109 protein-coding genes, 1 tRNA gene and 1 pseudogene (2 of these 111 only partly in view) are annotated in these 114746 nt (G+C 51.7%); 57 read left to right on the forward strand and 54 right to left on the reverse strand.

What is annotated here, in order from left to right; translation table 11 throughout:
- Positions 1–437: the 5' portion of a protein bax gene (locus tag OGV71_RS06390; protein WP_003024247.1), read on the reverse strand. The gene continues 388 nt to the left of window position 1, outside the view; 437 of the gene's 825 nt are visible here — the first part of the coding sequence; the start codon lies at positions 435–437; its stop codon lies beyond the left edge, outside the window.
- A 316-nt stretch (positions 438–753) separates the two neighbouring features.
- Here OGV71_RS06390 and malS point away from each other — a divergent pair, with 316 nt between their 5' ends.
- Entirely contained in the window at positions 754–2784 is a 2031-nt protein-coding gene (malS, locus tag OGV71_RS06395; protein ID WP_204583186.1) for an alpha-amylase, read from the forward strand.
- A 176-nt stretch (positions 2785–2960) separates the two neighbouring features.
- Positions 2961–4211, forward strand: coding sequence for a valine--pyruvate transaminase (avtA, locus tag OGV71_RS06400; protein WP_003844572.1), 1251 nt, complete (start codon positions 2961–2963; stop codon positions 4209–4211).
- A 34-nt stretch (positions 4212–4245) separates the two neighbouring features.
- Here the strand turns inward: avtA and OGV71_RS06405 are convergent.
- Both OGV71_RS06405 and yiaJ read right to left on the reverse strand, forming a co-directional pair.
- Positions 4246–4720: pseudogene (locus OGV71_RS06405) on the reverse strand (4Fe-4S dicluster domain-containing protein).
- A gap of 117 nt (positions 4721–4837) precedes the next feature.
- Positions 4838–5653, reverse strand: coding sequence for an IclR family transcriptional regulator YiaJ (yiaJ, locus tag OGV71_RS06410; RefSeq protein WP_003024237.1), 816 nt, complete (start codon positions 5651–5653; stop codon positions 4838–4840).
- A 217-nt stretch (positions 5654–5870) separates the two neighbouring features.
- Between yiaJ and yiaK the strand changes: the two genes are divergently transcribed.
- The 8 genes from yiaK (at position 5871) to araD (ending at position 13446) form a co-directional block, all read left to right on the forward strand.
- Positions 5871–6869: a 3-dehydro-L-gulonate 2-dehydrogenase gene (gene yiaK, locus OGV71_RS06415; RefSeq protein WP_204583185.1), complete on the forward strand. Its 999-nt coding sequence runs from the start codon at positions 5871–5873 to the stop codon at positions 6867–6869.
- Between the two features lie 11 nt (positions 6870–6880).
- Positions 6881–7345: a YhcH/YjgK/YiaL family protein gene (locus tag OGV71_RS06420; RefSeq protein ID WP_174501165.1), complete on the forward strand. Its 465-nt coding sequence runs from the start codon at positions 6881–6883 to the stop codon at positions 7343–7345.
- A 13-nt stretch (positions 7346–7358) separates the two neighbouring features.
- Positions 7359–8291 carry a DUF4862 family protein gene (locus OGV71_RS06425; RefSeq protein WP_204583184.1) on the forward strand — a complete coding sequence of 311 codons (933 nt, stop codon included), beginning with the start codon at positions 7359–7361 and terminating at the stop codon, positions 8289–8291.
- A 31-nt stretch (positions 8292–8322) separates the two neighbouring features.
- Positions 8323–9642: an MFS transporter gene (locus OGV71_RS06430; RefSeq protein WP_204583183.1), complete on the forward strand. Its 1320-nt coding sequence runs from the start codon at positions 8323–8325 to the stop codon at positions 9640–9642.
- Positions 9643–9739: 97 nt separating this feature from the next.
- Complete coding sequence (locus OGV71_RS06435; RefSeq protein ID WP_204583182.1) at positions 9740–11242, forward strand: FGGY-family carbohydrate kinase; 1503 nt, start codon at positions 9740–9742, stop codon at positions 11240–11242.
- A complete protein-coding gene (ulaD, locus tag OGV71_RS06440) occupies positions 11242–11904 on the forward strand; it encodes a 3-keto-L-gulonate-6-phosphate decarboxylase UlaD (protein ID WP_136397268.1) in 663 nt (220 codons plus the stop codon). Before OGV71_RS06435 ends, ulaD begins: the two co-directional genes overlap by 1 nt.
- Positions 11897–12757, forward strand: a complete 861-nt coding sequence (locus OGV71_RS06445; RefSeq protein ID WP_003024218.1) for an L-ribulose-5-phosphate 3-epimerase — start codon at positions 11897–11899, stop codon at positions 12755–12757. The genes ulaD and OGV71_RS06445 overlap by 8 nt, the downstream gene beginning before the upstream one ends.
- On the forward strand, positions 12751–13446 hold the full coding sequence (araD, locus tag OGV71_RS06450) for an L-ribulose-5-phosphate 4-epimerase (RefSeq protein WP_003024215.1): 696 nt from the start codon (positions 12751–12753) through the stop codon (positions 13444–13446). The genes OGV71_RS06445 and araD overlap by 7 nt, the downstream gene beginning before the upstream one ends.
- A gap of 4 nt (positions 13447–13450) precedes the next feature.
- On the opposite strand, the gene OGV71_RS06455 is transcribed toward araD, so the two are convergent.
- A complete protein-coding gene (locus tag OGV71_RS06455; RefSeq protein ID WP_086550587.1) occupies positions 13451–14266 on the reverse strand; it encodes a helix-turn-helix domain-containing protein in 816 nt (271 codons plus the stop codon).
- 252 nt (positions 14267–14518) lie between these two features.
- Between OGV71_RS06455 and OGV71_RS06460 the strand changes: the two genes are divergently transcribed.
- Positions 14519–15919 carry an MFS transporter gene (locus OGV71_RS06460; protein ID WP_204583181.1) on the forward strand — a complete coding sequence of 467 codons (1401 nt, stop codon included), beginning with the start codon at positions 14519–14521 and terminating at the stop codon, positions 15917–15919.
- Positions 15920–15929: 10 nt separating this feature from the next.
- Positions 15930–17885 (forward strand): glycoside hydrolase family 127 protein, encoded by a 1956-nt coding sequence (locus tag OGV71_RS06465; RefSeq protein ID WP_204583180.1) that lies wholly within the window; start codon positions 15930–15932, stop codon positions 17883–17885.
- Positions 17886–17972: 87 nt separating this feature from the next.
- On the opposite strand, the gene OGV71_RS06470 is transcribed toward OGV71_RS06465, so the two are convergent.
- Positions 17973–18713: a MipA/OmpV family protein gene (locus OGV71_RS06470; protein ID WP_003024206.1), complete on the reverse strand. Its 741-nt coding sequence runs from the start codon at positions 18711–18713 to the stop codon at positions 17973–17975.
- Positions 18714–18834: 121 nt separating this feature from the next.
- Between OGV71_RS06470 and OGV71_RS06475 the strand changes: the two genes are divergently transcribed.
- Positions 18835–19797: a LysR family transcriptional regulator gene (locus OGV71_RS06475; protein WP_003844559.1), complete on the forward strand. Its 963-nt coding sequence runs from the start codon at positions 18835–18837 to the stop codon at positions 19795–19797.
- Between the two features lie 7 nt (positions 19798–19804).
- On the opposite strand, the gene OGV71_RS06480 is transcribed toward OGV71_RS06475, so the two are convergent.
- The 9 genes from OGV71_RS06480 to OGV71_RS06520 all read right to left on the reverse strand — a co-directional run bounded on the left by OGV71_RS06480 (position 19805) and on the right by OGV71_RS06520 (position 29965).
- Positions 19805–20941 (reverse strand): HlyD family secretion protein, encoded by a 1137-nt coding sequence (locus tag OGV71_RS06480; protein WP_003024202.1) that lies wholly within the window; start codon positions 20939–20941, stop codon positions 19805–19807.
- Between the two features lie 5 nt (positions 20942–20946).
- The gene (locus OGV71_RS06485; protein ID WP_003024200.1) at positions 20947–21270 is read right to left on the reverse strand and encodes a DUF3302 domain-containing protein; all 324 of its coding nucleotides are present in this window, start codon (positions 21268–21270) and stop codon (positions 20947–20949) included.
- Positions 21271–21481: 211 nt separating this feature from the next.
- Positions 21482–23020, reverse strand: coding sequence for an aldehyde dehydrogenase AldB (gene aldB / locus OGV71_RS06490; protein ID WP_003837670.1), 1539 nt, complete (start codon positions 23018–23020; stop codon positions 21482–21484).
- Between the two features lie 92 nt (positions 23021–23112).
- Positions 23113–24264 (reverse strand): L-threonine dehydrogenase, encoded by a 1152-nt coding sequence (yiaY, locus tag OGV71_RS06495; protein WP_204583179.1) that lies wholly within the window; start codon positions 24262–24264, stop codon positions 23113–23115.
- 189 nt (positions 24265–24453) lie between these two features.
- Positions 24454–26298, reverse strand: a complete 1845-nt coding sequence (gene selB, locus OGV71_RS06500) for a selenocysteine-specific translation elongation factor (RefSeq protein WP_071667603.1) — start codon at positions 26296–26298, stop codon at positions 24454–24456.
- Positions 26295–27686, reverse strand: a complete 1392-nt coding sequence (gene selA / locus OGV71_RS06505; RefSeq protein ID WP_182316833.1) for an L-seryl-tRNA(Sec) selenium transferase — start codon at positions 27684–27686, stop codon at positions 26295–26297. The genes selB and selA overlap by 4 nt, the downstream gene beginning before the upstream one ends.
- Before the next feature lie 98 nt (positions 27687–27784).
- A complete protein-coding gene (locus tag OGV71_RS06510; RefSeq protein WP_003024191.1) occupies positions 27785–28393 on the reverse strand; it encodes a glutathione S-transferase in 609 nt (202 codons plus the stop codon).
- A 70-nt stretch (positions 28394–28463) separates the two neighbouring features.
- A complete protein-coding gene (locus tag OGV71_RS06515) occupies positions 28464–29600 on the reverse strand; it encodes an HlyD family secretion protein (protein WP_003024188.1) in 1137 nt (378 codons plus the stop codon).
- A 2-nt stretch (positions 29601–29602) separates the two neighbouring features.
- Positions 29603–29965 (reverse strand): DUF3302 domain-containing protein, encoded by a 363-nt coding sequence (locus OGV71_RS06520; RefSeq protein ID WP_003024186.1) that lies wholly within the window; start codon positions 29963–29965, stop codon positions 29603–29605.
- A 531-nt stretch (positions 29966–30496) separates the two neighbouring features.
- Here OGV71_RS06520 and mtlA point away from each other — a divergent pair.
- The 3 genes from mtlA (at position 30497) to mtlR (ending at position 34369) form a co-directional block, all read left to right on the forward strand.
- The gene (gene mtlA, locus OGV71_RS06525; protein ID WP_003024181.1) at positions 30497–32413 is read left to right on the forward strand and encodes a PTS mannitol transporter subunit IICBA; all 1917 of its coding nucleotides are present in this window, start codon (positions 30497–30499) and stop codon (positions 32411–32413) included.
- Between the two features lie 220 nt (positions 32414–32633).
- Positions 32634–33782, forward strand: a complete 1149-nt coding sequence (gene mtlD, locus OGV71_RS06530; protein WP_086504675.1) for a mannitol-1-phosphate 5-dehydrogenase — start codon at positions 32634–32636, stop codon at positions 33780–33782.
- Entirely contained in the window at positions 33782–34369 is a 588-nt protein-coding gene (mtlR, locus tag OGV71_RS06535; protein ID WP_003024179.1) for a mannitol operon repressor MtlR, read from the forward strand. The genes mtlD and mtlR overlap by 1 nt, the downstream gene beginning before the upstream one ends.
- Positions 34370–34381: 12 nt before the next feature.
- Here the strand turns inward: mtlR and OGV71_RS06540 are convergent, their stop codons facing one another.
- Entirely contained in the window at positions 34382–34588 is a 207-nt protein-coding gene (locus OGV71_RS06540; protein ID WP_003024176.1) for a hypothetical protein, read from the reverse strand.
- A gap of 292 nt (positions 34589–34880) precedes the next feature.
- On the opposite strand from OGV71_RS06540, the gene OGV71_RS06545 reads away from it, so the two are divergent.
- The 6 genes from OGV71_RS06545 (at position 34881) to trmL (ending at position 41177) form a co-directional block, all read left to right on the forward strand.
- On the forward strand, positions 34881–35243 hold the full coding sequence (locus tag OGV71_RS06545; protein ID WP_003024174.1) for a YibL family ribosome-associated protein: 363 nt from the start codon (positions 34881–34883) through the stop codon (positions 35241–35243).
- Between the two features lie 262 nt (positions 35244–35505).
- On the forward strand, positions 35506–37161 hold the full coding sequence (gene lldP, locus OGV71_RS06550; RefSeq protein ID WP_003837651.1) for an L-lactate permease: 1656 nt from the start codon (positions 35506–35508) through the stop codon (positions 37159–37161).
- On the forward strand, positions 37158–37934 hold the full coding sequence (gene lldR, locus OGV71_RS06555) for a transcriptional regulator LldR (protein WP_003837649.1): 777 nt from the start codon (positions 37158–37160) through the stop codon (positions 37932–37934). Before lldP ends, lldR begins: the two co-directional genes overlap by 4 nt.
- Entirely contained in the window at positions 37931–39121 is a 1191-nt protein-coding gene (lldD, locus tag OGV71_RS06560; protein ID WP_057064456.1) for an FMN-dependent L-lactate dehydrogenase LldD, read from the forward strand. Before lldR ends, lldD begins: the two co-directional genes overlap by 4 nt.
- Before the next feature lie 195 nt (positions 39122–39316).
- Positions 39317–40657, forward strand: coding sequence for an MFS transporter (locus OGV71_RS06565; protein ID WP_003024165.1), 1341 nt, complete (start codon positions 39317–39319; stop codon positions 40655–40657).
- A 46-nt stretch (positions 40658–40703) separates the two neighbouring features.
- Complete coding sequence (gene trmL / locus OGV71_RS06570) at positions 40704–41177, forward strand: tRNA (uridine(34)/cytosine(34)/5-carboxymethylaminomethyluridine(34)-2'-O)-methyltransferase TrmL (RefSeq protein WP_003024163.1); 474 nt, start codon at positions 40704–40706, stop codon at positions 41175–41177.
- 86 nt (positions 41178–41263) lie between these two features.
- Here the strand turns inward: trmL and cysE are convergent, their stop codons facing one another.
- From cysE to OGV71_RS06595, 5 genes are all read right to left on the reverse strand, one after another.
- A complete protein-coding gene (gene cysE, locus OGV71_RS06575) occupies positions 41264–42085 on the reverse strand; it encodes a serine O-acetyltransferase (RefSeq protein ID WP_003024160.1) in 822 nt (273 codons plus the stop codon).
- A 78-nt stretch (positions 42086–42163) separates the two neighbouring features.
- Complete coding sequence (gene gpsA, locus OGV71_RS06580; RefSeq protein WP_032950514.1) at positions 42164–43183, reverse strand: NAD(P)H-dependent glycerol-3-phosphate dehydrogenase; 1020 nt, start codon at positions 43181–43183, stop codon at positions 42164–42166.
- The gene (gene secB, locus OGV71_RS06585; RefSeq protein WP_003024155.1) at positions 43183–43650 is read right to left on the reverse strand and encodes a protein-export chaperone SecB; all 468 of its coding nucleotides are present in this window, start codon (positions 43648–43650) and stop codon (positions 43183–43185) included. The genes gpsA and secB overlap by 1 nt, the downstream gene beginning before the upstream one ends.
- A 46-nt stretch (positions 43651–43696) precedes the next feature.
- Positions 43697–43948, reverse strand: coding sequence for a glutaredoxin 3 (gene grxC, locus OGV71_RS06590; protein ID WP_003024152.1), 252 nt, complete (start codon positions 43946–43948; stop codon positions 43697–43699).
- Positions 43949–44000: 52 nt separating this feature from the next.
- On the reverse strand, positions 44001–44432 hold the full coding sequence (locus OGV71_RS06595) for a rhodanese-like domain-containing protein (protein ID WP_003024148.1): 432 nt from the start codon (positions 44430–44432) through the stop codon (positions 44001–44003).
- Positions 44433–44680: 248 nt separating this feature from the next.
- Here OGV71_RS06595 and gpmM point away from each other — a divergent pair, with 248 nt between their 5' ends.
- From gpmM to OGV71_RS06610, 3 genes are read left to right on the forward strand one after another with little or no spacing between them, the layout of a single operon-like run.
- Positions 44681–46225: a 2,3-bisphosphoglycerate-independent phosphoglycerate mutase gene (gene gpmM, locus OGV71_RS06600; protein WP_032950516.1), complete on the forward strand. Its 1545-nt coding sequence runs from the start codon at positions 44681–44683 to the stop codon at positions 46223–46225.
- A gap of 33 nt (positions 46226–46258) precedes the next feature.
- Positions 46259–47518, forward strand: a complete 1260-nt coding sequence (gene envC, locus OGV71_RS06605) for a murein hydrolase activator EnvC (RefSeq protein ID WP_229235822.1) — start codon at positions 46259–46261, stop codon at positions 47516–47518.
- Positions 47519–47521: 3 nt separating this feature from the next.
- The gene (locus OGV71_RS06610) at positions 47522–48457 is read left to right on the forward strand and encodes a divergent polysaccharide deacetylase family protein (RefSeq protein ID WP_003024138.1); all 936 of its coding nucleotides are present in this window, start codon (positions 47522–47524) and stop codon (positions 48455–48457) included.
- On the opposite strand, the gene OGV71_RS06615 is transcribed toward OGV71_RS06610, so the two are convergent.
- The 3 genes from OGV71_RS06615 to kbl form a co-directional block, all read right to left on the reverse strand.
- Complete coding sequence (locus tag OGV71_RS06615; RefSeq protein WP_204583178.1) at positions 48458–49495, reverse strand: glycosyltransferase; 1038 nt, start codon at positions 49493–49495, stop codon at positions 48458–48460. It lies immediately after the preceding gene.
- Positions 49496–49687: 192 nt separating this feature from the next.
- Complete coding sequence (gene tdh / locus OGV71_RS06620; RefSeq protein ID WP_003024132.1) at positions 49688–50713, reverse strand: L-threonine 3-dehydrogenase; 1026 nt, start codon at positions 50711–50713, stop codon at positions 49688–49690.
- 9 nt (positions 50714–50722) lie between these two features.
- Positions 50723–51919, reverse strand: a complete 1197-nt coding sequence (gene kbl, locus OGV71_RS06625; protein WP_003837635.1) for a glycine C-acetyltransferase — start codon at positions 51917–51919, stop codon at positions 50723–50725.
- 215 nt (positions 51920–52134) lie between these two features.
- Between kbl and rfaD the strand changes: the two genes are divergently transcribed.
- The 7 genes from rfaD to OGV71_RS06660 are packed head-to-tail and all read left to right on the forward strand — an operon-like array spanning position 52135 to position 59403.
- Positions 52135–53067 carry an ADP-glyceromanno-heptose 6-epimerase gene (gene rfaD, locus OGV71_RS06630; protein WP_003827312.1) on the forward strand — a complete coding sequence of 311 codons (933 nt, stop codon included), beginning with the start codon at positions 52135–52137 and terminating at the stop codon, positions 53065–53067.
- A 9-nt stretch (positions 53068–53076) separates the two neighbouring features.
- Positions 53077–54123 (forward strand): ADP-heptose--LPS heptosyltransferase RfaF, encoded by a 1047-nt coding sequence (gene rfaF, locus OGV71_RS06635; RefSeq protein ID WP_071685699.1) that lies wholly within the window; start codon positions 53077–53079, stop codon positions 54121–54123.
- A gap of 3 nt (positions 54124–54126) precedes the next feature.
- Positions 54127–55095, forward strand: a complete 969-nt coding sequence (gene rfaC, locus OGV71_RS06640) for a lipopolysaccharide heptosyltransferase RfaC (RefSeq protein ID WP_204583177.1) — start codon at positions 54127–54129, stop codon at positions 55093–55095.
- A 16-nt stretch (positions 55096–55111) separates the two neighbouring features.
- The gene (locus OGV71_RS06645) at positions 55112–56395 is read left to right on the forward strand and encodes an O-antigen ligase family protein (RefSeq protein ID WP_268045665.1); all 1284 of its coding nucleotides are present in this window, start codon (positions 55112–55114) and stop codon (positions 56393–56395) included.
- Complete coding sequence (locus tag OGV71_RS06650; RefSeq protein WP_257651350.1) at positions 56388–57401, forward strand: glycosyltransferase family 2 protein; 1014 nt, start codon at positions 56388–56390, stop codon at positions 57399–57401. The genes OGV71_RS06645 and OGV71_RS06650 overlap by 8 nt, the downstream gene beginning before the upstream one ends.
- A gap of 1 nt (position 57402) precedes the next feature.
- Positions 57403–58458, forward strand: a complete 1056-nt coding sequence (gene rfaQ, locus OGV71_RS06655; RefSeq protein WP_286532900.1) for a lipopolysaccharide core heptosyltransferase RfaQ — start codon at positions 57403–57405, stop codon at positions 58456–58458.
- Positions 58459–59403, forward strand: coding sequence for a glycosyltransferase family 8 protein (locus OGV71_RS06660; RefSeq protein ID WP_204583176.1), 945 nt, complete (start codon positions 58459–58461; stop codon positions 59401–59403).
- Between the two features lie 30 nt (positions 59404–59433).
- On the opposite strand, the gene OGV71_RS06665 is transcribed toward OGV71_RS06660, so the two are convergent.
- The 4 genes from OGV71_RS06665 to OGV71_RS06680 are packed head-to-tail and all read right to left on the reverse strand — an operon-like array spanning position 59434 to position 63435.
- Positions 59434–60423: a glycosyltransferase family 8 protein gene (locus OGV71_RS06665; RefSeq protein WP_086504679.1), complete on the reverse strand. Its 990-nt coding sequence runs from the start codon at positions 60421–60423 to the stop codon at positions 59434–59436.
- 47 nt (positions 60424–60470) lie between these two features.
- Positions 60471–61490 carry a glycosyltransferase family 8 protein gene (locus OGV71_RS06670; RefSeq protein ID WP_071696648.1) on the reverse strand — a complete coding sequence of 340 codons (1020 nt, stop codon included), beginning with the start codon at positions 61488–61490 and terminating at the stop codon, positions 60471–60473.
- 30 nt (positions 61491–61520) lie between these two features.
- Positions 61521–62318, reverse strand: coding sequence for a lipopolysaccharide core heptose(I) kinase RfaP (rfaP, locus tag OGV71_RS06675; RefSeq protein WP_086529750.1), 798 nt, complete (start codon positions 62316–62318; stop codon positions 61521–61523).
- Complete coding sequence (locus OGV71_RS06680) at positions 62311–63435, reverse strand: glycosyltransferase family 4 protein (RefSeq protein WP_204583173.1); 1125 nt, start codon at positions 63433–63435, stop codon at positions 62311–62313. Before OGV71_RS06680 ends, rfaP begins: the two co-directional genes overlap by 8 nt.
- 425 nt (positions 63436–63860) lie before the next feature.
- Between OGV71_RS06680 and waaA the strand changes: the two genes are divergently transcribed.
- A complete protein-coding gene (waaA, locus tag OGV71_RS06685; protein WP_003837609.1) occupies positions 63861–65138 on the forward strand; it encodes a lipid IV(A) 3-deoxy-D-manno-octulosonic acid transferase in 1278 nt (425 codons plus the stop codon).
- Positions 65139–65146: 8 nt separating this feature from the next.
- On the forward strand, positions 65147–65626 hold the full coding sequence (coaD, locus tag OGV71_RS06690; protein ID WP_003024099.1) for a pantetheine-phosphate adenylyltransferase: 480 nt from the start codon (positions 65147–65149) through the stop codon (positions 65624–65626).
- Positions 65627–65664: 38 nt separating this feature from the next.
- Here coaD and mutM read toward each other — a convergent pair whose 3' ends face one another.
- The 4 genes from mutM to radC form a co-directional block, all read right to left on the reverse strand.
- On the reverse strand, positions 65665–66474 hold the full coding sequence (gene mutM / locus OGV71_RS06695; protein ID WP_003024097.1) for a bifunctional DNA-formamidopyrimidine glycosylase/DNA-(apurinic or apyrimidinic site) lyase: 810 nt from the start codon (positions 66472–66474) through the stop codon (positions 65665–65667).
- A 98-nt stretch (positions 66475–66572) separates the two neighbouring features.
- The gene (gene rpmG / locus OGV71_RS06700; protein WP_003024094.1) at positions 66573–66740 is read right to left on the reverse strand and encodes a 50S ribosomal protein L33; all 168 of its coding nucleotides are present in this window, start codon (positions 66738–66740) and stop codon (positions 66573–66575) included.
- 20 nt (positions 66741–66760) lie between these two features.
- The gene (gene rpmB, locus OGV71_RS06705; protein ID WP_003024071.1) at positions 66761–66997 is read right to left on the reverse strand and encodes a 50S ribosomal protein L28; all 237 of its coding nucleotides are present in this window, start codon (positions 66995–66997) and stop codon (positions 66761–66763) included.
- Positions 66998–67215: 218 nt separating this feature from the next.
- Positions 67216–67881, reverse strand: a complete 666-nt coding sequence (gene radC / locus OGV71_RS06710; RefSeq protein ID WP_086504682.1) for a RadC family protein — start codon at positions 67879–67881, stop codon at positions 67216–67218.
- 171 nt (positions 67882–68052) lie between these two features.
- Between radC and coaBC the strand changes: the two genes are divergently transcribed.
- From coaBC to slmA, 3 genes are all read left to right on the forward strand, one after another.
- Positions 68053–69273: a bifunctional phosphopantothenoylcysteine decarboxylase/phosphopantothenate--cysteine ligase CoaBC gene (gene coaBC, locus OGV71_RS06715; RefSeq protein ID WP_113772692.1), complete on the forward strand. Its 1221-nt coding sequence runs from the start codon at positions 68053–68055 to the stop codon at positions 69271–69273.
- A complete protein-coding gene (dut, locus tag OGV71_RS06720) occupies positions 69251–69709 on the forward strand; it encodes a dUTP diphosphatase (RefSeq protein WP_006687626.1) in 459 nt (152 codons plus the stop codon). The genes coaBC and dut overlap by 23 nt, the downstream gene beginning before the upstream one ends.
- Before the next feature lie 116 nt (positions 69710–69825).
- A complete protein-coding gene (gene slmA / locus OGV71_RS06725; protein WP_003024060.1) occupies positions 69826–70422 on the forward strand; it encodes a nucleoid occlusion factor SlmA in 597 nt (198 codons plus the stop codon).
- Positions 70423–70504: 82 nt separating this feature from the next.
- Here slmA and pyrE read toward each other — a convergent pair whose 3' ends face one another.
- A complete protein-coding gene (pyrE, locus tag OGV71_RS06730) occupies positions 70505–71146 on the reverse strand; it encodes an orotate phosphoribosyltransferase (protein WP_204583172.1) in 642 nt (213 codons plus the stop codon).
- A 65-nt stretch (positions 71147–71211) separates the two neighbouring features.
- Entirely contained in the window at positions 71212–71928 is a 717-nt protein-coding gene (rph, locus tag OGV71_RS06735; RefSeq protein WP_003024054.1) for a ribonuclease PH, read from the reverse strand.
- A 125-nt stretch (positions 71929–72053) separates the two neighbouring features.
- On the opposite strand from rph, the gene OGV71_RS06740 reads away from it, so the two are divergent.
- Positions 72054–72917 (forward strand): YicC/YloC family endoribonuclease, encoded by an 864-nt coding sequence (locus tag OGV71_RS06740; RefSeq protein WP_003024052.1) that lies wholly within the window; start codon positions 72054–72056, stop codon positions 72915–72917.
- 259 nt (positions 72918–73176) lie between these two features.
- Positions 73177–73794: a trimeric intracellular cation channel family protein gene (locus OGV71_RS06745; RefSeq protein WP_003024049.1), complete on the forward strand. Its 618-nt coding sequence runs from the start codon at positions 73177–73179 to the stop codon at positions 73792–73794.
- Here OGV71_RS06745 and ligB read toward each other — a convergent pair.
- Positions 73791–75470: an NAD-dependent DNA ligase LigB gene (ligB, locus tag OGV71_RS06750; protein ID WP_204583171.1), complete on the reverse strand. Its 1680-nt coding sequence runs from the start codon at positions 75468–75470 to the stop codon at positions 73791–73793. The genes OGV71_RS06745 and ligB overlap by 4 nt on opposite strands.
- Positions 75471–75731: 261 nt before the next feature.
- On the opposite strand from ligB, the gene gmk reads away from it, so the two are divergent.
- Genes gmk through recG form a run of 5 tightly spaced genes read left to right on the forward strand, consistent with a single transcriptional unit; the run spans position 75732 to position 81599 of the window.
- A complete protein-coding gene (gmk, locus tag OGV71_RS06755; protein ID WP_003024042.1) occupies positions 75732–76355 on the forward strand; it encodes a guanylate kinase in 624 nt (207 codons plus the stop codon).
- A 54-nt stretch (positions 76356–76409) separates the two neighbouring features.
- On the forward strand, positions 76410–76685 hold the full coding sequence (rpoZ, locus tag OGV71_RS06760) for a DNA-directed RNA polymerase subunit omega (RefSeq protein WP_000135058.1): 276 nt from the start codon (positions 76410–76412) through the stop codon (positions 76683–76685).
- An 18-nt stretch (positions 76686–76703) separates the two neighbouring features.
- A complete protein-coding gene (spoT, locus tag OGV71_RS06765; protein WP_003024038.1) occupies positions 76704–78818 on the forward strand; it encodes a bifunctional GTP diphosphokinase/guanosine-3',5'-bis pyrophosphate 3'-pyrophosphohydrolase in 2115 nt (704 codons plus the stop codon).
- A 4-nt stretch (positions 78819–78822) separates the two neighbouring features.
- A complete protein-coding gene (gene trmH, locus OGV71_RS06770) occupies positions 78823–79512 on the forward strand; it encodes a tRNA (guanosine(18)-2'-O)-methyltransferase TrmH (RefSeq protein WP_106672572.1) in 690 nt (229 codons plus the stop codon).
- A gap of 5 nt (positions 79513–79517) precedes the next feature.
- On the forward strand, positions 79518–81599 hold the full coding sequence (gene recG / locus OGV71_RS06775) for an ATP-dependent DNA helicase RecG (RefSeq protein WP_003837591.1): 2082 nt from the start codon (positions 79518–79520) through the stop codon (positions 81597–81599).
- 42 nt (positions 81600–81641) lie between these two features.
- Here the strand turns inward: recG and gltS are convergent, their stop codons facing one another.
- Positions 81642–82847 carry a sodium/glutamate symporter gene (gene gltS, locus OGV71_RS06780; RefSeq protein ID WP_003024029.1) on the reverse strand — a complete coding sequence of 402 codons (1206 nt, stop codon included), beginning with the start codon at positions 82845–82847 and terminating at the stop codon, positions 81642–81644.
- Positions 82848–83072: 225 nt separating this feature from the next.
- Between gltS and xanP the strand changes: the two genes are divergently transcribed.
- Together xanP and OGV71_RS06790 are read left to right on the forward strand one after the other, a co-directional pair.
- Positions 83073–84464, forward strand: a complete 1392-nt coding sequence (xanP, locus tag OGV71_RS06785) for a xanthine/proton symporter XanP (protein ID WP_003024026.1) — start codon at positions 83073–83075, stop codon at positions 84462–84464.
- A gap of 121 nt (positions 84465–84585) precedes the next feature.
- Positions 84586–86295: an AsmA family protein gene (locus OGV71_RS06790; RefSeq protein ID WP_003844524.1), complete on the forward strand. Its 1710-nt coding sequence runs from the start codon at positions 84586–84588 to the stop codon at positions 86293–86295.
- 42 nt (positions 86296–86337) lie between these two features.
- On the opposite strand, the gene OGV71_RS06795 is transcribed toward OGV71_RS06790, so the two are convergent.
- The 9 genes from OGV71_RS06795 to OGV71_RS06835 form a co-directional block, all read right to left on the reverse strand.
- A complete protein-coding gene (locus OGV71_RS06795) occupies positions 86338–87015 on the reverse strand; it encodes a D-lyxose/D-mannose family sugar isomerase (RefSeq protein WP_003844523.1) in 678 nt (225 codons plus the stop codon).
- Between the two features lie 49 nt (positions 87016–87064).
- Positions 87065–87925, reverse strand: coding sequence for a ketose-bisphosphate aldolase (locus OGV71_RS06800; RefSeq protein ID WP_003827236.1), 861 nt, complete (start codon positions 87923–87925; stop codon positions 87065–87067).
- An 80-nt stretch (positions 87926–88005) separates the two neighbouring features.
- Positions 88006–88857, reverse strand: coding sequence for a class II fructose-bisphosphate aldolase (locus OGV71_RS06805; protein WP_003024015.1), 852 nt, complete (start codon positions 88855–88857; stop codon positions 88006–88008).
- An 11-nt stretch (positions 88858–88868) separates the two neighbouring features.
- On the reverse strand, positions 88869–89960 hold the full coding sequence (locus OGV71_RS06810; RefSeq protein WP_204583170.1) for a PTS fructose transporter subunit IIC: 1092 nt from the start codon (positions 89958–89960) through the stop codon (positions 88869–88871).
- 26 nt (positions 89961–89986) lie between these two features.
- A complete protein-coding gene (locus OGV71_RS06815; RefSeq protein WP_003844521.1) occupies positions 89987–90307 on the reverse strand; it encodes a PTS fructose transporter subunit IIB in 321 nt (106 codons plus the stop codon).
- Positions 90308–90326: 19 nt separating this feature from the next.
- Positions 90327–90797: a PTS sugar transporter subunit IIA gene (locus OGV71_RS06820; protein WP_003024008.1), complete on the reverse strand. Its 471-nt coding sequence runs from the start codon at positions 90795–90797 to the stop codon at positions 90327–90329.
- 26 nt (positions 90798–90823) lie between these two features.
- Positions 90824–92377, reverse strand: a complete 1554-nt coding sequence (locus OGV71_RS06825) for a BglG family transcription antiterminator (RefSeq protein WP_003024005.1) — start codon at positions 92375–92377, stop codon at positions 90824–90826.
- Positions 92378–92699: 322 nt separating this feature from the next.
- On the reverse strand, positions 92700–95018 hold the full coding sequence (gene yicI / locus OGV71_RS06830; protein ID WP_204583169.1) for an alpha-xylosidase: 2319 nt from the start codon (positions 95016–95018) through the stop codon (positions 92700–92702).
- 10 nt (positions 95019–95028) lie between these two features.
- The gene (locus tag OGV71_RS06835) at positions 95029–96411 is read right to left on the reverse strand and encodes a glycoside-pentoside-hexuronide family transporter (RefSeq protein ID WP_071698839.1); all 1383 of its coding nucleotides are present in this window, start codon (positions 96409–96411) and stop codon (positions 95029–95031) included.
- Between the two features lie 290 nt (positions 96412–96701).
- Between OGV71_RS06835 and OGV71_RS06840 the strand changes: the two genes are divergently transcribed.
- Both OGV71_RS06840 and OGV71_RS06845 read left to right on the forward strand, forming a co-directional pair.
- Positions 96702–96796, forward strand: a tRNA-Sec gene (locus tag OGV71_RS06840).
- 119 nt (positions 96797–96915) lie between these two features.
- On the forward strand, positions 96916–97953 hold the full coding sequence (locus OGV71_RS06845; RefSeq protein ID WP_286532920.1) for a virulence RhuM family protein: 1038 nt from the start codon (positions 96916–96918) through the stop codon (positions 97951–97953).
- 408 nt (positions 97954–98361) lie between these two features.
- On the opposite strand, the gene OGV71_RS06850 is transcribed toward OGV71_RS06845, so the two are convergent.
- Genes OGV71_RS06850 through OGV71_RS06855 form a run of 3 tightly spaced genes read right to left on the reverse strand, consistent with a single transcriptional unit; the run spans position 98362 to position 99187 of the window.
- On the reverse strand, positions 98362–98874 hold the full coding sequence (locus OGV71_RS06850; protein ID WP_286532922.1) for a hypothetical protein: 513 nt from the start codon (positions 98872–98874) through the stop codon (positions 98362–98364).
- A 10-nt stretch (positions 98875–98884) separates the two neighbouring features.
- A complete protein-coding gene (locus tag OGV71_RS25470; protein ID WP_353622291.1) occupies positions 98885–98983 on the reverse strand; it encodes a YqaE/Pmp3 family membrane protein in 99 nt (32 codons plus the stop codon).
- Positions 98984–99019: 36 nt separating this feature from the next.
- The gene (locus OGV71_RS06855) at positions 99020–99187 is read right to left on the reverse strand and encodes a YlcI/YnfO family protein (RefSeq protein WP_286532925.1); all 168 of its coding nucleotides are present in this window, start codon (positions 99185–99187) and stop codon (positions 99020–99022) included.
- Between the two features lie 128 nt (positions 99188–99315).
- Between OGV71_RS06855 and OGV71_RS06860 the strand changes: the two genes are divergently transcribed.
- The 3 genes from OGV71_RS06860 to OGV71_RS06870 all read left to right on the forward strand — a co-directional run bounded on the left by OGV71_RS06860 (position 99316) and on the right by OGV71_RS06870 (position 100680).
- Positions 99316–99606 carry a SymE family type I addiction module toxin gene (locus OGV71_RS06860; protein WP_286532928.1) on the forward strand — a complete coding sequence of 97 codons (291 nt, stop codon included), beginning with the start codon at positions 99316–99318 and terminating at the stop codon, positions 99604–99606.
- A gap of 117 nt (positions 99607–99723) precedes the next feature.
- Positions 99724–99900 (forward strand): prevent-host-death protein, encoded by a 177-nt coding sequence (locus tag OGV71_RS06865; RefSeq protein WP_087879397.1) that lies wholly within the window; start codon positions 99724–99726, stop codon positions 99898–99900.
- A 363-nt stretch (positions 99901–100263) separates the two neighbouring features.
- The gene (locus OGV71_RS06870; protein WP_243428790.1) at positions 100264–100680 is read left to right on the forward strand and encodes a Rap1a/Tai family immunity protein; all 417 of its coding nucleotides are present in this window, start codon (positions 100264–100266) and stop codon (positions 100678–100680) included.
- 115 nt (positions 100681–100795) lie between these two features.
- Here the strand turns inward: OGV71_RS06870 and misL are convergent, their stop codons facing one another.
- Together misL and OGV71_RS06880 are read right to left on the reverse strand one after the other, a co-directional pair.
- Positions 100796–103585, reverse strand: coding sequence for an intestinal colonization autotransporter adhesin MisL (misL, locus tag OGV71_RS06875; protein ID WP_286532935.1), 2790 nt, complete (start codon positions 103583–103585; stop codon positions 100796–100798).
- Between the two features lie 74 nt (positions 103586–103659).
- On the reverse strand, positions 103660–104277 hold the full coding sequence (locus OGV71_RS06880) for a helix-turn-helix transcriptional regulator (protein WP_003023988.1): 618 nt from the start codon (positions 104275–104277) through the stop codon (positions 103660–103662).
- A 576-nt stretch (positions 104278–104853) separates the two neighbouring features.
- On the opposite strand from OGV71_RS06880, the gene OGV71_RS06885 reads away from it, so the two are divergent.
- The 3 genes from OGV71_RS06885 (at position 104854) to OGV71_RS06895 (ending at position 107927) form a co-directional block, all read left to right on the forward strand.
- Positions 104854–105624, forward strand: coding sequence for a winged helix-turn-helix domain-containing protein (locus OGV71_RS06885; RefSeq protein WP_164880749.1), 771 nt, complete (start codon positions 104854–104856; stop codon positions 105622–105624).
- The gene (locus OGV71_RS06890) at positions 105624–106088 is read left to right on the forward strand and encodes a hypothetical protein (protein ID WP_032950552.1); all 465 of its coding nucleotides are present in this window, start codon (positions 105624–105626) and stop codon (positions 106086–106088) included. Before OGV71_RS06885 ends, OGV71_RS06890 begins: the two co-directional genes overlap by 1 nt.
- Positions 106089–106430: 342 nt before the next feature.
- Positions 106431–107927 (forward strand): C69 family dipeptidase, encoded by a 1497-nt coding sequence (locus tag OGV71_RS06895; protein WP_204583167.1) that lies wholly within the window; start codon positions 106431–106433, stop codon positions 107925–107927.
- A 36-nt stretch (positions 107928–107963) separates the two neighbouring features.
- Here OGV71_RS06895 and OGV71_RS06900 read toward each other — a convergent pair whose 3' ends face one another.
- Positions 107964–108866 (reverse strand): LysR family transcriptional regulator, encoded by a 903-nt coding sequence (locus OGV71_RS06900; protein ID WP_048218852.1) that lies wholly within the window; start codon positions 108864–108866, stop codon positions 107964–107966.
- A 104-nt stretch (positions 108867–108970) separates the two neighbouring features.
- Here OGV71_RS06900 and OGV71_RS06905 point away from each other — a divergent pair, with 104 nt between their 5' ends.
- The 3 genes from OGV71_RS06905 to OGV71_RS06915 all read left to right on the forward strand — a co-directional run bounded on the left by OGV71_RS06905 (position 108971) and on the right by OGV71_RS06915 (position 111306).
- Positions 108971–109978 (forward strand): zinc-binding alcohol dehydrogenase family protein, encoded by a 1008-nt coding sequence (locus OGV71_RS06905; protein ID WP_204583166.1) that lies wholly within the window; start codon positions 108971–108973, stop codon positions 109976–109978.
- A gap of 1 nt (position 109979) precedes the next feature.
- Positions 109980–110285 carry a putative quinol monooxygenase gene (locus OGV71_RS06910; RefSeq protein ID WP_060855169.1) on the forward strand — a complete coding sequence of 102 codons (306 nt, stop codon included), beginning with the start codon at positions 109980–109982 and terminating at the stop codon, positions 110283–110285.
- Positions 110286–110403: 118 nt separating this feature from the next.
- Entirely contained in the window at positions 110404–111306 is a 903-nt protein-coding gene (locus OGV71_RS06915) for a carboxylate/amino acid/amine transporter (protein ID WP_003023973.1), read from the forward strand.
- 28 nt (positions 111307–111334) lie between these two features.
- Here OGV71_RS06915 and nlpA read toward each other — a convergent pair whose 3' ends face one another.
- The 4 genes from nlpA to OGV71_RS06935 all read right to left on the reverse strand — a co-directional run.
- Positions 111335–112153: a lipoprotein NlpA gene (gene nlpA / locus OGV71_RS06920; protein ID WP_044714225.1), complete on the reverse strand. Its 819-nt coding sequence runs from the start codon at positions 112151–112153 to the stop codon at positions 111335–111337.
- A 188-nt stretch (positions 112154–112341) separates the two neighbouring features.
- Positions 112342–113085, reverse strand: a complete 744-nt coding sequence (gene dagF, locus OGV71_RS06925; RefSeq protein WP_071696257.1) for a 2-dehydro-3-deoxy-phosphogluconate aldolase — start codon at positions 113083–113085, stop codon at positions 112342–112344.
- Positions 113072–114181, reverse strand: a complete 1110-nt coding sequence (dgaE, locus tag OGV71_RS06930) for a D-glucosaminate-6-phosphate ammonia lyase (RefSeq protein ID WP_204583165.1) — start codon at positions 114179–114181, stop codon at positions 113072–113074. Before dgaE ends, dagF begins: the two co-directional genes overlap by 14 nt.
- 3 nt (positions 114182–114184) lie before the next feature.
- Positions 114185–114746: the 3' portion of a PTS system mannose/fructose/sorbose family transporter subunit IID gene (locus tag OGV71_RS06935; RefSeq protein WP_005121522.1), read on the reverse strand. The gene runs 299 nt beyond the window's last position; 562 of the gene's 861 nt are visible here — the last part of the coding sequence; its start codon lies off the right edge, out of view — the gene reads right to left on this strand; it ends in the stop codon at positions 114185–114187.

Genomic DNA, 114746 nt, shown 5'->3' on the forward strand with positions numbered 1-114746 from the left:
ACGCGCTCAAGCAGCGTATTCCACGGAATTTTACGCGTGTTGCCAGACCAGCTCACCTTGTAGCGCTTCGCGATGTCTTTCATACGCGTACGCTCAGTCGGTGACCAGCGGTTCTGGTACTGTTTTGAAATCAGCCAGTTACGGTCCGCAGTAATGGCAGCATTTTGACTGGTAATATAAGGCATAACCGTCCGGAGAAACGCTTTTTTCCTTGGTGTTCCGGAAGGGTATTTTCGCAAATCAGGAAGTGAACTACTCTTTGCACTATTGCGAGAATACTCTTGTTTACTGCTAACCTGTTTATTACTTGCCTTGGTTATCTGAGGCTTGTGACTCGTTGTCGCCGTGTGTGTCTTTGCCAGCACCTCACCCGAAAATGCAACGGTGAGTAACATAAGAATCATTGCCCCATATCGTCGAATGGGAGTCAATATCATTAGGTCTCCTGGTCGGATTTATACATTCCAACACCTTATATTTTTCACAAAAATGAGAGATGAATCTCAAATCATATCAAAAATAGCCGTCAAGAGCACCCAAAGGAATAGTCCAATTCTGAAACTATGTCACGCATTAACGGTTCAGGGTGCCATTAATTCGAAGAAAATGTGGAGGTTATCGCAAAATAAGTTCATTTTTTGAACGCGATCGCTCACCCTCACTTCTCCTCCTGGCGGAATCGACTCAAAGGATGAGTTTCCAGCCTGATTTCACTGGCAAACTGGCGAAAACAGCAGCACCAAGGACAGCATTATGAAACTTGCCGCCGTTGCGCTGGCGCTCATGCCCGGCATTGCCATCGCCTCATCATGGACTTCTCAGGGATTCCCCAACTTCGAAGCGGAAGGTACGGGTAAATTCGTCAGCCATGCAGCGTTGACGAAGGGTACTCGTCCTTTAATCCTAAATTTTGACCAACAGTGCTGGCAGCCTGCTGATGTGATAAAACTCAACCAGATGCTATCGCTAAAACCGTGTGAAGGCGCGCCGCCGCAGTGGCGTTTATTCAAAGACGGCGATTACACGCTGGAAGTCGATACCCGCTCCGGAACGCCAACGTTGATGCTCTCGGTAAAAAGCGCCGCAGACCCTGTCACGACCCAGATTCGCCAGTGCCCGAAATGGGATGGTTCGCCGTTAACACTGGATGTGAGCCAGACCTTTCCGGAAGGTGCCGTGGTGCGCGATTACTACAGCAAACAAACGGCAACGGTAAAGAATGGGTCGATTACCCTACAACCTGCCGCAGCCAGTAACGGGCTGTTGCTGCTGGAGCGGGCAGAAACCGATGCCCCGGCTGCTTTCGACTGGCATAACGCTACGGTGTATTTCGTTCTGACGGATCGCTTTGTAAATGGTGACCCAGGCAACGACCACAGCTACGGACGTCGCAACGACGGCATGCAGGAAATTGGCACTTTCCACGGTGGCGATTTGCGCGGACTCACCAGTAAACTCGACTACCTGCAACAGTTGGGCGTCAACGCCTTGTGGATCAGCGCACCGTTTGAGCAAATTCACGGTTGGGTCGGCGGTGGCACCAAAGGCGATTTCCCCCACTACGCTTATCACGGCTATTACACTCAGGACTGGACCACGCTCGATGCGAATATGGGTAATGAAGCTGACCTGCGTGCCCTGGTTGAGGGTGCGCACCAGCGCGGCATTCGTATCCTGTTCGATGTCGTCATGAATCATACCGGCTACGCCACGCTGGCGGATATGCAGGAGTATCAGTTTGGAGCGCTGTACTTGTCGGGCGATGAACTGAAAAACACGCTCGGTGAACGCTGGACGGACTGGAAGCCAGCCGCCGGGCAAAACTGGCACAGCTTTAATGATTACATCAACTTCAGCGATAAAACAGGTTGGGAAAAATGGTGGGGGAAAAACTGGATCCGTACCGATATTGGCGATTACGACAATCCTGGCTTTGACGACCTGACCATGTCACTGGCCTTCCTGCCCGATCTGAAAACCGAATCCACCACACCTTCCGGGCTGCCAAACTTTTATCAGCACAAACCAGATACGCACGCTAAAGCTATTGCCGGTTACACGCCCCGCGATTATCTGACGCACTGGCTCAGCCAGTGGGTGCGTGATTACGGGATTGACGGCTTTCGGGTTGATACCGCCAAACACGTCGAGCTTCCCGCCTGGCAGCAATTAAAAACACAGGCCAGCGCAGCGCTGGCTGAGTGGAAGAAAGCCAACCCGGATAAAGCGCTGGATGATAAATCTTTCTGGATGACCGGCGAGGCCTGGGGTCACGGCGTGATGCAAAGCGACTATTACCGTCACGGCTTTGATGCGATGATCAATTTCGACTATCAGGAGCAGGCGGCAAAGGCCGTCGATTGTCTGGCAAATATGGATGTCACCTGGCAACAAATGGCTGAAAAATTGCAGGATTTCAACGTCCTGAGCTATCTCTCCTCGCACGATACGCGTCTGTTTCGCGAAGGTGGAGACAAAGCCGCCGAGCTATTGTTGCTGGCGCCTGGCGCGGTACAACTCTTTTACGGCGACGAGTCGGCCCGACCCTTTGGACCAACAGGCTCAGACCCATTGCAGGGCACGCGCTCAGAAATGAACTGGCAGGATGTGAGCGGGAAATCTGCCGCCAGCGTCGCACACTGGCAGCGCATCAGTCAGTTCCGAGCCAGACATCCCGCCATCGGCACCGGTAAACAGACTACGCTTACCCTGAAGCAGGGATACGGATTTATCCGCGAGCATGACGACGATAAGGTGATGGTGGTGTGGGCCGGCCAGCCCTGATCCCAACAGGCTTCCCGCTGTGCATACGGCGGGAATCCCAACACAAAATAAAAAACCAGCCAGGCAAACATCTGCAGCACAAAACATCAATCCGGTCCGCTTCCCCTGATTTGCACCCTGCCATGGGTAGCGCTATGGTTAGCCACTTTACTACTCAGTTCGACAGACCCCCTGCTATGACATTCTCACTTTTTGGCGACAAATTTACCCGCCATTCAGGCATCACCCGCCTGATGGAGGACCTCAACGACGGTTTACGCACCCCAGGTGCCATCATGCTCGGCGGTGGTAATCCGGCGCAAATTCCAGAGATGCAAAATTACTTCCAGTCTCTGCTGACAGATATGCTGGCAAACGGCAAAGCCACTGATGCGCTTTGCAATTATGACGGTCCGCAAGGGAAAACCGAGCTCCTGTCTGAGTTGGCGAAACTGCTACGTGAGAAGCAGGGTTGGGATATCGAGCCACAAAATATTGCACTGACAAATGGCAGTCAGAGCGCGTTTTTCTACTTATTCAATCTGTTCGCCGGACGCCGCGCTGACGGAACAACGCAAAAAGTGTTATTCCCATTAGCCCCGGAATACATTGGCTATGCCGATTCCGGGCTAGAAGAAGATCTTTTCGTCTCCGCGCGTCCGAACATCGAACTGTTACCGGAAGGCCAGTTTAAGTATCACGTTGATTTTGAACACCTGCACATCGGTGAAGAGACGGGGATGATCTGCGTGTCACGCCCGACTAACCCGACAGGCAACGTGATCACAGACGACGAGCTGATGAAGCTGGACCGGCTGGCCAACCTGCATGGGATCCCGCTGGTGATTGATAACGCCTATGGCGTACCATTCCCTGGCATCATCTTTAGCGAAGCGCGTCCGCTGTGGAACCCCAACATTGTGCTGTGCATGAGCCTTTCCAAGCTGGGCCTGCCAGGTTCCCGCTGCGGCATCATTATCGCCAATGAAAAAATCATCACTGCGATTACCAATATGAACGGCATCATCAGCCTTGCTCCTGGCGGGATGGGACCGGCGATGATGTGCGAGATGATTAAACGTAACGATCTACTGCGCCTGTCCGAAACGGTAATTAAACCGTTTTACTATCAGCGCGTTCAGGAGACGATTGCGATTATTCGCCGCTACTTATCAGAAGATCGCTGCCTTATCCATAAACCAGAGGGCGCGATTTTTCTTTGGCTGTGGTTCAAAGATTTGCCCATTACTACTGAACTGCTGTATCAGCGCCTGAAAGCGCGCGGCGTACTGATGGTTCCCGGTGACTACTTCTTCCCGGGGCTGGATAAACCCTGGCCACATACCCATCAGTGCATGCGGATGAACTACGTGCCAGAACCAGAGAAAATCGAAGCTGGTGTGAAGATTCTGGCTGAAGAGATCGAACGCGCCTGGCTGGAAGGCTAACGCAAACCCGACCCAAGTGCGGGTCGGGCTCACTTCACAGCGGTTGTGAACGCAGACGCTGTCGCTGAATACTGACGGCATCAATACACTGCAACGCGCTGGTCGGGCAGGCTTCTACACACGCTGGCCCCGTCTCACGATGCCAGCACAAATCGCATTTTATCGCCTGCACCCGCGACGAACGGGCAACGACATTCATTGCCCCCAAACGGGCAGGCCAGCACACAGCTTTTACAACCAATACAACGTGTCTGTTCAACGAAGATATGCCCATGTTCACGACGAATGGCGTGCGTTGGGCAAACATTCGCACAGGGAGCGTCTTCGCATTGATGGCAGGCGACCGCCGTTGTAAAGGTGTCATCTTTGATTACCCGAATCCGCGGTATAAACGCAGAAGAAGAGACCGACGCACAGTCCTGGTTTTGCTGGTGCGCGACGACGCAGGCAACTTCGCAGGTACGACACCCAATACATTTTGCCGCATCCGCCATAATAAACGCGTTCATTGTCCCCTCCCTCTGCGTGAAAACCACAGAGTGCCAGAGAGGTCGCCCTTGTCGCTTTGATCGGACAGGGGAAACGGTTAAATATTGTCAGGTGCCTGAATAACTATGGATCTCTGCCTAATCGCGAACGGTAAAACCCAGCTCATTTGAAATCGCCTGCGCGGTTTCCCGTAGTGGCTTGAGTAGATTTTTTTCCCCTATCTGCTTAAGTCGCGAGGTAGAGAGTGAAATTGACACCGCGTACGGCACCCGACCATGAATATCAAACACCGGCACGGCAATACAGGAAACGCCCAGTTCGTTCTCTTCCCGATCCATCGCCATACTGCTTTCGCGGATCTGCGCCAATTCGTCGTACATCGCCGGTAAACCGGTAATGGTATTGCGGGTCAGGGGCTGAATAAGATCCTGATGGCTCTCCCAGTAGGCTTCCACATAATCCGCATGCCCAAACGCCATGTAAATTTTACCCATCGCCGAGCAATACAGCGGCATATGTTGGCCGATATAAGCGCGGGTACGCAGCATGCCCGTCGTCGGTTCCAGCTTATAAATCAGAATCGCGTGGTCATCTTCACGGCTTGAGAAGTTGATGGTTTCACCGGTGGCGATATTCAGCGCTTCGAGGTGCGGCGCAGCAACATGGATGATGTTCAGTGACGACAACGCCTTCTGACCCACGGCAATAAATTTGGTGGTCAGGCGATAACTCCCTGCCGCTGGCGCGGGGGTGACATACCCACAGGATTGCAGCCCTTGCAGGAGTCGATGCACAGTACTTTTGTTCAGCCCTGCCAGTTCAGACAAATGCGCCAACGGGCACCCATTCGGATAGTTACTCAGAATCTCAATCAACATCAAACCACGGAACAGGCTCTGACTTCCGGCTGGCCTCTCTTTGTCTTGCGTCATTTCACTCTCTTTTGTGCCCATCGCTTCCGCTCCCCTTTTCGTCGCGCTCTGATGGTAGCGCAAAGTGTGTTTCAGTTCACGATCTGAACCGAAAAAACACAACTATTTGATTTTGATGATTTTAAAAAATAGACCACCCCGTTGATCTGTCAAAATTTGATCGCTATATTTGAAATCAGATTTCGCATAGTGAAATTTAGAGATAAAAAAGCGATCAAATTTAAACAAGGAAACAGGAATGAAAGTCACTTTTGAGCAGTTGAAAGATGCGTTCAATCGGGTACTGCTGGCACGCGGTATCGCCGTTGAAACCGCCGATGCCTGTGCCGAAATGTTTGCGCGCACCACCGAGTCCGGCGTGTATTCACACGGCGTGAATCGTTTTCCTCGTTTTATTCAGCAATTAGATAACGGCGACATCATTCCTGAGGCCAAACCGCAACGCATTACTAGCCTGGGAGCGATTGAACAATGGGATGCCCGGCGTTCGATCGGAAATCTGACGGCGAAAAAGATGATGGACAGAGCCATTGAGCTGGCCTCCGATCACGGTATTGGCCTGGTCGCACTGCGTAACGCCAACCACTGGATGCGCGGCGGCAGCTATGGCTGGCAGGCGGCGGAGAAAGGTTACATCGGTATCTGCTGGACTAACTCGATTGCCGTCATGCCGCCGTGGGGTTCGAAAGAGTGCCGCATTGGTACTAACCCGTTGATCGTCGCGATCCCCTCATCGCCAATCACCATGGTTGATATGTCGATGTCGATGTTCTCCTACGGCATGCTGGAAGTGAATCGCCTGGCCGGTAGCGAACTGCCGGTAGATGGTGGCTTTGATGATGAAGGCAATCTCACTAAAGAGCCGGGCGTTATCGAAAAAAACCGCCGCATTTTACCAATGGGTTACTGGAAAGGTTCAGGTCTGTCGATTGTGCTGGATATGATCGCCACCCTGCTTTCAGACGGTTCTTCCGTGGCCGAGGTCACCCAGGACAACAGCGATGAATATGGCGTTTCACAGATTTTTATCGCCATTGAAGTGGATAAGCTTATCGACGGCGCCACCCGCGACGCCAAACTGCAGCGCATTATGGATTTCATCACCTCCGCCGAACGCGCCGATGAAAACACACCTGTCCGCCTGCCGGGCCACGAGTTTACAAAGCTGCTGGAAGAAAACCGCCGCAACGGTATCACCGTTGATGACAGCGTCTGGGCCAAAATTCAGACCCTGTAAGGAGCAACACCATGATCTTCGGACATATTGCTCAGCCTAACCCATGTCGTTTACCCGCGGCGATTGAAAGGGCACTCGACTTTCTGCGCAGCACAGATTTCCACAATCTGGAACCGGGCGTGGTAGAAATCGACGGTAAAAATATCTTCGCGCAGGTTATCGATTTAACCACGCGTGACGTTGCCGAAAATCGCCCGGAGGTGCATCGCCGCTACCTGGATATTCAATTTCTGGCCTGGGGCGAAGAGAAAATCGGGATCGCGATTGATACCGGGAATAACCAAATCAGCGAATCGTTATTAGAACAGCGCGATATTATTTTTTATCACGCCAGCGAACATGAATCTTTCATTGAAATGATTCCGGGAAGTTATGCCATATTTTTCCCGCAGGATGTTCATCGCCCTGCATGTCATAAAACTGTCGCCACGCCGATCCGCAAAATAGTCGTGAAGGTTGCTATTTCAGTTTTATAAAAAGGAGCACAACATGAGCGTTAATAATGCCGGTTATATTATCGGTGCGTACCCCTGTGCACCCTCATTTCACCACAAGAGTGAAGAGGAAGAGAAGGAATTCTGGCGACAGCTCGCCGATACTCCGGATATTCGTGGTCTGGAGCAGCCCTGCCTTGAACATCTTCACCCGTTAGGCGACGAATGGTTATTACGTCATACGCCGGGCGACTGGCAAATCGTGGTCACCGCCATTATGGAAACCATGCGCCGTCGCGGCGCAAACAGCGCTTTTGGGCTGGCCTCCAGCGACGAAGAACAGCGTAAAGCCTGCGTGGCGTATTACCGTCATCTACAGCAGAAAATCAACCATATCAATACGGCACACGCCGGAAAAGTGATTGCGTTGGAACTGCATGCCGCCCCCAATGCCAGCAACCCAAATGTTGCACAGGCCACCGACGCGTTTGCCCGTTCGCTGAAAGAAATTACCTCCTGGGACTGGTCCTGCGATCTGGTGCTGGAACATTGCGACGCCATGACCGGCATTGCGCCGCGCAAAGGCTTTCTGCCGTTAGACAATGTGCTGGAGGTCATTGCCGGGTATGACATCAGCGTGTGCATTAACTGGGCGCGATCGACCATTGAAGGGCAGAATCCCGCCCTGGCGCTGGACCACACGCAGCAGGCCAAACGGGCTGGAAAACTGGGCGCGCTGATGTTCTCCGGTACCACGCTTGCGGGGGAATACGGTGAGTGGCAGGACTTACACGCGCCGTTTGCCCCATTCTGCCCACAAAGCCTGATGACCACCGACCATGCCCGCGAATTATTCGCCTGTGCAGAAGCCGAACCACTGCAATTTGCCGGTATTAAATTGCTGGAAATAAACGCCAATGCAGATGTGAACCATCGCGTAGCAATATTGCGCGACGGTATCGCCGCATTAAATAAAGCAAAACTATAAAAATAAAATACTACTCTACGAGAATATTAATATGAACATGACCTCTCGCCCTACACTCAAAGATATACCCCGTCAGCGCTGGCTGCGGATTATTCCACCTATTCTCATCGCCTGTATTATTTCTTATATGGACCGCGTCAATATCGCTTTCGCGATGCCGGGCGGAATGGATGAGGAATTAGGTATTTCCGCCACCATGGCAGGACTGGCTGGCGGTATTTTCTTTATCGGTTATCTGTTTTTACAGGTTCCCGGCGGAAAAATTGCCGTTCACGGTAGCGGCAAGAAATTTATCGGCTGGTCGCTGGTTGCCTGGGCGGTTATTTCCGTCCTCACGGGGTTAATCACTAATCAGTACCAACTGCTGGTTCTGCGCTTTTTACTCGGCGTTGCCGAAGGCGGCATGCTGCCGGTGGTGCTGACGATGATCAGTAACTGGTTCCCCGACGCCGAGCGTGGTCGCGCCAATGCGATTGTGATTATGTTTGTGCCGATTGCCGGGATCATTACCGCTCCGCTCTCGGGCTGGATTATCACCGTTCTCGACTGGCGCTGGCTGTTCATCATTGAAGGTTTGCTTTCCGTCGTTGTACTGGTGTTGTGGGCCTATACCGTTTACGACCGTCCACAGGAGGCGCGCTGGATCTCTGAGGCCGAGAAAAATTACCTGGTCGAAACGCTGGCCGCCGAGCAAAGAGCCATTGCCGGAACGGAAGTCAAAAATGCCTCTCTGGGCGCGGTGCTTTCCGATAAAACCATGTGGCAGCTCATCGCGCTGAACTTCTTCTATCAGACCGGGATTTACGGTTACACCCTGTGGCTGCCGACCATCCTCAAAGAGTTGACGCACAGCAGCATGGGACAGGTCGGTATGCTCGCCATTCTGCCGTACGTCGGGGCCATTGCCGGGATGTTCCTGTTCTCTTCTCTCTCTGACCGCACCGGTAAACGCAAGCTGTTCGTCTGCCTGCCGTTGATTGGCTTTGCCCTGTGCATGTTCCTTTCCGTGGCGCTGAAAAATAACGTCTGGCTGGCTTATGCCGCGCTGGTCGGCTGCGGCTTCTTCCTGCAATCGGCAGCGGGCGTGTTCTGGACCATTCCGGCGCGTTTGTTCAGTGCGGAAATGGCCGGTGGCGCGCGTGGAGTCATCAACGCGCTGGGCAACCTCGGCGGCTTCTGCGGTCCTTATGCGGTCGGCGTACTCATCACCCTGTATAGCAAAGATGCGGGGGTTTACTGCCTGGCTATCTCACTGGCTCTGGCCGCGCTGATGGCGCTGCTGCTGCCAGCCAAATGCGACGCCGGTGCCGCTCCGCTAAAGACACTGAATCCACATAAACGTACAGCGTAAAACAATGCCCGGTGGCGCTGCGCTTACCGGGCCTACAGGTAGCAACCGTCCCAGGCCGGATAAGCGCAGCGCCATCCGGCAAAAATGAGATAACAAGATGAGTGAGAAAGAGACCTTCTGGCTGGGTATTGATTGTGGCGGTACGTATCTGAAAGCCGGGTTGTATGACGCCAAAGGTCATGAACATGGCATTAACCGGCAATCGTTGCAGACCGCATCGCTATTGCCCGGTTACGCCGAACGCGATATGCACCAGTTGTGGCAACAGTGTGTAGCCACGATCGCCGGGCTGTTAGCGCGCACCGGCGTCTGCGGCGATCAAATCAAAGGCGTCGGTATTTCCGCTCAGGGCAAAGGCCTGTTCCTTCTCGATAAGCAGGATAAACCGCTGGGCAATGCCATCCTCTCTTCCGACCGCCGGGCGATGGACATCGTTCAGCGCTGGCAGCAGGATGGGATCCCTGAGCAGCTCTACCCGGTCACCCGCCAGACATTGTGGACCGGGCATCCGGCATCATTGCTGCGCTGGGTGAAAGAGAATCAACCTCACCGTTACGCGCAAATTGGCTGCGTCATGATGGGCCATGACTATCTGCGCTGGTGCTTAACCGGCGTCAAAGGCTGTGAAGAGAGCAATATTTCCGAGTCGAACCTCTACAACATGACTTCGGGTCAGTACGACTCGCGCCTGACCCAGTGGCTGGGCATCAGTGAGATCGACAATGCGCTACCGCCGATTGTCGGCTCAGCAGAAATATGCGGGGAAATCACCGCTCAGACAGCCGCCATAACCGGTCTGGCGGCGGGCACGCCCGTCGTCGGCGGACTGTTTGATGTGGTTTCCACCGCACTCTGCGCCGGTATCGAAGATGAATACACCCTCAACGCGGTGATGGGTACCTGGGCCGTCACCAGCGGGATCGCTCACGGTCTGCGCGACCACGAGGCCCATCCCTATGTTTATGGGCGCTATGTCAACGACGGGCAGTACATCGTTCACGAAGCTAGCCCGACCTCTTCCGGCAATCTGGAATGGTTTACCGCCCAGTGGGGCGAACTCTCTTTTGCTGAGATCAATCAGGCCGTCGCCAGCTTACCGAAAGCCGGTAGCGAGCTTTTCTTCCTGCCCTTTTTGTACGGCAGCAACGCCGGGCTGGAGATGACCAGCGGCTTTTATGGCATGCAGGCAATACACACTCGCGCCCACTTATTACAGGCCATCTACGAAGGCGTGGTTTTTAGCCACATGACCCACCTCAACCGCATGCGCGAACGTTTTACGAAGGCGCATACCCTGCGCGTCACTGGCGGTCCGGCGCACTCCGACATCTGGATGCAAATGCTGGCAGACGTCAGCGGTTTACGTATCGAATTGCCGCAGATTGAAGAGACCGGTTGCTTTGGCGCTGCGCTCGCCGCCCGCGTCGGCACCGGCGTTTATTCCAACTTCAGCGACGCCCAGCGCAGCCTACAGCACCCGGTGCGCACGCTATTGCCGGACGCCGCCGCGCAGTCGAGCTACCAGCGTAAATACCGCCAATACCTGGATTTAATTACCGCACTACAGGGCTACCACGCCCGCATTAAGGAGCACGAATGATGAGTCGACCATTACTGCAACTGGCGCTCGACCACACCAGCCTTGAAGCCGCACAACGCGACGTCGCGCTGCTACAAGAGAACGTCGATATCGTTGAAGCGGGGACGATTCTCTGCTTAACCGAAGGGCTGAGCGCCGTGAAAGCACTGCGTGCCCAGTGCCCGAATAAAATCATCGTCGCCGACTGGAAAGTGGCCGATGCGGGCGAAACCCTCGCGCAGCAAGCCTTTGGAGCAGGTGCAAACTGGATGACCATTATCTGTGCTGCGCCGCTGGCGACGGTAGAGAAAGGTCATGGCATCGCGCAGTCCTGCGGCGGCGAAATTCAGATGGAGCTGTTCGGCAACTGGACGCTGGATGATGCCCGCGACTGGTATCGCGTTGGCGTTCGCCAGGCGATTTACCATCGTGGCCGCGATGCTCAGGCCAGCGGACAACAGTGGGGAGAAGCAGACCTGGCGCGTATGAAGGCGCTTTCTGATATTGGTCTGGAACTGTCGATTACCGGTGGGATCACGCCCGCCGATCTGTCGTTGTTTCGCGATATTAACGTCAAAGCTTTTATTGCCGGGCGCGCGCTGGCGGGAGCGCAAAACCCAGCGCAGGTTGCTGGCGAATTCCATGCGCAAATCGACGCCATCTGGGGAACACTGCATGCGTAATCATCCATTAGGTATCTATGAAAAAGCGCTGGCGAAAGACCTCTCCTGGCCGGAACGGCTGGTGCTGGCAAAAAGCTGCGGTTTTGATTTCGTCGAGATGTCGGTGGATGAAACCGATGAACGTCTGTCGCGTCTCGACTGGAGTCCGGCTCAGCGCGCATCGCTGGTGAGCGCGATGCTGGAAACCGGCGTAGCGATCCCGTCAATGTGCTTGTCCGCCCACCGTCGTTTTCCCTTTGGCAGCCGCGATGAAGCCGTGCGTGAGCGGGCGCGAGAAATAATGAGCAAAGCCATTCGTCTGGCGCGCGACCTGGGTATTCGCACCATTCAGTTAGCCGGTTACGACGTCTATTACGAAGAACATGACGCAGGAACGCAGCAGCGCTTTGCCGAAGGACTGGCATGGGCAGTCGAGCAAGCCGCCGCCGCGCAGGTGATGCTGGCGGTAGAAATCATGGATACCGCGTTTATGAACTCGATCAGCAAGTGGAAAAAGTGGGATGAAATGCTGTCATCGCCGTGGTTCACCGTTTATCCGGACGTGGGCAACCTCAGCGCCTGGGGGAATGACGTCACTGCCGAATTGACGCTGGGCATTGACCGCATCGCTGCTATCCATCTGAAAGACACGCTGCCGGTAACCGAAACTCATCCGGGCCAGTTTCGCGATGTGCCGTTTGGCGAAGGGTGCGTGGACTTTGTTGGCATCTTCAAAACGCTGCATCAGCTGAACTATCGCGGGTCGTTTCTGATTGAAATGTGGACTGAAAAAGCGAAAGAGCCGGTACTGGAAATTATCCAGGCACGGCGCTGGATAGAAGCACGCATGCAGGAAGGAGGATTTCCATGTTAGAACAACTGAAAGCCGAGGTGCTGGCGGCAAACCTGGCGCTCCCGGCTCATGGCTTAGTCACCTTTACCTGGGGCAACGTCAGCGCAGTGGATGAAACACGTAAACTGATGGTGATTAAGCCATCCGGCGTGGAATATGAGGTGATGACCGCCGACGACATGGTGGTAGTGGATATTGCCAGCGGCAACGTAGTGGAAGGCAACAAAAAACCGTCGTCCGACACACCAACCCATCTGGCACTGTATCGTCGTTATCCACAGATCGGCGGGATCGTCCATACCCATTCTCGCCACGCGACGATCTGGTCGCAGGCGGGTCTGGATCTCCCGGCATGGGGCACCACGCATGCCGATTATTTCTATGGTTCTATTCCGTGTACGCGTCTGATGACCGCTGAAGAGATCAACGGCGAATATGAATATCAAACCGGAGAGGTGATCATTCAGACCTTCGAGCAGCGCGATCTCAATCCGCTGCAGGTTCCGGCGGTATTGGTGCACTCCCACGGACCGTTCGCCTGGGGTAAAGACGCCGCAGACGCGGTGCATAACGCTGTGGTGCTCGAAGAGTGCGCCTACATGGGGCTGTTCTCTCGCCAGTTAGCCCCGCAGTTGCCGGATATGCAGTCTGAGTTGCTGGATAAACATTATCTGCGCAAACACGGGGCGAATGCGTATTACGGACAATAACGGCTCAGGCGCTATTAATATGTTCTTTGCAATAGCGCCGTTTCCACGCCGCGGGCGTCAGGCTGGTGTGCTTGTGGAATATTTTGCGAAAATACCCCACATCATTAAATCCACATTTCATCGCCACTTCGGTTAGCGACAGCGAATCGCTGATTAACAGTTTTTCTGCCGCCCTTACCCGCTGACGGTGCAACGCTTCGGTTAGCGTCAGCCGGAAAGCCCCACGGAAAACACGCCCCAGATAGTCCGCATTGCAATGCAGCTCTTTCGCCAGAGTTGAAGCACTAATCGGCAGGTGGAACCGGGTGTGAATGATTTGCTGCGCTTTCCAGGCTAGCGCATTACCGGGGCTTTCGGCGAGGTGCTCGCTGGCAGCCGCAGAAATTTGCTGCAAAATTAGCAGCAGGATCAGTTCCAGCGCCATGCTGCGATGAATATTTTCCTGCTCGCGTAAGAACTGGCGAAACAGCGAAATAATATATTGGGGCTCGCCCACCTGGGTATGCTGAGGTATAGCAAGTAACGATCCTGCTATTGATGCTTCATTTTCTGCTGTCACCTCAAAGTGCAACCAGTAAAATTTCAAATCAGCCGGAAATTGCCCAACGCCAATATGCAAGCGCTGCGGCCACAGCAGCAAACTTTCTCCGGCATTCACGCAAAAAACTGTCTGACCTTCGCGAATTGTTAATGTCCCTTTTTCAACAAAGATAATTTCCCAGGATTGCAATTGTCGCGCAGGATGACTGCCCACGCCCCGGGAAATAAATAGCCCACCATTTTGCACTTTAATCGGAAGAGACATGGATAATTCGAGCATATATATTCAAATTCCCGCTTTCTACATTATTTAAACCGCTCTTTACCATTGATTATTTACGATAAATCCGCTTTCCGCCGGATCGAAATCACATTTTTATAATGAAGTCGGAATTGTCATCTTTTTATACTTTTCTCTTCCCTTGTTGACCCAAACATTTCGTGCAGAATAAATAACGTATTTTGCAAATTACAAACAAATAACCCGCAACGTAGCGGGTTACTTTCTGAACATCCTCTCCGGGAGTTATTTATGACTTCGGCTCCGATTACAACATCTGATTTGGCACAGCGCGCCCAGGACGACAAATTATCCCTGCGTGAAAAAATTGGTTATGGGCTAGGCGATGCTGGCGGGACGGTAATTACCTGCCTGATCATGAACTTCCTGACATTTTTCTACACCGATGTCTTCGGGTTAACGCCTGCGCTAGTCGGCACATTATTTATTGCCCTGCGTGTATTTGACGCCATTTCCGACCCCATCATGGGCGTGCTGGCCGACCGTACGCAAAGCCGCTGGGGGCGCTTTCGCCCGTGGCAACTGTGGGTTGCGATTCCGATCGGTATTATTGGCGTGCTCACTTTTACCGTCCCGGACGCCAGCATGGGGGTCAAGATCGCCTGGGCATTCGGCACCTATCTCCTGCTCTCTGTCGGCTATACCGCCATCAACGTACCGTATTGTGCGCTGATCAACACCATGACGACCCGCCATAACGAGGTGATCGCCTGTCAGTCCTGGCGCTTTGTGCTGTGCGGCGTGGCGGGATTCCTGGTTTCCGTTGGTCTGCCGTGGATGGTGGATATTCTGGGTCAGGGCAATGCCGCGCAGGGTTATCAGTTTGGCGTGGGCATCCTGTGTGCCATCGCGGTGGGGATGTTCCTGTGCTGTTTCTTCTGGGTTCGCGAGCGTGTGCCGCTGGCGATGATGGGGAAATTTACCCTGCGTGAACACATTGGCGGGCTGCGCAAAAACGATCAGCTATTGTTGATGCTGGTAATGTCTTTCCTGCTGATCAACGTCTTTAATATTCGCGGCGGCGGGTACATGTATTTTATTACCTACGTGCTGGAAGGCAGCACCGCCTATACGTCGCTGTTTTTCACCATGGTCACTTTCGCGTCCATCATCGGTTCAGTGATCGTCAGCCCCCTGACCCGCCGCATCGATACCGTCAAACTCTATTACTACACCAATCTGGTGCTGACGGCCCTGGCGATACTGATGTGGTTCCTGCCAACCGGCCCGGCTTATCAGACGCTGTGGCTGGCAGTCATCCTCGGTAACGGCATTATTTTAGGCTTCACGCTGCCGTTGCACTTCTCACTGATGGCCTTCGCCGACGATTACGGCGAGTGGAAAACCGGCGTACGTTCCTCCGGCATGAATTTCGCCTTCAATCTGTTCTTCATCAAGCTGGCCTGGGCCTCAAGTGCGGGGATCATCAGCCTGCTGTTTATTTTTGTCGCCTATCAGCCAGGCGCTGGTAACCAAACCACCAGCTCGCTGCAAGGAATTACCGCGATGGAGACGCTGCTTCCCGCACTGTTCCACCTGCTGTTGGCGCTGTCTATCCGCATCTGCAAACTCAATAATCCGATGATGTCGCGCATTGCCACCGATCTGCGTCAGCGTCATGTACAGCCTTAAGGAGCACGAAATGAACGTACTGGAAGTCGACCTGCATAAGCTCACCGTCAGCGATCCGTTCCTCGGACAATATCAGCAGTTGGTGCGTGACGTGGTGATCCCCTATCAATGGGATGCGCTCAATGACCGCATTGCAGAGGCGGAACCAAGTCATGCGATAGAGAATTTCCGTATCGCCGCGGGCCTGCAGGATGGCGAATTTTACGGCATGGTTTTTCAGGATAGCGACGTAGCAAAGTGGCTGGAGGCCGTTGCCTGGTCCCTGTGCCAGAAACCCGATGCGGAACTTGAAAAAACGGCCGATGAAGTCATTGAACTGGTGGCGGCCGCCCAATGTGAAGACGGCTATCTCAATACGTACTTCACAGTGAAAGCACCGGATGAACGCTGGACCAACCTCGCCGAGTGTCATGAGTTGTACTGTGCAGGTCATTTGATCGAAGCAGGCGTCGCGTTCTTTCAGGCAACGGGTAAACGCCGTCTGTTAGAGGTGGTGTGTCGCCTGGCGGATCACATCGACAGCGTGTTTGGACTCAGGGAGAATCAACTGCGCGGCTACCCAGGACACCCGGAAATCGAACTGGCGTTAATGCGCTTATACGAAGTGACCCAGCAACCACGCTATATGGCGCTGGTAAATTACTTTGTGGAACAGCGCGGCGCACAGCCCCATTTCTATGACGAAGAGTACGAAAAGCGCGGCCAAACCTCTTACTGGCATACTTACGGTCCGGCATGGATGGTGAAGGATAAACCCTATAGCCAGGCTCATCAGCCCATTTCAGAACAGCAAACGGCGATCGGGCATGCGGTGCGCTTTGTCTACCTGATGACCGGCGTCGCTCATCTGGCACGCTTAAGCCAGGACGAAGGCAAGCGTCAGGATTGCCTGCGTCTGTGGAAAAACATGGCCCAGCGCCAGTTGTACATTACCGGCGGGATCGGTTCACAAAGCAGCGGCGAGGCGTTTAGCAGCGATTACGATCTGCCCAACGACACCGTGTATGCGGAAAGCTGCGCCTCAATCGGCCTGATGATGTTCGCCCGCAGAATGCTGGAAATGGAAGCCGACAGCCAGTATGCCGACGTGATGGAGCGCGCCCTGTATAATACCGTATTGGGCGGGATGGCGCTCGATGGCAAGCACTTCTTCTATGTGAACCCGCTGGAAGTACATCCTAACTCATTAAAATTCAATCATATTTATGACCACGTGAAACCTGTTCGTCAGCGCTGGTTTGGCTGCGCCTGTTGCCCGCCGAATATCGCCCGCGTGTTAACCTCAATTGGCCACTACATCTATACACCGCGTCAGGACGCGCTGTATATCAATATGTACGTGGGCAATAGCATGGAGGTCCCTGTTGTAAACGGCTCGCTTAAACTGCGTATTAGCGGAGATTACCCATGGCATGAGCAGGTAAAAATCACCATCGAATCACCGCAGTCGGTTTATCACACCCTGGCTCTGCGCCTACCAGACTGGTGCTCCGCGCCGCAGGTTTTGTTGAATGGTCAGCCGGTTGAGCAGGATATTCGCAAAGGCTATTTGCACATCAGTCGAACCTGGCAGGAAGGCGATACGCTCAGTTTGACCCTGCCAATGCCGGTGCGTCGGGTATACGGAAATCCATTAGTGCGTCATGTTGCCGGTAAAGTCGCCATTCAGCGTGGACCACTGGTATATTGCCTGGAGCAGGCCGACAACGGCGAGGAATTGCATAATCTGTGGTTGCCAAAAGAGAGTGAGTTCAGAGTATTCGAAGGTAAGGGATTGTTCAGCCATAAAATGTTAATTCAGGCTGAAGGTGTGAAGCAAAGTGCAGCCGATGCAGCACAACAATCGTTGTGGCACTACGATGTTTCCCCAACTTCGCGTCAGGCGCATACATTGACGTTTATTCCGTGGTTTAGCTGGGCAAACCGTGGTGAAGGCGAAATGCGTATCTGGATAAACGAGCAGTAATAATAAGGCGGATGGCGGCGGTTAGCCCCCATCCGTCAATGTCTCATGAAAAGATTGCCCTCCTCCCTGAGGACAAACGGGTGAGAATCAGAAACGCCAGGTCAGACCGGACATAAAGGTAAAGCTGTCATCGCGATCAACCATCGGGCTATTTTTAATGTCATCCGGCAGTGCGCTATAATTGGCGCTTGCCAGCAGCGTCAGGTTAGTGGTCAATGCGTATTTAGCGGACAGGCCAACATACGGTGTCCAGCTATCGCCTGGGGAATAGCTTGATAAGCCACTACGACGGGACTCATTACCCGATATGCCGTAGTAGTATTCATTGAAGTTTTCGTCATAGTAGAGCACGCCAATCGATGGCGTCAGCGTCAGCTTGCCCATCGGCATTGGACGGAACAGTGAAACTTCCCCTACCCAGCCATTACTGTTGTCCAGCACATCCGCAGCGGCGGAGACTTTCACGCTACCCCATCTTTCATGGTGATACCACGCGGCACCCGCCATTGCAGTTGCGTCACGCTTATCCAGCTTTTTCATCGCATGATCGTCATTATCGCCGGGATCAAACTCAAGCGGCATATAAGAGGCAGTAATACTAAATTCATTACTTTCACTCTTAGACAAAATATAACCTAGCGTTGTTTGCCTAAAATAAAATGATTCACTTTCGTAACTGACTAGCGGTACTGCGTGAACATTATCATTATACCCGCGATAAGGTGATTCATTATATACAGCACCAGCGCCAATAGAAAACTCTGCGGCAGTTGCACTCGCCATAAAAGAAAAGGCGAGCAGCGCCACAATATTGTGTTTAATTAACATGCCAACATTCCATTTTAAAATAAGCTACAAAACTGGTGCATAATAATGCTTACAATTTCATCGGTGCAAGGTTCATATTTATATAGTAATATATAAAAAATTATATATATTGGGCTTGGCGATGAATAAATTACAACTTAAACACCGGGAGTTGAAGATTATTTCGGTAATCGCTGCCAGTGAAAATATCAGTCATGCCGCGACTGTTCTCGGCATCGCACAGGCCAACGTCAGTAAATATCTTGCTGATTTTGAATCAAAAGTTGGATTAAAGGTGTTTGACCGCACCACCCGGCAACTGACCCTCACGCCGTTTGGTATAGCGTTACTTCCTTACATCAATGACATGTTAGACAGAAACGAGCAGTTAAATAATTTCATTGCTGATTATAAGCACGAGAAACGTGGAAAAGTAACGGTATATGCACCAACCGGAATTATCGCTTACTTATCGCAACATGTTATTGCAAAAATTATGGATATTGGCGATATCAGTCTGGTGCTAAAAACCTATAACCTGGAACGTAAAGCCTTTTATGAAGGAGTCGAATTTCCAGATGACTGTGATGTTTTAATTACTTATGCACATCCAAAAGATGAATCTTTGGTCGCCAGTTTTATTACCAAATATGTGGTTACCGCTTTCGCCAGTAATCAATACCTGGCCCAACATCCCATCAGCACTCCTGAAGAACTTGAGCATCACTCCTGTATTCTGATTGATTCCATGATGATTGATGATGCTAACATTTGGCGATTCTCCTCCCCCGGAGGTAAAGAGATGCATGACTATCGCGTAACGGGTAATTATGTTTGCGACAATACGCAATCTGCGCTGTCGTTGGCGCGAAACCATCTGGGCATTGTTTTTGCACCGAAGGCGAGCGTACAAAAAGAAAGTCAGCCTAACGGGCTGGTTCCGTGTTTCTCCGGACAGCATGAATGGTGGCTGGATCTGGTGGCGATTTTCCGCAAACGTGAATATCAGCCATGGCGGGTACAGTTTATTCTTGATGAGATGTTGGCGGAGATTCGCCGGCAACTTGCTCAGTCTCTGGATCAGCAGACTGAGCAAGCAAAATAGCCTGAGTTTAATGATCGAGATACAGGTAATGTACCCAACTGGTCATGCGCAACAAGACTTTGCGCATGACGGACACATGTTCGAAGTGGTCAGAATAAACCGCGACCTGCGCGTAGATCCCATCAGGTAACGCGCTAACCTCCGCATTATCATTCAGCTCAATCGTGGCGATTACCCCTTCCGAACCGGGCGTAGAATTTAAGGATTGCAGCGCCCCATTCGACTGGTATGTCCCGCCCGGCACTGCCGGACTAATTGCAGCCAGTTTACCGCTGAATACCTTACCCGGCAGCGCGTTAAATACCACTTCCGCTTCATCGCCAGGTTCCAGACGCAGCAGCGAGTTCTGACGGAACTGGGCGATAATTTGCCTTTTTTGATCCGGGATGAATACCATCACCGGACGCATCGGCAGCGCGGCGGCATAGGTTCCCGGGCGCATCAGCACCTGCGTCACATAGCCATCGCTGGGTGCGCGAACCACAGTCTGGTCCAGGTTGAACTCCGCTTCGGCTAACTGCGCTTTCAGGCTGGCAATTTGCGAATTCTCGCCCAGTATCAGGCTGTCTAACTGACTCTGGATTTGCTGCTGCTCCGCGACGGAAGATTTCACCGACGCTTCCTGCGCCAGATAGTTTTGCCGCGCCGCATCAATATCGCGTTCAGAAAAAGGATTCACCTTCGCCTGACTACCCTGCGCATAGCGCTGGTAATCTTTTGCCAGTTTGTCACGCGTGGCCTTTGCCCGCTGCGTGTTGGCTATCATTTCGTCTAACTGCGCAACCAGAGCCTGCTCTTTATGCTGTGCGGTGACAATATCAGCTTTCAGGCGATCGACCCGTGCCTGATAACGCCCTGGATTAAGCTTAAACAGAACCTCGCCTTTTTTGATTAGCGTATTCTTCTTATCCGTCACTTCTGTCACTACACCCGTTACCTGCGGCACCACGGGAATAGAAATTACCGCCTTTTGTGCTTTAAAGGTATACGGATGGTTATAATTCATCAGTAATATAAGCCCGCAAACAATGAATATACCGCCTAATGCTGCGGTAGGAACTGTCCATTTATTTACAGGAATTTTAAAAATTTTAAATATTGACCATGCACACGCCACATAGGTCAGAACAATTAGTAAATCCATCGATATTACTCCGCCGGAGAGGTCTTGGCCTCACCCAGTTTCTTTTCCAGATCCGCAACCCTTGCCTGAAGCTGGATCAGGGAAGAATCCGCGCTCTGCATACCCCATCCGCGCTCCGGACGATAAAGCGTTGCCCAGATCCATAAAAAGGGCCAAATAACATGTAAGGTAAACAAACTAACCCAACCCGCAACATGTATTGCGTCGGCATGGGGGTGGTTACGTTTCTTTGCAATTAGATAGGGAATATCATGCAGAATAATAATCCCGTAAAAAATGACCAGGAATACAAAAATAAGCACTCCTAATGCAAAATAATTAAGGAACATATTTGCCTCAGGGATTTAAATTAAGGAATTCAGATGCAATTTGATTTAAACAATAGAGTTGATAATAGTATTGGAATGACCAGACTGGATGCAATTTTCTTATTTATATAACGATATATGGGTTTCTATATATACACGTCGTCTTTCGAGCTGCAGGACATAACTTGATGCCCGGTACGCTAAACGCGACCGGGCAGTAAGAGACGTGAAATTAAAACAGCCCCAGTGGTTTATCAGAGTAGCTCACCAACAGGCACTTGGTTTGCTGATAATGTTCAAGCATCATCTTATGCGTCTCGCGCCCGATGCCTGACTGCTTATAGCCACCAAACGCCGCATGTGCCGGATACGCATGGTAACAGTTGGTCCAAACTCGCCCTGCCTGAATCCCACGTCCCATTTTGTACGCCAGATTTCCATTACGACTCCAGACACCAGCACCAAGCCCATATTGGGTGTCATTAGCGATTTCCAGCGCCTCTTCCATGGTTTTAAACGTTGTGACAGCCAGAACCGGCCCGAAGATCTCCTCCTGGAAAACCCGCATGTTGTTCTTACCAAACAGAATGGTTGGTTCGAGGTAGTACCCCTCTTTTAACTCGCCATCCAGCTGCTTGCGCCGCCCGCCGGTGAGAACATCTGCTCCTTCTTTCTTACCAATGTCGATGTAATTCAGAATAGTTTCCAGTTGACCATGCGACACCTGCGCGCCCATTTGCGTCACGCTGTCTAACGGGTTGCCGCTACGGATACTTTCCACCCGACGAATGGCTCTTTCCATAAAACGTTCATAAATGGATTCCTGAACCAGCGCACGACTCGGACAGGTACACACTTCGCCCTGGTTGAAGGCAAACAATGCAAAACCTTCCAGCGCTTTGTCAAAGAACGCATCTTCTTCATCCATCACGTCCGCGAAGAAGATATTGGGTGATTTCCCGCCCAGTTCCAGCGTGACAGGAATAATGTTCTGCGTGGCGTACTGCATGATCTGCTGCCCAACTTCCGTTGAGCCGGTAAACGCCACTTTCGCAATACGTTTTGACGTCGCCAGATACTCACCGATCTCCCCACCCGCGCCGTTTACCACGTTCACCACGCCAGGCGGGAGCAGATCGCCGATGACTTCCATCAGCAACAGTACGGACAGCGGCGTCAGGCGCGCAGGTTTAAGCACCACGCAGTTACCCGCCGCCAGCGCGGGTGCCATCTTCCAGCTGGCCATCAGCAGCGGGAAGTTCCACGGGATAATTTGCCCTACCACGCCAAGAGGTTCATGGAAGTGATAAGCCACGGTTTCGCTATCAACCTCGCTGATTCCCCCTTCCTGCGCACGAATACAGGAGGCAAAATAGCGGAAATGGTCAATTGCCAGCGGCACATCGGCCGCACTGGTTTCGCGGATGGGTTTACCGTTATCCCAGGTTTCAGCCGTTGCCAGCAGCTCCAGATTTTGCTCCATACGATCGGCAATTTTGAACAAAATCGCCGCCCTGTCCTGCACGGAAGTCTGCGCCCATTTATCTTTTACTTTATGCGCGGCATCCAGTGCCAGATCGATGTCCTTTTTGCCGGAAGAGGCCACTTCGCACAGTAATTGCCCGGTTACCGGCGTCAGGTTTTGGTAATACTCGCCGTCCACGGGGGCGACCCAGTCACCACCGATAAAGTTATCGTATCGGGCTTTTAACTTCAGGGGGTAACCATACTCGCCGGGGTAAATACGCGTTGAAGGGGGGTTATTGGTCATGACCGTCTCCTTGCTGTAGGGGTATTACAAGGGTAGACGGGACTGGCGAATTATTCGCCAGCCTTTTACTGCTTTACGACAGGTATCACGAATTACATGGCAGCACGATAAATCGCCATGATTTCTTCATGTGTCGCCTGAATCGGGTTAGTGAAACCACAGGCATCTTTCAGGGCATTAGTCGCCAGAACGGCAAAATCTTCTTCCTTCACGTTCAGCTCACGCAGACCGGCCGGTATATTCACTTTCTGCGCCAGTTCGCGGATCGCCGCGATGCAGGCTTCTGCCCCTTGCTCTTCGCTCAGACCAGCAACTTTCACACCCATTGCCGAGGCGCAATCGCGCAGGCGGGCGGCAGCAACTTTACTATTAAATACCTGTACATGCGGCAGCAGTACGGCATTACATACTCCGTGTGGCAGATCGTAGAAGCCACCCAGCTGGTGCGCCATTGCATGCACGTAGCCAAGAGAGGCATTGTTAAAGGCCATACCTGCGAGGAACTGCGCATAGGCCATGGCTTCGCGCGCCTGAGCATTACTGCCCTCTTCAACGGCGACCGGCAGGTTTTGCGCAATCATGGTGACCGCTTTCAGCGCACATGCATCGGTAATCGGCGTGGCAGCAATCGACACGTAGGCTTCGATAGCGTGGGTTAACGCATCCATACCGGTAGCCGCCGTCAGAGACTTCGGCATGCCGACCATCAGCGAGGAGTCGTTAACCGACAGCAGCGGCGTAACGTGCTTATCGACAATCGCCATTTTAATGTGGCGTACTTCATCGGTGATGATGCAGAAGCGGGTCATTTCAGATGCCGTACCCGCCGTGGTGTTGATGGCGATCATCGGCAGCTGCGGTTTTGCAGAACGGTCTACACCTTCGTAATCGCGAATATCCCCACCATTAGCCGCCACCAGCGCAATACCTTTTGCACAATCGTGTGGAGAACCGCCACCGAGAGAAATAACGCTATCACAGTTGTTTTCAGTCAACATTTGCAGGCCAGCGGCAACGTTGCTGGTTGTGGGATTAGGATGCGTACCATCGTAAATTACGCTGAAAATATCACGTTCCTGTAATGCCTTTTGAATCTCGCCAGCCATACCTAATTTCGTCAGCATGGCATCCGTGACAATCAGCGTACGGCGAAAACCATATTCCGCCATTGTATTCATTGCGTCTTTTAATGAATCAGCGCCGATTACATTCACGGAAGGAATAAAAAATGTTGAAGCAGCCATTGTACGATCCTTAATTACTCTAAAAGAGTCAGGAAGCATACGAGTGAAATATCCAACAGAATATGATCATGGTTGTTATTTTAATAACAACCACAATTAAAAAGCACATTAGGTTCATAATCTAATGTGCTTATTTCAATCAATATCTATTTTGTATTAATTCATTTAATTCCTGAATTAATTGTTTCATTACTTTTCGGGGAACAGCAATGCATCGCGTAATAAATGATCATTTCCCCGACGGCGAGTAAAACCAATGCGATCAAAATATTCCAGAATCTGAATAGCCAATTTGCGCCCGATGTTAAGCCTGTCGCGAAAATCAGCGGCACATGTCGATCCCCTTTCCTGATCCAGTTCGCGGATCATATTGGCAAAGGCCACTATCCGATCGTTACGGTAATAACGATCTTTCACGATCGCGGTGATGATGCCTTGCTGCGCCGCTTGTCGTAACACCACACGCATCATTTGCTCATCCGTGCCCGTCTGTTTTGCCAGGTCGCGCACCCACCACGGCTCATCGCCAAAAAGCGGTTCTGCTTTTTGCCAGATAGCCTGCTGCTCATCGCTGAAACCGGCCTTGTGATCGGGCAAATGCAGCCAGCCATGATGACTATGGATGACGCCGCTCTCGCGCATCTTTTCAATCAGCAGCAGGACCAGCGCTTCATCTTCCATCGGCAAAGCCATCCGGCGCAGGCGTTCGCGCCCAGGTCCAGGCTCATCGCGGTGCTGGTCGTGGTAAGTCGCCAGCGTATCGAGGATTTTGCGCTGCCAGCGCGCTGCAACAGTGGCATCCAACAGACTGTATCCTGCCTGAATAAAACCATGCTGCTCGATCAACGGACGCATGCCGTTACCGTTGAGCTGACGCGCCCAGGCGAAGTCGGGAATATTTACCGCTCCACGCGTCAGGTGCAGCGCCAGAGCGTCACCATCACTCTGTGCGTTTTCCAACGCCGACAGCCACTGCAAATATTCCGGCTTACGCTTCCCGCGACGCGGCGGATTGAGCGTGACCACGCGCGCACCGGCCAGCGTCGTGCGAGCCGAAATATCGCGCAGCACCAGACGATCGTTATCGGCGAGCCAGAGCGGCGTATCAAACACCAGTTCCGCCAGCGTCCCTTCAAGCAGCGAGATTCTCCCGGTAACGTGGCTGGCAGCGTGGTGAATATGCAGAGGTTGCCACTGCATCAGCGGTGCCGCATGTTCTAAAGAAACAATCACGCGGGTAAACGCCTCTGGCGGCGCATCAGCAAGCAGCCAGTCGCCGCGGTTAAGTTCTTCTTTTTGCGCATCACCGGCAATATTTAGCGCAATACGTTGTCCCGCCTGCGCGCGATCGGTGGCCTGATTTTGTGCATGCAGGCTACGTACGCGCATCGGTTTGTTGACGCCCGTGAGCCACAGTGTGTCACCGACATTCACTTCACCGCTGAGCGCCGTCCCGGTCACCACCAGTCCCGCGCCTTTGACCGTAAAGGCACGGTCAATCGCCAGGCGAAAGCTGTGATCGCGGGCATGCTCGCGCGACGTTAATTGCAGCAAATGTTCGCGCAGTTCCTCGATGCCACGGCCTTCACTGGCGGCAGTGACGAAAAGCACCGACTCCGCGAAACCATAATTCCCCAGCGTGGCCTGAATTTCCGCACGCACCTCTTCAATTCTTGCTTCGTCCACGCGGTCGGCTTTCGTAAGCGCCACGGTGATCTGCGGATTACCCGTCAGTTGCAGAATTTGCAAATGCTCACGCGTTTGCGCCATCACGCCGTCATCACACGCCACCACCAGCAGCGCGTGATCAATCCCACCAACACCCGCCAGCATGTTAGACAGAAACTTTTCGTGTCCGGGTACATCGATAAATCCCAGTATCCGCCCGTCCGGCTGCGGCCAGTAGGCATAGCCGAGATCGATGGTCATGCCGCGCTTTTTTTCTTCCGGCAGACGGTCGGCATTCACGCCGGTAATCGCCTGTAATAACGTTGTTTTTCCGTGGTCAACGTGTCCGGCGGTTGCAATAATCATTTCAGCATCATCTCCATAAACCGGGTCTCGTCTTCAAGGCAGCGCAGATCCAGCCACATGCGGCCATCATAAATCCGGCCAATGATCGGCACGGGCAGTGCACGCCAACGGGCGGCCAGTGCTTCGAGGCGGCTACCGCGTCCGTCATGGGGGGTAAAGGTTAATGCCGCGCTGGGCAGCCTATCAACCGGTAGCGAGCCGCTGCCAATTTGCGACAGGCAAGGCATGACGTTCAGGGCGAATTCGTCACCGTAATGCTCGGCAAGCCGTGCCTTTAAGTGTTGGGCCTGCGCGTGGACAGCCTCCTGCGAGCGAGTGAGCTGGCGTAACGTCGGCAACTTCTGCGCCAGCGCTTCCGGGTGCAGGTAGAGTCGCAGCGTCGCTTCCAGCGCAGCCAGTGTCATTTTATCAGCCCGTAATGCGCGTTTCAGCGGATGGCTCTGTAAGCGAGCGATCATCTCTTTTTTACCGACGATAATCCCGGCCTGCGGCCCGCCCAGTAATTTATCGCCAGAGAAGCTCACCAGACTGACGCCAGCGGCAATCAGCTGTTGCGGCATCGGCTCCTGCGGTAATCCATACTGGCTGAGATCGACCAGTGATCCGCTGCCGAGATCCGCCACCACCGGCACATCCAGTTCCTTGCCAATAGCGGCCAGCTCAGCCTCATCCACCGACTTCGTAAAGCCTTCAATGCTGTAATTACTGGTATGGACTTTCATCAGCAGAGCGGTATTTTCATTCACCGCCTGACGGTAATCTTTCGCATGGGTCCGGTTGGTGGTACCGACTTCGCGCAGAACACATCCGGCCTGGCACATCACGTCCGGAATACGAAACGCGCCGCCAATTTCCACCAGCTCACCGCGCGAAACGACCACCTCTTTGCCGTTGGCCGTGGCGGCCAGCATCAGTAAAACCGCTGCCGCATTGTTATTGACGATACAGGCGTCCTCCGCTCCCGTCAGACGACAGAGTAAATCCGCCAGCGCCCGATCCCGATGTCCACGTCCGGCATCATCCAGGCTGTATTCCAGCGTCACTGGCGTGCGCATGGCTTGCACCACCGCCTCGATCGCTTCTTCGGCCTGCGACGCTCGCCCAAGGTTGGTATGCAGCACCGTTCCGGTCAGGTTAATCACCGGACGCAGCGCGCTTTGCGATTCTCGTTCCAGCCGGGCGCTGGCTTCTTGCGCCCAGTCCTCACACCATGCCGGGAGCGCGTGCGTGTCGCGAATCGTATCTCTGGCTTCGTCAAGCATATGACGCAGCAGGTCAACCACCCGGGTATGACCGTGAGATTCACGTAAGGCTGGGAAGGCGCTATCGCGCAATAAACGATCGATAGCGGGAAGCTGGCTGTAGAGTGAACGCATGTCGGTTGTCATGAAAGGGCCTGGCTGTTGGTGGCCCTCTCCACCGCGGAGAGGGCTATCGATATAGGAAGGATTGTACCGTGACTTTGCTCAGGCAGGTATTATCTGCATCAAGCCTTTGGCGGTTCTGTGCGGGCAAAACTTTCGCGTTGAAAAAGCGTTTCCACCAGTTTGACCAGACGTGGGCGGTCCACACACCAGCCGGGCGCGACCCGACGGAAATTGAGATAACCGACGGCACAGGCAATCGCGATGGTAGCCAGGTTAACCGTATCCGTTTTCAGCGTACCGTCCGCCAGATAGCCTTCCAGCATATCCAGACTGCGGGTGATCTTCTCCCGCTGGCGTAACAATTCAGTTTCTGACTGCTGCGCGGCGGGGCGAGCCTGCTCGCGCACCGAGACTAATCCCGCATCCATAATACCGTCGGCCAGCGCTTCCAGTTGACGAACTTTGAGCGCCGCTAACGGTTCACCCGGTAGCATGGCTGGCGCAATATCCAGCAGCTCTATGTATTCTGCGATGATCGGAGAGTCAAACCAGTACTCACCCTCATCGGTGACCAACGCGGGTACTTTTCCTAGCGGGTTATAACGCGCCACGCCACTATCCGCGCTATAGGGAAGTTCATTCACAAATTCGAAGGTGATGCCCTTTTCCAGTAACAGAATAGAAATTTTACGCACAAAAGGGCTGGTATAGCTGCCAATGAGTTTCATGCCGGGTCCTTTTTGCCAACAAAAATATCAGTATGGCTCAGGTCGCCGTAAATGGCAGGTGATGACGATCTCAATGATCCAAATAAAGGTAATGCATCCAGCTGGTCATGCGCAGCAGCACTTTACGCATCACTGACACGTGAGCGAAATGGTCGGAATAGACCGCCACCTGGGCATAGATACCGTCCGGCAGCGCATCCACATCGGCATTAGGATCCAACTCAATCGTAGCCAGCACGCCATCGGTACCCGGCACCACCGTTAAGGACTGTAATGCCCCCTGCGCCTGATAAGAGCCGCCCGGCACAACCGGAAGAATGGAGGTCAACTTGCCGGAGAAAACCTGACCAGGCAGCGCGTTGAAGACCACTTCCGCTTCATCACCCGGTTTAAGACGCAGCAACGAGTTCTGGCGGAATTGCGCCACAATTTGCCGTTTCTGTTCTGGAATAAATACCATCACCGGGCGCAGAGGTAGCGCGGCGGCGTAGGTCCCGGGCCGAATAAGCACTTGCGTAACATAGCCGTTGCTGGGGGCACGGACGATAGTCTGCTCAAGATTGTATTTGGCTTCAGCGAGCTGAGCGCGCAGAGACGCAACCTGAGATTGCTCCCCGTTGACCATACTGTCTAACTGACTCTGAATCTGCGTCTGTTCGGCAACGGAACCTTTTACCAGCGCGTCCTGTGCCAGATAGTTCTGCCGGGCGTTGTCGATATCGCTTTCAGAGAAGGGATTAACCTTCGCCTGGCTGCCCTTCAAATAGCGTTGATAATCTTTATACAGACGATCGCGTTCAGCGGAAACGCGGGTAGTGTTGGCGACGGCTTCAGAAAGTTGGGCTTTCAGATTGTCGATGTTGTGTGTGGCGGTAACAAGATCAGCCTGCAGTCTGTCAACACGTGCCTGATAGCGGCCTGGATCGAGTTTAAATAACACTTCGCCTTTTTTAATCAACTGATTATTTTTATCCGTTACCTCACTAACAATTCCTGTGACTTGCGGAGTGATCGGAATTGAAATAACCGCTTTTTGCGCCGTAAAGGTATACGGGTGGTTATAGTTCATTAATAAGATCAGTCCCGCAACAATGAATACCCCACCTAATGCAGCAGTAGCGAGCGTCCATTGGTTTACAGGAATACGGAATATTTTAAAGATGGCCCAGGCAAAGGCCACATAGGTCAGGACTATCAACAAATCCATGATTAAATCTCCGGAAAGGTGGAGTAATCTGTTTTCTTCTCCCCATCCAGTCTTTTTTCCAACTGGGTGATGCGCGCTGCCAGTGCGGCAATCTCGGGGTCTGGGTCCTTTCCGTTCGACATGATGTGTGATTGCATGCCCCACCCACGTTCAGGCTGGTAGAGCGTCGCCCAAATCCACAGGAACGGCCATATTGCATGGAGTGTAAACAGGCTAATCCAACCCGCCGTATGAATGGCATCAGCATGAGGATGGTTGCGTTTTTTAGCCATGTTATAGGGAATATCGTGAATGGCGATGATTCCGTAAAACAGAACCAGAAAGACGAAGATCAGCACGCCCAGTGCGAAATAATTTAGAAACATACCTGCCTCGAATTCACGCTAATTAGAGTTTTTTTATGCCGGCAGCCGCATGCACCCAGGCTGATGTTTTGAACATAACTGCAGTTTGGGGTTTTCGCCATACCACAAAATAAATATTTTTTCTGGTGAGAAGTTGCTTTCTTTTGCAATAAAAATATCGGGGGGTAGAACCTGCTGTAGATCACATCCGAGCAAATGCAGATGAAAATACTTTGCGATCTGCATCACAAAGATTCAACAAACAGCAAAGGATAAAATGTGAATCAGTTCACATTTACCCCCCATTTTTGGCGAATTCTGATCCAGTGATGTTTTTTTGTACCGATATTTTGTGATTAAGATCACATTAACTAACGCCATACACCCTATATTTACGTGACGAATATCACATAAAAGGTCGTCGACTGGACAGTTGAACGATTCAGTGCCAGATTTCGCAGTATCTACAGGGTCCGGCTACCTCCTGCCGCTACATTAACAAACCTCGGGCTTTCAGCCTGCGCGATAGCAAACATAAGAAGGGGTGTTTTTATGTCATCCGATATTAAGATCAAGGTGCAAAGCTTTGGTCGATTCCTCAGCAACATGGTGATGCCAAATATCGGCGCGTTTATCGCGTGGGGTATTATCACCGCATTATTCATTCCGACAGGGTGGTTGCCGAACGAAACGCTGGCGAAGCTTGTCGGTCCTATGATCACCTATCTGCTGCCGCTGCTGATCGGTTATACCGGTGGTAAGCTGGTTGGCGGCGAACGTGGCGGCGTGGTTGGTGCTATCACCACCATGGGCGTTATCGTCGGTGCAGATATGCCAATGTTCCTCGGCGCGATGATCGCAGGTCCGCTGGGCGGCTGGGCTATCAAACATTTCGACAACTGGGTAGACGGTAAGATCAAGTCCGGTTTTGAGATGCTGGTGAATAACTTCTCCGCAGGCATCATCGGGATGATCCTCGCCATTCTGGCATTCCTTGGCATTGGCCCATTGGTTGAAGCACTGTCCAAAATCCTGGCGGCAGGCGTTAACTTCATGGTTGTCCATGACATGCTGCCGCTGGCGTCTATCTTCGTTGAACCGGCGAAAATCCTGTTCCTCAACAACGCCATCAACCACGGTATTTTCTCACCGCTGGGAATTCAGCAGTCCCATGAGATGGGCAAATCCATCTTCTTCCTGATTGAAGCTAACCCGGGTCCGGGTATGGGTGTTCTGCTGGCATACATGTTCTTCGGTCGCGGCAGCGCTAAGCAGTCTGCGGGCGGCGCGGCAATCATCCACTTCCTGGGTGGTATCCACGAAATTTACTTCCCGTACGTGCTGATGAACCCACGTCTGATCCTGGCCGTTATCCTCGGCGGTATGACTGGCGTATTTACCCTGACTATCCTGAACGGCGGTCTGGTTTCTCCGGCCTCTCCGGGTTCTATCCTGGCCGTGCTGGCCATGACGCCGAAGGGCGCTTACTTCGCTAACATCGCTGCTATCTGTGCTGCTATGGCAGTCTCCTTTGTGGTTTCAGCCATTCTGCTGAAAACCAGCAAAGTGAAAGAAGATGATGACATTGATGCCGCAACCCGTCGTATGCACGACATGAAAGCGGAATCCAAAGGCGCATCTCCGCTGGCGGCTGGCGACGTGACCAACGACCTGAGCCATGTGCGTAAAATCATTGTTGCCTGCGATGCCGGTATGGGTTCCAGCGCCATGGGTGCGGGCGTACTGCGTAAGAAAGTGCAGGATGCAGGTCTGTCTCAGATTTCCGTCACTAACAGCGCGATTAACAATCTGCCGCCGGATGTGGATCTGGTCATTACCCACCGTGACCTGACCGAACGCGCGATGCGCCAGGTGCCTCAGGCACAGCACATTTCGCTGACCAACTTCCTCGACAGTGGCCTGTACTCCAACCTGACCGAACGTCTGGTCGCTGCACAGCGCCACAACGTGAACGAAGAGAAAGTCCGCGATCACCTGAAAGACAGCTTTGAAGAGGGTGATACTCACCTGTTCAAACTGGGTGCGGAGAATATCTTCCTCGGTCGTAAAGCCACTAACAAAGAGGAAGCAATTCGCTTTGCTGGTGAGCAACTGGTGAAAGGCGGTTACGTTGAGCCAGAATACGTCGAGGCGATGCTGGACCGCGAAAAACTGACTCCGACTTACCTCGGCGAGTCCATTGCAGTACCGCACGGAACGGTTGAAGCCAAAGACCGTGTGCTGAAAACCGGTGTGGTGTTCTGCCAGTACCCGGAAGGCGTTCGCTTCGGTGAAGAAGAAGACGATATTGCCCGCCTGGTGATTGGTATCGCAGCACGTAACAACGAGCACATCCAGGTGATTACCAGCCTGACCAACGCGCTGGATGACGAATCCGTGATCGAACGTCTGGCCCATACCACCAGCGTGGATGAAGTTCTGGAGCTGCTGGCTGGTAAAAAAGCTTAACGGTTAAGTATCTCCAAAATAGTTCGAGCTGCAGGAAGGCGGCAACGCAGTGAATCCCCAGGAGCGTACATAAGTACGTGACTGGGGTGAGCAAGGAGAGCCAACGCATCTGCAGTTCGAAATATGAAGGCGATATCCTCTCCCTTGTGGAGAGGGTTAGGTTGAGGGAAAAGCCTCACCCCAGCCCTCTTGGGTAAAAACATTGATGAAGGTTAATACTATGAAAGCATTACATTTTGGCGCAGGTAATATCGGTCGTGGCTTTATCGGCAAACTGCTGGCGGACGCGGGGATACAGCTGACGTTCGCGGATGTAAATCAGGTCGTACTCGATGCCCTGAATGCCCGTCATAGCTATCAGGTTCATGTCGTAGGTGAAAACGAACAGGTTGATACCGTCTCCGGCGTCAACGCCGTGAGCAGCATCGGCGATGATGTCGTCGACCTGATTGCCCATGTAGATTTAGTCACTACCGCCGTCGGTCCAGTCGTGCTTGAGCGTATCGCTCCGGCCATCGCCAAAGGGCTGGTTAAACGCAAGGCACAGGGTATAGCTACTCCGCTGAATATCATCGCCTGTGAAAACATGGTGCGCGGAACGACCCAGTTGAAAGGCCATGTAATGAACGCGCTGGCAGATGAAGACAAAGCCTGGGTTGAAGAACATGTTGGCTTCGTCGATTCCGCCGTGGACCGCATTGTTCCGCCTTCGGCTTCAGCAACCAATGACCCGCTGGAAGTTACCGTAGAAACCTTCAGTGAGTGGATTGTCGACAAAACACAGTTCAAAGGTGAACTACCAAATATTCCAGGAATGGAATTAACTGATAACCTAATGGCATTTGTCGAACGTAAACTCTTCACGCTAAACACCGGGCATGCTATAACCGCGTACCTCGGAAAATTGACCGGTCATCAGACCATCCGTGACGCGATTCTCGACGAGAAAATCCGCGCAGTGGTAAAAGGTGCGATGGAAGAGAGCGGCGCGGTACTGATCAAACGCTATGGTTTTGATGCAGCAAAACATGCGGCATACATTCAGAAAATCCTCGGTCGCTTTGAAAACCCGTATCTGAAAGATGACGTTGAGCGCGTGGGTCGTCAGCCGCTGCGTAAGCTGAGCGCGGGAGATCGTCTGATTAAACCGCTGCTGGGTACGCTGGAGTATAGTTTGCCGCATGCGAATCTGGTTATCGGTATTGCGGCAGCGATGCACTATCGCAGCGAAGAAGATCCGCAGGCACAGGAACTGGCCGCGCTGATTGACGAAAAAGGTCCACAGGCCGCGCTGGCGCAAGTTTCCGGGCTGGATGCCAACAGCGATGTCGTGCTTGAGGCTGTTAACGCGTATAACGCAAAGAAATGATGCAGGACCTGGCGCAGGATATCCTGCGCCTGAATAATAGATTGTCAGATATGCAGGCAATAATGGAACAAACGCAGGCCTTTGAAAATCGTGTGCTTGAGCGTCTGAATGCTGGCAAAACCGTACGCAGCTTCCTCATCACCGCCGTAGAACTGCTCACCGAGGCGGTGAATATTCTTGTGCTTCAGGTATTTCGCAAAGACGACTATGCGGTGAAATATGCTGTAGAACCACTGCTTGACGGCGACGGTCCGCTGGGCGATCTTTCCGTTCGCCTGAAGCTCATCTACGGTCTGGGCGTGCTCAGCCGACCGGAGTATGAAGACGCCGAGCTTCTGATGGCGCTGCGGGAAGAGTTAAACCATGACGGCAATGAATATGCGTTCACCGACGACGAAATTCTTGGTCCGTTTGGCGAACTCCACTGCGTGACGGCACTCCCGCCGCCACCGCAGTTTGATACCTCAGACTCAGGTCTGCACGCGATGCAGATCCAGCGCTACCAGCAGATGGTGCGCTCCACGATGGTACTTTCCCTGACCGAGCTGATTTCTAAAATCAGCTTAAAAAAAGCCTTTCAAAAATAAGACGATGCTTGCTTATTTCTCTTCCTGCTGCGGTCGATAAAGCTGCCGATAGTACGCCAGACGTTGCAGATACAACTGCGCATTCTCCTGCGGTATTTCAGAAGGGACAACGTTGCGTGGCGGTGTTTTATTCAGATACTCGCGAAAAGCCTGGCTTGAAGCCATAAAATCGACCGTCTTATCAATTAGAGCCGAAACGTTCTCACCTATTTTCGCCATAATCTTCCCTCCTCCATGTATTAACCGCGCTCAGCCTGCGCGGTTGATCATTTAAGTTTAGGATCGGTTTGGCAAATACATTAAGGAAAACGTGCTTCACTATGAACCCGCCAAAAAAATGCGCCATGGTCGATCTTATCGCTTAAAATTCCTTATTAATCAAAATAGTAATATTTTCATTAGCTGAATAATACTTGCAACATTTGATTATTTATCTTCGATTAGTTGTGAATAATCCCGCTCTGCGCGCATACTATAGGATATTCATCCTATTTTTATCAGAAGCTATCCTATGAAAGAAGTCGAAAAAAACGAAATTAAACGCCTGAGCGATCGTCTGGACGCTATCCGCCACCAGCAGGCTGACCTGTCTCTGGTTGAAGCCGCCGACAAATATGCCGAGCTAGAGCAAGAGAAAGAAACTCTGGAAAACGAGATTGCGCGTCTGCGTGAAGTCCATGGTCAGAAGCTGAGCAAAGAAGCGCAAAAACTGACGAAACTCCCTTTCCGTCGTACCATCACCAAAAAAGAACAGGCCGACATGGGCAAACTGAAGAAGAGCGTGCGCGGCCTGATTGTCGTTCACCCGATGACCGAGCTTGGCCGTGAAATGGGCCTGAAAGAAATGACAGGCTTCGCGAAGAGCGAGTTCTGATCTCCCACCGGGCAACATCCGCTTGCCCGGTCCTTCACTTCCCCTCGCAATTGGCCCTACCAATTTTAGCCAGATCATACCAGTACCTCACATTTCATTAAAATGTGAGTACAATATCGTTGCCAATAAATAACATTTGATTAACCATTCATTGTCATTACCCCTACACAACAATATTGGCAGGGCCACTTTTACACATAATGTGACGAAGATTTGAGCAAAGACTCATTCCATTATGTCGGCGGCCCCCAGGAGACCTGCAATGAATCTCTGGCAACAGAACTACGACCCGGCCGGTAACATCTGGCTTTCTAGTCTGATCGCATCGCTCCCCATCCTGTTCTTTTTCTTCGCCCTGATTAAGCTCAAGCTGAAAGGCTACGTTGCGGCGTCATGGACGGTGGTGATCGCTTTGTCGGTCGCCTTGCTGTTTTACAAAATGCCGGTCGATCACGCTCTGGCATCCGTAGTGTACGGTTTCTTCTACGGTCTGTGGCCAATTGCCTGGATCATTATCGCTGCGGTATTCGTCTATAAAATCTCGGTGAAGACTGGGCAGTTCGACATTATCCGCTCCTCGATACTCTCGATTACCCCAGACCAGCGTCTGCAAATGCTGATTGTCGGTTTCTCCTTTGGGGCATTCCTCGAAGGGGCGGCAGGCTTCGGTGCTCCGGTAGCGATTACCGCCGCGCTGCTGGTTGGCCTTGGCTTTAACCCACTGTATGCGGCAGGCTTGTGCTTGATCGTAAACACCGCTCCAGTCGCTTTTGGGGCAATGGGCATTCCGATTCTGGTTGCCGGTCAGGTTACCGGGCTGGACAGCTTCGAGATTGGCCAGATGGTGGGCCGTCAACTGCCGTTCCTGACCATTATCGTGCTGTTCTGGATTATGGCGATTATGGATGGCTGGCGTGGTGTCAAAGAAACCTGGCCTGCGGTGATGGTCGCTGGCGGCTCGTTTGCTATCGCGCAGTATCTCAGCTCTAACTTTATCGGACCGGAACTGCCGGACATCATCTCTTCTCTGGTTTCCCTGGTCTGTCTGACGCTGTTCCTGAAGCGCTGGCAGCCGGTACGCATCTTCCGCTTTGGTGATATGGGCGCTTCGCAGGTCGATATGGATCTGTCGCGCACCCGCTACACCGCCGGGCAAATTATCCGCGCCTGGTCGCCGTTCCTGTTCCTGACAGCTACCGTCACGCTGTGGAGCATACCGCCGTTTAAAGCGCTGTTTGCACCAGGCGGCGCGATGTACCACTGGGTGGTCAATATTCCGGTTCCGTTCCTCGACAAGCTGGTTGCCCGTATGCCGCCGGTCGTACACGAAGCCACAGCCTACGCGGCGGTGTACAAATTTGACTGGTTCTCCGCGACCGGTACCGCAATACTGTTTGCCGCCCTGCTGTCCATCGTCTGGCTGAAGATGAAGCCGTCTGCTGCGCTTCAGACCTTTGGTAGCACGCTGAAAGATCTGGCGCTACCTATCTACTCCATCGGGATGGTGCTGGCATTCGCCTTTATCTCTAACTACTCCGGGCTTTCATCCACCCTGGCATTGGCCCTGGCGCACACCGGCAGCGCATTTACCTTCTTTTCGCCGTTCCTCGGCTGGCTGGGGGTATTCCTGACTGGATCCGACACCTCATCAAACGCACTGTTTGCCGCCCTACAGGCCACGGCCGCTCAGCAAATCGGTGTTTCGGATGTATTGATGGTGGCTGCAAATACCACCGGCGGCGTGACCGGAAAGATGATCTCTCCGCAATCTATCGCTATCGCCTGTGCGGCAGTGGGATTAGTGGGAAAAGAGTCTGACCTGTTCCGCTTTACCGTGAAGCACAGTCTGATTTTCACCTGCATGGTGGGTGTGATTACCACGCTGCAGGCCTATGTCTTAACCTGGATGATTCCATGATTGTGATGCCCAGACGCCTGTCAGACGAGGTCGCATCTCGTGTGCGGGCGCTGATTGAAGAACAACAGCTGGAAGCGGGCATGAAGTTGCCCGCTGAGCGCCAACTGGCCGTACAGCTTGGCGTGTCGCGCAATTCGCTGCGCGAGGCGCTAGCAAAGCTGGTAAGTGAAGGCGTGCTGATTAGCCGTCGTGGCGGTGGGACGTTTATCCGCTGGCAGCATGAAGCGTGGTCCGAACAAAACATTGTTCAGCCACTGAAAAGCCTGATGGCGGATGACCCTGATTACAGCTTCGATATTCTCGAAGCCCGCCACGCCATCGAAGCCAGCACCGCCTGGCACGCAGCTATGCGTGCCACTGCTGCCGACAAAGAGAAGATCAGGCTCTGTTTCGAGGCCACACAAAGCGAAGATCCAGATCTCGCCTCGCAAGCAGACGTTCGCTTTCATCTCGCCATTGCAGAGGCCTCACACAACGTGGTGCTGTTACAGACCATGCGCGGTTTCTTCGACGTATTGCAGTCTTCGGTGAAACAGAGCCGCCAGCGTATGTACCTCGTGCCGCCCGTATTTTCACAACTGACGGCACAGCATCAGGCCGTACTGGATGCGATTGTTGCCGGAGATGCCGACGGCGCGCGTAAAGCGATGATGGCGCACCTCAGTTTTGTCCACACCACGATTAAACGATTTGATGAAGATCAGGCCCGCCAGGCGCGAATCACCCGCCTGCCCGGTGACCCTGGTGAGAATAGCAGGGAGAACAACACATGATTATTTCAGCAGCCAGCGACTATCGCGCCGCAGCCCAGCGCATCCTACCCCCCTTCTTGTTCCACTATATTGACGGTGGGGCGTATGCAGAGCACACTTTGCGCCGTAACGTGGCAGACCTGTCGGAGGTAGCCCTTCGCCAGCGCGTGCTGAAGAATATGTCCGACCTGAGCCTGGAGACAAAGCTGTTCAACGAAACGCTCTCCATGCCGGTGGCCCTTGCACCTGTCGGTCTGTGCGGCATGTATGCGCGTCGGGGCGAAGTTCAGGCCGCCGCCGCCGCTGATGCCAAAGGCATTCCGTTTACGCTTTCCACAGTATCCGTATGCCCGATTGAAGAAGTCGCCCCGACTATCAAGCGTCCGATGTGGTTTCAGCTGTATGTTCTGCGCGATCGCGGCTTTATGCGTAACGCCCTGGAACGCGCTAAAGCGGCGGGTTGTTCCACGCTGGTCTTTACCGTCGATATGCCCACACCTGGCGCACGCTACCGTGACGCCCATTCCGGGATGAGCGGCCCAAATGCCGCACTGCGCCGCTACTGGCAGGCAGTCACCCATCCACAATGGGCATGGGACGTTGGCCTGAACGGTCGCCCGCATGATTTAGGCAATATTTCGACGTATCTTGGCAAACCCACCGGCCTTGAGGATTACATCGGTTGGCTGGCGAATAACTTCGATCCGTCGATTTCATGGAAAGACCTCGAGTGGATCCGCGAATTTTGGGATGGTCCGATGGTGATCAAAGGGATCCTCGATCCTGAGGATGCTCGCGACGCCGTACGTTTTGGCGCCGACGGCATCGTTGTCTCTAACCACGGTGGGCGCCAGTTAGATGGCGTGCTGTCTTCAGCCCGCGCGCTGCCCGCCATTGCCGATGCGGTAAAAGGCGATATCGCGATTCTGGCAGACAGCGGGATCCGCAACGGTCTGGACGTCGTACGCATGATTGCGCTGGGTGCGGATAGCGTGCTGCTGGGCCGTGCTTATCTGTACGCGCTGGCAACCCACGGTCAGGCCGGTGTGGCGAATCTGCTGAATCTGATCGAGAAAGAGATGAAGGTGGCAATGACCCTGACCGGTGCAAAATCGATTAGCGAAATCAGTCATGATTCGCTGGTACAAGAACTGGGAAAAAGCCTGCCTGCTGCGCTGGCACCTCTGGTTCAGGGTAGCGCGGCGTAACAATATCCCCATAAAACCCACTTTCTGCATGGTCGGTCTGTTCTCAGCCCGGCCATTTTTTATCCAAAAATAACGACCAGTTAACATTTATAACCAATATATTTGACAACTTTTTATCCACCTGTCAGATGTATATACAAGCTAATACAAGGGCGAAATATACAGATAACAACCATCATAACGGGCGAGGGTAACATGGCTTATTCCGGAAAAGTGAATATCCAGCAGGCGATAGATGACAGTCCTTTTTCGCGCTTCCACTGGGTCATTATTGTCCTGGGTTTTCTGGTCCTGGCCATCGACGGCTTCGATACGGCGGCGATGGGCTATATTGCGCCCACGCTCTCAGCCGACTGGGGCATCAAGAAGCAGGACCTTGGACCGGTGTTAAGCGCCGCGCTATTGGGCCTGTCATTTGGTGCACTGCTGGCCGGGCCGATTTCCGATCGTATGGGCCGTAAGCGTGTTCTGGTCTTTTCCTGTCTGTTTTTTGGCCTCGCCAGTCTGGGAACTGCCTATGCCCAGACGCTGAATATGCTCACATTTTGGCGCTTTCTCACCGGGCTGGGTCTTGGTGCTGCAATGCCCAATGCCATCACCCTGGTGTCAGAATTTGCACCAAAACGCTGTCGTTCAATGGCGATTAACACCATGTACTGCGGCTTTCCGTTAGGGGCTGCAGGCGGCGGGGTGATCTCCTCCTGGCTTATCCCTAACTACGGCTGGCACAGCGTCCTGCTTGCCGGTGCGATCGCCCCGCTGGCCCTCACCGTATTGTTGGTGCTGTTCCTGCCGGAGTCGGTGAAGTATCTGGTTCACCGCGGTAAAGGGGTTGCACAGGTTAAACGCATTGCTCAACGCTTTATGTCGGGAAGTCTGGAACAGGTTACCCAGTTTTATCTGGATGAAGACCGCGTCACGGTCAAAAAAGGCAGCGTGGCACAGCTATTCAGTATGCCCTGGCTGCCGGGCACGCTGATGCTCTGGATGACCTACTTTATGGGATTGGTTATCTATTACGTGCTGTTGAGCTGGATGCCAACGCTGATGCTGGGAATGGGCTATCCGCTGGCTGAATCCGCCTGGCTGACCTCACTGTTTACCTTCGGCGGTACCGCAGGGATCCTGCTGGCCGGTTGGTTAATGGACCGTTGGGAAGCGCATAAAGTGGTGTCACTCGGCTTTATTCTGACGATGCTGTTTGCCCTCGCTCTCGGGTTTGAACATAACCATATTATCCTGTTCGGCGCACTGATCTTCCTGATGGGGATTACCATGAACGGCGCGCAGTCCGGGCTGCAGACGCTGGCCGCCACGTTTTATCCGACCCACTGTCGCGCGACGGGCATTGCCTGGATGCAGGGCGTGGGTCGCTTCGGTGGCGTAGCCGGAACGATGATGAGCGCCCAGCTGCTTTCCCTGCAATGGCAGGCAGACAGTATATTAATGTTCCTCAGCCTTCCGGCGCTGGTTGCGGCTGCCGCAACGATTTACAAACTGCAACGCTATAAACCGCACGCGCTGACCGTCGCATAGTACCCGCGCTTTCTGCTATTCTGCCCCCCGTTATCAAGGGGGCAGTATGCTTAACATCGTTTTATTTGAACCAGAAATCCCGCCAAATACCGGCAATATTATCCGTCTTTGCGCCAACACCGGCTTTCGTCTGCATATTATTGAGCCAATGGGCTTTACCTGGGACGACAAGCGCCTGCGTCGCGCGGGGCTGGATTACCATGAGTTTACCGCCGTGCTGCGCCACCCTGATTACGCCAGCTTCGTCGCCGCAGAAAATCCGCAACGTCTGTTTGCCCTGACCACCAAAGGTACGCCAGCGCATAGCGCAGTAAGCTATCAGGATGGGGATTATCTGATGTTTGGCCCTGAAACTCGCGGTCTGCCACCCAGCATCCTCGACGCGCTGCCAGCCGAACAAAAAATTCGAATTCCGATGATGCCGGACAGTCGCAGCATGAACCTGTCAAATGCGGTGTCGGTGGTGGTGTATGAGGCCTGGCGCCAGTTAGGTTATCCCGGCGCGGTATTGCGTAGTTGATTTTTGTCGGATGGCGGCTGACGCCTTATCCGACCCACGAGATTTGTAGGCCCGGTAAGCACTGCGCCGCCGGGCATAGCTCGAAATCAGATGCCATCACCGTATTCGAAAGTATGATGAATCCCGTTGAAATGCTGATCCATATCCATAGACGGTTTATCGCTGTCAGGCTTACCGACGATGCGTGCAGGTACGCCTGCCGCAGTGGTATGCGGGGGTACCGGTTGTAAAACCACGGAACCTGCGCCAATCTTCGCGCCGCGCCCGACTTCAATGTTGCCGAGAATTTTTGCTCCCGCGCCAATCATTACACCTTCACGAATTTTCGGATGACGATCGCCGCCGGCTTTACCGGTCCCGCCGAGTGTGACGGATTGCAGAATAGAGACATCATTTTCAATCACTGCCGTTTCACCGACCACAATGCCGGTTGCGTGATCGAGCATAATCCCACGGCCGATTTTTGCCGCCGGATGAATGTCTACCTGGAAGGTAACGGACACCTGATTTTGCAGGAAGATCGCCAGCGCCTGACGCCCCTGATGCCACAGCCAGTGACCGATACGGTAGGCCTGAAGCGCATGAAAACCCTTCAGGTACAGAAGTGGGGTGGAATATTTATCGACAGCCGGGTCACGCGTACGTACCGCCTGAATATCACAGGCCGCTGAGGCAATCATTTCAGGATCGGCGGCATAGGCCTCTTCCACGACTTCGCGAATCGCAATGGCGGGCATGATTGGAGAAGCGAGTTTATTCGCCAGCATATAGCTTAGCGCACTGCCGAGATTTTCATGTTTGAGCAGCGTTGCGTGGTAAAAACTGGCCAACATTGGCTCACATTCCGCCAGTGCCCGGGCTTCCGCTTTAATGTTTTTCCAGACGATATCCAGTTCTTCACACGGCATTGCGTACTCCAGAAGGTAGCAAAACGACCGACCCGTTCTTCGCGGGTCGGGTCGTTAGATTGAAACGGTTCCTTACGGCTAGTGGCTGCTTCGCTCGTCCTTGCGCGCACGACCTAATAACGTCAATGCTGCCTCGCGCGCGTTTTTTCCGCAATACAATACTTGATAAATTTCCTCGGTTATTGGCATCTCGACACCAAAACGGTGCGCCAATTCACGAACTTCTTTCGTATTGCGGTAGCCTTCAACCACCTGACCAATCTTGTCCTGCGCGCCCTGCACGTCCATACCCTGGCCGAGCATCATGCCAAAACGACGGTTACGCGACTGGTTGTCGGTACAGGTCAGCACCAGATCGCCTAAACCCGCCATCCCCATAAAGGTGGCAGGATCGGCACCCAGCGCCGCGCCAAGGCGAGACATTTCGGTCAGTCCACGGGTGATCAATGCGGTACGCGCATTCGCGCCAAAACCGATGCCGTCAGACATCCCCGCACCAATCGCAATGACGTTTTTCACCGCGCCGCCAAGCTGCACGCCAATGAAATCCGGGTTGCTGTAAACGCGAAAGCTTTTGCCGCAGTGCAGCAACTGCTGGAGATCGTCAGCAAAGGCGTCGTCCGTCGAGGCCAGAGAAATCGCCGTCGGCATGCCCGCAGCCAGCTCTTTGGCGAACGTCGGACCGGAGATGACCGCCAGTGGAATAGCATCCCCCAGTGCTTCGCGTGCGACGTCCTGCAGCAGACGTCCCGTTTCCGCCTCCAGACCTTTTGTCGCCCAGACCAGTCGTGCGTCAGGACGCATCAATGGTTTGATGTTTCGCAGCACTTCGCCAAAGACGTGGCTCGGCACCACCACCAGAATATTACGACTGGCGGCCAGCGCAGTGGCTAAATCACTTTCCAGGCGCAGTGTGTCAGGAAAAGGCACATCAGGGAGGAACGCGACGTTGCAGCGATCGTGCTCAAGGGTCGCGATATGTTTCGGATCATGGCCCCACAGGACAACCTGATGGCCATTTCTTGCCAGGGTGATGGCAAGAGCGGTGCCGTACGAGCCGGCACCAATCACAGTCATTGAAGCATTACTTTGGTTCATCAGGCATCCTGATGTTCTTCAGTACCTTCGCCAGCCTGCTGCTGTAAATAGTTCATGAACAGCGCATCAAAGTTGACCGGCGCAAGGTTCAGTTGCGGGAACGTACCGCGTGATACCAGGCTGGTGATGCATTCACGGGCATACGGGAACAGAATGTTCGGGCAGTATGCGCCCAGGCAATGCGCCATCTGAGTCCCTTCGATACCACTGATGGAGAAAATACCGCCCTGCTGAACTTCGCACAGGAACGCAGTTTCTTCACCCAGGGAAGCCGTTACGGTGACACGCAGCACTACTTCATACACGTCATCTGCCAGTTGGGTAGATGCGGTATCAAGATCCAGTTTAACCTCTGGCTGCCAATCTTTCTGGAAAACATGCGGTGCATTTGGCGCTTCGAAAGACACATCCTTGGTATAGATACGTTGGATCTGGAAAGCCATTTCAGTGTTATTTTGTTCTGACATGTTTAGAAAACCCTTAGTGTTGTCCTTTAAATACTTTCAGTACGCCTTATCGCAGCAGGGGATCCAGTCCACCACGCGCATCCAACGCATACAAGTCGTCACAACCGCCAATGTGCTGTGCATCAATAAAAATCTGCGGAACCGTCGTACGGCCACTGCGCTTGATCATCTCTTCACGCTTTACGGCATCGCCGTCAATCGGAAGCTCCTGGAAACTCACACCCTTGCTGTTCAACAGCGCTTTTGCGCGATGGCAAAACGGGCAGGTTGCTTTGGTGTAGATCTCAATATTGGCCATGACTTATCTCCAGTGTTCTTTTTACCCTGCGGCATGAAAGAAGACGGGTAAATTACTTGCCGCGAACCAGTGGCAGATTCTCACCACTCCAGCCCGCTACGCCGTCTTTCAGTACGGATACCTGCTCAAAACCGGCTTTAATCAGCGCAGTTGCTGAATCCTGGCACTGCATGCCTGAACCATCAACCACAATCACAGGTTTGTTTTTGTGTTTTTCAAGTTCGCCAAAATTGTTGGCTTTGATTTCGCTCGGCAGCAGGTTAGTGGAGCCTGCGATATGGCCTTTGCGGAAGTCGTCGCGCTGGCGTAAATCCACAACAACGGCGTCTTCTTTGTTGATGAGACGTGTAGCTTCGCCGCGAGTAATCACCTTCACTTTTGAGGTCAGGCTCTTAAACGTGGTAAATAATACAGCCGCCAGTAACGCAATCCAGGCGATACTCAAGACAGGGTGGCGACTAACAAATTGCATAATTTCTTGCATGGGGGGTAACAACTCCCGACTCAGTGATTAAAAAACCAGGAAAGGAGTATACCTGCGCGTTGGCGCAAATACAGCCAGAGCGTGCATTGGATTGCATTTTTGCGGGGCGCTACGGAAAAAAAAATGTAAATCGGTGTTCCCCTTAGCACGCGATCCCCCATTATTTGATCTTCGGGGGCTACTTTATCGATTCAGCTGTAGTAAAATTACGCAATTATTTTTTATCTCTTGAGTGTGAGGTTGTCGCAATGTCGGTTTCTAAAAAACCTATGGTACTGGTGATTCTGGATGGCTACGGCTATCGCGAAGACAGCCAGGATAACGCCATTTTTAGTGCTAAAACCCCGGTAATGGATGCGCTGTGGGCAAAACGTCCGCATACCCTGATTGATGCGTCCGGTCTGGAAGTCGGCCTGCCCGATCGCCAGATGGGCAACTCCGAAGTGGGTCACGTCAACCTGGGCGCGGGCCGTATCGTGTATCAGGACCTTACCCGTCTGGACGTTGAAATCAAAGAACGTACTTTCTTCGCTAACCCGGTGCTGACCGATGCGGTCGACCAGGCAAAAAATGCCGGGAAAGCGGTACACATCATGGGTCTGCTCTCTGCTGGCGGCGTTCACAGCCACGAAGATCACATCATGGCGATGGTAGAAATGGCCGCTGAACGCGGCGCTGATAAAATCTATCTGCACGCTTTCCTTGATGGTCGTGATACTCCGCCGCGCAGCGCTGAACATTCACTGCAGAAATTCGAAGAGAAATTTGCCGCGCTGGGCAAAGGCCGCGTAGCGTCCATTATCGGTCGTTACTACGCTATGGACCGCGACAACCGTTGGGATCGCGTTGAACAGGCTTACGATCTGATGACGCTGGCGAAGGGCGAGTTCCAGTTCGCTACGGCGGTTGAAGGTCTGCAGGCTGCTTATGCCCGCGACGAAAACGACGAATTCGTTAAAGCCACCGTGATCCGTGCCGAAGGTCAGGCAGATGCTGCTATGGAAGATGGCGATACGCTGATTTTCATGAACTTCCGTGCTGACCGTGCGCGTGAAATCACCCGTGCGTTTGTTAACGCTGATTTCGACGGCTTCGCCCGTAAGAAAGTCGTTAACCTCAACTTTGTGATGCTGACCGAATACGCGGCAGACATCAAAACTGCGGTTGCTTACCCACCAGCATCTCTGGCCAACACCTTTGGTGAGTGGATGGCGAAGAACGAAAAAACGCAGCTGCGTATTTCCGAAACTGAAAAATATGCGCACGTGACCTTCTTCTTCAACGGCGGCGTAGAAGAGCCGTTCAAAGGCGAAGACCGCATCCTGATCAACTCTCCGAAAGTTGCGACCTACGATCTGCAACCGGAAATGAGCTCTGCTGAACTGACCGAGAAGCTGGTTGCAGCGATTGAGAGCGGTAAATACGACACCATCATTTGTAACTACCCGAACGGCGACATGGTTGGTCACACCGGGGTGATGGAAGCAGCGGTTAAAGCGGTTGAAGCGCTGGATCACTGCGTTGAGCAGGTGACTAAAGCGGTTGAGTCCGTTGGCGGCCAGTTGCTGATCACCGCAGACCACGGTAACGCAGAGCAGATGCGCGATCCGTCCACCGGTCAGGCACATACTGCACATACCAACCTGCCCGTTCCGCTGATTTATGTCGGTGGTAAGAACGTCAAAGCAGTCGAAGGCGGCAAACTTTCTGATATCGCCCCGACCATGCTGACGCTGATGGGTATGGAAATCCCGCAAGAGATGACTGGTAAGCCGCTGTTCATCGTGGAATAATCCCTCCCCATGAGGGGAAAGGCGATTAATACCATCACTCGGGCCGTGAAACCGCGTAAGTTTTCAGTCAGGCCCTTGTTCTACGCCAGCGCGCTTAGCGCTGGCGTATTGCTGTGCGCCTTTTCCGCCCACGCGGACGAACGCGACCAGCTTAAATCTATTCAGGCCGATATCGCGGCAAAAGAACGCGCGGTACGCCAACAGCAACAACAACGTTCCACTCTCCTCGCTCAGCTTAAAGCTCAGGAACAAGCCATCGCCGTTGCCGCAAGGCAGTTACGCGAAACGCAGAACTCACTGGCACAGCTGAACGCGCAAATCGCAGAGATGAACGCAGCACTCGCGAAGCTGGAAAAGCAACGAGCAGCGCAAGAGCGCAGTCTGGCAGCCCAGTTAGACGCCGCGTTTCGCCAGGGTGAACACACCGGTATTCAGCTCATCCTTAGCGGCGAAGAAAGCCAGCGCGGACAGCGCCTGCAAGCCTATTTCGGCTACCTGAACCAGGCGAGGCAAGAAACTATCGCGCAGTTGAAACAAACCCGCGAAGAGGTCGACTCGCAAAAAGCCGAGCTAGAAGATAAGCAAAGCGAACAGCAGACGCTACTGTACGAACAGCGCGCTCAGCAGGCTAAGCTGGAACAGGCACGTAACGAACGCCAGAAAACGCTTTCGAGTCTGGAATCATCGATTCAACAGGGTCAGCAGCAGCTAGGCGAAATGCGCGCCAACGAATCGCGCCTGCGCAACAGCATTGCTCGCGCCGAAGCCGCAGCCAAAGCACGCGCGGAACGTGAAGCCCGCGAGGCGCAGGCCGTACGCGATAAGCAACAGGATGCATCACGGAAAGGCTCAACCTACAAACCGACCGAAAGTGAAAAATCTCTGATGTCACGTACCGGCGGTTTGGGTTCGCCACGCGGCCAGGCATTCTGGCCCGTTCGGGGTCCAACCCTACATCGTTATGGCGAACAACTGCAGGGTGAGCTACGTTGGAAGGGGATGGTTATTGGCGCATCCGAAGGCACCGAAGTTAAAGCCATTGCCGATGGTCGCGTCATTCTGGCGGACTGGTTGCAGGGCTATGGCCTGGTGGTCGTCGTTGAGCACGGTAAAGGCGATATGAGCCTGTACGGTTATAACCAGAGCGCACTGGTCAGCGTCGGTACGCAGGTTCGCGCCGGGCAGCCTATAGCACTAGTGGGTAGCAGCGGCGGTCAGGGCAGGCCGGCACTCTATTTCGAAATTCGTCGCCAGGGTCAGGCGGTCAATCCACAGCCGTGGTTGGGAAGATAAGTTTTGCCACAACAATTTCGTCGTCTACTACTCTCTCTCGCCAGCCTGCTGGCCTTCGCAACACCTGTTTTTGCTGGCAAACTCGCCATCGTCATTGATGATTTCGGCTATCGCCCACACACTGAAAACCAGGTACTGGCGATGCCTTCTACCATCTCCGTTGCCGTTCTGCCTAACGCCCCACATGCACGTGAAATGGCAATCAAAGCGCATAACAGCGGGCATGAAGTCTTAATCCATCTGCCAATGGCACCGCTGAGCAAGCAGCCGTTAGAGAAAGATACTTTACGCCCTGAAATGAGCAGCGAAGAGATTGAGCGAATTATTCGCGACGCGGTAAGCAAAGTACCGAATGCGGTCGGTCTGAACAACCATATGGGCAGCGCGATGACCTCCAGCCTGTTTGGCATGCAGAAGGTGATGCAGGCGCTGGAGCGCTACGATCTCTACTTCCTGGACAGCATGACCATTGGTAACAGCCAGGCAATGCGCGCAGCGTCAGGAACCGGTGTGAAGGTCATCAAACGCAAAGTCTTCCTGGATGACACGCAAAACGAAGCCGATATTCGCCGTCAGTTTAATCGTGCCGTCGAGCTGGCGCGCCGCAACGGTTCCGCAATCGCCATTGGCCACCCTCACCCGTCTACGGTTCGTGTCCTGCAGCAGATGCTGTATAGCCTGCCAGCCGACATCACGTTGGTTCGCCCAAGCAGCCTGCTCAATGAACCGCAGGTGGATACCTCCAGACCAAACCTCACGCCACCGAAGAACGGTACACCTGATGCGCCGCGTAATCCTTTCCGCGGGGTGAAATTATGCAAACCGAAGCAGCCGTTAGAGCCAGTGTACGCCAGCCGCTTCTTCAGCGTGCTCGGCGAAAGCATTACCCAAAGCACGCTGGTGCAGTATATGCGCCTGCAGTGGCAGGGCTGGCAATAATCAGTCTTTGCTATCCAGCGTTAAATGAGCCAGGCGGCGCGGCGTCAGTGCTTTATCGCGCCACTGGCTAAAGCGGATGGCCCACAACAGCACCTGATAACCCAGCTTAACGCTGCAAATATTGCTTACCATACGCTTGAACATACCCGACACGAATACTTCAGCAATCATGCGCTGGCGGATTTTCTCGTCTGGCTCTTTACGTATGCAATGACAAACGCGTAGCGCTTCGTAAATCACCTGCTGTTTGAATTCCGGGTAAATGGGAATACGCCCGGCGTAGTCGTGATTCATCTTATCCAGCAGACGGGTAATTTTGATGTAGTGGCGCTGGTAAGCAAGGTTTTTCAGCCCGGTGCGCGGCAGACGGCTAACAGATGCGCCGTGCAGGAAGTATTTATACAGAGGGATTTCCGTGTAACGCGCGCGCTTCGCATTAAACATAAACTCCGTCGTCCAGATAATATCCTGGTGATGCAGGCCAGACAGGAAGGTCAGCCCCGCGTCGCGGATAGTCTGATGACGATAAACCCCCATCCAGACAACGTGTCGCCAACGGCGGCTGGCTAATGCTTTGCGTAACCAGTCTGGCCCAGTCATCACGCCGGTAGAACGAATACGATCGGTAGGAATGGATGCCCAGGTGTGGCCCGTCTCGGCAATACACCAGTCAGCGTTGCACTGCGCAACATCCAGGTTGTCTTTCAGCGCCATAGTCATCAGCGTTTCATACATTTCCGGATAGGCAATATCATCGCCGTCTACGTACGCGATGTACTCCCCCCTGGCGACTTTCATACCGGTATTGCGCGCCGCCGAAACGCCCCCATTGCGCTGGTGCAGCAGATGAACGTGCGGATAACGATCCGCATAAGACTGAGCAAGCTGCGCAGAGTTATCCGTAGAGCCATCATTAACAATGATGATCTCCAGGTTCTTCCAGGTTTGCGCAATCAGCGAATCCATACACGCAATGAACGGTTCACCCGTGTTGTAAAGCGGCATAATGACGCTCAGGAGACCAGGGATATAGGTCATATCAAATCCAGCCAGACAATAGAGTAATCGGCACTTTTTAGCATATTAAGCGGTAGATTTTCAGAAAAAATTATTAATTCTTTAGCGGAAAATGCGCCGGGCGGGAGAGATTGTGCAGGCAAAAAACGCCCCGGATGATTAATGATAATCAACATCCGGGGACAACACACAGAATCCACAGGGTGGATACGGTTAATCCCAGCTCAGGATCACTTTCCCTGACTGGCCTGAACGCATCGCGTCAAAGCCCTGCTGGAATTCATCGATGGAGAATCGGTGGGTGATGATCGGCGACAAATCCAGACCAGACTGGATCAGTGCAGCCATTTTGTACCATGTCTCAAACATCTCACGACCGTAGATACCTTTAATAAACAGTCCTTTAAAGATAACTTTGGTCCAGTCGATGGACATATCAGATGGCGGAATACCCAGCATAGCAATACGGCCACCGTGATTCATGGTGTCCAGCATAGCGCGAAACGCTGGCGGCGCCCCCGACATCTCCAGGCCCACATCAAACCCTTCGGTCATACCCAGTTCAGCCATCACGTCGGTCAGATTCTCTTTCGATACGTTGACCGCGCGGGTGATACCCATTTTGCGCGCCAGCTCAAGGCGATACTCATTAACGTCGGTGATCACCACGTGGCGTGCGCCAACGTGCTTCGCGACCGCCGCCGCCATAATACCGATTGGACCCGCACCGGATACCAGTACATCTTCCCCAACCAGATCGAACGACAGCGCCGTGTGCACTGCATTACCGAACGGATCGAAGATAGACGCCAGGTCGTCGGAGATATTGTCCGGGATTTTAAATGCGTTAAATGCCGGGATCACCAGGTACTCCGCAAAGCAGCCCGGACGGTTTACACCGACACCGGTCGTATTGCGGCACAGGTGAGTACGTCCACCGCGGCAGTTACGGCAATGTCCGCAGGTGATATGACCTTCGCCTGAAACGCGATCGCCGATTTTAAAGCCTTTAACTTCCTGACCGATGCCAACAACTTCGCCGACATATTCATGCCCAACGACCATCGGTACTGGGATGGTTTTTTGCGACCATTCATCCCAGTTATAAATGTGAACGTCAGTCCCGCAGATGGCTGTTTTACGGATTTTAATCAGCAAATCGTTATGACCGACTTCCGGTTCAGGAACGTCAGTCATCCAAATGCCCTCTTCCGCTTTCAGTTTGGATAACGCTTTCATTTCACATCCTCAGGCAATAACGCCCAGTTGTTTACCAATGCGTGTGAACGCCTCAACAGCACGCGTAATCTGCTCAGGGGTATGCGCCGCAGACATCTGGGTACGGATACGCGCCTGGCCTTTTGGAACCACCGGATAGAAGAATCCGGTAACGTAAATTCCCTCTTTTTGCAGTTCACGAGCAAAGTCCTGAGCGATCACTGCATCACCCAACATCACCGGGATAATCGCGTGATCGGCACCGGCCAGAGTAAAGCCAGCGGCAGACATTTGCTCACGGAACTGACGTGCGTTCGCCCACAGGCGGTCGCGCAGGTCGCTGCCAGCCTCAACCATTTCCAGCACTTTAATGGAGGCCGCAACAATCGCTGGCGCCAGTGAGTTGGAGAACAAATAAGGACGGGAACGCTGACGCAGCCACTCAACAACTTCTTTGCGCGCTGCGGTGTAACCACCGGATGCGCCGCCGAGTGCTTTACCCAGCGTACCGGTGATGATGTCCACGCGACCCATCACGTCACAGTATTCATGGGAGCCACGACCATTTTCGCCGACAAAACCGACGGCATGGGAATCATCAACCATGACCAGCGCGTCGTATTTATCCGCCAGATCGCAAACGCCTTTCAGGTTAGCGATCACACCATCCATAGAGAACACGCCATCAGTGGCGATCAGGATATGACGAGCGCCCGCTTCACGCGCTTCTTTCAGGCGAGCTTCCAGTTCCACCATATCGTTGTTGGCGTAACGGAAACGTTTTGCTTTACACAGACGAACGCCATCAATGATAGAAGCGTGGTTCAGGGCATCGGAAATAATTGCGTCTTCTGCGCCCAGCAGCGTTTCAAACAGGCCGCCATTGGCGTCGAAGCAGGAAGAGTAAAGGATGGCATCTTCCATACCGAGGAATGCCGCCAGTTTTTGCTCCAGTTGCTTATGGCTATCCTGGGTACCGCAAATAAAGCGAACCGAAGCCATACCAAATCCGTGAGAATCCATACCCGCTTTTGCTGCTGCAATCAGTTCTGGATGATTAGCCAGTCCCAGATAGTTGTTCGCACAAAAGTTAATAACGTGGCTTCCGTCCGCCACGGTGATATCCGCCTGCTGGGCAGATGTAATAATGCGCTCTTCTTTAAACAATCCTTCCGCACGTGCGGTGTCGAGATCGTTGGTTAACTGTTTGTAAAAATCCCCACGCATTTCAATTCTCCAGACTGGGCAAATTTCAGCACATATTACCCAAAGCTATACGTTGATACGAGATGACGCATCATCACTTCTTCAAAATGAAGCATAAATCACGTGTACCCGCACGGCTTATCGGTGAATGGCTGAAGCCTGAGCCATGTAGTGATATGATAGAAAGTATTCGTGTCTGAGATTGTCTCTGACTCCATAATTCGAAGGTTACATTTATGATCATCGTTACCGGCGGCGCGGGCTTTATCGGCAGCAACATCGTTAAGTCCCTGAATGATAAAGGCATCACCGACATCCTGGTGGTGGACAACCTGAAAGACGGCACCAAGTTTGTTAACCTGGTGGATCTGAATATTGCTGACTACATGGACAAGGAAGACTTCCTAATCCAGATTATGGCCGGGGAAGATTTCGGCGATATCGAAGCGATTTTCCACGAAGGCGCATGCTCTTCCACCACCGAGTGGGACGGCAAGTATATGATGGATAACAACTATCAATACTCCAAAGAGCTACTGCACTACTGCCTGGAGCGTGAAATCCCGTTCCTGTACGCATCCTCTGCCGCCACCTATGGCGGGCGCACTTCTGATTTCATCGAATCCCGTGAATATGAGAAACCGCTGAACGTCTATGGCTACTCAAAATTCCTGTTCGACGAGTACGTGCGTCAGATCCTGCCAGAAGCCAACTCACAGATTGTTGGCTTCCGCTATTTCAACGTCTACGGACCGCGTGAAGGCCACAAAGGCAGCATGGCAAGCGTTGCTTTCCACCTCAATACCCAGCTTAACAATGGCGAAACACCAAAACTGTTCGAAGGCAGCGAAAACTTCAAACGTGATTTCGTTTATGTTGGCGATGTGGCTGCGGTAAACCTGTGGTTCCTGGAAAACGGGGTATCCGGCATCTTTAACCTCGGTACCGGTCGTGCGGAATCTTTCCAGGCCGTTGCTGACGCAACGCTGGCGTACCACAAAAAAGGCAGCATTGAGTACATTCCATTCCCGGAAAAACTGAAAGGCCGCTACCAGGCGTTTACTCAGGCAGACCTGACCAACCTGCGCGCAGCGGGCTATGACAAGCCGTTTAAGACCGTTGCCGAAGGCGTAACGGAATATATGGCTTGGCTGAACCGCGACGCGTAAGAAGTTAGCATGAAAATACTGGTGATCGGCCCGTCATGGGTGGGCGACATGATGATGTCGCAAAGTCTCTATCGCACGCTCAAGGCGCGCTATCCCCAGGCGATAATCGACGTGATGGCACCTGCATGGTGCCGTCCGCTGCTGTCGCGGATGCCGGAAGTCAATGAAGCGATCGCGATGCCGCTTGGGCATGGCGCTCTGGAAATTGGCGAACGGCGTAAGCTCGGTCATAGCCTGCGTGAGAAGCGCTATGACCGCGCTTATGTGCTGCCTAACTCGTTTAAATCCGCGCTGGTGCCCTTTTTTGCAGGTATTCCACATCGTACCGGTTGGCGTGGTGAAATGCGCTACGGCCTGCTCAACGATGCGCGCGTGCTGGACAAAGACGCATGGCCGCTGATGGTCGAACGCTATGTGGCCCTGGCCTACGATAAAGGTGTGATGCTGTCGGCTAAAGATTTGCCGCAGCCTCTGCTGTGGCCACAGTTGCAGGTCAGCGAAGGTGAAAAGTCTCTGACCTGTAGTCAGTTCTCCCTTTCTGCCGAACGCCCCATCATCGGTTTTTGCCCGGGTGCGGAATTTGGTCCGGCGAAACGCTGGCCACACTACCATTATGCTGAACTGGCAAAACAGCTGATCGACGAAGGTCATCAGATTGTGCTGTTTGGCTCGGCAAAAGATCATGAAGCCGGAAATGAAATCCTGGCAACGTTAAGCGTTGAGCAGCAGGCCTGGTGTCGTAATCTGGCGGGCGAAACACAGCTGGAGCAGGCCGTTATTCTGCTCGCCGCCTGCAAAGCGGTCGTCACCAACGACTCTGGATTAATGCACGTTGCCGCAGCGTTGAATCGACCTCTGGTAGCGTTGTATGGCCCAAGTAGTCCGGACTTTACCCCGCCGTTGTCGCACAAAGCACGGGTCATTCGTCTGATTACGGGCTATCACAAAGTGCGCAAGGGCGATGCGGCAGAAGGCTATCACCAAAGCCTGATTGACATCACACCCCAGCGTGTACTGGAAGAACTCAACGACCTGTTGTTACAAGAGGAAGCCTGACGGATGCGGGTTCTGATCGTTAAAACGTCGTCTATGGGCGATGTACTGCATACGTTGCCCGCATTAACCGATGCGCAGCAGGCTATTCCGGGTATTCAATTTGATTGGGTGGTGGAAGAAGGATTCGCGCAGATCCCTTCCTGGCATGCAGCCGTTGACCGGGTCATCCCTGTCGCAATTCGCCGCTGGCGTAAAGCCTGGTTTTCAGCGCCGATTAAAGCCGAGCGTAAAGCATTTCGCGATGCGGTACGTTTGCAGCAGTATGACGCGATAATTGATGCGCAGGGTCTGGTTAAAAGTGCGGCGTTGGTGACGCGTCTGGCACGTGGCGTCAAGCATGGTATGGACTGGAGTACGGCCCGCGAGCCGCTGGCTAGCCTGTTTTATAATCGCAAACATCACATTGCTAAACAGCAGCATGCGGTAGAACGTACGCGTGAATTGTTCGCCAAAAGTCTGGGATATGCCAAACCGCAGTCGCAGGGTGATTACGCTATCGCTCAGCATTTTGTAAATGAATGTAATGCTGATACAGGACAATATGCCGTATTTCTGCACGCCACAACACGTGATGATAAGCACTGGCCTGAAGCCAACTGGCGGGACCTGATCGGGCTGTTAAATAATACGGGCATCCGTATTAAACTCCCCTGGGGCGCCCCTCATGAAGAAGAGCGTGCCAAAAGGCTGGCGGAAGGTTTTCCTTACGTCGATGTCCTGTCGCGGATGAGTCTGGAAGAGGTTGCGCGCATCCTGGCGGGAGCAAAATTTGTGGTGTCGGTTGATACAGGTCTCAGCCATTTAACCGCCGCATTGGATCGCCCCAATATTACGTTGTATGGCCCGACAGACCCGGGATTGATTGGTGGATATGGGAAGAATCAATACACACAGCAGAGCCATTCCGGAAAATTGCAGGATCTGGACGCAAGCTTAGTCAACGTATCGCTGGTTGAGAATAATTTGCTTTAACTTTAAGAGATGAACCATGCTTCGCCAACACATGTTTTCTCGCTTTGTTTGTAGTATAAAAAATAATCCATTCGATTTTATATACGTCTTATTTTATGCTGGGATCCTGGCAACTCTTGCGATGGTCCTGGTCAATCCAGATGAAGCGCTGAAGGTATTTATTTTCTCCACGGCTCTGTCTCTGCCGCTTATAGGAAAAAATATAAAGCATGTGTGCAGTAACAAACAAAACCTGGTTTTGCCTGTTATGTTGCTGCTCTTTGGTTTACTCCAGATTATTTGGGTAGAAGTATTTAAACAATCTGGCTCAGCCTTTACCGGTGCCTATCGTTCATACCAGAACGGTGGCAAAGTGATGATTTTTGCCGCACTGGTTATGACAGCTCTGGCAACGCGAGAGCCGTGTGCTAACAAAACTCGCATTACCAGTCTCTGGACGATCCTTACAGCAGTGGGTTTATATCTTTTCGCGGGCTATCAGGTCGCCGGGGCACCAGATATTATGACCTACCGTGTTGCTCTCGGTTTTGAACACCAAACCGGCACAGCCTACGCTCTGACGCTAATTGCATTATTAGCGTCTCAGGCTATTATTAATCTCCGTCTAAAACACACCGTTGCACTTTATCTGTTACATTTTTTGATATCGCTGGCAGTCATCATCACAACGCAAACTCGGGCTGCTATTTTGGTATACCCGATCCTGAGTGTCGGCCTATTCTTGATGTACTATCGTCACAACCGCACCATGCTATTAAGGGCACTGCTGGGTTTTGTAATACTGGTGGGAGTTGCTGCGATTCCCTTAAAACCAATCATTGAAAGCCGCTACCAGAACTTCCTGGTCGATCTGCACTCTTATAATCAAGACAATAGTAATACCTCTATTGGTGCGCGACTTGCGATGCAACGGGCAGGGATTGAATCTGGGAAAGGTCATTACTGGGGGCAGTCACTTGAACAACGCGGAGCAGAAATTCAGCGACTTGCCGTGCAAGATACTTCCTTACAAGGGGCACTTGAGTTCATTAACGTTCACCTGCATAACGAAATAGTTGATACCTTCTCGCTGAAAGGCATCCCAGGTGTTGTTGTGCTACTCTTGCTCTATACTGCCATGTTTTTAATAGCTTACTGTCAACGTAGTCCTCTGTTGTTCGTCGTCTCAGGCGCTATCGCTGTCTATGGCTTGAGTGATTTATTATTGTATGCCAAAGGTGAAGCCCTGAGCAGCGTACTGGCGTTATGTGTAGCAGCAGTACTGAGCTCGAATCCAACAAGAGAACGATGCCATGGTTAACACTTCCGGTTATTTACTGAGCATTATTATACCTACATACAACAACGCTGAACTCATCACAGCGACATTGGCGTCTATACATCAGAGCATCACCGATGATGTAGAGGTAATAATTGTTAATGATGGCTCTACGGATTTAACCGAAGAGCGTATAAATGCGTTTTACCGCGAAAAAGATTGCCATAATGTTAAATATATAAGCCAAAAAAATCAGGGCGTTGCAATCACTCGTAACGTTGGGCTTGCCCATGCGACAGGGAAATATATTGGCTTTGTAGACAGTGATGATATTGTCTGCCAGAATTATTTTACAATTCTCCTGCCTAAGTTAAGAGACGAAAAATATGACATTATCGAATTTAACTTAACTCGAGATATAAACAATTTGTATAAAAACGCGCCGGAAATGGAAAACAACATTGCCCAGCGCGAAATAATATTATCAGATGATAATTACGCTCCTCTGTTACCAACATTCAAGGCTGGGCAATGGCATCTGATGACAAAAATCTTTCACCGCAATATCATTGGTAGCGATAAGTTCGAGGAACATCATCGCTACGAAGACGTGATTTTTTGCCCATTCCAGTATTTTAAATGCAATAAGATTCTAAAAATCGAGAATAAGCTATATTACTACCGAGTAAATGATAAAAGCATTACCGAGAACATTATTGATAGTGATGCTGACAGCATCTTCTTTGCTATGCGAAAAATGTATAAATATATTAATGAAAATAGCGCCAAGCGTACTGTTGCGACATTTATGATTATTAATTGCTTTCTCGAAGGACGTAAAATTTTACGCAAGAAAAAAGGCTATTATCGTTATAGCGAAAGTATGCTAAATGACATTCAGAATGCACTTGCATGCTGCGATACGAAAATCGTTAAGAAGAAAATAATTCTGAAGATGAAATATCCCCATATCGATCGTTCTATTTCTGAAACAAGATATAAGATAATATCTGCTTGCAAAAGCTTATTCTTGCGAAAGGGATTTTAACATGTTTGAAAAAATTGACCGGATTCTTATTTGCAAGCTCAAGTTTTATGGGGATGTTCTGCTAACTACACCTGTTATTGCCAGCATTCGGGCTCGTTATCCGCAAGCTAAGATCGATCTGCTACTCTATAAAGATACCAAAGCAATCTTAGCCGCCCATAAAGATATTAATAATTTTTATCTGATTGAGAAAAAGCAGGGCCTGCTGTCAACAGTGAAAAATTACCTTTCAGTGCGTAAACAACTGAAGAAAAATCACTACGACCTGATCGTTAACCTCACCGAACAATGGCCGATCGGCGCTCTTATAGCCTCTTTACGTTGCCCTTCAATTGCTTTTGAGCGCGAAAAAGATCTGTGGAATCGACTTTTTACGCGCGTAACGCCATTCATTGGTACGCATATTGTTGAACAAAATTTATCTATTCTAAAAGGTATCGGGTTTAGCGAAACAGAACTGAAGAAAGAGATGTCGCTGAGTTATCGTCAGGACGATTATCAACATCTGGTATCCCTGTTACCCACGTTGCCAGCGCAGAAATATGTCGTTATTCAGCCCACTGCCAGGCAAGAGTTTAAATGCTGGGATGATGATAAATTCGCGCATGTTATAGACCACCTGCACCAACGAGGTCTGCACGTCTATCTTACCTGTGGGCCAGCGCTAAGTGAGCAGCAGCAGGTTCAGCGCATTGCTGAACTGTGCCAATCGTCCCCTGACCTGACGCTGGCAGGTAAAACCACCTTTTTGCAGTTGGCTGCATTGATCGATCATGCAGTTCTGTACATTGGCGTCGATTCTGCTCCTATGCATATGGCAGCGGCGCTAAAGACACCACAGGTCTGCCTGTTTGGCGCCACCAATTATCAACAGTGGAAGCCATGGTCGGATAAAGCCTTATTGATTTGGGCTGGCGATTATCATCCGATGCCTTCTCGGGATGAACTCGACAGATCAAAAAAATATCTCACATGGATACCGGAGCAAGCCGTGATTGACGCTATCGACACGGTACTTCATGATAATGACAATGTTCAAGGTAATGAGAAAGCATAAATGGACAACAAAAATAACGTTATTAATATTGCTTACTGTACAGATGCTAACTATCTGGAATATGTAGCAGTGTCCATTATGTCCGTCATAATGAACAACCCGGAACAGGACCTGTCATTTTTCGTTTTTGTCTATGATGTTACTGACGAAGATATCAATAAACTGCGTTCAACCAGTGATAAAATTCAGGTAATCAATATCGATAAAGAAGAGATTGAAAAGTATAACAATGACTTTTCAATAAAACACCTGAATCGTTCGACCTATATGCGTCTGGCCGTACCGCGCTTACTAAAAGATACAGTTGAGCGTTTTATCTACTTAGATGCCGATACCCTGTGTTTTGATAAGCTCAATGACATTAACAGCATTGATATCAGCAACGTCATTTGTGCTGTCAGTCACGACTCTCTCGATATTCACGATACAAAAAATGCCAAGCGTCTGGGCCTTAGTACTGGTCATTATTTCAATGCTGGTTTTTTGTATATTAACATTGAAAACTGGATCAAGTTTGATATTGAAAACAAAGCAAACACCGTGTTATTTGAACAAGGTAAATCCTTGCCTTACTTTGACCAAGATGCACTCAATATCGCAATAGATGGTAACGTTAAGTTTATTGATAACCGATGGAATTTTTTGTTCAACTGGTTTACCGATCAACAAAAAGAGATATTCTTCTACCAAAAAGATATTCTGCCAAGAATTATCCACTTCACTGGTGGAAGGAAGCCCTGGTATAAAGAACATACTGGGCTTTCACAGCAACTTTATCTCTTCTACCATCATTTCACGCCATGGCGAAATACTGCATTGCGCTCCTATGCTCCACGCATGAGACCTACTGATTATCGGGTCTATTCACGCCAGGAAGCTAAAAAAGGGAATTACTGCGCATCTGTCAAATGGTATTTGAAATACCTTAAGACTAAATTACGTTAATAAAAAACTCCCTTACGGGAGTTTTTTTACTTACTTTTTTAATTTTTCCCGCAAATAACCAATATAGCTTATTATCGAGGCGAAATACTTCCCTTGTAATCTTTCATGCCTTGATTTCTTTTTATATTGTTTTGGCGTTCTGGCGGGTAACAATGGAACATCCGCCCAAGGCGAAGCCTTCCAGGCGTCAACAAAAAACTGTGCTGAAGGATAATTTGCCCATGAATTCCAGGGTTTAGTCACGCCAACATAGTGAATTAGAATAGTATCAGGTGTAATATATTCTTTATATTTCGCAAGATCTCTGCTTTTTAATTCTTGCTTAATTCCATAGATAGCATTGAACCTTCGCTCCAGAAAAATTACTTTCTTAAAGAAAAGAATATTCAAGACATCCTGATCCGGGAATGAAAGTTTATTATTTTTGTCTAATAAGATATCAAAAGCTGCATTGATAAAATTCTGCTCTTTCCACTTTTTTAGGTTTGCAAATATGACACCTGAATTGAAATAATCTTTATTTATCTCAATATCTCTGGCAGGGCTATCATCCACATCGGTAATTACAGCTGCAACATGTTCTCCAAGATCAATCTGCGTGAGTTCAAAAAGTGAACCTTTACACATTACATCCGCATCAATGTATAAAAGTGAATCAATTTTCTCACCAAGATATTCAAAGGCAATAAACCTGAAGTACATTGCGTGTGACCAAGCGTGACCACTTGGCAAAACTTTTAACTCATTAGCATCCATAACATAAATTGAGATGTTTGTGGAAAATTGCTCTGCTAATTTAGCAATTCGCTGCTGGTAATCAGCATCAATGTAGTCAGTAAAAAGATGAAAATGGATATTTAAATCTTTATTATTCAATAGTACCGATGTCATCGAAATTGCAGCACCAAACATAAAATTCCTGTCAACACCCCAGGCGATGTTAAGTTGTATTTTCTGTTCGGTCGGCGCTTGATTAAACTCAAGTATCTTTTTTATAGACTGATGACAATCAAAGTTCATTCGCTACACCTATTTAATCGATTATCAATAAGTTACTGTTTCTATATTCAATATGCTTTTGAATTGTGTAACTTATTTTTTATATACATTACATGACTAAGTACCGAGCGAATATATTTACGCTGCACTCTTTCATGCCGTGATTTACGTTTATACAGTTTTGCTGTGTTTGCATTTAACAAGGATTTTTCTGCCCATGCGGATTTTTTATAGGCATCAATGAAGAATTTAGCTACCGGATATTTAGCCCATGTATGCCATGGCTTAGTAACACCGACATAATGAATTAAAACAGTATTATCTGTAATATAATCCTGATAAATTTTATCATTTTTGTTTTTTAGTTCCTGATCCACACCATAAATGCAGTTAAAATCTCTTCTCAGGAAAATAACATTCCCTACAAATAATATATTTAATACATCCTGATCAAAATAAAGGAGTTCTTTTTGGCGTTTATCTAAAATAGAAAATGCTTTGGTCAGCAACTGCTGTTCATGCCAAACTTGAAGATTCGCAAATACCACACCGGAATTAAAGTAACCGTTACTCAATTCGGGAATACCGAGTCTGTTACCGGATTTAATACGCACTTCATCAATATCATTAATAACAGCGGCATATTCTCCACAGAAATTAATCTCGGTAAGCTCGCGAAGAGAGCCTTTGCAAATAACATCTGCATCAAGATATAGTACGGAGCTTAACTCTGTGCTTAAATATTCAAATGCGAAATAACGATAGTACATTGCATAAGTCCATGCTTTTGTACTCGGCAATTCACGAAACGCCGCGTTATCGAACATAAGAACCGTCACAGTCGTACTATACATTTGGGTCAGGCGTTTTACACTCTCCAGATAATCGTCATCTATATAGTCTGTTACTATATAAAAGTGAATATCAATATCAGGGTTATTCACTAATACTGAGGTCATTGAAATACCAGAGCCAAATAAAAAATTACGGTCGACACCATACGCAACACTTAATTTTTTACTCTTCTCATGCGTAGAGCTGTCTATGACGTGTTTTTGGATAACTAGCTTTTGGAAATCAATGTTCATAGTAAAATGGCCTCAAACTTTATCTGTGATTTATAGCGCTTTTCTAATTGTTCTTTGTCTTATTTTTTGCGCTTTTGTGACAGCCTGTTCAAACAACCTGACTTCCTGACGAAAGATTTCACGTAGTGGCTTCGAAAAATAGACACGTAAAAAACGGTAGATATCTCTGGACGTCAACCCGATCTCAAGTGAAGAGAAATAGAGTCCAATCAGATCCTTATCCCGCCAGCGGCGTGGCACATGCTGGCGTATTTGTGCACGATGCAAATCAATTACGGAAAGTTTGATATTCGCAACGTCTTCCGGCATCGGCTGCTGGAGCAGGAAATGGCATATATAGCAATCCCGGTGATTTACCCCGCCCCGATGCATTTTACCCACCATTTCTGCCACCCGGGTAATAATTGTCCGTTTTAATACATAATCAGGGGGCTCAACTTTCCACCTTGCACAAAAATCTTCAAGGCTGATAGCAGGAGAGAGATCTTCAGTGATGATAAATGAGGTGCGCTCTAACGGATTCAGTCCTTTCTGCCCAAATGCCACGCCGGTCATGGTGTCAACACTCAGTTCCTGTAAGCGATGAATTGCCAGCCACTCCCGGTCTGCGCCCAGTACAGGCATACGTAAAGATATAAGATTCTTCACCACTTCTTTAAGCGTGGTTCCATGATGATATTTAAGAAAATAACCCTTACCCATCATCTCAAAACGTAGGGTACGTCGTGTTTCCAGGGCGCGAAAAACCTCACCGTCCAGCTTAGCGACTTCAGTAAACGGGTCTTTTCCTTGCCACTGCGTGGCAAATGGTTCTTTTAATTCAATCATTCTTAGGACCTAAAATGATATCTGCAGCTTTATCTGCCAGGCTGTAGAGATCTTTTGTATCAGCAAAATGCCGTGCGTTCCCGGCCCAACGACTTCTCTGCTCATTATTTTGCAGCGCATCGAAAAGTGCTGTATTCAGATTTTCCTGCTCAAAAGGTTCAGGGATCACTACCCCGCACTGGGCGGCATCAATATAACCTGCATATCCGCAAACTTCGGTAGTTAATACTGGCAGTCCGGCAACTACAGCTTCTAGCAAGACAATACCGGCGGCTTCCTGTACAGCTGGGTGAAGTAATAAATCAGCAGCAGACATCAACTCTGCGACGTCATCTCGCCCCGAGAAGAACTGCACTTGTTCTTCAACCCCCAATTGACGAGCCTGAGCGCGATAGCGATCGGCCTTATCCTGACCAACAACCATCAATCGTGTGCGGTGGCGAATGACATCAGGCAAAGAAGCCAACGCCTGTAATGTTCTTGGCACGCCTTTGCGTTTGAAATCGGAACCTACCTGTAAGAGCAAGAACTGATCGAGACCAATACCATGTTTTTCTCTAACAATCAGCCGGCTGTTTTCAGGTTGCTGGCTGTACTTTCTGTCAGGGTAGATTCCTGGAGGCAGAATACGAAAGCGCTGGCTCTCAGTTTGGTAATGATGCTTGAAGTCACCAATTTGTTTATCGGTTAACATCAAAAGCGTAGTGCCGACACCCTGCTGAAATACGGCTTTTTCAAATGCAGAGTAGTGTCGGTACCTGCGCGTCAATTTGTAGAAAAAGCCTTTCTCGCGGGCAACCTTTTCCGCATAACAAACGTCCGCAGCGTAATACACATCCAGGCCAGGCATTTTATTAAAACCAACGACACGATCGACGGGATGTTGAGTTAAATAATTCTGAACCCACTGATAATATTGCTCGTTTTTCCCATGATTCGTTCTGGATGTAACGGGGACGAGTATAATCTCCAGCCCTTCCGGACGCTCGCCCTGCCATGACTGGGTAAATACCTGAACATGATGGCCACGAGAAGCAACCGTCAGCGCTACCCGCAAGAAATCACGCTGTAACCCACCATAGGGAAAATACTTGTACAAACAAAAAGCAATATTCATGCATTAATATCCGCATCGCGTCGCCAGGCATATCAGGTTTGAAGCATCAGAATCGTGTAATCCTTGCCTAAAGCATCCAAAGATGACTTTCTGTGCTTTCGAAACGTTTCTGCCCGCTAGCTACCTGAAATTGCGCAGTAGTATATCATTTATTACCAAGCATTCCGAAATGAATATTTTTTAAACAAAAAAACAAAATAAATCATTAAAAACATACAGATAAATAAGACGCCAGTTCATCAGGAAACGCACACCGCACAAGAGGTTAAGACATATAAATGCGGCCATGTGAATTTTTGAAATAGCCATCAGCGAAATCAGTTCCCCACCAATTCCATCGTTTTGATACAACCTGGATAAAAATGATGGTAAAGCCATAGTTAAATACATAGAATCCCCAGCACATTCATAAGTCAGCTACCATTATGCTCGAATTGCTTTACACCGCCCTTTTCTACCTTATTCAGCCTTTGATCTGGATACGGCTTTGGGTGCGCGGACGTAAGGCTCCGGCCTACCGTAAACGCTGGGGCGAACGCTACGGCTTTTATCGCCGCCCGCTAAAACCCGGCGGGATCATGCTTCATTCGGTTTCTGTGGGCGAAACACTGGCTGCAATCCCATTAGTTCGCGCTCTGCGTCACCGTTATCCCGACTTGCCGATCACGGTCACCACTATGACGCCAACCGGTTCCGAGCGCGTACAATCTGCTTTTGGCACTGACGTTCAGCATATTTATCTGCCTTACGATTTACCGGATGCCCTGAACCGTTTTCTGAATAAAGTTGACCCCAAACTGGTGTTAATTATGGAAACCGAGCTGTGGCCAAATCTGATCGCGGCACTCCATAAGCGTCACATTCCTCTGGTTATTGCCAACGCACGTCTTTCTGCTCGTTCAGCAGCCGGCTATGCGAAATTAGGTAAATTTGTTGGCAGACTACTGCGTCGAATTACGTTAATTGCCGCACAAAACGAAGAAGATGGCGCACGTTTTATTACACTTGGTGCCAGAAGCAATCAGGTCACCGTTACTGGCAGCCTGAAGTTTGATATATCCGTCACGCCACAACTGGCCGCAAAAGCGGTGACATTACGTCGTCAATGGGCGCCTCACCGTCCGGTATGGATTGCAACCAGCACCCACGACGGCGAAGAAAGCATCATCATTGCCGCCCATCAGGCGTTATTAAATCAGTTCCCGAATCTTCTACTAATTCTGGTTCCCAGACATCCTGAACGGTTCCCGGATGCAATTAACCTCGTACGCCAGGCTGGGCTAAGTTATACCACTCGTTCTTCGGGTGAAGTTCCGTCCTCAGGCACTCAGGTTGTGATCGGCGATACCATGGGTGAGCTGATGTTGCTGTATGGCATTGCCGACCTTGCTTTTGTCGGCGGTTCACTGGTTGAACGTGGTGGGCACAATCCACTGGAAGCCGCGGCACATGCTATTCCAGTGCTGATGGGACCACATACGTTTAATTTTAAAGATATTTGCGCCCGCCTCGAACAGGCAAGCGGATTGATCACCGTCACCGACGCACCTACGCTGGTAAAAGAAGTATCTTCTTTACTGACCGATGCAGATTATCGTAATTTTTATGGCCGTCACGCAGTTGAAGTTCTGTATCAAAATCAGGGCGCGTTACAGCGTCTGCTGCAGCTGCTGGAACCTTATCTGCCACCCAAAACGCATTGAGGCAAGCCATGCAAAAACGGGCGATTTATCCGGGAACCTTTGATCCCATAACTAACGGCCATCTTGATATCGTGACGCGTGCGACCAGCATGTTCGATCACGTGATCCTGGCGATTGCTGCAAGTCCCAGTAAAAAACCGATGTTTACCCTTGAAGAGCGCGTCGAGCTGGCGCAACAGGCAACGGCGCATCTCGGCAATGTGGAAGTTCTGGGATTCAGCGACTTAATGGCAAATTTTGCCCGTGATAATCAGGCTAACATTCTGATCCGAGGCCTACGCGCGGTAGCAGATTTTGAGTATGAAATGCAGCTGGCGCACATGAACCGCCACCTAATGCCGCAACTGGAAAGCGTCTTTCTGATGCCGTCTAAAGAGTGGTCATTTATCTCATCGTCACTGGTGAAAGAAGTCGCCCGCCATCAGGGTGATGTGACGCACTTTCTGCCGGAAAACGTCCATCAGGCGTTAATGAGTAAGTTGAAGTAATGTGCCTGGCCGGATGCTGCATCCGGCCAGCAATGACACTATTTCTGACAGCGACGGCAATAGAACGTTGTACGCTGGGCGTGTTTTGTCGCAACAATCGGTGCGCCACATGCGCGGCAAGGTTCACCTTCTCTCCCATAGACCTGCAGCTCCTGGGCAAAATAGCCAGGCTTACCGTCACTTTGCAGAAAATCCTTCAACGTCGTCCCACCCTGCTCGATAGAACGCAGCAAAACCGCCTTGATAACGCGTACCAGCAGTTCGCACTCATCCTGCGACAGCGATGACGCCAGACGGTCAGGATGGATACCAGCCGCAAACAGCGACTCGCTGGCATAGATGTTTCCCACCCCCACCACCAGCTTGTTATCCATCAGCCAGGGTTTAATCGCCGTTTTCTTCTTTGCACATTTCTGCTGTAGATAACCGGCGTTGAAATCGTCACTCAGCGGCTCAGGGCCAAGATGGGCGAGGACATTATGTCCATCCAGCTCTTTAGTCCACAGCCAGGCACCAAAGCGACGGGGATCGGTATAACGCAGAACTTTGCCATTGCTCATCACTAAGTCAACGTGGTCGTGCTTATCTGCCGGAAGCTCTTCAGGAAGGATACGCAAACTACCCGACATCCCCAGATGAATGATTACCCAGCCGTCCGGCAGCTCCAGAAGCAGGTATTTTGCGCGCCGCTGTACGCTCAGGACAGGTTTATCGCTCAGGCGATAGATTTCCTCTGATACCGGCCAACGCAAACGACCGTTACGCACAGTCGCGTGCATAATCGTTGCCCCTACCAGATGCGGCTCAATCCCACGGCGACTGGTTTCGACTTCAGGTAATTCAGGCATAGTATCTCCGGCGGTGTATCAGGTCTCATTTATATGGGGACGGCCAGAAAACAAAAAACCCCGCCGAGGCGAGGTTTTTTGCTACATCGAAACTAAAATTATTTGATTTTAGCTTCTTTGTACAGTACGTGCTGGCGTACAACTGGATCGAATTTTTTCAGTTCCAGTTTTTCCGGCTTAGTACGTTTGTTCTTCGTAGTGGTATAGAAATGACCAGTACCAGCAGAAGAAACCAGCTTGATTTTCTCACGAATACCTTTAGCCATGATTTATTTCCTCTTAGTACTTAGTACTTTTCGCCACGGGCACGCAGTTCAGACAGAACTGTTTCGATGCCTTTCTTATCAATTACACGCATACCTTTAGCAGATACACGCAGGGTGACAAAACGCTTCTCGCTCTCAACCCAGAAACGGTGAGAGTGCAGGTTCGGCAGGAAACGGCGTTTAGTCGCGTTCAGTGCGTGGGAACGGTTGTTACCGGTCACCGGACGCTTGCCAGTAACTTGGCAGACTCGGGACATGTCTATTCTCCAAAAATCAAATTAGCTCGAGCTTCGTATGGGGTATCGGCGCCTCGTCAGGCTTTACAGCCCGGTCATCGCATAGTTCTAAGTGAACTCTCGATTGCCAGGCCCAAATGCCAAACCCGAGATTCTCAAAGGTGGCGTAGTATACGCTGACCCGGCGTTATGCTCAAGTCCCGAACAGACAAAGATCCCGATGGATCGCGTAAAGTGCGTTAAATCCAACCGCGTTCCGCAAAAGAAACGTACTCTCCGCGCCCAATGACCAGATGATCAAGCACCCGGATATCCATGAACTGACAGCATTTCACAACACGCTCGGTGATGAGTTTATCTGCTTTACTCGGCTCTGCACACCCCGAAGGGTGATTATGCGCAAGGATCACGGCGGAAGCATTCATTTTTATCGCTTCGCGGACAATTTCTCGCGGATGTACCTCGACGTGGCTTAGTGTCCCGGAAAAAAGTTTGCTGTGTTTAATCACTTGATGTTGAGAATCCATAAAGATCACCAGAAAGATCTCGCGTTCCTCTTGCGAGAGCTGGCTTTGCAGAAATTCACGCGCCATTTCCGGGCTTAGTAGAGCACGCTCCTCTATCACTCGCACGTTGTAGTAGCGTCTTGCCAGCTCCGCAATACCCTTCAACTGTGCATACTTCGCGATACCGATTCCCGAAACATAGCTAAAATCCATGTAATCAGCAGACAACAAACCATACAACGACTCAAAATGCTGAAGCATCTCTTTCGCCAGCGTAAGCACATCTTTACCCTGAATACCGGTACGTAAAAAAAGCGCCAGTAACTCAACATCGGTCAGCGAACTGGCCCCCTGTGCCAACAGCTTTTCCCTGGGCATCATACTTCCTGTATTGTCCATACTTTTCCCTCCTTTCGCGTCCGCATAGTGGCATAACACCGACGGTGAATCGACGCGCTGTTTTCACTTCTTCGTAGTGCCTCGCAAAGTAGAAGGCGGTCAAAAGCACGACAAATTGCGGATTGTGATAAAATATCTGCCTTCTGGTGAAACCCAACAGGAAAGATCATGATGAGCCTGGCCGGTAAAAAAATCGTACTTGGCGTCAGTGGCGGGATTGCTGCGTACAAGACCCCTGAGCTGGTGCGTCGTTTACGGGAACGCGGCGCTGACGTCCGCGTGGCAATGACCGAAGCGGCAAAAGCATTTATTACTCCCCTGAGTTTACAGGCAGTTTCAGGTTATCCCGTTTCCGACAGCCTGCTTGATCCTGCAGCCGAAGCTGCGATGGGCCACATTGAGCTGGGGAAATGGGCCGATTTGGTTATCCTGGCCCCTGCGACGGCAGACCTGATTGCCCGCGTTGCCGCCGGTATGGCCAACGATCTGGTGTCTACGATTTGTCTGGCAACACCCGCGCCTGTTGCCGTGCTGCCGGCCATGAACCAGCAGATGTACCGTGCAGCCGCGACCCAGCACAATCTGGGTATTCTTGCCTCACGCGGTTTGCTCATTTGGGGCCCAGACAGCGGTAGCCAGGCATGTGGCGATGTCGGTCCTGGACGTATGCTGGATCCGTTAACGATTGTGGATATGGCGGCAGAACATTTTTCGCCTGTCAACGATCTGCAACATCTCAACATCATGATTACGGCGGGTCCGACGCGTGAACCGCTTGATCCCGTGCGTTATATTTCCAACCATAGCTCCGGGAAGATGGGATTTGCTATCGCGGCCGCTGCAGCAAAGCGCGGGGCAAACGTCACACTGGTATCGGGTCCGGTTTCGTTATCCACACCACCATTTGTTCAGCGGGTTGATGTGATGACCGCGTTGGAAATGGAAGCCGCTGTGCAGTCTGCAGTGCAACAACAGCATATTTTTATCGGCTGCGCTGCAGTCGCTGATTATCGCGCTGAAACTGTCGCCCACGAAAAAATAAAAAAACAAGCGACGCAGGGTGATGAATTAACTGTAAAAATGGTCAAAAACCCGGACATTATCGCCGGTGTTGCCGCACTGGATGCTAACCGTCCTTTTGTCGTTGGGTTTGCCGCCGAAACAAATAATGTGGAAGAATATGCCCGGCAAAAACGCATCCGCAAAAACCTTGATGTGATCTGTGCGAACGACGTTTCGCTGTCAACTCAAGGGTTTAACAGCGATAGCAACGCATTACACCTTTTTTGGCAGGATGGAGACAAAGTCTTACCGCTTGAGCGTAAAGAACTCCTGGGCCAATTATTACTCGACGAGATCGTGACCCGTTATGATGAAAAAAATCGACGTTAAGATTCTGGACCCGCGCGTAGGGCAACAATTTCCGCTCCCGACGTACGCCACTTCTGGTTCTGCCGGACTTGACCTGCGTGCTTGTCTTGATGACGCCGTAGAACTGGCACCGGGCGCAACAACGCTGGTGCCAACCGGGTTAGCTATCCACATTGCCGATCCTTCTCTGGCAGCGGTGATGCTCCCGCGCTCCGGATTGGGCCATAAGCACGGTATCGTGCTGGGCAATCTGGTTGGTTTGATTGATTCCGACTACCAGGGCCAACTGATGGTGTCCATCTGGAACCGTGGTCAGGACAGCTTCACTATTGAGCCGGGCGAACGTATCGCGCAGATGGTATTTGTACCGGTCGTGCAGGCTGAATTTAATCTGGTGGAAGAGTTTGAAGCCACCGATCGTGGCGAAGGTGGCTTCGGCCATTCCGGGCGCAAGTAACCCGCAGAAAAGTATCCCATAGCGTAATAACGCAATAACACACCGCAAACAACAGTTTGCGGTCGCTGTGTGGATGCCTGCCTGGCAAGAGCTTATTTTCAGGGGTATTTTGTAACATGGTAGAAAAGCAAACTGCGAAAAGGAATCGTCGCGAAGAAATACTTCAGTCTCTGGCACTGATGCTTGAGTCCAGCGATGGTAGCCAACGCATCACCACAGCAAAGCTGGCAGCCTCAGTTGGCGTATCCGAAGCGGCATTGTATCGCCATTTCCCCAGCAAGACCCGTATGTTCGATAGCCTGATTGAGTTTATCGAAGATAGTCTGATTACGCGTATCAATCTGATTTTGAAAGATGAAAAGGACACCAGCGCGCGTCTGCGTCTGATCGTTCTGCTGATTTTAGGGTTTGGTGAGCGTAATCCGGGCCTGACGCGAATTCTGACCGGACACGCGTTGATGTTCGAGCAAGACCGTCTGCAAGGTCGCATTAACCAACTTTTTGAGCGCATTGAAGCGCAGTTGCGCCAGGTTCTGCGAGAAAAAAGAATGCGTGAAGGTGAAGGCTACACCGTGGATGAAACGCTTCTGGCCAGCCAGTTACTGGCTTTCTGCGAAGGTATGCTATCCCGATTTGTACGTAGCGAATTTAAATACCGCCCAACGGATGATTTTGACACCCGCTGGCCGTTGGTTGCCGCTCAATTGCAGTAGCGATTTCGTCTTGTCCGGCCTACGTATACCGTAGGCCCGGTAAGTGCGTAGGCCGGATCAGCGCAGCGCTATCCGGCTGTCCTTATACACCGTATGCTTCGCGATAGGCTCGTACTGCCACCAGGTGCTCCGCCATCTCCGGTTTCTCTTCCAGATACGCAATCAGGTCTTTCAGGGTGATAATAGAGATCACTTTGCAACCGTAATCACGTTCCACTTCCTGAATAGCGGAAATCTCGCCGCGACCGCGTTCCTGACGATCGAGAGAAATCAGTACCCCCGCCAGAGTGGCGCCATTCGCCTGGATAATTTCCATCGACTCACGAATCGCCGTACCTGCGGTGATAACATCATCCACCAGCATCACGCGCCCCTCAAGTGCACTACCGACCAGATTGCCACCTTCACCGTGGATCTTCGCCTCTTTACGGTTAAAGCAGTACGGCAAATCTTTATCGTGGTGTTCAGCCAGCGCAACGGCCGTTGTAGTCGCAATCGGGATACCTTTGTACGCTGGGCCAAACAGCAAATCGAACTCAATACCGGAATCCACCAGCGCTTCGGCGTAAAAACGGCCTAACAGAGCCAGGTCGCGCCCGGTATTAAACAGTCCGGCGTTGAAGAAATAGGGGCTTTTACGCCCGGATTTCAGCGTAAACTCGCCAAACTTTAGTACCTGCTTGCTAAGCGCAAACTCAATAAACTGGCGCTGATACGGTTTCATGGATTCGCTCCTCATCTCACTTTATTACAGACAAAAAAAAGGCGACTCATCAGTCGCCTTTAAAATCAATTTTCTAACGCCGCCTTCTGCGTCGCTACAATGGATTCGATTCCCCCTCGGGCCAACGCCAGTAGGGTGAGAAGTTCTTCATGGCTGAATGGCTCACCTTCCGCCGTGCCCTGAACCTCTATAATGCGACCGTCTTCAGTCATCACTACGTTCATATCGGTTTCTGCAGCAGAGTCTTCAACGTACTCAAGGTCACAGAGTGCTTCACCGTTCACAATGCCCACGGAAACCGCGGCGACCATCCCTTTCATCGGGTTAGTTTTCAGTTTACCGCTCGCGACCAGCTTGTTCAGCGCATCCGCCAACGCAACGCATGCGCCGGTAATTGATGCAGTGCGCGTACCGCCATCGGCCTGGATAACATCGCAGTCCAGCGTAATGGTGAACTCACCGAGCGTCTTCAGGTCAACGGCAGCGCGCAGCGCACGAGCGATCAGACGCTGGATTTCCATGGTACGACCGCCCTGCTTACCTTTCGCCGCTTCACGGGCGTTACGGGTGTGTGTGGCGCGTGGCAGCATGCCATATTCTGCGGTGATCCAACCCTGGCCCTGACCTTTCAGAAAACGCGGTACGCCTTCATCAATAGAAGCGGTACATAGCACTTTGGTATCACCAAATTCGACCAGCACGGAGCCTTCAGCGTGTTTTGTATAATTACGGGTCAGGGTGACGGGACGCACCTGATTGGCACTACGACCTGCTGGACGCATGATAAAATCTCCGGCTTGAAACGAATGTGGCTGCGCATTATACGGACTTCCGACTGTTATTCCTATCCTGACAAGACGTGGATGGCTATAATCCTCCCATCTCATCTTTAAAAACAGGAACGTCTATGATCCGCAGCATGACCGCTTACGCCCGGCGTGAAATCAAGGGTGAATGGGGTAGCGCTACCTGGGAAATGCGCTCGGTAAACCAGCGTTATCTGGAAACTTATTTTCGCCTGCCGGAGCAGTTCCGTAGTCTCGAACCCGTAGTTCGCGAACGTATTCGCACGCGTCTGACGCGCGGTAAAGTCGAATGTACGCTGCGTTTTGAGCCTGATGCCAGTGCACAAGGCGAGCTGATTCTGAATGAAAAACTCGCTAAACAGCTCGTTAGCGCTGCTAACTGGGTCAAAATGCAGAGTGATGAAGGTGAAATTAACCCGGTTGATATCCTGCGTTGGCCAGGCGTAATGGCAGCCCAGGAGCAAGATCTGGACGCCATTGCCGCCGAAATCCTCGCCGCGCTTGACGGTACGCTGGATGACTTTATCGTTGCGCGTGAAACCGAAGGTCAGGCACTGAAGGCGTTGATCGAGCAGCGTCTGGAAGGCGTCAGCGCTGAAGTCACAAAAGTGCGCGCACATATGCCGGAAATCCTGCAATGGCAGCGCGAGCGTCTGGTAGCCAAACTGGAAGATGCTCAGGTGCAGCTGGAAAATAACCGCCTTGAGCAAGAACTGGTGCTGATGGCACAGCGTATCGACGTGGCTGAAGAACTGGATCGCCTGGAAGCTCACGTCAAAGAAACCTACAACATTCTGAAGAAAAAAGAGGCGGTTGGCCGTCGTCTGGACTTCATGATGCAGGAATTCAACCGTGAGTCGAATACTCTGGCATCGAAGTCTATCAATGCCGAAGTGACTAACTCCGCAATTGAACTGAAGGTATTGATCGAGCAAATGCGCGAGCAAATTCAGAATATCGAGTAAGTCACCATCTCACGTAGCCCGTCAATAAACGGCGGCGCTACGTGCTTTTCCCGACGCTATCAGTTCTCATCTATGCGACAAGAATTATATTTTCTCATCATTTATTGTCACCACTCATATCACAAAGCGCATGCCATAACGTGTTTACAACAATTTCGCATTAGCTGTAGTAATTAAAATCACTTCACCTTAGAAAATCTCAATCGTGACAGTGCGCACAAATCGTTAACCTTAGCCCCCAGCAAATCAGGGGGAATACATGCTGTTACACGTTTTATACTTAATTGGTATTACTGCCGAAGCCATGACCGGTGCGCTTGCGGCTGGGCGTCGTCGTATGGATACGTTTGGCGTCATTATCATTGCCACCGCGACAGCAATTGGCGGTGGTTCAGTACGCGATATTCTTCTCGGCCATTATCCGCTCGGCTGGGTAAAGCACCCTGAATACGTTATTATCGTAGCCACTGCCGCGGTACTGACCACTATTATTGCTCCCGTGATGCCCTATCTGCGCAAAATATTCCTCGTACTGGATGCGCTGGGCCTGGTGGTCTTTTCTATTATCGGGGCTCAGGTGGCACTGGATATGGGCCATGGACCGATTATCGCCGTGGTCGCTGCGGTCACTACCGGGGTTTTCGGCGGCGTATTACGCGATATGTTCTGCAAACGCATCCCGCTGGTGTTCCAGAAAGAACTGTATGCCGGCGTATCATTTGCCGCTGCCGTGCTGTACATCGTGCTGCAGCATTATGTCTCCAGTCATGATGTAGTAGTTATCTCTACCCTGCTCTTCGGCTTTACCGCCCGACTACTGGCGCTGCGCCTGAAGTTAGGTCTGCCTGTATTTTACTATCGCCATGAAGGCCATTAAGGCATAAAGCCCGCGATCCGCTGAGCAGCTAACCAGTTGCTCAGCGCTGTGACCTCTCGATCCTCCAGCCACTGAATAACCTGCCGTGCCCGCTGCTCCCCCATGAAAGGAAGCTGCCGCCAGCTTTGTTCATCGCGTTCTTGCAATTGCTGCCACGAACCATCCCGGCTGGCATTCAGCGTTGCCTGTGTTAACGGTATTCCCATGGCAATCACCCAGCGCGTGAACGGAAGATCGCGTGACAGGTTGAATTGATGCCATAACTTCTCCCCTTTGCTTATACCAAATGTCGACTGTAGTTGTTCCTGAGTTAGCCCGAGCCAGGAAAAGATATGCTCAAAGCGATACACCTGGTGGAGCTCCCGCCATCCCGCCTCGCCGATGCCCTCCAGCCCCAGCACCTCATTGGCCCCCAGCCAGACCAGTCTGGCAACAAACTGTTCCTGGCACTCCGCTGTGGCATAAAAACAGGTTAATGAATTGAAGCGCCCCTCAGGTGGCACTGGCTTACTACGCTGGGTACTGCGCCAGACCACCTCATCTATACGGGGGATCCCTTGTCCGGCCAGGCTCACCAGAATCTGATCGCCAGGCGCGATATCCCATTCATTCCAGCGTCGAACGGAGCCAATATTGACGCGCTGTACACGTTTATCATCCAGCATGACGGGAGCCAGCAATGCTACCACCGCAATTTTCCCGCTTTTACCAACGGAGAACTGAATACCGGTTACCTCAGATACCCTGGCCACGGGAGGATATTTCCACGCAGCCAGCCAGTCTCCCTGTCCGGGTAGCCAGTATCGCGCCTGCGGCTCTTTTCCTGTTCGCACGACCACGCCATCAGTGACAAAAGGTAATGCTGAAGTCCACCACTTTGCTCGCACTTGCTCTACGTCATCCGCACTCTTCACGGCCTTGGTAAAATGTTGCGTGAAACTGAACCCGGCAGCAGTGAGCTGCTCCAGTCTTTCAGACATGACCGCAGGACCATCGGGCCAGGCCCAGATAAAAATAGCCAGCGAGCCTAATAATTCCGGATTGCTCTGGCGCATCATCAATCCAGCAACCTTCGAGCGGGCGTTCATTCCCCCTCTCTGCTTCTGAATATGCCCCTCTTGCTGCAAAAAAATCTCACCCTGCAACGTACTGTTAGCGAGATTCCCCTTGGTGGAATGTGGTACGGAAGGGATCTGAAGAACCTTTTGCGTCCAGTCTTCGCCTTTCAGGCCATTACCACGGCTAATCGCCCGTACCAGATCGCCATTGCGATAGACTAACGTCACTGCCACACCATCCACCTTCGGTTGCACCCAGAGATCGCTGCGAGCGTGCATCCATTGCTGTAGCTCTTGCTTATCGGCAAGTTTTCGAACTCCCGTGTGGGGAACGGGGTGCGATACTGTACCACCCATTGGTGGCGCAGACAGATCTGGTGGAACTTCATCACCAAAACAGCGCTGCCATTGAATTAGTTGCGCATTGAGCTGGTCATAAACGCCGTCATCTACGGCACTTTCACCCTGTTTCCAGTAACTGTCATTCCACTGTGTTATCTGCTGCTGTAGTCGTGAAATTTCCTCGTTTGCCCTGGCAGGCGACCAGACGGGGCATACCGCCCATGCGGGTAGATACCCCATTAGCAAAACCAGCCCTATGCCTTTCCATAATCCCATGTTACCTCCGCTGAGCACTGCATTTCCTGGCAGGTATAGCGCGAAATAATAGGGAAACAGAGCGGCAAAAAAGCATCCTGCGAGCACCGTTCCTGACATTTGCACGTATTGCTGCAAATCATCGATAAAACAGGAAACTGATACGCAAAACGCAATAAACATGCGCAAAAAGTGTGACAAGGGCTACGTCACATAGCGGCTACGTGTATAATAAGCCCGTATGTAGGCTCTCTTTCGACAATCACATACATTAAGATACTCATGGCTCAAGGCACGCTTTATATTGTTTCTGCCCCCAGTGGCGCGGGTAAATCCAGCCTGATTCAGGCTTTATTAAAGACCCAACCGTTGTATGACACCCAGGTTTCTGTTTCGCACACCACGCGCGCACCGCGCCCGGGGGAAGTGCACGGTGAACACTATTTCTTTGTGAACCATGATGAATTCAGAACCATGATTGGCAGAGACGCGTTCCTGGAACACGCGGAGGTTTTCGGTAATTACTACGGCACCTCACGTGAAACCATTGAGCAAGTATTAGCATCCGGTGTAGACGTCTTTTTAGATATCGACTGGCAAGGTGCGCAGCAAATTCGTGAAAAAATGCCGCATGCGCGCAGTATTTTTATTTTGCCGCCATCTAAGATTGAGTTGGATCGCCGTCTGCGTGGCCGCGGTCAGGATAGCGAAGACGTGATCGCAAAACGTATGGCGCAAGCTGTTGCAGAAATGAGCCATTACGCCGAATATGATTATCTTATTGTGAACGATGATTTCGATACCGCCCTGGGCGATTTGAAAACCATCATTCGCGCCGAACGTCTGCGCATGAGCCGCCAAAAGCAGCGTCATGACGCTTTAATCAGCAAACTGTTGGCAGACTGAACCCACATTCAGTATCATGCCCAGTCATTTCTTCACCTGTGGAGCATTTTAAGTATGGCACGCGTAACTGTTCAGGACGCTGTAGAGAAAATTGGTAACCGTTTTGACCTGGTACTGGTCGCCGCGCGTCGCGCTCGTCAGATGCAGGTAGGCGGAAAGGATCCGCTCGTACCGGAAGAAAACGATAAAACTACCGTTATCGCGCTGCGCGAAATCGAAGAAGGTCTGATCAACAACCAGATCCTCGACGTGCGTGAGCGCCAGGAACAGCAAGAGCAGGAAGCCGCTGAATTACAAGCCGTTACCGCTATTGCTGAAGGTCGTCGTTAATCACAAAGCGGGTCGCCCTTGTATCTGTTTGAAAGCCTGAATCAACTGATTCAAAACTACCTGCCGGAAGACCAGATTAAGCGTCTTCGGCAGGCGTATCTCGTTGCACGTGACGCTCACGAGGGCCAGACACGTTCAAGCGGTGAACCCTATATCACGCACCCGGTAGCGGTAGCCTGCATTCTGGCCGAGATGAAACTCGACTACGAAACGCTGATGGCTGCGCTGCTGCATGACGTGATTGAAGATACCCCAGCCACCTATCAGGACATGGAACAGCTTTTTGGTAAAAGCGTTGCAGAGCTGGTAGAAGGGGTATCGAAGCTTGATAAGCTTAAGTTTCGCGATAAGAAAGAGGCGCAAGCCGAAAACTTTCGCAAGATGATTATGGCGATGGTGCAGGATATCCGCGTCATTCTCATCAAACTTGCCGACCGTACCCACAATATGCGCACGCTGGGCTCATTACGCCCGGACAAGCGTCGCCGCATCGCCCGTGAAACCCTCGAAATCTATAGTCCGCTGGCACACCGTTTAGGTATTCATCACATTAAAACCGAGCTGGAAGAGCTGGGTTTTGAAGCGCTGTACCCAAACCGCTATCGCGTGATTAAAGAAGTGGTTAAAGCCGCTCGCGGCAACCGCAAAGAGATGATCCAAAAAATCCTCTCGGAAATCGAAGGGCGTTTGCAGGAGGCAGGTATTCCGTGTCGCGTAAGCGGGCGTGAGAAGCACCTGTACTCTATTTACTGCAAAATGGTGCTCAAAGAGCAGCGTTTTCACTCCATCATGGATATCTACGCATTTCGCGTCATCGTTCATGATTCCGATACCTGCTATCGCGTACTCGGCCAGATGCACAGCCTGTACAAACCACGTCCTGGCCGCGTGAAAGACTATATTGCCATCCCAAAAGCGAACGGATATCAGTCTTTGCACACCTCAATGATCGGCCCTCATGGCGTCCCGGTTGAAGTACAGATTCGTACTGAAGACATGGACCAGATGGCAGAGATGGGTGTCGCAGCGCACTGGGCTTACAAAGAGCACGGCGGCGAAAGCAGCACCACTGCGCAAATCCGCGCTCAGCGCTGGATGCAAAGCCTGCTGGAACTGCAGCAGAGCGCCGGTAGCTCGTTTGAATTTATTGAAAGCGTTAAATCTGATCTCTTCCCGGATGAGATTTATGTTTTCACACCGGAAGGGCGCATTGTCGAACTGCCCGCCGGTGCAACGCCTGTCGACTTCGCCTACGCCGTGCATACCGATATCGGTCACGCTTGCGTCGGCGCGCGCGTCGACAGACAGCCTTACCCGCTTTCACAACCGCTCTTTAGCGGTCAGACAGTTGAGATTATTACCGCCCCGGGTGCGCGCCCGAATGCCGCGTGGCTCAACTTCGTCGTCAGTTCGAAAGCGCGCGCCAAGATTCGCCAACTGCTGAAAAACCTCAAGCGCGATGATTCCGTCAGTCTGGGCCGTCGACTGCTCAACCATGCCCTGGGCGGTAGCCGTAAACTGGCTGAGATCCCGCCAGAGAGCATCCAGCGTGAGCTTGAGCGCATGAAGCTCGCCACTCTTGACGATCTGCTCGCAGAAATCGGTCTGGGTAATGCCATGAGCGTGGTGGTAGCGAAAAACCTCCAGCAGGGCGAAGCAACAGCGAACGTACCGGCACAATCTGGCCATGGTCATCTGCCGATCAAAGGTGCAGACGGCGTGCTGATCACCTTCGCGAAATGCTGCCGTCCAATTCCAGGCGATCCCATCATTGCCCACGTCAGTCCGGGTAAAGGTCTGGTGATTCACCATGAGTCCTGCCGTAATATTCGTGGCTACCAGAAAGAGCCAGAGAAATTTATGGCGGTGGAATGGGATAAAGAAACAGAGCAGGAATTCATCACTGAGATTAAGGTGGATATGTTTAACCACCAGGGTGCTTTGGCGAACCTGACGGCGGCAATCAACACGACCACCTCCAATATTCAAAGCCTGAATACGGAAGAGAAAGATGGTCGCGTCTATAGCGCCTTTATTCGCTTGACCGCTCGCGATCGCGTGCACCTGGCGAATATCATGCGCAAAATTCGCGTCATGCCGGACGTAATAAAAGTCACCCGTAACCGAAACTAGTCTTATGAATGAACAGCGCTATGCACGTATCCGCGAGATGCTCGCACGTCGTCAGCCCGATCTGACCGTCTGCATGGAAGAGGTCCACAAACCTCATAACGTTTCCGCTATCATTCGTACTGCAGATGCGGTCGGCGTGCATGAAGTCCACGCCGTCTGGCCGGGTAGTCGTATGCGCACCATGGCCTCTTCTGCCGCAGGCAGCAACAGTTGGGTGCAGGTGAAAACTCACCTTACTATTGGCGATGCGGTCTCACATTTAAAAAACCGCGGCATGCAGGTTCTGGCAACTCATCTGTCAGATAAAGCCGTGGATTTTCGCAATATTGATTACACGCGCCCCACCTGCATCCTGATGGGCCAGGAGAAAACCGGCATCACTCAGGAAGCGTTGGATCTGGCTGATCAGGACATCATCATTCCCATGACTGGCATGGTGCAGTCGCTGAACGTTTCGGTCGCCTCCGCGCTGATTCTGTACGAAGCACAACGCCAGCGGCAAAACGCTGGGATGTACCGACGAGAAAACAGCATGCTGCCACAAGACGAGCAGCAGCGCTTACTGTTTGAAGGCGGTTATCCGGTGCTGGCGAATGTCGCTAAGCGCAAAGGTCTTCCCTACCCTCACGTAAACACGCAGGGCGAAATTGAAGCCGATGCAACGTGGTGGGCCACTATGCAATCTGCGAGATAAACGCGATGAAAGGCCGTTTACTGGATGCCATCCCACTCAACTCTCTGACCGGCGTTGGCGCAGCGCAAAGCAGTAAACTGGCGAAAATTGGCCTGCACACCGTACAGGACCTCCTGCTACACCTCCCCCTGCGTTACGAAGACCGTACCCATCTGTACCCAATTGGCGAACTACTGCCGGGCGTCTATGCCACCGTTGAAGGCGAAGTGCTGAACTGCAATATCACCTTCGGCGGTCGCCGGATGATGACCTGTCAGATCAGCGATGGCTCCGGCATTCTCACCATGCGATTTTTCAACTTCAGCGCAGCAATGAAAAACAGCCTAGCCACCGGTCGCCGGGTGCTGGCCTACGGTGAAGCCAAACGCGGGAAATACGGCGCAGAGATGATCCACCCGGAATACCGTGTGCAGGGCGATCTCAGCACGCCGGAATTACAGGAAACGCTGACCCCTGTTTATCCGACTACCGAAGGCGTGAAGCAGGCCACGCTGCGCAAGCTGACCGATCAGGCACTGGATCTGCTCGATACTTGCGCCATTGCCGAACTGCTACCGCCAGAGCTGTTACAGGGCATGATGAGCCTGCCCGAAGCACTGCGCACGTTGCACCGCCCTCCACCGTCGCTGCAACTCAGCGATCTGGAAACAGGACAACATCCGGCGCAGCGACGTCTGATTCTCGAAGAACTGCTGGCGCATAATCTCAGCATGCTGGCATTACGCGCCGGGGCGCAGCGTTTTCATGCCCAGCCGCTGAGCGCAAACAATGCGCTGAAAGATAAGCTGTTGGCGGCGCTACCATTTAAACCGACTGGCGCACAGGCTCGCGTTACCGCGGAGATCGAACGTGATATGGCACTGGATGTCCCAATGATGCGCCTGGTACAGGGTGATGTCGGCTCCGGTAAAACGCTGGTTGCGGCGTTAGCCGCCCTGCGCGCTATCGCACATGGGAAGCAGGTTGCGCTGATGGCCCCCACCGAATTATTGGCTGAACAACATGCGAATAACTTCCGCAGCTGGTTCGCACCGCTGGGCGTTGAAGTGGGCTGGCTGGCGGGCAAGCAGAAAGGCAAAGCGCGTCTGGCGCAACAGGAAGCCATCGCCAGCGGTCAGGTGCAGATGATTGTCGGTACCCATGCAATTTTCCAGGAACAGGTTCAGTTCAACGGTCTGGCACTGGTTATCATCGACGAACAGCACCGCTTCGGGGTGCATCAGCGTCTGGCGCTGTGGGAAAAAGGTCAGCAGCAGGGTTTCCACCCGCACCAGCTCATCATGACTGCCACGCCAATCCCGCGCACGCTGGCGATGACCGCCTATGCTGATCTCGACACCTCAGTAATTGATGAACTCCCACCGGGACGTACCCCGGTCACCACGGTCGCCATTCCGGATACCCGCCGCAGCGATATTATTGATCGCGTGCGCAACGCATGTACCCACGAAGCGCGCCAGGCATACTGGGTCTGTACGCTGATTGAAGAGTCTGATCTGTTAGAAGCTCAGGCAGCAGAAGCAACGTGGGAAGAGCTTAAGATTGCGCTGCCAGAACTCAATATTGGCCTGGTACACGGCCGTATGAAGCCCGCCGAGAAGCAGTCAGTAATGGCGGCCTTTAAGCAGGGTGAACTGCATCTGTTGGTTGCCACCACGGTGATTGAAGTGGGCGTGGACGTGCCAAACGCCAGCCTGATGATTATTGAAAACCCGGAGCGCCTGGGCCTGGCCCAGCTGCATCAGCTGCGTGGCCGCGTAGGTCGTGGCGCGGTGGCCTCCCACTGCGTCCTGCTGTACAAATCACCGCTGTCTAAAACCGCGCAGAAACGCTTGCAGGTTCTGCGAGACAGCAACGACGGGTTCGTGATTGCGCAAAAAGATTTAGAGATTCGCGGCCCCGGCGAGCTGTTAGGTACTCGCCAGACCGGAACGGCAGAGTTCAAGGTCGCAGATTTACTGCGTGATCAGGCGATTATCCCGGAAGTTCAGCGCATTGCTCGCCATATTCACGAACGCTATCCGCAACAGGCCGTGGCGCTAATAGAGCGCTGGATGCCGGAAACCGAACGCTACTCCAACGCATAGTCGATTCATAGCGGCGGCGGATGTTACCCCGCCGCACAGCCGTTATTGCGCAAAAATCGGTAACAGCAGATACAGCTTAATCACCAGCGCGTTGACGATATCGATAAAGAATGCCCCCACCATCGGCACCACCAGAAACGCCATATGGGATGGCCCAAAGCGCTCGGTAATCGCCTGCATGTTGGCAATCGCCGTCGGCGTCGCGCCGAGGCCAAAACCGCAGTGTCCGGCAGCCAGCACAGCGGCATCGTAGTTCTTACCCATCATGCGCCAGGTAACGAATATCGCATACAGCGCCATGAAAATGGTCTGCACAACCAGGATTGCCAGCATCGGCAAGGCCAGAGAAGCCAGTTCCCATAGCTTCAGGCTCATCAGCGCCATCGCCAGGAACAGTGACAGACTAACGTTACCCAGCACAGAAACCGCACGTTCGAACACCCGGTAAAAGCCCAGTAGCGCCAGACCATTGCTGAGGATCACCCCAACAAACAGCACGCAAACGAAGGTCGGCAGTTCCAGTACCGTTCCAACCAGCATTTGCGCAACGATTTTACCCACCGTCAGACAGATAGCGATCAGCGCGATGGTTTCAATCAGCACCAGTGAGGTGATCATGCGCCCAACGTCCGGCTTTTCAAATGCGGTCGGCACAGCCTGATCGTCCGGCATACCGTCTGGCGTGGTGGAGTGTTTGACCAGATAGCGTGCCACCGGGCCGCCAATCAGCCCACCCAATACCAGACCAAACGTTGCGCAAGCCATCGCCACTTCAGTCGCATTGGTGAAGCCATAACGTTCAATAAACAGCTTGCTCCATGCGGCCCCGGTTCCGTGTCCACCAGAGAGGGTGATCGAGCCAGCGATCAGACCCATCAGCGGGTCCAGACCCAGCAGGGTCGCCATACCAATACCGATGGCGTTTTGCATCAGCAACAGGCCAACAACCACAATCAGAAAAATACCCACCACGCGGCCGCCAGCACGCAAACTTGCGATATTGGCGTTCAGGCCGATGGTGGCGAAGAATGCCAGCATCAGCGGATCGCGCAGGGTCATATCGAAGTTAACTTCCCAGCCCATGCTTTTTTTCAGCACCAGCAGCGCAATCGCCACCAGCAGGCCGCCCGCTACGGGTTCGGGAATGGTGTATTTTTTCAGGAAGGAAACAGACTGGACGAGCTTACGTCCCAGCAGCAACACAAGGGTTGCCGCAACCAGCGTTGATAACGTATCGAGATAAAACATTTACAGCTCCATTAGTGCGTTTAGCACAATCACGCACGATGCATTCCAGACCGATTTTTAGCTCTTATTGAGTTTTCGGGGTGGATTTTAAGCAGAAAATGATGAAAAGTTATATAAAAATGTTTGTTTATCCGTTTTAAATATTAAGAATACCTGCTAGCAAACGTTTGCTTTTCTGCCCTGGTCAGATAAAATCACCGCTTTTCCACCATGGGATTGCCTCTGATGTCCGTTAACGCCGTAGAGTCAACAAATGCGCAACCGGTTGCGCAGACTCACAACAGTGAACTGATTTACCGTCTTGAAGATCGCCCCCCGTTAGCCCAGACCTTGTTTGCCGCCTGTCAGCATCTGCTGGCCATGTTCGTCGCGGTAATTACTCCCGCTCTGTTAATTTGCCAGGCGCTTGGTTTACCGGCTCAGGATACTCAACACATTATCAGTATGTCGCTGTTCGCCTCCGGCGTAGCTTCTATCATTCAGATCAAAGCCTGGGGGCCGGTAGGCTCAGGGCTGCTATCCATTCAGGGCACCAGCTTTAACTTTGTTGCGCCACTGATTATGGGCGGTACGGCGCTAAAAACCGGTGGCGCAGATGTCCCAACCATGATGGCGGCGCTGTTCGGTACGTTGATGCTGGCAAGCTGCACCGAGATGGTTATCTCACGCGTACTACATTTGGCGCGGCGGATCATTACCCCATTGGTCTCAGGCGTGGTGGTGATGATTATCGGCCTGTCGCTGATTCAGGTGGGTCTGACATCAATTGGTGGTGGCTATGCCGCAATGAGCGACAACACCTTTGGTGCACCGAAGAATTTACTGTTGGCAGGCGTGGTACTGGCGCTAATCATCCTGCTTAACCGTCAACGCAACCCTTACCTGCGTGTTGCGTCATTGGTGATTGCGATGGCGGCAGGCTATCTGCTGGCCTGGTTTATGGACATGCTGCCGCAAAATACCGCACCGGTAAGTCAGGACCTGCTAATGGTGCCAACGCCGCTGTATTATGGCCTGGGTATCGACTGGAGTTTACTGCTGCCGCTGATGCTGGTCTTTATGATCACCTCACTGGAAACCATCGGCGATATTACGGCCACCTCTGATGTCTCCGAGCAGCCGGTTTCTGGTCCGCTGTATATGAAACGCCTGAAAGGCGGCGTGCTGGCGAACGGCCTGAACTCGTTTGTTTCCGCTGTGTTCAACACCTTCCCGAACTCCTGTTTTGGGCAGAACAACGGGGTTATTCAGTTAACGGGCGTTGCCAGCCGCTACGTCGGTTTTGTGGTGGCGTTGATGTTGATCGCGCTGGGCCTGTTCCCGGCGGTTAGCGGTTTTGTACAGCATATTCCTGAGCCAGTACTGGGCGGGGCAACGCTGGTAATGTTCGGTACTATCGCCGCATCCGGCGTGCGTATTGTGTCCCGCGAGCCACTGAACCGCCGCGCGATTCTGATTATCGCGCTGTCGCTGGCCGTCGGCCTGGGCGTCTCCCAGCAGCCGTTGATCCTGCAGTTCGCCCCGGACTGGGTGAAAAACCTGCTCTCTTCCGGCATTGCCGCAGGCGGTATTACCGCTATCGTTCTGAACCTGGTGTTCCCACCAGAAAAGCAATAAGCAAACTACGGCGTTGATTCTGAATCAACGCCGCTGTAACGCTCTTTCACCATTCCCGCCTTGAGCATTGCGTCTAAATCGTGCATAACTTGACTATGTGCACTTCGCGGGATGGAAGACCATGAAATTTATTGGAAAGCTGCTTCTTTACGTGCTGATCGCCCTTGCAGTGGCGATCCTCGGCCTTTATTTTCTACTGCAAACCCGCTGGGGCGCAGAGCACGTCAGTGCCTGGGTTTCACAGAACAGCAGCTACCATCTGGCCTTTGATGCCATCGATCACCGGTTTTCTTCCCCTTCCCATATTCTGCTGGAAAACGTCACCTTTGGCCGGGATGGTCAGCCCGCCACGCTGGTCGCCAAAACGGTCGATATTGGACTCAGTAGCCGCCAAATCACCGACCCGCTGCACGTAGACACCATTTTGTTGCAAAACGGCACGCTGAATCTTTCCCAGCAAACCGCGCCGTTACCGTTTCAGGCCGATCGCCTGCAATTGCAGGATATGGCGCTTAACAGCCCCGGTAGCGAGTGGAACCTCAGCGCCCAGCGCGTTAACGGCGGCGTCATTCCCTGGAGCCCTGAAGCAGGTAAAATTCTCGGCAGCAAAGCGCAAATTCAGCTCAGCGCCAGTTCGTTGACGCTCAACGATGTCCCGACCACCAACGTCTTGATTGAAGGCAGCATTGACCATGACCGGGTGACGCTTAGCAATATTGGCGCAGACGTGGCGCGTGGAGCATTAACCGGCGTAGCGCAACGCAATGCCGACGGGAGCTGGGTAGTGGAGAATCTGCGCCTGAACGATATCCGGCTGCAAAGCGACAAATCGCTGGCCGACTTTTTTGCCCCGTTAAGCACCATTCCTTCCCTGCAAATTGGTCGTCTGGAAGTAACGGATGCCCGTCTGCAAGGCCCTGACTGGGCGGTGACGGATCTCGATCTGAGCTTGCGCAACATGACCTTCAGCAAGGACGACTGGCAAACTCAGGAAGGAAAATTGTCGATGAACGCCAGCGAGTTTATCTACGGCTCTCTGCACTTCTTCGATCCGATTCTGAACGCCGAGTTCTCACCACAGGGCATTGCGCTGCGCCAGTTCACCACCCGCTGGGAAGGCGGTATGGTCAGAACATCCGGAAACTGGCTACGCAGCAACAAAGCGCTGGTCCTCGATGATGCCGCTATTGCCGGTCTGGAATACACGCTGCCGGAAAACTGGAAGCAGCAGTGGATGAAACCTCTGCCAACATGGCTAAACAGCCTGACGCTGAAGAAATTCAGCGCCAGCCGCAATCTGGTAATTGATATCGACCCGAGTTTCCCGTGGCAGCTCACCGCGCTTGACGGTTACGGCGCTAACCTCGGGCTGGTACAGAACAATCAGTGGGGGATCTGGAGCGGGAGCGCCACCCTCAACGCCGCTGCTGCTACCTTTAACCGCACGGATGTACGTCGTCCTTCGCTGGCGCTGACGGCGAACAACAGCACCATCAATATCAGCGAACTGAGCGCCTATACGGAAAAAGGGCTGCTGGAGGCCACCGCCAGCATTTCGCAGTTGCCTCAGCGTCAGGCTCAGATCAGCCTGAACGGACGCGGCGTGCCAATGACGATCCTGCAGCAGTGGGGCTGGCCCGCACTGCCGCTTTCCGGCGATGGTAATATTCAGCTTACCGCCAGCGGCAATATTCAGGCCGATGCGCCGCTCAAGCCAACGGTCAGCGGGCAACTGCATGCGGTGAACGTGGAGAAACAGCAGGTCACGCAGACTATGCAGGCGGGTGTGGTTTCAGGGAGTGAAGTCACAGCACCACCACCTGCGCAATAATTTATTGCCCGGTGGCGCTTCGCTTACCGGGCTTACTCACGCTCATAAACGAATATATTCACTGCACAACAGCCACTTCACCGGCTCATCCTCTTCAATCGCCGGGAAGCGACCGCCAGGTTCCAGAAAGTGGTTGTCATGCTGGTCGTCATTGACCATCGAGATTTCCCAGCCCAGCACGAACGCCTTCTCCGCCCAAAAGCGATGATACAAGCGCGGCGGCAGGCACACCCCCTGTCCCGGTTTCAATACCAGCGTCTCGCCAGCGTCAACGGTACGCCGCTGACCATCGACGCTAACTTCAACAATACGCCGTGCGTCATACCCGTCATCAGGCGTGGCCCATGCCAGCTGCATACATAAGTCACCGCCGCCGCGATTCACGATATCTTCCATTTTATGGCGATGAAAATGCCATGGCGTTTGCTGATCCTGCTGAATTTGCAGCATCTTTTCGGCGTACGGTTTGGGGTAATCCGCTGACCCCATCAGACCATTGCGCAACGTCAGTAACGTCAGCCCCGTTTGCGCAAAATCACCGCGTCCGAAGTCAGTAACGTCCCAGCCCAACTGGAGAGCGCGCACTTCACGCCACAGAGTTTGATCCTGTTGCCGCCAGGCATCGATCGTAAAATACGCAAAATCAGGCAGACAGACCCGAAAAGTCTCGGCGATGGCATGCGCTTTATCGACGGCATAATTAATATGTGAACGCTTCATTCCACTTTTCCTTGTTGCGAAAGAGGCGGGTCGCCCCGCCTGCATGCCGTTAGTAAAGTGATGCTTTGCCGGTTGAACCGAACAATTTCATTTTGTGGCGGATCACGTCCCGCGCGGCGCTAATGGCTTCTGGGTAGATTACGTTCGGGTCCCACCAGGTTTCTTTTGCCAGGATTTCGCGGACTTTCTGGAAGTAGGCATATTTCATATCGCTGGAAATGTTGATTTTGCCAACACCCAGCGTGACGGATTCGGCAATTTCCGCATCCGGGTTCGCGGAACCACCGTGCAGCACCAGCGGAATATCCACACGCCCGGCGATGTCGCGCAGGATGTTCATTTGCAGCTCTGGCTGCATCCCTTTCGGGTAGATCCCGTGCGCGGTTCCAATCGCCACCGCCAGCGTGTCTGCACCGGTTCGGGCGATAAAATCCTCTGCCTGAGCAGGGTCGGTATAAGTAACCTTCGACACGCCGCCTTCCACTGACGTCCCGGTCTGACCAATCGTACCCAACTCCCCTTCCACAGAAACACCTACCGCATGCGCCAGCTTGACCACTTCGCGGGTCAGCGCCACGTTCTCTTCATACGGCAGCAGCGAGCCATCAATCATCACCGAGGTAAACCCACACTGAATCGCCCGCAGCACATGCTCAACCGAAGCGCCGTGGTCCAGATGCAGAGTAAACGGCACTGGGCTACGCATCGTGATATCACGGACGTAGCTAAAAAACGCATCGCCGACAAAATCATGTTCGCTGGGGTGAATGGAGATAATCGCCGGGGTGTTGGTCGCTTCCGCTTCTTCCACAACTGCACGTACAAAGCAGCTGTCCGCCACGTTGAATGCGCCGATAGCAAAACCGTGCTGACGAGTAGGTTGCAGTAATTCTTTCATCGAAACTAACATGTTAATTCTCCAGTTTCAGGGTGTAGAAAGCCCTGCCAGTGCGTCATCGCAGAGGCATAGAAGGCGTTACAGAAAATGAATCAGGCTTTGCCGATAGCGCCGCTGGCCTGCAGGTACGGAATAATGGCTTCCTCGCAGGCCTGCTCCATCAGGGCCAGGGCATCAACGAGCTCACCGGATGTGTCACGACACAGGGTATGCAGTAGCGCAGCCTTTCCGGCTTCGAAAACCGCCGCACCAACGTTTATCTTGGCGACGCCAAACGTCGGGCAACGCTGTAGCTGATCAAACGGCGTCCCGCTGCCACCATGCAGCGCCAGAGGTACAGTTGATAACCGGGCTATTTCCTCCAGCCGCAGGAAATCAATAGCAGGTGTGATACCCGGCGCGTACATGCCGTGTGCCGTACCCACCGACACCGCCAGCAAATCGATCCCGGTCTGTTGGATAAAGGGTTCCACGTCGGCGGCCTGAGTCATCAAATCAGCGTTAGCGGCATGGTCATAGCGCGGAGCATCGGCCAGATGGCCCAGCTCGCCTTCCACGCACAGAGAAACGCTGGCTGCGAGCTCGACCACTGCCCGGGTCTGGCGAATGTTCTCCTCCAGCGCAAAGGCGGAGGCATCGATCATTAACCCGCTGAATCCGGCGCGAAAAGCCTGACGAATGCGTACAGGATCCTTTCCATGATCCAGCGCCAGCGCGACCGGTACTGAGGCTTCCTCTGCCAGCGTTTTGACGACCGCAGCCGCTATCGGGGCCGGAAAATGCTCCAGATGCCCCTGATACAGATTCAGAATGATGGGCGCACGGTGTTTCTCTGCCACTCGAACCGCCGCGCGGGCGCTTTCCAGGTTCATGCAGTTGATGGCCAGCAGCGCGTACTGCTCGCGCCAGGCTTTCGTCACCATGCTTTTCATATCGGCAAACATACGGCCTCCGGTTATTCCAGGGTGAAGGTGATCTCTTCGTCTTTCAGTTTTTGATCGCTGAGTTCATCAAACTCTTCGTCACGCTCGGTCACCGGTTTCTTCCACAGCGACAACATGACACCGCAAATCACCGTGCCGATCCCCAGCGCCAGGCAAAACAGCAGCGGATGCGTAAAGAGCGGAACCACAAACATGCCGCCGTGCGGTACCGGGCTTTCGACACCCCACGCCATAATCAGGCCGCCCGCAATCGCCGAGGCCACCACGCAAGAGCCCACCACGCGCAACAGGTCGCGCGCTGCGATCGGAATGACCCCTTCGGTAATCATGCAGATCCCCATCGGGAATGCCGCCTTCAGCGCCTCACGTTCCGCACGGGTGTACTTGTTACGCGTCAGCAGGAAAGAGAGCGTAATGCCGAACGGAGGGATCATCGAACCAACAAACTTCACCGCTTCCGGACCGTACACACCGCTGACCAGCATGCCGTCAGCAAACAGCGACATGGTTTTATTCACCGGTCCGCCGAAATCGAATGTCGCCATCGCACCGAGGATAGCGCCCATCAGAAAGCGGGATCCGCCCTGCATGGACTCCAGCAGATGAATCAACGCGTCCTGCAGCCAGGCTATCGGCTTGCCAATCAGCGTCATCATCAACAGGCCGCCAATGACGGTACTCAGTACCGGCAACACCATGATGGGCATCAGCCCCTGCATCGACTGTGGCAAACGGATATAGCGCTTAAGTAGCAGTACGGTATAACCGACCAGGAACCCGCCCAGCATCCCGCCGATAAAACCGGTATGAATTTCGCCGCAAACAAAGCCGACAATCAGGCCCGGCGCAAATCCGGGACGATCGGCAATGGAGTACGCAATCGCCGCACTAATCAGCGGTACGATTAACCCCATCCCCCAGCCGCCAATCTGGTTGAGCATCCAGGGTATGGTTCCTGTTTTTTCACCCACGTTAGTGCCGCCAAGTATTTGCCCGAGAGCAATACAGATCCCGGCGGCGACAATTAACGGGATCATCCACGAAATCCCCGTTAATAAATGTCTTTTTATTTCCTGAGATAGCGGAATTTTATTTTCACTCATGTGAAACCCCTCCAGAATGAGGATCGCTACTGGTTATTATTAACTAATGATTTTTCGACCTTTTCAAGAAACTGAATGGGCGATTTTATGACGATTTCGGTTTTCACTCGCACGATGCGTTTATTTGAAAATCGTTCCTCCCCTTTTATTTTGACATCGACAGCAAGAATTACGACATCAGCTGCAGAAATATCCTCTGTCAGCAGTTCGTTCTCCGTGCCGATAGTTCCCTGGGTTTCAACTCTTATATTATGACCAAGCGCTTTAGCACCTTTAATTAGCTTCTCACGGGCAATATAGGTGTGCGCAATACCCGCCGTACAGGCGGCAACACAAACAATATTCATAACATGCTCCACTTTTTATTTAGCAGACATTGGATTCAGCATATTGGCTAAAAAGCTCAATAATTTTCTGTGGACTGCTTTCGACTAACAGTTGTTCAATAATGTCGTCATCCGCCAACGCGCCGGCAACCTGCGAAAGCAGACGAATATGTGTAGTGTTTTGATCTTCAAGACGTACGGCAAACAGAATGATGCAGCGCACGTTGCTGCCATCCAGGGTTTCCCAGGGAATATCCTGGCGGGTACGCCCAATTGCCAGCGTGGTATTGACCACTGCCGAGGATTTCCCATGCGGGATCGCAATATGATTTTCGAAGCCGGTCGAGCCTTCTGATTCACGCTGCCAGACATCCTGAATAAACGTTTCCCGACAGCTAATTGCCCCATCTTTCTGCAGAATATCCGTCAGTTCCTCAATAGCCTCCGTTTTGTTTGTGGCCTTCATGTCCAAAATAACGCGATTTGTATTGAGTATTTTCGTGATGTCCATCAATCATACCTCATGGAGTTCAGACATTAATTTTCGACGACCAGCGACGTCGCCCGATGTAATTTTTCCGTAATAACCGTTTCTGTTACCCGCTTAATATCTGCATCATTGAAAAAGGCGGTGACATACACGACCGGCATAGCAACAGCAGGTAAATTTATCGTCGATACCACCAGTTCAATATCGTCAGTCAGTACGGAGGGCAGGCTGCCTGCCGATACCACGCCGACGATAGTCCAGTCCGGAAAGGCGCGCAGAATACGGCTTTTGAGTAAGTGAGAGGTGCCAATACCGGTTGAGCAGACCAGCAGCACACGCTTACGCGCTATCTGCCGCTCCATTGCGGCTTGAAAATGCACGGTTAAATATCCCACCTCATCTTCCGACACGGGCCGCTCGCCCCAACCGCTAAACACCCGATTCACCGCGCACTGGGTCAGACGCCACACGTCCTGCAACTCGCCTTTAATATCCTCCAGCAGCGGATTACGAATGCGGATCTGGTAGTTCAGGCGGTTAATCAGCGGCTTAATGTGGATCAGCAATCCGTCATACAGCGCCGTGTCCTGGCTAAGATCGCTGTCGACCATCTCGGCAAAGGAGGCAATCAACCGATGGGTAATCAAACGCGCTTCGTCGCTAGAGTGCATATGGCCAATCACGCTCACGTCGTTATGCTCTTCAATTACCACGCCGGAAGAGATAATGTATTGATAAATAAACCAGACTTCGTCTTCCGGTAGCGGGTGGGCAATGCGTTTTTCAATATGTTGAATCATCCGGCTGGCAATGGAAAAAATATTCTCGTCACATGAGGTGATATTTTCATCTTTTCTCGGCAGCGCATTGCCCCGCGTGATGCGGTACATCATGATCAAAATATGGGTAAAGATATTGACGTAATAAGGCTCGCCCAGAGACCAGCACAGGTCGTTCTCCATTTCCTGCAATAACGTCTGGACAAATAAAACATCTTCTTCGCCAAAGTAATGCACTAAGGCTTTATAACTGCCCGGGTCAAGGCGTGAATAAACCACGTTACCAGGTTCATTATGGTTAATCACGCCGTTAATCAGCGACGCCATCGCCTGGCGTACACCGCTCTCGCTGCCTTCGATATGCGTGCCGCTCTGACTGCGAATCAACGACAGGCCCAGTGGGGTAATCCAGGATTCAATTACTTTCAGATCATTAACAATCGATGCGCTACTAATGAAATAACGTTCGGATAATTTACTGATCGACGTTTCATGCGGCGTTTCGCTTAATAACTGTGAGGCTATCTTGACTCGCCGTGAATTATTCATCATGCCGTCAGTATCATCACCTTCCGATCCTAATAACTGATCCATATATAAAAGGTCGGTAATATTATCGGAACTTAATATCACCCCAGCACCAGCACGTTTATCGATGGTTATTTTCCATTCTGATAACCATGGTTCCAGTAAGCGCAGATCGCGCTGCACAGTTTTCTCTGAAACAGATAAATACTCGGCAATTTTCAGCAGCGTGACATATTCCTTCTTAGACAGAAGAAACTTTAATAATCTGTTTTGTCGCGAGGTAATCATTTGCATTATTTACCCTTATCACACACCAGATTAAATAGCTAAAGAAGCGCTTATGCTCCACGTGTAATCCGTGATGATAAATATAAGAGGACTACGATGCGTCAACAATACTAAATCGTGTCCAGTAATCCGGACAGAAATAAGACAAAAAGAGGAAATAGTGAGATATTTACGGCGCAGATCACATTTTTCGCGGGAATCAGAGTGATACCGCTCGCAAATATGCAGAGATAAAAATTTAATTCAGGATGTTTTGGATTTTCAGATCTGGAATGCTGCTCGCAGCGTGGGCCGGATAAAACGCATCCGGCACCTCGTCGACACATACTTACAAGGTAATCGTCAGCTCACTGCCCTGTGGAGTAATAACTACACCCAGCTCGCTGCCCATATGCGACCCGCATTTAATGCCGCCAATTTCCTGAATATTTCGCAGGCACAGCGTCCAGTTACGTGCCTCACCGTTCCCTTTCACAGTGATGGTATTACCTACACGCGTCGCCTTCAGCGTGAAGATAACCGAGCCGTCCATCGCAGGCACTTCACACACCGCTTCCCGGCCCTCCTGCAGATGGAACAGCTGGAACGCAGTTCCTTCATGCCAGGCGTAGTCCGGCTTCTGGTTATTGCTGCCCAGCGCCAGCAGGGTGTTTTCACGCACGTAGACTGGCAGGCTCAGGAAGTCATGCTGCTGCTTATGCCAGCGACTGCCAGACACCTCGTCGTTACGCCACAGATGCGTCCAGCGTCCTTCCGGCAGGTAGAACTGCACATCACCCGCCTCGCTAAACACCGGCGCAACCATCACGCTATCACCCAGCATGTACTGGCGGTCGAGGTAATCACATGCCGGATCATCCGGGAACTCCAGCATCATTGCGCGCATCATCGGCGTTCCGAGCTCATTGGCGCGCGCCGCTTCGCGATACAGGTACGGCATCATGCGGCATTTCTGCTCGGTGAAATAGCGCACCACATCGCAGGATTCGTCATCGTACGCCCACGGCACACGGTAGGATTTGCTCCCGTGCAGACGACTATGGCTGGAGAGCAGCCCGAACGCACACCAGCGCTTGTAGACGTGCGCTGGGGCGGTATTCTCAAAGCCGCCAATATCGTGACTCCAGAAGCCAAAGCCGGACAGACCAATGGACAACCCGCCGCGCAGGCTTTCGGCCATCGATTCATAGTTGGCATAGCAGTCGCCGCCCCAATGCACCGGAAACTGCTGCGCGCCGACCGAAGCTGAACGGGCAAACAGGACCGCCTCTTCTTCACCGACAGTCTTTTTCAGCACGTTCCACACCAGTTCGTTGTAGATGTACGCATAATGGTTGTGCATTTTCTGCGGATCGGCACCGTCAAACCACTGAACGTCAGTAGGAATGCGTTCACCAAAGTCAGTTTTGAAGCAGTCAACGCCGATATCCACCAGACCTTTCAGCTTGTTGGCATACCACTCACAGGCTTGCGGATTAGTGAAGTCATAAATCGCCAGGCCCGGCTGCCATTTATCCCATTGCCACAGGGAACCATCCGGCCGCTTGAGCAGATAGCCCTTCTCTTTCAGCTCGTTGAAAATCGGTGATTTTTGCCCGATATACGGGTTGATCCACACGCAAACCTTCAGCCCTTTCTCTTTCAGGCGGCGGATCATGCCTTCCGGGTCCGGGAAGGTCAGCGGATCCCACTCAAAGTCGCACCACTGGAAGGCTTTCATCCAGAAGCAGTCAAAGTGAAAAACGTGCAGCGGCAGATTGCGCTCGGCCATGCCGTCGATAAAGCTGTTGACCGTCGCTTCGTCGTAATTGGTGGTGAACGAGGTGGTCAGCCACAGGCCGAACGACCAGGCGGGCGGCAGCGCGGGACGGCCAGTAAATTGGGTATAACGGTTCAACACGTCCTTCGGCGTTGGGCCGTCGATGACGAAATATTCCAGATACTCACTTTCCACGCTGAACTGCACTTTCGACACTTTCTCAGAGCCGATTTCAAACGACACGCACTGCGGGTGATTCACCAGCACACCGTAGCCACGGTTGGTGATATAGAATGGGATGTTCTTGTAAGATTGCTCGGTGCTGGTGCCGCCGTCACGGTTCCAGGTTTCCACCGTTTGCCCGTTACGCACCAGCGCGGTAAAGCGCTCGCCCAGACCGTACACCGTTTCACCGACGCCGAGATCCAGGCGTTCAAACATATAGTTTTTCCCGCTGTTGGTGTCCTGGACGTAGCCGTTGTTTTTCAGCTGGCTGCCGGTAATACGTTCGCCGTTACGCAGGAAATCCAGCGACCAGAATTCCCCTTTGGTTACGCGCACGCTCAGGTTACCGCTCTTCAGTTCGGCAATCTCAGCGGTGTTGCGCATCTCGACCTTCACATCCTGCAGCACATTGAGCGGGTAATGCGGACCGGTATCCAGCGCCCCCTGGAAGTGCTCCATACGCACACCGACCACGCCTTCCTGCGGTGAGAAAAAGCGCAGGGTGAAGAGTGGAGTATCCAGTTGCCAGGTACGTTCGCGCACATCGCGCGGCGCAACGTAGACAATCATCTCGTTACCCTGCTGTTCGACCTCGAATACCTGAATCGGGTTAATCACGTTCAGACCGGGCTGAATCAGCCAGTTTCCATCGCTAATTTTCATCATCGGTTCCTTAGTTCTGTAATTCTTTCGTCGTAAAATCCTGCTGATTGCGGCGCGCGCCCTGCGCCAGTTGGCTCATGATTTCAGTCAGATACGGGGTTTTTAGGGTGTAGAAGCGTTTGGCGATCACGGCACTCAGCAGGTAGCAAATAGCCGGGACTATGGTGAACAGCGCGATGATGATGCTAATGGTGGCGCCGTTCTGGGTTTTCGCTGCGGCGTCGTAGCCCCCACCTGCCAGCATCCAGCCGATCAGCGCCCCACCGAGCGCCAGACCCAGCTTGAGCACGAACAGCGTGCCCGCAAAGCTGATCCCCGTCAGACGTTTTCCGTTGCACCACTCGCCGTAATCCACGGTGTCGGACATCATTACCCACTGAATTGGCGTCACGAGCTGATGCAGTACGCCAATCACGAAGATGAAGACGAACATAGTGATGTTGGCGTGCATCGGTACGAAGAACATCGCCAGACTGACGACCGCCAGCGCGGCGTTGGTCCACCAGAAGACGCTGACTTTGCATTTCCAGTCGGTCAGCGGCTTCGCCAGCGCAGAGCCGATCAGATTGCCGACGCAATAGGTGGTGAGGAAGGCGACAAACACTTCTGGCGTGCCCAGAATCCAGGTGACGTAATACATCATCGCCCCGCCGCGTACGCAGACAGCAAGGATGTTGAGAATGGTCAGCAGGCCGACGATGCGCCATTGATCGTTCTGCCAGATGTCGCGCAGGTCTTCACGCATTGAGTTGCTGCTCGGCGGCGCTTCCACGCGTTCTTTGGTGGTGAAAAAGCAAAACGCCAGCATCAGGAAGGCCACAACCGAGAGCACGGCAATCCCGCCCTGAAAGCCGAACGCTTTATCCTCGCCGCCAATCAGATTCACCAGCGGCATCATCAATACGGTGGAGAGCATGCCGCCCGCAGTTGCCAGCACAAAGCGCCATGACTGCAGGGAGATACGCTGCGTGGGGTCATTGGTGATGACGCCGCCCAGCGCGCAATAGGGAATATTCACCACGGTGTAGAGCAGGGTCAGCAGGGTGTAGGTGATTGCGGCATAAATCATTTTGCCATGCAGGCTGAGATCCGGAGTGCTGTAGGCGAGCACACAGACCAGACCAAACGGCAGTGCGCCAAACAGTACCCACGGGCGAAATTTCCCCCAGCGCGACCGGGTGCGGTCGGCGAGCAGTCCCATGCAAGGGTCTGAGATAGCATCCAGCGCGCGGGCCAGCAGGAACATGGTGCCGACAAATCCGGCCGGAATACCAAAAATATCGGTATAGAAGAACATCATATATAACATGACGTTATCGAAGATAATGTGGCTCGCCGCATCGCCCATTCCGTAGCCAATCTTCTCTTTAACGGACAAAATCTCACTTTTCATTACGCATCCTTGTTAGCACTTTCACACGCACTGATACCGGTTACAGTTCTTGTAAACCATCCCTGTGAGCGCGGGTATTCCGATATCTCGTTATCAAATTACGATTCTTGTTTTCTGTGATCAGAGTTGCGTCGAAAAATGTGATGAAATGTAACTACCGGATTTATTGAGGATTTATATGAAACCGATCATGGCAAGACAAAAGGGAAGTTAAAAAAGTGAGTGAGGGGGTGTGGAAACCCCAGGAAGTAGCTATAATGCGCCCCGCCTCCATGTAGCAATCGAGGCGCGGAAGATCGTCATCTCCGGTGAGGTGGCTGGACTTCAAATCCAGTTGGGGGCGCCAGCGTTCCCGGGCAGGTTCGACTCCTGTGATCTTCCGCCAAAATGCCTCATGTTAGTTCTTCTTAAATCACATCTCTTTTTAGCTTTCTATATCCAGGATCGATCTCTGGCATACTACGTTGATTGCAGCGTTATAAGTCTGGTTAAAACGGAGGCGACATGACAGATAAACACCTACCACAATCCCCGACAGGCGAATTTATTATGTTTGCCAGCAGTGATGGGAGAGTACGTGTTGAATGCCGCTTTGAGTCAGACACTATTTGGTTATCTCAGGCGGCAATAGCTGAATTGTATGATAAAGACGTTCGCACCATTAACGAGCATTTAATCAACATTTTTTCTGAAGGTGAACTTACTCAAAATTCAACTATCCGGAAATTCCGGATAGTTCGCCAGGAAGGAAAGCGTCAGGTTTCAAGAGAGATAGATCACTATAATCTGGAAGCTATCCTCGCTGTCGGCTACCGCGTTCGCTCCCCTCGCGGCACGCAATTCCGCCAGTGGGCAACCCAAACACTTCAGGAATACCTGATCAAAGGTTTTGTGATGGACGACGAGCGGCTGAAAAATCCGCCTGTTGGTTCTTCGGCTGTACCTGACTATTTCGATGAGATGCTGGAACGCATCCGCGATATTCGGGCCAGCGAGCGCCGGGTTTATTTACGGGTGCGGGAGATCTTTGCGTTAGCTGCCGACTATCAACCGTCGCTAAAAGAAACCACACAGTTTTTTCAAACCATCCAGAACAAACTACATTTCGCCTGTACTGGCCATACTGCTGCTGAACTCATCCACAAACGGGCTGACGCCAGCAAATCGCATATGGGATTAACCAGCTACAAAGGTGAAGAGGTACGTAAGGGTGACGTGACGGTGGCAAAAAATTATCTCACCCAGGATGAGGTCAGCGAACTCAACCGCGTAGTTAACATGTGGCTGGATTTTGCCGAGGATCAGGCCCGTCGCCGTCAGCAGGTCTTTTTACGCGACTGGCAGGATAAGCTGGATCAGTTCCTGCAATTCAACGACCGCGAGGTTTTGCAAGGCGCAGGTAAAGTCAGTAAGAAAATGGCCGATGAAAAAGCGCAGGCAGAATATGGTCAATTTGCTGAACAACAACGACGCTTAAAAGAAGCCGAAGGTGAGAAGGATATAGTGGAGTTGTTACAGTGGAAAGCAGAATCTAAAAAGTAACACAGATGCCCCCAAACCCCACAAGAAAAACCATTTGGGGGTGCTTATGGGGGTTACTTATTTATTAAATAAAAAACATCAACATTAAATCAATAAATTAACCATCAAATACGACTCCTGTGATCTCCTCCAAAATTCTTCTATACCCATTCTATTACATCAAAAATTCCTTTTAGTTCGCTCCTCTTGGAGAGTACCAAAATCATCCTAATTGCGTTAAAACAAAGCAATCCTGTACAGAATACTAAACTTTTTCACCAGAATATCTCTGTCTTCATGGAGTCTATAGGATTTATTTATAGACCTTCCGGGAATGAATCACCTGATTCAATCAAACAAAGTAGTATAGTGCGACATGTTAGTCTACTGGGAATAAAATTATCATATAATTATTATTTTCAATTACATTTAATGCTGTGGTAGTTTCCCATTATAGATATCATTAACTATGTCATTAATCTCTTTATATTTTATATCATACAACTCTGCATAATATTTATTACCCTCTCCAGCAGGTTTAAAATTATAATCTTTAGTTTCAGCTGAAATATTCTTAATAATTACATGCATTGTTTCAACATATCCAAACCATTGCACTAATAAAACCTGTAATTGAAAGATAACTTTAACAAAGTTACCATCATGAATATATTCATTTAACCTTAAATAATGATGAGCAAGGACATTGTTCATCGATATATAGTCTGAAATTATTCTTTTTTCTTCTGAGTTAAATAACCTTTCAGATTTTATAAAATCGTTATTGAATACAGTTATATTATCTATCCCCTGAAGCCCTAGACTTTTTACTCCTTTACTTAAACCACCATTCTTAAGTATCTCAACCCAAAAATAAAACTCACTCTGTATGCTATTCAAAATCAACTCACTTTTCTCAAACTGTGTTGATAAGTGGAGCATAACATTTCGTTTATGTTTTTTTCTCAGCTCTACAATTACTCCACCATGAGTATATAATGCCCAATAAAAAACCTGATAGAGTAAATATTGTGTTTATTAAAATATCCATAACTTCAATTACCTATAAAAATAGAAAGTAGGTTTATTAATTATTCTTACGTTCTAACCTCATCTTACAAGCTTCTTTCACCCACTTACTAAAATTCCCTTTCCCTGCAGCCTTCTCGATCTGCTCCAGAAGGTCATCCTCAAAACGGATGTTCTTCATGGTGCTTTTAGCTCGGTCAAAATTCGGTTTCTTTTTCTCTTGCATGGTAGGTACCGCTTAGGTTAGTTCATACACATGTGGTACCTACCACACGGAATCTAAAATTAAGTAACGCCCAGCAGTGCTGTCACACTAAAGGGCGTCTAACCTCACCAACTATCAAGGAGTTGATTATGGCTGATTCGCATTCTACCCCAGACACCGACCAATCCGGAACCGAGCGTTCGGTAATTGTGGGATATCGCCCGAATGTTTTCGACAAATCCACGCCCAAAATTATTCTTTCAGGCAAGTGGCTACGCGCGGCGGGGTTTGATACCGGGCAACAGATTAGCGTAAAAGTGATGAACGGCTGTATCGTCCTGATGGTCTATGGCGAGCAGGAACAACGGTTGCAGGATGAGCTGCAAGAGACAAATCAGAAGTTAAAAAGAATTGAGAGCACGCTGGCGACTCTCCAGTGAAGTGCGGCTGAACCTGCAAGCAGTACTTACAGGTTCACTTGGTGCCGGATGGCGCTTGCGCTTATTCGGCCTACTCTCCTGGAAAATGAAGCCAAAGTGTAACGGGAACCCAAACAAATGAATCACCACGAAAAACCAGACACCATCTTTTCGATTGACGACGATGAAAAAGTCGAAGAAATAAAAATTCAGTTACTGAAAGCCAGGATTCAATGTGCACAATGTGATATTCATTCTGATAATATTGTTAACGGCGATAATTTCTTTGATGAATTAATGGAGCCTAATAAATGAAAAAAGCATTATAAACTTACGGGCAATAATCAATAATTATGATATTTGAAGCATTAACTCATTATCCATGAATCAGAAAGGCATCAGAAATCATTCAATCTCTATACTAAAAACCATAATAAAAATACTATCCTGATGGCCTATGCCAAACGATAAACATGACAGCACAATAAACACCATATTATAATCCCGCTAAAAATACACAGGCATCATTTTTCTTTAATCAGGAAGGGACAGCCTCGTTTCTAATAAATTAGATTATTGGGTTACATATGAAAAACGTATTCATGGCAATGGTTATCGCTCTCGTCACTATCACCGCATCATCCACTGTTTTCGCATGCCCGAAAGGAGAACACCCGCATGGCGGTACTGGCTCACACCATAAGGGCGGCTGGTGCTCGTATGATCAGTAAAATTGCCATTCCTGTCTTGTTATTGCTCTGTTTTTCAACGCCTGTACTGGCAAAATCGACATTGAATATCGACGGCAACTCGCTTTATCACGGTTATCAGTTGTATGAGAAAGGTTTTGATTATTTGAATGTTCGGGATGAACAGACAGCAGTGATGTATATGTCTTTTGTTGCCGGTGTAGCGGGGACACTATCAAAAGAAAATATCATCTGTAATGAAAGCATAACCATTGGACAGGAAGCTGATATTGTTGGTAATTACCTCCAGACCCATCCTAAAGAACGAACAAAATACAGTCCTTCTGAATTGGCCATGATTGCTTTGGGAAAAGAACTTGCTTGTAACAAAAATAGTAATAGCTAGCGCTGTACGCAGCTTATTTACTGGATGGCGCTAACGCTTATCCGACCTACCGCTTCCCCAAAAAATAAAGCCGCTGACCCATTAATCAGCGGCTTTTCCATTACCAGCAACTACATCAGAAGTTATATTTCACGCCCAGCATACCGCGGGTATCGCTGTAGCCTTTGTCGCCGATCTGTTGAGCCACGTTGCTCCACACGTTGAGGCGCGGGGTGATTTGCCCTTCTACGCCGACTTTCAGCTCGCCGATATTTTTGGTGCCGCGCATGTCGTTGCTCACATCATCCATCTTCACGCTGGTCGTCTGCGTGTTGTGGATCCAGTTGGCTTCGACAAACGGCTGGAACTCGCGTGATTTACCGTCGTCGATGGCGTTGTGACCGTTGATAAAGGCCTTCACGCCCAGGCGGGTCATCAGGTTGCCATCGGTGTTGTCTTTCACGCGGGTACCGTTCGCTTCGCGGTGGCTGTCGGCCTGCACGTCCATCCATACCACCTGCGCTTTCGGTTGCAGCCAGTAGCTGTTGCGCTCGTTTTCACCCAGTTTGAAGCTGTAACCGGCTTCTACCGAAGCAGTGATCCCGCTGGATTTGTATTTCTCTGTCGCCTGCTCCTGGCCCATCACTTTGTTATCAAACCAGTTGTACAGCATCCAGGTGTCTACGTAAGTGCCTGTTTTGTCTGCGTCATTGGCATACCATGTGCCGTACAACCCTACGCTGTAACCGGTGACCTGACCACGTGAATGGTAGCCGGTCAGGCTGGACTGCGTGCGGTTCTGGCTGTTGGCGTAACCTGCCATTGCGCCGATGTGCCAACGGTCGAGACCGTCGCTACTCCACTGCGCCAGATCGCCGCCTAACTGCAACACATAGCTGTTGCTTTGGGTTTTCAACTGCCCGCTACCGTCTTTGAAGCGGGTATGCGCCCCGACGTTACGCATCCACATACTGGTGACTTTTTTCTCGCCCGTCAGCATGTCGATGTACTGCGTCTCTCCCAGACGATCGTGCAGTCGGGTCATAAACAGCGTGTTAGCGGCATAGTTGTTCGCCAGATAACTGCCTGCTTCCGGACGGTATTGCTGCTCGGTGACCGGAGGTGCGACAGGTTCTTCCGGCTCAGGGATAATCGGGTCTACAGGATCGACGGGGTCTGGATCAATGGGGTCAACGGGGTCTGGGTCGATGGGATCTACCGGGTCCGGTTCTTCCGGATCCGGCGGAGCAGGAATAAAGCTGGTCAGATACCAGTTGCTGCCCTTTTGCACCACGTTATAGTCGTACGCACCGGCAACAATACGACCCGCTTTCTCGAAAGTACCGTCAGAATTACCGGCCACTTCGATGATCTCAATACCTTCAACGGTCTGCGCCCCGGTTCCGCCAATGTTGTTCACCGCCACAAACGCATTACCCGCGGTGTTGCCGAGCACTTTCAGCTTGTCGGTTTCGGAGGTGTCGTCATTCAGGACGGTATTGAAAACCAGTTTGCCGCCGTTGCCGGTGAAATCTTCATTAATGGTAAGCGTCTGCCACGGTTCGCCGTCAGTATGCCCAAAATTCACCACTGACCCGCCGTTCAGCGTCAGGTCGGTGAGCGTTGAGCTGTTGGTCATGTTCCAGGTCGCATCGCTCATTTGCAGCGAGATAACTCCCGTTCCGGCCGTGACGCTGGTGATGTATGACGCCCCACTCCACAGCGAGTTGTCGGTCATGTTGAGCGTAATGGTACTGTTTTGCTGTGGCAGGCTGCTGGTTGCAGCAGTCGCGCCAGCGGCATGAAGATCGCCATCGATGAGGAAGCGCCCGCCAGCAGAGCCATCTACGGAGCCGCCCGTTTCGGTACTGATGGCATAACTTTCATTGCTGTGATTGCCCGCCATGGTAATGGCGGCACCGCCAGCCAGGTTTATTGCCCCGCGTGAAGTCGCATATAGGCCGCGTGGGGCCTTGCTGTATGACGCCGCTTTCGCCGAATTGTTTACGTTGATCGTCGCGTTTTCGCCGAGATTCACGGTCGCATTGGTAGAATAAACCGCATGTGCGCTGACGCCGTTGACCGTAATCGTGGCATTGTTGCCCAGTTCCGTTTTGGAAGATGAGGCGGCATAGATCCCTGTCGAGGAAGCACCCGACGTCTCGATAGTGGCGTCATCACCAAGGCGGATCGAGGAACCACTCTGCCCGGTGCGAAGACCTTCTGAACTGTCACCGATCGTCACAATGTGTGCCCGGTCGCCGACGACAATCGTATTTTTAGCCTGCGTGGCGTCTTTCATTGCGTTTGCAGTGATACCACGCCCCTGATAACCGGTGGTTTGAATATACAGATCGTCGCCGACGTAAATGCTGGCTGAGCCTTTCCAACCCTGGCTATAGGAGTTGTAACCGGCGTTAATACCGTCACCATCCTGACCGTCCACATAAATGCTGGTGCGATCTCCGGTGATGATAAAAACCGGGTTATCCGGTGAATTGGCCCCGTGTGTGCGGATACCATCAACATCCTTACCATTATTAGCGGCATTCTTCGACTGTGTGCGGATCGTCAGGTCGTCACCAAAAATAACACCCGGGCTACCCGTCGTGCTGTTCTGAATAACGGTAATGGTGTGTTCGAAGGCTTCTGCTCCCGGCCCATTGAGCGTTAATCCATGACCAAAAACGGGAATGGTGCCGGCACTCCACTGATAAACATAATTCGGCGTAGCGCTGGTTTTAGCGAAACTGGCATTCGCCTGTGCAGGAAATAAAGCCTGCAACTCCGGGGGCAGACTACTAACCAGACCGCTGGAAGGAAGACTATCAACATCAATCCAGGCTGCATGGGCCGAAAATACCATAGAAGTTAATGCGGCTGAAACCGCGATGGCAATACGAGAGTAAGATTTGGGATTTGGCATATTAGCCTCCTGCTATTAGGCGTAGAGCGTCCACCACATCGCAAGGATGTGAAATAACAAAAATCAGAAATGCGTTATAAAATATTCGATAGTATTTTATGAATACTATGGCCCAACTTATCTTCAAGCCGGAGCTTATAGACATATATTTTCTTAATATCAATATTATCTATTTGGGTAATTTGCTGAATACTTTTTCCTGAGACAAATCGCTTCAGTAATATCATTTCTGTATAGTTGAGTGTGCGCCCACGTTTACTGTTAGCGAGATGACCGGTAAATAATCGTCTCATTTTCTGATGCTGTACGTCATCATCATCATCAGAATATATAATCCCTTGTATTTTATTGCTTTTCGACAGCCAGTAGTTGGCTAACGGCGCCAGGTTCCGGTCCGCTATTAAAACAATATGCATGCCGCTATAAGCCAGACGATCAACCCATTGCGGGTCGGCAAACAGGCGCAGGTTCGGGAAAGAGAAGTCCACAAAAATAAACCCGCGCGACAAATGGTTTTGATTATTAAGCAGAAGTTTTTCAATAATTCCTTTTTGCAGAAAGCCATTTCCCTCAGGCCAGATAGCAAAAGCGGCACGGTGACAGTAACTGGCGCGAACCGCAGCATCCGGAAATAATTGACAGGATAATTCACAGCTTATGCAACGAACACTCTGTGATGGTGATCTCTTCATCAAAATGACTCCTGTTATTTTTCCATAAATATTTCATTGGTAAATAAATGTGTCAATCCGACACGTACGACATTCCTTGTCAGTTAATAACAGTGGCGCTAATAAAATGTAATAAACTCCTGATGTGCTAATAAGTATGGACTGTGATTAATACGATTGCGCTAAGCTTTTTTGTGCCTTATCTCAGAATAACAGCCTGGGCATTAGGAATTTTATGCATAAATTAAAACCATAGGATAAATCCCAAAAAAGCACTATTTGCTAAAAAAACAAACGATGTAAACGATACTCATTAATTACACAATACTGATAACTCAATCACCCTTGAAGTGCTGTGGATAAATATAATGATAATTCAGATAAACCTGTAATGAATTCTCATTATTTAACATTAGTTAATTTTACCTAAGAACTTACTCAGCTAACACTTTGTATGTAAAGAACATTTAACTCTTAAATGAAATTCTTATCTGCGATCACGTACAAAGAGTGAGGCATATTATCGATTTGGATGTAAAATTTAAGGTAAGTGTTGGCACATGCGGTGATACGTTTTGGTTACTGAGGGCTGGGCAATTGTACCTTATCAATCAGTTGGTCGAATTTAATCCTGATAACAAAAGCCTGGTCAATCGACAGACAGGGCGAGCAATCCAACTTCAGCTCCCAGCCTCGCTCTGTTTTCTCTATTTAATTACTCACGCAAGTGACATTGTTTCTCAGAACACGTTGATTAAAGTGGGCTGGGGTGAGAGAAATAATGTGACCACCACCAACACATTTTACCAGGCTATTCTGACGCTACGTAATGCTCTGGCGGATGTGGGTCTGCCGAGAGATACGGTAAAAACAATTTCCCGGCGCGGGCTTGCATTAAATGAAAATACGCAGATTGAGGCGATAACACATCCTCAAAGTGAAGTTTACCAGCCACCGGTTATAGAGGATTACGCGCCCCCAAAGATAATTGCTCCCGCGCCTCAACAAACGACGCGGGGACCCTGGTGGTACATTATATTTAGCACGGGCATCGTTATTGCCACCCTGCTTATCTGGCTGGTGTGGTATCAGACGCGTCCTGTTATGCCGTTTAGTAAATTCGTGTCTGTTTCTATGCAAGTTCCCTCTCGGCAAAACTGTAAAATTTATTACTCACCGAATGAGCACGACCAGGAGAATTATTTCAATCTGATGCAACTGCATCCCTATCTCTGTGAAAACAACAAGCACGTCTTCCTTTCCGGCTACCGCAAAGCGGAGAGGATCGTGGCGTTTGTCTGTGATAAAGATGCGCGGATAGATGCTAACGCGTTTTGTACTACCCACTATTACTGGATGCGCGGGTAATGAAAAAAATACATCATCTTATTTTGCTGGTAATCGGTCTGGCGACGTTGCTCGGTTCAGGCGGGTGGCTATGGTATTCACGCTTTGCCGAAAAGCCGCTGAGTTGCATCGGCAACATGGAATGGAATATTGGCAGCAATCGCTTTGCCGGTACGTTATCGTTTCGGATGTACGATAATGCAGGTTTGGCCACCATTACCGGAAAACTTTACGGACGTAATACCTCAGACATCAGCAGGAACATTTATTTCAACTACACCAGACAGCACGAAGCCCGGGTGCTACAGGCGATGCAGGTGGTCAAAACCTTCGCAGACAGCGCCGATGAAACGGATATTAACAACACCTTACCCGGTTTTTACCGCCAAAGCGGACAAACCCTGAGTCTGGTCATGGAAGAGTATAAGGGCGCATGGATCTTTGCCAGCTCCAATGTACCCTCGCTGTATTGCCGCAAGAGGTAACGTCATATCCGGAAACAAAAATCGCGCCCCCTCAATGGAATTCATATTTGCCATCATCGACTTACGCGACATGGGTCACTGAATCCTCTAATAACCCATTGCTATTCTTCATCCCGAATCAGGAAACATCCTGAATATCACGATATCTATTGCGTAATAATTAAGCGAAATGGGCGTTTTATTTTGCCCAGAAGACTTCAATCTACGGATGGATATTCGGAGAAGGCGTGGGCAGGGGCGTTTATCTCTCTCGCGAGCAATGTCTGAGAGTTCAGACGTTATCGCATTTCAGGAAACGGTATGTTTCCGGTGTATTTTTGGCGTACATATGAGGGATACGTAATGTTTACTTTTAAAAAGTGCCTGATTGCACTTTCTATAAATTTGGCCGTTGTTTCATCAGGTTTTGCTTGTACGACCCTGCTGGTCGGTAACGAAGCATCAGCGGACGGCTCGATGCTGGTTGCCCGTAGCGCTGACAGCGATGCCCTGAAAGCGCAACATTTTGTCATTCACCCGGCAAAACAGAATCAGACCGGGGTATACAGCACCAAAGCACATAACGGTGCGAATGACTTTACCTGGCCGCTACCCAAAAACTCTCTGCGCTATACCACGGTTCCAAACTGGAAAACCCAGTTGCACGGCGCGACCGGATTTAACGAGCTGGGCGTTGGCGTGAGCGGCACAGAATCTATTTTTGCCTCACCAAAAGCGCTGGCCGCCGATCCGTACGTTGAGGATAAAGGGATCACCGAAGACGATATTCCGGATATTCTGCTGTCGCAGAGTAAAACCGCGCGTGAAGCCGTGGCGCTGCTGGGCCATATCGTTGAGACCGTCGGCGCAGGCGAAGGCTTTGGCGTTGCCGTCGTCGACGATAACGATATCTGGTATCTGGAAACCGGCAGCGGTCATCAGTGGATGGCGCAGCGTCTGCCAAATAACCAGTATTTTGCCACCGGTAACCAGGGCCGCTTACAGGATTACGATCCGAAAAACCCGGACATGATGGCGTCAAAAAACCTGATTCAATTTGCGACCGAAAAGGGTCTGTACGAACCGGCAAAAGACGGTAAATTCAACTTCTCCAAAGCCTATACCCGTGATGATGAGCGTGACCGCACGTATAACGACCCTCGCGTTTGGACCATCCAGAAAGAGTTCAATCCTTCCGTAAACCAGGATATGGCCAAAGGGCGCGAATTCCCGGTCTTCATGACGCCAGAGAAGAAAATGACACTGGACGATGTGAAGGCCGTACTGCGTAACCATTATGAAGGCACCAGCCATGACCCCTACACCAACGGTCTGAACGGCAAAGAGCCATGGCGTCCGGTCAGCGTCTTCCGCACCTATGAAGCGCATGTTATGCAGGTCCGTCCGTGGTTGCCAAAAGAGATCGGTGAAACGACCTATATTGGTCTGGGCATGGCCGACCTCACCGCCTTTGTTCCGTACTACAGCGGCCTGAAAGCGTATCCGGCTAACTATACGATGGGTACCGATAAAGCGGACGATCAGTCTATCTACTGGAAATATCGTAAATTACAAACGCTGACGATGACCGATTATCCGAAGCTCGCGCCAATCGTCAAAAAAGCCTACAAAGCGTGGGAAGACAAAGTGGCGAAGGAGCAAAAAGAGGTTGAAGCAGAGTATCTGAAGATGGCGAAAACTGATAAACCAGCCGCCGATAAGATGCTGAATGACTTCAACCTGCGCATCATGGCCGACGCCGAGAAGCTGACGGAAGATCTGACTAATCAGCTATTTACCATCCGCACCAAAGACATTCAGTCTGATATCTTCTTTGCAAACGCTGCGAAAAAAGACTGAGTAACGACGCGATAGTATTCTGGCGTAAAGCGCTTACTAGCTTTGCGCCAGCATTTCACACCGCGCCTTCACTGCGTCGTGCAGCAGACGGACCGCCGTTGAAAGCTGCTTCCGATGCGGGCAAATCATATTCAGCGGGACTTTCTCTCCCTGATAATCCGGCATCAGCAGTTGTAATCGACCGTCACGCACATCTTCGCTGACATCCAGCCACGACTTGTACGCCACACCTTCCCCGGCAATTGCCAGCCGTCGGATCACTTCCGCATCGTCGCTCATAATGGTGCCGTTAACCTGCACACTACTGACCTCGCCGTTGCGCGTAAACGTCCAGCGATCGTGCAGGCGGCCGCGTAATACGAAGGTCATGGCGTTGAGCTGTGTTAAATCATCCGGGGTTTGCGGCGCGCCGTTTTGTGCAACCCATTCCGGTGATGCCACCAGCACACGTCGGTTACTCGGTGCAACGGGCAGCGCAATGTAAGACGCGTCTTCGGTATTGCCATAGCGAAACGCAACATCGACGGGGTCTTTAAAGACATCCGTCACCTGATCGGAGAAAAAAATCCGCAGGCGCAGCGCAGGATAGCGGCGTCGAAACGACTGAAAGACCGGCAGCAGCAGGTTACGGCCAAGATCGGAAGGCACGGCGATTTGCAGCGTGCCAGAAACTTCATCTTCTGGGGTCTGAATTTTTTGCAGCCCGGCATGCATCACGTCCAGCATCTGGCGGGCATAGGGTAGCCAGACCTCGCCCTCCGGCGTCAGGCGTAGGCTGCGCGTGGAGCGGGCGAACAAGCGGATAGCCAACGTAGACTCCAGTCGCTTGATAGCTGAACTGACCTGAGCAGGCTGAACGCCGACTTCTCGCGCGGCATCGCTAAAACTATTCAGCGCCGCGGCGCGGACAAACAACGTGAGATCTTCAAGCCGGAACATTTTCACTCCCCGAGTATAAGTCCTGTCGCCGTAGGGCTATTTTTCCCGTTCTGCTACCGGTTTACCATCGAATTATTCAACTGATTCCTGTGACCGGAGAGACCATGAAAGCCATCGCTATTACCCGCGCCGCGACCGACGGCAATAACATTGAATTTTTACAAGAGATTGACCTGCCCATGCCAGTCGCTACCGGGCACGATCTGCTGGTTGAAGTGAAAGCCATTTCCGTCAATCCCGTTGATACCAAGGTTCGCGAAGGTTTTAACGCCGATGTGCCGCGCGTTCTGGGCTGGGACGCCGTTGGCGTGGTGAAGTCCGTGGGTGAAGCCGTCATCCTGTTCACACCTGGCGATGAAGTCTGGTACGCCGGAGCGCTGGGCCGCGCTGGCAGTAACAGTGAATTTCAGCTGGTTGATGAACGTATTACCGCGCTGAAGCCAAAAACACTGGATAATGCTTCTGCTGCGGCGCTGCCGCTGACCGCCATCACCGCCTGGGAAATGCTGTTCGACCGTCTGGGCGTTGAGGAGAATAGCAATGAAGATGATGTGTTATTGATCGTTGGCGCGGCTGGCGGCGTCGGTTCTATTCTGACGCAACTGGCCAGTAAGCTGACCAAAATGACCGTCATCGGTACGGCATCACGTCCGCAGAGCCAGAAATGGGTTCGTGAAGCGGGCGCTCATCATGTGATTGACCACAGCAAGCCGTTGACGGAAGAGCTGGCACGGATAGGCATTAAAGAGGTGACGCACGTTGCCAGCCTGAACAATACCGAGCAGCACTATTCGCAAATTATTGCCGCCCTGGCACCGCAGGGCAAACTGGCGTTGATTGACGATCCGCACACTCTCGATGCGCGTCCGCTGAAGGCCAAAAGCATTTCACTGCACTGGGAGTTTATGTTTACCCGTTCGATGTTTACCACCCACGACATCATTGCGCAGCATCAGTTACTGACCCGCGTGGCACAGCTGATCGACAGCAACACCCTCCGCACCACGCTGGGCGAACATTTTGGCGCGATCACCGCGGCAAATCTGCAAAAAGCCCACGCGCAAATTGAAACCGGTCGTTCGGTCGGCAAGATTGTGCTGGAGGGGTTTTAACATGTCCGATTCAGAAGTGATTTCAATTATTGCGGTACTGAAAGCCAAACCAGGGAAAATCGATGCACTGAAACAGGCACTGCAGGCTCTGTTACTGCCTACTCGCCGGGAGCCGGGCAATATTGAATATGCCCTGTTCCAGTTACGCGACACGCCGGATGTGTTTTACGTGCGCGAATCCTGGCGCGGACAGGCCGGTCTGGACGAGCATATCGCTCTGCCACATTTCCAGGCGTTCATTCTACAAATGAACGATCTGCTAGCCGAACCGCTACGGCTGGATTATCTGACGCCGATTGCGCCATAAAATAACTACCGAAGCCCCCTGCCGCGTGGGGGGCTACACCAGTCATGTCTCACTCGCTTCGCTATCTCTGCTATGATGCCTGCACACAAATAAAACAAAACAACATGCCGAGGGAAAGATGAGTTCCACCAGAAGAGGGATGATGAACGTCCTGATTGCCGCCGTATTGTGGGGAAGTTCAGGCGTTTGCGCGCAGTACATCATGGAGCAAAGTCAGATGTCGTCGCAGTTTCTGACCATGACACGTCTGATTTTCGCCGGGCTGATTCTGCTGATGCTCTCTTTCGTTCACGGCGACAAAGTGTTCTCCATTATCAAAAACCGCAAAGACGCCATCAGCCTGCTGATTTTTTCCGTAGTTGGAGCGCTCACCGTACAGCTCACCTTTCTGCTGACCATTGAAAAATCCAACGCCGCCACCGCGACGGTGCTGCAATTTTTGTCACCGACCATTATCGTGGCGTGGTTTTCCGTGGTGCGCAAAGCACGACCGGGGATTTTAGTGCTGACCGCAATCTTCACCTCGCTCATCGGCACCTTCTTACTGGTCACCCACGGTAACCCAACGTCGCTGTCTATCTCACCTGCCGCGCTGTTCTGGGGAATTGCCTCGGCGTTTGCCGCCGCGTTCTACACCACCTACCCCTCAACGCTTATCGCGCGCTACGGCACGCTGCCGGTCGTCGGCTGGAGTATGTTAATCGGCGGCATGATCCTGCTGCCGTTTTATGCCGGACAGGGCACTAATTTCGTGGTGAATGGCAGTTTGATTCTGGCGTTTTTCTATCTGGTGGTCATCGGCACGTCGCTGACGTTTAGCCTGTACCTGAAAGGCGCGCAGATGATTGGCGGACCGAAAGCGAGCATTTTAAGCTGCGCAGAACCGTTGAGCAGCGCGTTGCTGTCACTACTGTTGTTAGGTATTACGTTTACCCTGCCAGACTGGCTGGGCACGCTTTTAATTCTCTCATCGGTAGTACTGATCTCAATGGACTCACGTCGCCGCGCCAGAGCGGTTTAACCCCAACCGGCGCGACAACGGGTCACGATTACCAACCCGGAACCGCGCCGCCGTTAAAGATAGTTTCTGCCGCCTTTGCCACTTCCGGTGACTGATAAGATTGCAGGAATTCTTTCACATTCTCGGCATCTTTGTTGTCTTCTCGCGCCACCAGGATGTTCACGTACGGTGAGTTTTTGTCTTCGATAAATACGCTGTCATGTACCGGGGAAAGACCGGTTTGCTGGATGTAGGTGGTACTGATAATCGCTACATCCACTTTCTGATCGTCCAATACGCGCGGCAACTGCGCGCCTTCCAGTTCCATAATTTTCAGATGCCGCGGATTATCAGTGATATCCAACGCTGTTGGCAGCAGGCCGGTATCCGCTTTCAGCGTAATTAACTTCTCTTTTTGCAGCAGCAACAGCGCCCGCCCGAGGTTGGTTGGATCGTTAGGTATCGCAATCGTTGCACCGTCTTTAAGTTCAGCGACGGTTTTGATTTTCTTCGAATACCCTGCCATCGGGAACACAAAGGTATTGCCCACCGCAACCAGCTTATAGTCGTGTGCTTTATTATCTTGTTCGAGGAACGGACGATGCTGGAAGACATTGGCATCCAGCTCACCATGATTAGTGGCATCGTTGGGCAGCAGAGAACCGCTAAAACCCACCAGCTCCACCTCAAGGCCATATTTTTCTTTAGCGACTTTCTTCGCGACCTCCGCCACATCCTGCTCGGCACCGTTAATCACACCCACTTTGATATGCTTTGCATCACTGCTTTGTTGATCGCATCCTGCCAGCAATAATCCCGCCAGTAATACCGCCGCCCCGGCCCCGAAAAAAGGTATCTTCAGCTTCACGTTTTATCCTTTTGCAATAACCGCCTGATGAGTAATGAAATGACTATAGCGGCAAGGCCGCTGCGGTTTAAAAAACGAAAAAGCATCAGCAAGAAGAAAAAAGAATAAAGCAGACATATGTACAAAAATGCCCGGTGGCACCTAACGCTTACCGGGCATTTTTTGTGTGCTATCCGGCGATAGCAACATCACACCAGGGCTTTGACTATCTCCATCAACCTGGCGACATCTTCGGGTCGGGTATTGCCAGTTTGCGAGTCGATAATCGAGCTATACACATGCGGCATGACGCGCGGTACTCCTGCTTCCAGACAGGATTGCAGGATAATGCCGAAGTTATCGAGATCGATACCGCCGGTCGGCTCAATCAACGTCATGCCGTTGCGCGCCGCTGTCGTCGCCAGTGCGTACAACTCAGGCAGGGACTGCTCACCGCCCATTGGGAAGAACTTCGCCGCATGCGCGCCAGAGTCCAGCATCATACGTACCGCTGCATCACAGGAAACGCGGGCTGGCGTGCCCTGGCTGCTGCTGACGCCAGTGGAGATCAACACTTCCCCCGGCGTGCCCGTGGGACTGACTAACGCGTTGATATGGGTCTGTTCACCGCCCGTTGCCGCCAAGGCGCCTGCCGCAAACCCACAGCCGGTAAAGGTCTGGTTGACGTGTGCCGGATGGACCTGTGAGGCAATCATCGCCGCTTTGTAATACTGCGCCGGGTCACCCGCCCCCAGCCCCACGGAAATCGACGGCACGTCGACCATCCAGCGTTTTACTTCCTTAACCCCTTCCTCAACCGAGGAGAACTGCGCCGAAAGAATGCCGATCACCGCGTGACCTTCGGCAGCGTCATAGATTTCCCGAGCGTTGGCGATATCCTTCGCCAGCACGTTAATAGCCACTTTATTGCGATAAAAATTAATGTGCTGCATAGTCTGCAATCTCCTTTAGTCGGGCCACGATCAGTGCCATTTCCCCTTCTGCGACCGTACGCGGGTCAAGACTAAAGACGCCCTGATGAAGGTTGTAACGGCGAGCGTAAATCGCGATATCACCCTCTCGCAGCTGCGCTTCTACGGCGTAAGCATCCATCCCCAGCTCTTGTGCATTAACCCGAATACGAATCCGCCAGATGGCGCGCCCGGCTTCGTCCTGCTCAATATCCGCATCCAGTCCGCGAATCGCTGAAATCGCCTGCGCCACGGGGCGAAGCTCTTCGGCGGTGACCACGGTTTGCCCCTGATGATAGTTTTCCAGGGCATACACCAGCCCGACCATATTCTCTTTGCCGATCTTCATCGCCCGGGCAATTCCGTGGTGCTGCGCTTTACACGCGGCAATCCACTGTTTCTTCCCGGTGATAAACCCGGAGGTCGGCGCGTTAAAGGCTTTTGCTCCGCTGTAGACCACCATATCCGCCCCGCTCGCCACCCAGGCGTGTAAGTCTTCCTCAGCGGCGGCATCGACAATTAGCGGCAGGTTATGAACCTGCGCAACCCGTACGAAGTCTGCAATGCTCAACATGCCTTTCTGCACGCAGTGGTGCGATTTCACGTACAGCAGCGCGGCGGTGTTATCGGTAATCGCGCTCTCCAGCTGCCAGCGGGCCGCCAGATTACTTGAGCCAACCTCCACCACCCGTCCGCCGCCTAAGCGGATCGCGCTGGTGATGGGCGCACCGTAGTCAACGTTATGCCCGCGCAGCATGACCACTTCATTGGCCATACCCGCGCTGTCCGGCATCAGCGTGACACTAGCCTGGTCACCGCGGGTAATGGCGGCGGCAACGGCAATCGCAATACCCGCCGAGGCGCACGAAGTAACATAGCTGTCCTCCGCGCCGGTGTAGCGGGAAACCAATTCACCGGTACGGTCCACCAGCCGGTCAATTTCAACAAAGGCCGAAGCTGCCCGCGCGGTGGCTTGCATCACTTCCGGCGCGACGCTGGAAACGCCCAGAATCGTCATCTTGCCGCAGGCGTTAATGACCTGTTTTAGCCCCAATTGTTGGTAGATATTCTGTGTCATGGCTTACAGCACTCCCAGCAGTGAGCAGACCACGCTGAGTGCGACAATCGACAGCAAAATCGTGGTGTAACGCGGCCCTTTCTTCACCAGATAGAAATAAATGGCGAACACCGCCGCCAGCGGCAACAGACCGGGGGCAATAGAGTCGAGGATTTGCTGAACCACCACTTCAGAGCCTTTCAGGGCGCTGAGTTTTAACGGCGTGGTGATCTTGACGTAGCTCGCAGAAAGCGCGCCCATCATGATTAGGCCCAGCACGTTCGCGCCGTAGATCAGTTCCTTAATTCGCCCTCCCTGCAGCAGACCGATAATCGAGTCACGTCCCAGCGTATAGCCTTTGTGCACCATACCGTAGCTGATTGCCAACGTAATGGCCGGGTAGAGGATTAACGGTACAATTCCGCCCATCGCGCTGCCATTGGCGGCGAACGGGATAAAAATGGCAATTAACAGCGGCATCACGGCTGCCCAGATGATCGAGTCCCCCATCCCGGCCAGCGGTCCCATTAGCCCGGTTTTAATCCCGGTAATTGAGGCATCGCTGATCGGCTCGCCGCGGGTTTTC

It is taken from the genome of Citrobacter sp. Cf088 (assembly GCF_030334295.1).
Taxonomy (GTDB): Bacteria; Pseudomonadota; Gammaproteobacteria; order Enterobacterales; family Enterobacteriaceae; genus Citrobacter; species Citrobacter freundii.

What these genes read in the sequence shown, in the direction of transcription:
- mtlD (WP_086504675.1), top strand. Translation starts at nt 32,634, where the DNA reads ATGAAAGCATTACATTTTGGCGCAGGTAATATCGGTCGTGGCTTTATC.
- OGV71_RS06435 (WP_204583182.1), top strand. Translation starts at nt 9,740, where the DNA reads ATGAGTGAGAAAGAGACCTTCTGGCTGGGTATTGATTGTGGCGGTACG.
- OGV71_RS06800 (WP_003827236.1), bottom strand. Translation starts at nt 87,925, where the DNA reads ATGTTAGTTTCGATGAAAGAATTACTGCAACCTACTCGTCAGCACGGT.
- rpmB (WP_003024071.1), bottom strand. Translation starts at nt 66,997, where the DNA reads ATGTCCCGAGTCTGCCAAGTTACTGGCAAGCGTCCGGTGACCGGTAAC.
- OGV71_RS06820 (WP_003024008.1), bottom strand. Translation starts at nt 90,797, where the DNA reads ATGGACATCACGAAAATACTCAATACAAATCGCGTTATTTTGGACATG.
- aldB (WP_003837670.1), bottom strand. Translation starts at nt 23,020, where the DNA reads ATGACCAATAACCCCCCTTCAACGCGTATTTACCCCGGCGAGTATGGT.
- selA (WP_182316833.1), bottom strand. Translation starts at nt 27,686, where the DNA reads ATGACAACCGACATGCGTTCACTCTACAGCCAGCTTCCCGCTATCGAT.
- OGV71_RS06900 (WP_048218852.1), bottom strand. Translation starts at nt 108,866, where the DNA reads ATGTTCCGGCTTGAAGATCTCACGTTGTTTGTCCGCGCCGCGGCGCTG.
- OGV71_RS06870 (WP_243428790.1), top strand. Translation starts at nt 100,264, where the DNA reads ATGGCGGTACTGGCTCACACCATAAGGGCGGCTGGTGCTCGTATGATC.
- rfaQ (WP_286532900.1), top strand. Translation starts at nt 57,403, where the DNA reads ATGTTTGAAAAAATTGACCGGATTCTTATTTGCAAGCTCAAGTTTTAT.
- slmA (WP_003024060.1), top strand. Translation starts at nt 69,826, where the DNA reads ATGGTAGAAAAGCAAACTGCGAAAAGGAATCGTCGCGAAGAAATACTT.
- recG (WP_003837591.1), top strand. Translation starts at nt 79,518, where the DNA reads ATGAAAGGCCGTTTACTGGATGCCATCCCACTCAACTCTCTGACCGGC.
- yiaY (WP_204583179.1), bottom strand. Translation starts at nt 24,264, where the DNA reads ATGGCTGCTTCAACATTTTTTATTCCTTCCGTGAATGTAATCGGCGCT.
- OGV71_RS06795 (WP_003844523.1), bottom strand. Translation starts at nt 87,015, where the DNA reads ATGAAGCGTTCACATATTAATTATGCCGTCGATAAAGCGCATGCCATC.
- rfaC (WP_204583177.1), top strand. Translation starts at nt 54,127, where the DNA reads ATGCGGGTTCTGATCGTTAAAACGTCGTCTATGGGCGATGTACTGCAT.
- OGV71_RS06420 (WP_174501165.1), top strand. Translation starts at nt 6,881, where the DNA reads ATGATCTTCGGACATATTGCTCAGCCTAACCCATGTCGTTTACCCGCG.
- lldD (WP_057064456.1), top strand. Translation starts at nt 37,931, where the DNA reads ATGATTATTTCAGCAGCCAGCGACTATCGCGCCGCAGCCCAGCGCATC.
- ligB (WP_204583171.1), bottom strand. Translation starts at nt 75,470, where the DNA reads ATGGGATTATGGAAAGGCATAGGGCTGGTTTTGCTAATGGGGTATCTA.
- mutM (WP_003024097.1), bottom strand. Translation starts at nt 66,474, where the DNA reads ATGCCTGAATTACCTGAAGTCGAAACCAGTCGCCGTGGGATTGAGCCG.
- araD (WP_003024215.1), top strand. Translation starts at nt 12,751, where the DNA reads ATGTTAGAACAACTGAAAGCCGAGGTGCTGGCGGCAAACCTGGCGCTC.
- OGV71_RS06915 (WP_003023973.1), top strand. Translation starts at nt 110,404, where the DNA reads ATGAGTTCCACCAGAAGAGGGATGATGAACGTCCTGATTGCCGCCGTA.
- secB (WP_003024155.1), bottom strand. Translation starts at nt 43,650, where the DNA reads ATGTCAGAACAAAATAACACTGAAATGGCTTTCCAGATCCAACGTATC.
- OGV71_RS06825 (WP_003024005.1), bottom strand. Translation starts at nt 92,377, where the DNA reads ATGCAAATGATTACCTCGCGACAAAACAGATTATTAAAGTTTCTTCTG.
- OGV71_RS06455 (WP_086550587.1), bottom strand. Translation starts at nt 14,266, where the DNA reads ATGCTCGAATTATCCATGTCTCTTCCGATTAAAGTGCAAAATGGTGGG.
- rpoZ (WP_000135058.1), top strand. Translation starts at nt 76,410, where the DNA reads ATGGCACGCGTAACTGTTCAGGACGCTGTAGAGAAAATTGGTAACCGT.
- OGV71_RS06855 (WP_286532925.1), bottom strand. Translation starts at nt 99,187, where the DNA reads ATGCAAGAGAAAAAGAAACCGAATTTTGACCGAGCTAAAAGCACCATG.
- cysE (WP_003024160.1), bottom strand. Translation starts at nt 42,085, where the DNA reads ATGCCGTGTGAAGAACTGGATATCGTCTGGAAAAACATTAAAGCGGAA.
- pyrE (WP_204583172.1), bottom strand. Translation starts at nt 71,146, where the DNA reads ATGAAACCGTATCAGCGCCAGTTTATTGAGTTTGCGCTTAGCAAGCAG.
- OGV71_RS06595 (WP_003024148.1), bottom strand. Translation starts at nt 44,432, where the DNA reads ATGCAAGAAATTATGCAATTTGTTAGTCGCCACCCTGTCTTGAGTATC.
- dgaE (WP_204583165.1), bottom strand. Translation starts at nt 114,181, where the DNA reads ATGACACAGAATATCTACCAACAATTGGGGCTAAAACAGGTCATTAAC.
- OGV71_RS06650 (WP_257651350.1), top strand. Translation starts at nt 56,388, where the DNA reads ATGGTTAACACTTCCGGTTATTTACTGAGCATTATTATACCTACATAC.
- OGV71_RS06740 (WP_003024052.1), top strand. Translation starts at nt 72,054, where the DNA reads ATGATCCGCAGCATGACCGCTTACGCCCGGCGTGAAATCAAGGGTGAA.
- OGV71_RS06515 (WP_003024188.1), bottom strand. Translation starts at nt 29,600, where the DNA reads ATGGATTTGTTGATAGTCCTGACCTATGTGGCCTTTGCCTGGGCCATC.
- OGV71_RS06805 (WP_003024015.1), bottom strand. Translation starts at nt 88,857, where the DNA reads ATGTTTGCCGATATGAAAAGCATGGTGACGAAAGCCTGGCGCGAGCAG.
- OGV71_RS06480 (WP_003024202.1), bottom strand. Translation starts at nt 20,941, where the DNA reads ATGGATTTACTAATTGTTCTGACCTATGTGGCGTGTGCATGGTCAATA.
- OGV71_RS06545 (WP_003024174.1), top strand. Translation starts at nt 34,881, where the DNA reads ATGAAAGAAGTCGAAAAAAACGAAATTAAACGCCTGAGCGATCGTCTG.
- gpsA (WP_032950514.1), bottom strand. Translation starts at nt 43,183, where the DNA reads ATGAACCAAAGTAATGCTTCAATGACTGTGATTGGTGCCGGCTCGTAC.
- OGV71_RS25470 (WP_353622291.1), bottom strand. Translation starts at nt 98,983, where the DNA reads ATGGATATTTTAATAAACACAATATTTACTCTATCAGGTTTTTTATTG.
- xanP (WP_003024026.1), top strand. Translation starts at nt 83,073, where the DNA reads ATGTCCGTTAACGCCGTAGAGTCAACAAATGCGCAACCGGTTGCGCAG.
- OGV71_RS06815 (WP_003844521.1), bottom strand. Translation starts at nt 90,307, where the DNA reads ATGAATATTGTTTGTGTTGCCGCCTGTACGGCGGGTATTGCGCACACC.
- rph (WP_003024054.1), bottom strand. Translation starts at nt 71,928, where the DNA reads ATGCGTCCAGCAGGTCGTAGTGCCAATCAGGTGCGTCCCGTCACCCTG.
- OGV71_RS06445 (WP_003024218.1), top strand. Translation starts at nt 11,897, where the DNA reads ATGCGTAATCATCCATTAGGTATCTATGAAAAAGCGCTGGCGAAAGAC.
- OGV71_RS06510 (WP_003024191.1), bottom strand. Translation starts at nt 28,393, where the DNA reads ATGAAACTCATTGGCAGCTATACCAGCCCTTTTGTGCGTAAAATTTCT.
- dagF (WP_071696257.1), bottom strand. Translation starts at nt 113,085, where the DNA reads ATGCAGCACATTAATTTTTATCGCAATAAAGTGGCTATTAACGTGCTG.
- rfaP (WP_086529750.1), bottom strand. Translation starts at nt 62,318, where the DNA reads ATGATTGAATTAAAAGAACCATTTGCCACGCAGTGGCAAGGAAAAGAC.
- yiaK (WP_204583185.1), top strand. Translation starts at nt 5,871, where the DNA reads ATGAAAGTCACTTTTGAGCAGTTGAAAGATGCGTTCAATCGGGTACTG.
- lldR (WP_003837649.1), top strand. Translation starts at nt 37,158, where the DNA reads ATGATTGTGATGCCCAGACGCCTGTCAGACGAGGTCGCATCTCGTGTG.
- OGV71_RS06485 (WP_003024200.1), bottom strand. Translation starts at nt 21,270, where the DNA reads ATGTTCCTTAATTATTTTGCATTAGGAGTGCTTATTTTTGTATTCCTG.
- OGV71_RS06790 (WP_003844524.1), top strand. Translation starts at nt 84,586, where the DNA reads ATGAAATTTATTGGAAAGCTGCTTCTTTACGTGCTGATCGCCCTTGCA.
- OGV71_RS06645 (WP_268045665.1), top strand. Translation starts at nt 55,112, where the DNA reads ATGCTTCGCCAACACATGTTTTCTCGCTTTGTTTGTAGTATAAAAAAT.
- OGV71_RS06615 (WP_204583178.1), bottom strand. Translation starts at nt 49,495, where the DNA reads ATGACCTATATCCCTGGTCTCCTGAGCGTCATTATGCCGCTTTACAAC.
- rfaF (WP_071685699.1), top strand. Translation starts at nt 53,077, where the DNA reads ATGAAAATACTGGTGATCGGCCCGTCATGGGTGGGCGACATGATGATG.
- malS (WP_204583186.1), top strand. Translation starts at nt 754, where the DNA reads ATGAAACTTGCCGCCGTTGCGCTGGCGCTCATGCCCGGCATTGCCATC.
- OGV71_RS06845 (WP_286532920.1), top strand. Translation starts at nt 96,916, where the DNA reads ATGACAGATAAACACCTACCACAATCCCCGACAGGCGAATTTATTATG.
- OGV71_RS06460 (WP_204583181.1), top strand. Translation starts at nt 14,519, where the DNA reads ATGACTTCGGCTCCGATTACAACATCTGATTTGGCACAGCGCGCCCAG.
- OGV71_RS06670 (WP_071696648.1), bottom strand. Translation starts at nt 61,490, where the DNA reads ATGAACATTGATTTCCAAAAGCTAGTTATCCAAAAACACGTCATAGAC.
- OGV71_RS06865 (WP_087879397.1), top strand. Translation starts at nt 99,724, where the DNA reads ATGAATCACCACGAAAAACCAGACACCATCTTTTCGATTGACGACGAT.
- gpmM (WP_032950516.1), top strand. Translation starts at nt 44,681, where the DNA reads ATGTCGGTTTCTAAAAAACCTATGGTACTGGTGATTCTGGATGGCTAC.
- OGV71_RS06910 (WP_060855169.1), top strand. Translation starts at nt 109,980, where the DNA reads ATGTCCGATTCAGAAGTGATTTCAATTATTGCGGTACTGAAAGCCAAA.
- radC (WP_086504682.1), bottom strand. Translation starts at nt 67,881, where the DNA reads ATGGACAATACAGGAAGTATGATGCCCAGGGAAAAGCTGTTGGCACAG.
- OGV71_RS06665 (WP_086504679.1), bottom strand. Translation starts at nt 60,423, where the DNA reads ATGAACTTTGATTGTCATCAGTCTATAAAAAAGATACTTGAGTTTAAT.
- selB (WP_071667603.1), bottom strand. Translation starts at nt 26,298, where the DNA reads ATGATTATTGCAACCGCCGGACACGTTGACCACGGAAAAACAACGTTA.
- lldP (WP_003837651.1), top strand. Translation starts at nt 35,506, where the DNA reads ATGAATCTCTGGCAACAGAACTACGACCCGGCCGGTAACATCTGGCTT.
- OGV71_RS06895 (WP_204583167.1), top strand. Translation starts at nt 106,431, where the DNA reads ATGTTTACTTTTAAAAAGTGCCTGATTGCACTTTCTATAAATTTGGCC.
- OGV71_RS06425 (WP_204583184.1), top strand. Translation starts at nt 7,359, where the DNA reads ATGAGCGTTAATAATGCCGGTTATATTATCGGTGCGTACCCCTGTGCA.
- gltS (WP_003024029.1), bottom strand. Translation starts at nt 82,847, where the DNA reads ATGTTTTATCTCGATACGTTATCAACGCTGGTTGCGGCAACCCTTGTG.
- tdh (WP_003024132.1), bottom strand. Translation starts at nt 50,713, where the DNA reads ATGAAAGCGTTATCCAAACTGAAAGCGGAAGAGGGCATTTGGATGACT.
- rfaD (WP_003827312.1), top strand. Translation starts at nt 52,135, where the DNA reads ATGATCATCGTTACCGGCGGCGCGGGCTTTATCGGCAGCAACATCGTT.
- mtlA (WP_003024181.1), top strand. Translation starts at nt 30,497, where the DNA reads ATGTCATCCGATATTAAGATCAAGGTGCAAAGCTTTGGTCGATTCCTC.
- trmL (WP_003024163.1), top strand. Translation starts at nt 40,704, where the DNA reads ATGCTTAACATCGTTTTATTTGAACCAGAAATCCCGCCAAATACCGGC.
- OGV71_RS06880 (WP_003023988.1), bottom strand. Translation starts at nt 104,277, where the DNA reads ATGAAGAGATCACCATCACAGAGTGTTCGTTGCATAAGCTGTGAATTA.
- gmk (WP_003024042.1), top strand. Translation starts at nt 75,732, where the DNA reads ATGGCTCAAGGCACGCTTTATATTGTTTCTGCCCCCAGTGGCGCGGGT.
- grxC (WP_003024152.1), bottom strand. Translation starts at nt 43,948, where the DNA reads ATGGCCAATATTGAGATCTACACCAAAGCAACCTGCCCGTTTTGCCAT.
- OGV71_RS06835 (WP_071698839.1), bottom strand. Translation starts at nt 96,411, where the DNA reads ATGAAAAGTGAGATTTTGTCCGTTAAAGAGAAGATTGGCTACGGAATG.
- dut (WP_006687626.1), top strand. Translation starts at nt 69,251, where the DNA reads ATGATGAAAAAAATCGACGTTAAGATTCTGGACCCGCGCGTAGGGCAA.
- OGV71_RS06850 (WP_286532922.1), bottom strand. Translation starts at nt 98,874, where the DNA reads ATGCTCCACTTATCAACACAGTTTGAGAAAAGTGAGTTGATTTTGAAT.
- yicI (WP_204583169.1), bottom strand. Translation starts at nt 95,018, where the DNA reads ATGAAAATTAGCGATGGAAACTGGCTGATTCAGCCCGGTCTGAACGTG.
- OGV71_RS06475 (WP_003844559.1), top strand. Translation starts at nt 18,835, where the DNA reads ATGAATAAATTACAACTTAAACACCGGGAGTTGAAGATTATTTCGGTA.
- mtlR (WP_003024179.1), top strand. Translation starts at nt 33,782, where the DNA reads ATGCAGGACCTGGCGCAGGATATCCTGCGCCTGAATAATAGATTGTCA.
- OGV71_RS06470 (WP_003024206.1), bottom strand. Translation starts at nt 18,713, where the DNA reads ATGTTAATTAAACACAATATTGTGGCGCTGCTCGCCTTTTCTTTTATG.
- OGV71_RS06430 (WP_204583183.1), top strand. Translation starts at nt 8,323, where the DNA reads ATGAACATGACCTCTCGCCCTACACTCAAAGATATACCCCGTCAGCGC.
- trmH (WP_106672572.1), top strand. Translation starts at nt 78,823, where the DNA reads ATGAATGAACAGCGCTATGCACGTATCCGCGAGATGCTCGCACGTCGT.
- rpmG (WP_003024094.1), bottom strand. Translation starts at nt 66,740, where the DNA reads ATGGCTAAAGGTATTCGTGAGAAAATCAAGCTGGTTTCTTCTGCTGGT.
- OGV71_RS06860 (WP_286532928.1), top strand. Translation starts at nt 99,316, where the DNA reads ATGGCTGATTCGCATTCTACCCCAGACACCGACCAATCCGGAACCGAG.
- waaA (WP_003837609.1), top strand. Translation starts at nt 63,861, where the DNA reads ATGCTCGAATTGCTTTACACCGCCCTTTTCTACCTTATTCAGCCTTTG.
- kbl (WP_003837635.1), bottom strand. Translation starts at nt 51,919, where the DNA reads ATGCGTGGGGATTTTTACAAACAGTTAACCAACGATCTCGACACCGCA.
- OGV71_RS06465 (WP_204583180.1), top strand. Translation starts at nt 15,930, where the DNA reads ATGAACGTACTGGAAGTCGACCTGCATAAGCTCACCGTCAGCGATCCG.
- OGV71_RS06890 (WP_032950552.1), top strand. Translation starts at nt 105,624, where the DNA reads ATGAAAAAAATACATCATCTTATTTTGCTGGTAATCGGTCTGGCGACG.
- OGV71_RS06745 (WP_003024049.1), top strand. Translation starts at nt 73,177, where the DNA reads ATGCTGTTACACGTTTTATACTTAATTGGTATTACTGCCGAAGCCATG.
- avtA (WP_003844572.1), top strand. Translation starts at nt 2,961, where the DNA reads ATGACATTCTCACTTTTTGGCGACAAATTTACCCGCCATTCAGGCATC.
- coaBC (WP_113772692.1), top strand. Translation starts at nt 68,053, where the DNA reads ATGAGCCTGGCCGGTAAAAAAATCGTACTTGGCGTCAGTGGCGGGATT.
- OGV71_RS06565 (WP_003024165.1), top strand. Translation starts at nt 39,317, where the DNA reads ATGGCTTATTCCGGAAAAGTGAATATCCAGCAGGCGATAGATGACAGT.
- yiaJ (WP_003024237.1), bottom strand. Translation starts at nt 5,653, where the DNA reads ATGGGCACAAAAGAGAGTGAAATGACGCAAGACAAAGAGAGGCCAGCC.
- OGV71_RS06905 (WP_204583166.1), top strand. Translation starts at nt 108,971, where the DNA reads ATGAAAGCCATCGCTATTACCCGCGCCGCGACCGACGGCAATAACATT.
- ulaD (WP_136397268.1), top strand. Translation starts at nt 11,242, where the DNA reads ATGAGTCGACCATTACTGCAACTGGCGCTCGACCACACCAGCCTTGAA.
- OGV71_RS06540 (WP_003024176.1), bottom strand. Translation starts at nt 34,588, where the DNA reads ATGGCGAAAATAGGTGAGAACGTTTCGGCTCTAATTGATAAGACGGTC.
- coaD (WP_003024099.1), top strand. Translation starts at nt 65,147, where the DNA reads ATGCAAAAACGGGCGATTTATCCGGGAACCTTTGATCCCATAACTAAC.
- OGV71_RS06660 (WP_204583176.1), top strand. Translation starts at nt 58,459, where the DNA reads ATGGACAACAAAAATAACGTTATTAATATTGCTTACTGTACAGATGCT.
- misL (WP_286532935.1), bottom strand. Translation starts at nt 103,585, where the DNA reads ATGCCAAATCCCAAATCTTACTCTCGTATTGCCATCGCGGTTTCAGCC.
- OGV71_RS06520 (WP_003024186.1), bottom strand. Translation starts at nt 29,965, where the DNA reads ATGTTTCTAAATTATTTCGCACTGGGCGTGCTGATCTTCGTCTTTCTG.
- OGV71_RS06680 (WP_204583173.1), bottom strand. Translation starts at nt 63,435, where the DNA reads ATGAATATTGCTTTTTGTTTGTACAAGTATTTTCCCTATGGTGGGTTA.
- OGV71_RS06810 (WP_204583170.1), bottom strand. Translation starts at nt 89,960, where the DNA reads ATGAGTGAAAATAAAATTCCGCTATCTCAGGAAATAAAAAGACATTTA.